This is a genomic window from Hydrocarboniphaga sp. (genome assembly GCF_028291725.1).
Lineage (GTDB): Bacteria > Pseudomonadota > Gammaproteobacteria > Nevskiales > Nevskiaceae > Hydrocarboniphaga.
Genome location: NZ_JAQGNT010000040.1, coordinates 1 through 115,343 on the forward strand (window position 1 = coordinate 1; position 115,343 = coordinate 115,343).

A 115,343-nucleotide genomic window follows, 5' to 3' on the forward strand; every position below is an offset into this window, starting at 1 on the left:
ATATAGCCCTACAGCTAACGTGCTTTGTTTTCCCATGTAATCGGCGAAAACAATGTACCGTTATTCTCCGAACACGCCACGAGTCTCTTTCATCATCAGGGGTGGCGCGAGTCGCCATGTCCGTTGGGGTGAGCCTGCGAACCCCAACATTCGTTCCGCGCCGATGTTGGGGTTCGCTGCGCTCACCCCAACCTACACGCTGCATTATTCGACGCGATAAAGATCGCCGCCCTGGCGACGGAACTCTTCCGATTTCTCCGCCATGCCCGCCTCCAGTGCCGCCTTCTCGTCCGCGCCGATCTTGGCCGCGTAGTCGCGCACGTCCTGCGTGATTTTCATCGAGCAGAAGTGCGGGCCGCACATGCTGCAGAAGTGGGCGAGCTTGGCGCCTTCCTGCGGCAGGGTTTCGTCGTGGAATTCCTGGGCTTTTTCCGGGTCCAGGCCGAGGTTGAACTGGTCCTGCCAGCGGAATTCGAAGCGCGCCTTGGATAGCGCGTTGTCGCGCACCTGGGTGCCGGGGAAACCCTTGGCCAGATCGGCGGCGTGGGCCGCGATCTTGTAGGTGATGATGCCTTCGCGGACGTCGTCCTTGTCCGGCAGGCCGAGATGCTCTTTCGGCGTCACGTAGCACAGCATTGCGCAGCCGTACCAGCCGATGTTGGCCGCGCCGATGCCGCTGGTGATGTGGTCGTAGCCGGGCGCGATGTCGGTGGTCAGCGGTCCCAGCGTGTAGAACGGCGCTTCAAAGCAGTGTTTGATCTGCTCCTCCATGTTCTCCTTGATCAGCTGCATCGGCACGTGGCCGGGACCTTCGATCATGGTCTGCACGTCGTGCTTCCACGCGATTTGCGTCAGCTCGCCGAGCGTATGCAGCTCGCCGAACTGCGCCTCGTCGTTGGCGTCCGCGATCGAGCCGGGGCGCAGGCCGTCGCCGAGGCTGAAGCTGACGTCGTAGGCCTTCATGATTTCGCAGATGTCCTCGAAGTGCGTGTAGAGGAAATTTTCCTGGTGATGCGCCAGGCACCACTTGGCGAGGATGCTGCCGCCGCGGCTGACGATGCCGGTCATGCGGTTGGCGGTCCACGGGATGTAGCGCAGCAGCACGCCGGCGTGGATGGTGAAGTAGTCCACGCCCTGCTCGGCCTGCTCGATCAGCGTGTCGCGGTAGATCTCCCAGGTCAGTTCTTCGGCCTTGCCGTTGACCTTCTCCAGCGCCTGGTAGATCGGCACGGTGCCGATTGGCACCGGCGAGTTGCGCAGGATCCACTCGCGGGTTTCGTGGATATTCTTGCCGGTGGACAGGTCCATCACCGTGTCGCCACCCCAACGCGTGCTCCACACCATCTTCTCGACTTCTTCGGCGATGCTCGAACTCACTGCGCTGTTGCCGATGTTCGCGTTGATCTTCACACGGAAGTTGCGGCCGATGACCATCGGCTCCAGTTCCGGGTGATTGATGTTGGCGGGGATGATGGCGCGGCCACGCGCGACTTCGGAGCGCACGAATTCCGGCGTGATGCTCTTCTGCAGGAACGCGCCGAAATCGCGGCCCGCATGCTGGCGGCGCAGATAGCCGGCGGCCTCGTAAGCAGGGCGCAGCTCTTCCAGCCGCGCGTTCTCGCGGATCGCGATGTACTCCATTTCCGGTGTGATGATGCCTTTGCGCGCGTAATGCATCTGGCTGACGTTGGCGCCGCCCAGCGCGCGGCGCGGCGCGCGGATGTGCTCGAAGCGCAGCTCGCGGGTCTTGTCGTCGGCGGCGCGGATGCGGCCGAACAGCGAACTCGGGCCGCGCAGCTCCTCGGTGTCGCCGCGCGCCTTGATCCAGCCGTCGCGCACGCCGGGCAGGCCCTGGCGCAGGTCGATCGTGATACTCGGATCAGTGTACGGGCCGGAGGTGTCGTAGACCGTGACCGGCGGATTCGGCTCGTCGCCATTGGCGGTGTGCGTCGCCGTCAGGCTGATCTCGCGCATCGGCACGCGCAGGCCGTTGGGGCCGTCGACGTGGATTTTGGCGCTGGACGGGAAGGGCTTGCGCAGATCGGCCGACAGCTCGTCGGCGCGGCGGAACATTTCGGGGAGCGGGGCTAGCGGCAGGTTCATGGCGGGCATCCGTCTGTGGATGAGATGCACTCGCTCGCGCCACGCGGCGCGCTTCGTCGAGCCATCCCTACGCCGGCAATTGCCGGCCAGGTTCCAAGGGTTTGATCTCAGCCTGTTGCGATCGCTCGCTTGGGCACCCCCGGCTACGCGGCTACCTTAGGGCAGAAACGCCGATCGGGCAATGCAGTAGCCCGGTGCAAGCCGGGTTCGCTGCCGCAAAGGATCGCCGACCCCGGGTTTCACCGGGCCACTCGCTCAGCTTGGATCGGGAATTCGGGCAATCGCGGACAAGGTCCGCTCCTACAGGAATATTGCGGACCCTTGGTTCCGCGACTGTAGGAGCGGACCTTGTCCGCGATGACGCCGGCGCCGAGCCGTGTAGGTTGGGGTGAGCGCAGCGAACCCCAACGTGTGCCCGCGCCGATGCGTGGGGTTCGCTGCGCTCACCCCAACCTACACACTGTTGGATGTCGGGCTGAAGTCCGACCCACAACAGGTTCAAGTCTGGCGTCCGGCTTCCCGCGACAGAAAATGCAGCGCCGCATAGATGCGGGTATCGACGCTCAGGCCGGCCGCACGCTGGGCGTCGAGCCAGTCGTCGACCTCGGCCAGCTTCACGCAGTGCACGCTGATGTCTTCGCCATCGACGCCGCCACCGGCGTGTACCCGCACCAGGTCGCGCACGCGGACGAAGTAGCTGGTCTCGGCCGTCAGGCCGGCGGCGGTCGGCGCCGACGTGATCAGCGTCGCGCTGGCGCCGCGGAAGCCGGTTTCCTCCTCGAGCTCACGCAGGCCGCTGGCGCAGGCGTCCTCGCCCTCGAACTCGGCGCTGTCGCCGATGATGCCGGCCGGCAGCTCGATGCTGCGCGCGCGGATCGGCCAGCGATATTGCTCGACCAGCACCAGTTCGCCGGCATCGGTCAGCGCGACGACGAAGCCGGCGCCGCTGGAGTTGGGGCGCACCACATATTCCCAGTGCTCGCGGCGCAGCAGGCGCAGGAATTCGCCCTCGTGCAGCACTTCGACATCCGCCTCGACCGGGCGGCGCGGTGCTTTCACTTTCTCGTTTATTTGCTTGTCAGACATTCGGCTTCCGTCTTGATCCAGCGGGTTTCGATGGTGGACTTGGGGCCCTGCGCCAGGCCGCGCGCGATCGCGTCCAGCGCCGGTTTCATGGTGTCTTCGAACTTCCAGGGCGGATTCAGAACCAGCACGCCGCAGACATGCATTTGCCCCTGGGCCGGCGCACCGTTGTCGAAGCGGAAATCCAGCGCCGGCTTCGGTGAGGCCTTGGCGATGCGGCGCAGGAAGCGCTCGGTTTCGAAGCGTTTCTTGACCGGATACCAGACCAGGTACTGGCCCTGCACGAAGCGCGTCTGCGCGATCTGCAGGAACTCGCCGATCTGGTCGAACTCGGTCAAGGCCTCGAACGGCGGGTCGATCAGCACCAGGCCGCGCTTCTCGGCCGGCGGCAGCGAGGCCGCCGCGGATTCGTAGCCGTCGCCGCGCAACACCGTCCAGTTGGCGCGCGGCGCGGCCTGGCGCAGGTGGTGCTCGAGCAGGTCGGCGACCTCAGTGACTTTTTCGACCATCAGCATGCGGTCGCCCGGCCGCGCCAGTCTGGCGGCGATCAGCGGCGAGCCGGGATAGGCCGCGGTATCCGCGGCCAGGTCCAGATACGGTTTCAGCGATGCGGCCGGGGGTGCCGGCAGCAGGCGGCCGATGCCCTGGCGCCACTCAGCCGTGGTTTCGGCCGCCGCATGGCGCAGGTCGTAGCGGCCGGCGCCGGCATGCGTATCGAGAAAGAACCAGGGCTTGTCCTTGGCGTTCAGCGCGGCTAGCAGGCCGGTCAGCAGCGCATGCTTGAGCACGTCGGCGAAATTGCCCGCGTGATAGTGGTGTCGGTAATGCATGAGGCCCGGGAGAGTGCGGCGAGCGGCAAGGATAAGCGCTCCGCGGGCCAACAGCATCGCCGATCTACCGCTGTCTCCGCGGACGGCGGCAGATTCGCGATGAAAATCAGAACGAATATTTCGCCGAGAACTGCAGCCGCATCAAGTCGCCCTTGTCACTGACCACGGTCTCGCGCTGCGCATACCGCAACTCGGCGCCGACCGTGAGCTTGGTGACCGGCGAATACAGCAGGTTGACGAAGGTACTTTTGACTTTCTCGGTCGCGCCCGCAGCGAGATCGCCATTGTCGGTATCGGCCGACAGATACGACACGCCGAGGCTGGAGCGCGTCTTGTCGTCCCAGGGATGGCGCAGTGCCAGATAGCCGCTGAAGATGCGCAGCGTGTCGAGATCGCCGCGGTCGTCGATCACCGCGTCGCCGACGGTGTTCAGCGCCAGATAGCGGCCGATGCCGTCGCCGCCGTTGAGCATGAAGCGCAGGTCGTTCTTGCTGGCGCCCAGCGGCAGCTTGCCGGAGAAGCTCGCGCCGTAGCCGACGGCCTTGTCGGACACGCCGCCGACCTGGCCCTTGTCGACCAGCTCGCGCACCAGGCCCGCGATGGTGAAATCGGAAGCGCCGGCCTTGAAGTTGTAGCGCGCGACGAAATCCGGCAGCAGGTTGCTGTCGTCGGTGTTGGCGTAGGAAGGACCGCCGCCGTTGGTCGCGACCGTGGTCTCCGGATTCTCCAGCGCGAATACGAACGGGCCGGCGGTGTAGCGGATCATCGGCTGGCGCGAGAACACCGTGCCGTCGGTCGGGAACGCGATGAAATCCAGCACTTCGGGAATCGCGCCCATGTTCTGGAACGTGCTCCAGTCCTGGCCGAGCAGCCAGTTGTCGAACGTGATGTAGGCGCGGCGCAGCCCCGGGTTGTAGGCGTTGGTCACCGACTCGTTGCCGGTGCCCTGGGCGACGATGAAGTCCATTTCCAGGTAGCCGCCGAGCTTGTGACCTTCCACGGCGGTGTCGGCCTTCAGGAACAGCCGCGTTTCCTTGGCATGAAAATCCAGATAAGTGTGCGAGTCGGCGGCGGCGCCGCCGACGACCGGGATCTGGTTCGGGATATAGGCATCGCGACCGGTGCCCTGTACCACCGGGCCGTCGCTGAAGTGGCTGTACAGCGTGTCGAGCTTGATGTAGCCGCCCCAGCTCAGTGTCACGTCGCCGACTTCGGCGGCGAAAGCGGCCGGGCTCGCGGAGGCCGCAATCGCGGCCGTGGTTCCGCACAGCAGCGCACGACGGGTACGGGCATGCAAAGCATTCTTCATGGCTCTCTCTCCTCGTTGATGTTGCGGCCTTGTCGTTGTGGTCTGCGGCCGTTGCACACGCAGCATGGGCAGCGTGAAACGGCGCGGCCATTCGCCAAAGGTCGATATGCGACTAAAGTCGAAGCAGGTAGCGGCGGCGTTGCGCTTGCACTAGGCTCGCGGCGTGAATGCATCACTAGTCCTGCTCGCCGACGATCACCCGCTGTTCCGCGCTGCACTGCGCGAGACGCTGGTCAAGCTGATGCCCGGCGTGCGTGTGGTCGAGTCCGCAAGCGTCGCCGAACTGCAGGTCGCGGTGCAGGCCAACAGCGAAGCCGATCTGCTGCTGCTGGATCTGCGCATGCCGGGTTCCCAGGGTTTTTCGACGCTGATCGAACTGCGCGCGCAATACCCGGCGCTGCCGATCGCGATCGTGTCCGCCGAAGAAGATCCGGGCGTGATCCGCCGCGCGCTGGATTTCGGCGCCAGCGGCTTCATCCCCAAATCATCGAGCAGCGAGAAGATTGCCGAAGGCCTGCGCGCTGTGCTCGAAGGCAGTACCTGGGTGCCGCCGGAAATGCTGATCGGCGAATCCGCCGCCGACGCCGATGCCGAACTGGCGGCGCGCGTCGCCAGCCTGACGCCGCAGCAGTTCCGCGTGCTGACCTTGCTTGCCGATGGCCGCCTGAACAAGCAGATCGGCGGTGACCTGGATATCTCCGAGGCGACGATCAAGGCGCACGTCACCGCGATCCTGCGCAAGCTCGGGCTGTCGCGGCGCACCCAGGCCGCGGTGCTGGCGCAGCGCCTGCTGTCGGCGGAAAGCGGCCGGCTCGCGCCGCCGGAAGTCTCAGCGGTGGAAGAGGTCGATCCGGAATAAAGGCCGGCCGCGTCACGCCGTCAATTTTGCCGGACGAACTGTAGGAGCGGGTCATACCCGCGACTGTGCCCTTGCAGCCTCAGTCGCGGGTACGACCCGCTTCCATCAAACAGGAAATGTAAATTTCCGAACCGGGCTCGTCCCGGTGTTTGTTTCGCGATTACGGCGCGGACCCGCGTTGCAAGCTCCTACAAAGCAGCGCTCTGACTCAGCAAGCGACTCATCAGCGCCCGCAGCGCCGCCGGTTTCACTGGCTTGGGCAACAACGAAAGCCCATGATTCTGCGCATCCAGCCGCGCCTGCGGTGTATGGTCCGCGGTCAGCACGATGCCCGGAATCGCGCGGCCGCAGCGCTCGCGCAGACCGCGTGCGATCTGTACGCCGTTGAGTTCACCGTCGAGGTGATAGTCCACCAGCAGCATATCGGGTGCGGCATCCAGCATCCCGCGATACGCGCTCGCTTCATCAGCGGCGGCGATCACGTCGCAGCCCCAGCTCTGTAGCAGAGCCTGCATCGCCTGCAGTACGGCGGGCTCGTTTTCCAGGCACAGCACGCATGCGCCGTTCGGTGATCCGCGTGATGGCGCACGCACTTCGCTGCTGCGTAGCAGCGAACCTTGCCCCAGTGGCACCGTCACCGAGAACTTGCTGCCGTGGCCGACACGCGACTGCAAATGCAGCGGGTGCTTGAGGATGCGCGTAACGCGCTCGACGATCGCCAGCCCCAGGCCCATGCCGCGCTCGCCGCGTGCGTCCTGAGCGCCGAGCCGGCGGAATTCCTGGAATACCTCCTGCTGCTGATGCTCGGCGATGCCAGGGCCGGTATCCCAGACTTCGATACGCAGCGCGCCGCGCTGACGCCGGCAACCCAGCAGCACTCTGCCGCTGACGGTGTAGCGCACGGCGTTGGACAACAGGTTCTGGATCACGCGGCGCAGCAGTTGCGGATCGCTCTCGACGATCGCGCTCGAGCGCACCCATCTGAATTCCAGGCCGCCGCGAGCGGCCAGCGCCGCGGTCTCGGCGGCCAGCGGTTCCAGCAGATCGGCAATCGCAAATTGCTCGCGGCGCACCACTTGCGCGCGGCCGTCTAGCCGCGAAATGTCGAGCAGCCCCGACAGCAGGCCTTCGGCTGCCGACAGCGAACTCTCGGCCTGGCTGAGCAGCGCTGCGGCGGAATCAGGCAGCGCATCGCGCGCGATCGCCGCGGTGAACAAACGCGCCGCGTTCAGCGGTTGCACCAGATCGTGCGAGGCCGAGGCGAGGAAGCGCGTCTTCGCCTGATCGGCCTGTTCCGCGGCGCGCTTGGCCGAGTCCAGCTCGGCGTTCAGCGCGGTCAGCTCGCGGGTGCGTTCGGCGACGCGCGTCTCCAGCGTCTCGTTGGCCTCGCGCAGCGCGTCGGCGCCGCGCTTGTAGCCGCTGACGTCGGAGTAGCTGGTGACGAAGCCGCCGCCCGGCATCGGCTTGCCGCGGATCTCGATCGTGCTGCCGTCGGGCAATGCGCGCTGATGCGTATATGCGTGGCCGTCGCGCATGTGCTGCAGCCGCCGCGTGACCGCGGCTTCGGCATCGCCGGCGGCGCCGAGCAGGCCGCGCTCGGCGTTGTGACGCACCAGTTCCTCGATCGGCCGGCCGACCGCGACCAGCCCCGGTGGATAATCGAAGATGTCGATATAGCGCTGGTTCCAGGCGACCAGTTTCAGATCCTTGTCCACCACCGATACGCCCTGCGACAAATGCTCCAGCGTCGCCAGCAGCAGTTCGCGATTGAACTGGATCACATGCGAGGTTTCGTCCAGCAGCCGGACCACGTCCTCGAGCTGCATGTCGCGTCCGCGCAGCATCGACGCCAGCACCAGCCGTGCCGAGGAGCTGCCGACGGCCGACGCCAGCAGATGCTCGACGTAACGCGCCTGGCTCGGCTCGGCGCGATCATCGGGTTTCAGGCTGCGGCCGCTGCGCGCGGCATATTCCTGCATCAGCCTGCCGGCGCGATCGGCGCCGAAGAAACGCTCCAGCAGCATCTGCAGATCGCCGCTGGTCGCGGTGGTGCGCACCGGCACCGCCGGCAGCCGCGGAGGCTCGCTGCTGTCTTCGAGGAAACGCGATACCAGCAGGCGTTCGCGCAGGCCCGACGAGGACGACATCGACACCGCGATGTACGCGATCAGATGCAGGCCCAGACTCACCAGGGTGCCGTGCGTAATCAGATCCAGGCCGGCTATGCCGAACATCGCCTCGGGCCGCAGCCAGGCGATGCCGAGCGGGCCGCCGTGCATCAGCTGCGCGCCGAAGTGGGAAGGGCCGACCATCGTCGGCAGCAGCAACACATAGCACCAGCTCAGAAAGCCGATCGCCAGGCCGGCGACCGCGCCGGAGTAGGTTGCGCGGCGCCAGTACAGCCCGCCGATCAATGCCGGCAGGAAGTGCAGAACCGCCGAGAACGACAGCAGTCCGATCGACGCCAGCGAGCCAGGGCCGGTGAACAGCCGGAAATACAGATACGCGAGTATCACCAGGCCGACGATGCACAGGCGCCGGATGGTCTTCAGCAAGGTCGACAGATCGCTGCGCTCGGCCAGGCCCAGGCGTGGCCAGCGCAGCAGCAGCGGCATCACCACCTCGTTGCAGATCATCGTCGACAGCGCGATCGTCGCGACGATCACCATGCTGGTCGCCGCCGAAAACCCGCCGAGGTAGGCCACCAGCGCGAGGCCGGTATGGCCTTCCATCAGCGGGATCGACAGCACGAAGCTGTCGGCCGGTGTGCCGGCCGGCAGGCGCAGCACGCCGGCGGCCATGATCGGCAGCACGAAGAAGCTGATCAGCGCCAGATAGCCCGGGAATACCCAGCGCGCGGTGCGCAGATCGGCCGGCGCCGAGTTCTCGACGACGGTGACGTGAAACTGTCGCGGCAGGCACAGCGCCGCGGCGGCGGCCAGCAAGGTTTGCGTCAGAAAGCCGAGCTGCCATTCCGGCTGCGTGATCGGTTGCGCGACCTGCGGCAGCGCCAGCGCATGCGCGTAAGCATCGCCGATGCCGTCGAACAGGCCGAAGCAGACGAAGACGCCGACCGCGACGAAGGCCAGCAGCTTGCAGACCGACTCGAACGCGATTGCCAGCATCATGCCGTGATGGTTCTCGGTGGAGACCACATGGCGTGTGCCGAACAGGATCGCGAACGTCGCGAGCAGCGCCGAGATCACCAGCGCATTGTCGTCGGCGCGCTCAAAGCGCGCCGGCCCGACCAGCACTTCGAAGCTGAAGGCGACGGCTTTGATCTGCAGCGCGATGTATGGCAGCACACCGAACACCGCGATCAGCGTGACCATCATCGCCAGCTTCTGGTGACGGCCGTAGCGCGCACCGATGAAGTCGGCGATCGAGGTGATGTTGTGGCGCTTGCTGATCTGGATCAGCCGCCCGATCAGGCGATGGCCGAATACGAACACCAGCGCGGGGCCGAGATAGATCGGCAGAAAATCCCAGCCGCTGATCGCGGCGCGGCCGACCGCGCCGTAGAACGTCCACGAGGTGCAGTAGACGCCGAGCGCCAGGCTGTAGATCCACCGATTGTTCTGGCGCTTGCGCACCGGGCTGCCAAGCCGGCGCGCACGCCGGTCGCCCCAGAACGCCAGGCCGAACAGCGTGGCGACGTAGGCCGCCGAGATCAGGAACAGCGCCCAGCTCTGAAACATCGTCGGCCCTCGGTATCGTCGGCGCGAGCTTAGAGAAAGGCCGACGAGCTTGCACGAAGCTCGATGCCCGCACTGTAGGAGCGGACCTTGTCCGCGATTGTGCGGTTCAAGGTTTCAATCGCGGACAAGGTCCGCTCCTACAGTAGCGAGCCGGGGCTTTGTGGCGTCCACCATCAGACTAAAGTCGCGTTCCCCGCTGCAATCGCCTGGCCTAGAGTGCGCCTACATAAAAAAGCCGCATCCAGCTTACGAGGAGAGAGCAGCATGCAGAGCGCCGCAGCCATCGACGCAGGCAACACCCATCCGTCCGCTACATCCGCCATCAGCGGCGCCGAACGGCGCAAGGTGATCTTCGCGTCGTCGCTGGGCACGGTGTTCGAGTGGTACGACTTTTATCTGTACGGCTCGCTGGCGGCGATCATCGCCAAGCAGTTCTTCTCCGGGCTCAACGACACCAGCGCCTTCATCTTCGCGCTGCTGGCGTTCGCGGCGGGTTTTGCGGTGCGCCCGTTCGGCGCGCTGGTGTTCGGCCGGCTCGGCGATCTGGTCGGCCGCAAGCACACCTTTCTGATCACGATCCTGATCATGGGTTTCTCGACGTTTCTGGTCGGCATCCTGCCGAGCTACGCATCGATCGGCGTCGCCGCGCCGGTGATTTTGATCGGCCTGCGGCTGCTGCAGGGCCTGGCGCTCGGCGGTGAATACGGCGGCGCGGCAACCTACGTTGCCGAGCATTCGCGCGACGACAATCGCGGCTTCTCGACCAGCTGGATACAGATCACCGCGACCGGCGGATTGTTTCTGTCGCTGCTGGTGATCCTCGGCTGCCGCCTGGGGCTGGGCAACGAGGCTTTCGAAGCCTGGGGCTGGCGCATTCCGTTCCTGGTGTCCTCGCTGCTGCTGGCGGTCTCGGTGTACATCCGCCTGCAGCTCAGCGAATCGCCGATGTTCAAGAAGATGAAGGCCGAAGGGAAAGGCAGCAAGTCGCCGCTGCGTGATTCCTTCGGCAACTGGAAGAACGGCCGCATCGTGCTGCTGGCGCTGCTCGGCGCGACCGCCGGCCAGGGCGTGGTCTGGTACACCGGCCAGTTCTACTCGCTGTTCTTTTTGACGACGACTTTGAAGATCGACGCGGTCACCGCCAACCTGCTGATCGCCGGCGCGCTGGCGATCGCGACGCCGTTCTTCGTGGTCTTCGGCTGGCTGTCGGACAAGATCGGCCGCAAGCCGGTGATCATGGCCGGCTGCCTGCTCGCCGCGCTGACCTACTTTCCGGTCTTCAAGGCGATCACGCACTACGGCAATCCGGCGCTCGAAGTCGCCGCGCAGACTGCGCCGGTCAGCATTTCAGCCGATCCTGATGACTGCAGCTTCCAGTTCGATCCGGTCGGCAAGAAGGTGTTCAACAGCAGCTGCGACGTCGCCAAGAGCTTGCTGGCCAAATCGGCGGTGAGCTACACCAATGTCGCCGCGCCGGCGGGTTCGATCGCCGAGATCAAGGTCGGTGATCAGGTGTTCGCGTCCTTCGACGGCAAGCCGCTGGACAAGGCCGCGTTCAAAACCGAGCAGGCCGCGTTTGCCGCAAAAGTGGGCGATGCGCTGAATGCTGCGGGTTATCCGAAGAAGGCCGATCCCGCGACGATCAACAAGCCGATGCTGCTGGCGCTGCTTGCCTTGCTGGTGATCTACGTGACGATGGTCTACGGGCCGATCGCGGCCTGGCTGGTGGAGCTGTTCCCGACGCGCATCCGCTACACCTCGATGTCGCTGCCGTATCACATCGGCAACGGCTGGTTCGGCGGCTTCGTGCCGACGATCGCGTTCGCTATGGTGGCGGCCAACGGCAACATCTACTACGGCCTGTGGTATCCGATCACGATCGCGGTGATGACGCTGATCATCGGCACGCTGTTCCTGCGCGAGACCAAGGGCAGCTCGCTGCATCGTCCGGATGATTGATCGAGCATCAAAGCAAGCGCCCCGAGGCCCCGACTTGAACCAGACGCCGATGCGGCCGAACATGGGGCCGCTGTAAAGACCAACAAGAAAATGATTCGGATCGCGACCAGGAGCCGTTGATGAGCAACACCAAGACCCCCGAAGCCAAGCTGTCTTCGGTAATGGAAGAAAACCGGCTGTTCCCGCCGTCCGCGGAATTTTCCGCAAAGGCGCGCGTCAACGCTGCCACGCTCGAGTCGCTGCGCGCAGCGGCGGCTGAGGATACGGTCGGCTTCTGGGCTGGCCTGGCGAAGCAGCACATCAGCTGGCAGACGCCATTCACGATCGCGCTGGACGAGCGCGACGCGCCGAACTACCGCTGGTTCACCGACGGCCGTACCAATGCCTCGGTCAACTGCCTGGATCGCCATCTCGGCGCCAGCGGCGACAAGCCGGCGATCCGCTTCGAAGGCGAGACCGGCGACGTTCGCATCTGGACTTACACGCAGTTGCACGCGGAAGTCTGCAAGCTCGCCAATGGCCTGAAGTCGCTGGGCATCGCCAAGGGCGACCGCGTGGTGATCTACATGCCGCATACACCGGAAGCGGTGATCGCGATGCAGGCCTGTGCGCGCATCGGTGCGATCCATTCGGTGGTATTCGGCGGCTTCTCGGCCTCGTCGCTGCGTGATCGCATCGAAGACGCTGGCGCGACTGTGCTGATCACCGCCGACGGCGGCAAGCGCGGCGGCCATATCGTCGAGCTGAAGAAGGCCGCGGACGAAGCGCTGTCCGGCGGCTGCAAGACCATCGAACACGTGATCGTATTCAAGCGCACCGGCCAGGCCATCGCCTGGAACGAGCAGCTCGATCTCGACTGGACCACGCTGCTCGCACAGCAGTCCGAGCGCTGCGAGCCCGAGTGGGTCGAGGCCGAGCATCCGCTGTTCCTGCTGTACACCTCGGGCTCGACCGGCAAGCCCAAGGGCATCCAGCATTCCACCGGCGGCTACCTGGTGAATGCCGCGGTCAGTTGCCAGTGGGTGTTCGACCTGCAGGCCAGCGATGTGTTCTGGTGCACCGCCGACATCGGCTGGATCACCGGGCATAGCTATGTAACTTATGGCCCACTCGCGAATGCCGCGACGATCCTGATCTACGAAGGCGCGCCGACGGTGCCGGATGCGGGGCGTTTCTGGAAGATCATCCAGGACCACCAGGTCACGATCTTCTACACCGCGCCGACCGCGATCCGTGCGCTGATGCGCCTCGGCGACGAATGGCCCGAAGCTTACGATCTGTCGTCGCTGCGCCTGCTCGGCAGCGTCGGCGAGCCGATCAATCCGGAAGCCTGGATGTGGTATCACCGCGTCATCGGCAAAGAGAAATTGCCAATCGTCGATACCTGGTGGCAGACCGAAACCGGCGCGATCATGATGAGCCCGATCCCCGGCGCGACGCCGACCAAACCCGGCTCCTGCACGCAGCCGCTGCCCGGTATCTTCGTCGACGTGGTCGACGAGTCCGGCACGCCGGTCGAGGGCAACAACGTCGGCGGTTATCTGGTGATCACCAAGCCCTGGCCGTCGATGCTGCGCACGATCTGGAACGACAACGAGCGCTACATCAAGACCTACTGGGAACAGTTCGGCAACAAGGTCTACGTCGCTGGCGACAGCACGCATCGCGACAACGACGGCTACTACTGGATTCTGGGCCGCACCGACGACGTACTGAACGTGTCCGGCCATCGGCTCGGCACGATGGAAGTCGAATCGGCGCTGGTCAGCCATCCGCGGGTCGCCGAGGCCGCGGTCGTCGGCCGTCCGCACGAGGTCAAGGGCGAGGCGGTTTTCGCGTTCGTGACCTGCAAGGGTAGGCGCCCCGAAGGCGAGGAGGCGGCAGCGCTGGTGAAGGAGTTGCGCGAGCACGTCGCCAAGCAGATCGGCGCCATCGCCAAGCCCGACGACATCCGGCTCGTCGACAATCTGCCGAAGACCCGTTCCGGCAAGATCATGCGCAGGCTGCTGCGTTCTATCGCCAAGGGAGAAGAGATCACGCAGGACATCTCGACACTGGAGAATCCGGCCATCGTCGCGCAGCTGCAGGGCAAGGAGTAAGGACGGAGGGTAGGTTGGGGGTAGGTTGGGGTGAGCGCAGCGAACCCCAACGATCACCGCCAGATCAACGCGCGAGCAGACTCAGCAGCCCCAGCGCGATCAGCAGCACCCCCATGCCGCGATCGATCCAGTGCGCGTTGCCCACCAGTTTGCGCCGTACTACCGGATGCCCCAGCGACCACGCGGTCAAGCTGAACCAGGCCGCGGTCGTCGCCAGGATCCAGACGCCGAGCGCAACACGCAGGCCCACCGGCGTCGCCGTCGTGACCAACGCCGAGCACAGTGCCAGGAAGAACAGCATCGCTTTCGGGTTCAGCAGATTGGTTGCGACGCCGATCGCGTAGCTGCGGCGCGCTGGCTGCGCCGGAATTTCGCCGACATTTGCCTGCAGCGGCTGCGCGTTGGCGCGCAGTGCGTTCACGCCCATGTACAGCAAAAACGCCGCGCCGCCGTAGCGCAGCACTTCCAGCAGCACCGGCACGCGCTCGACCACCCAGCCCAGGCCGAACAGTGCCCAGCCGAGATGAAAGCTCAGCCCGCTGGCAATGCCGAGCGCGGTGAACACCCCGGCGCGCCGGCCGTAAGCCAGCGTCTGGCGTGTGACCATCGCGAAGTCCGGGCCCGGCGACATCACCGCCAGCAGATGCGCGCCGGCCGCGGTCAGCAACAGGGTCGAGCCGTTCATGCGCGGCGATTGGCTCCGGGCCAGGGTCCGTCGGCTTCGCCGGGATCGTCGATGAAGCGGGTTTCCTCGCGATAGATCGCCATGCCGCGCGCCAGGTAGTTCGGCAGCGCGGCCGGGCCGTCCAGCGTGCAGGTGTGCACCCAGACCCGGCGAGGTGCATCCATGTCCCAGGCCCGTGCGATGCCTTCGCCCAGCAGCCAGCCGCCGAGCCCCTGGCCGATGAATTCCGGCAGCAGGCCGAAGTAGGCGATCTCGGTATCGTGCTCCTGGCGCTCGAGTTCCAGGTAGCCGGCCGGCGTGCCGCGCACGCTGAGCAGCCAGGTCGCAACCCCGGGCCGCGCCAGGTACTCGCGCCACTGCGCCTGCGACCAGCCGAGCCGGTCGCGCCAGTACCAGTCGCCGCCGACCGCGGTGTACAGGAAGCGGCTCAACGCCGGGCAGGGCACTTCGGCTCGGCGCAGCAGCACATCGACCAGCCCGGGCGCCGGCGCGCGCCGCAGCTCGTCACGCGCGCGCATCTGCAGATAGGTGATGGTGACGGCGGTCGACATGGATGGCGGTACAAGACGCTGGGGCCGCCATTCTAAAGGGCGCTTAAACCTTAGGGCCCGCTTGCGCATCAGAGGCTCGATGATGTCCGCTATCGCCCTAAACTTGCCTAGCCACCGACTGGAGACCGTGCCCTTGGTGCCAGAGCAGGATCTTGCCTCGGCGGCGGCCGCCAGCCCTTGCGACGCCGACGATCTGCTTCTGGCGCGTGCCGCGGCGGCGGGCGATGCACTCGCGTTCGAGCAGCTGTATCGGCGGCATGTGGGCCGGGTCCGCGGCCTGTGCTGGCGGCTGGTCAACGGCGACGAGAAGCGCGCTGATCAGGCAACCCAGGACGCATTCGTGCGCGCCTGGGAGAAGCTCGGCGGCTTTCGCGGCGACAGCCAGTTCTCGACCTGGCTGCACCGGCTGACGGTGAACCTGGTGCTCGGCGAGTACCGGCTGATGAAACGCTGGGTCACGTTCGAGGACGTGGCGGAAGAGGCGGGTGATGAAGGCGACGGCGTATCCGTTGACGAACATCCGCAGCAGCAGACGGCGGACCGGATGGATCTGGAAAAAGCGCTGGCCCGGCTGCCGCCAGGCGCACGCAGCGTGCTGCTGCTGCATGACGTCGAGGGCTACCAACACGATGAAATCGCGGAGTTGACCGGCATCGCGGTCGGCACCTCCAAGGCGCAGTTGCACCGCGCCCGCAAGCTGATGAGAGGTTTTTTGCAATGAACAACGACATTCATGACGACAACGAGCACCTGGGCGAACAACGGGGCGAGGAACTGCCGCCGATTCGCGGGCTGGAAAGCCTGCGCATGGTTCGCGAGCCGGAGCAGGATCTGTGGCCGGCGATCCAGGCGCGCATTCAGTCTCGTGCCCAGCCGGCGCGGGTAGAGCGCTTGCCGCCACCGCGCCGCCGCTGGGTGCCTCTGGCCGCAGCTGCCGCTATGACGGCGGTGATCGCCGGGCTGATCGGCCTGCGCCAGCTCCAGACCGCGGTGCCGGCCGCTGCTCCGACCACGGTCGCGGCGGTGCCGGCCCAGCCGGATGCCGGCCTGCAGACGGTCGCGATGACGGCGCCCTCGGGTGCCCAGATGCAGGGCGCGAACCGCGCGCTGCTGAAGGCCAACCTGAAGATCGTCAAGAGCGCCGAGGACCAGCTGCGCCAGGCGCTCGCAACCGACCCGAACGACCGCTATCTGCAAAACCTGCTGCTCAGCACGCAGACCCAGAAACAACATTTGCGCGGTCTGCTCGACCGCCAGCTTATTTGAGCCCGAGAGGGCAGGAGCTTCACATGAATACTCAGGTCAGACCCTTGATCACCCGGCAGCTCGCCGTTGCCGTCGCCTTGTACGCACTGGCGGTCGCGAGCGCCCACGCCGGCAGTCCGGCACCCGCGACGGTGCCGCCGATGCCGCCCGCTCCGATGGCGCCGCCGGCACCTCCTTACATGCCAAACAGCAGGCACCACCACTACGACGACGACGAGTCCGGCCAGGCGATCGACGAACGCCACGCGCTCAAATCCGATGCCCGCGTGCACATCTCCAACGTCGCCGGCTCGATCGCGGTGTCGGCCTGGGACAGGAACGAGGCCTACGTCACCGGCGAACTCGGCCAGGGCGCCGAGAAACTTGATATCAGCGGCAGCGACAGCAATCTGGAGATCGTGGTGCGCACGCCGAAGAATTCGCGCAATGTCAGCGGCACCGATCTGCGGATCATGCTGCCGATCAATGCGGTGATCAGTGTCGACGCGGTCAGCGCCGACGTGATCGTTCAAGGCATCAAGGGCAAGCTGGCCGCGGCCACCGTGTCGGGTGAGCTGACGCTGAGCCTGGGCTCGGACGAAGTCGAGGCGCGCACCGTCAGCGGCGACGTGGTGCTGCAGGCGCCGACGCGGATCTGCAATATCAACACGATCAGCGGCGATGTCCGCGCCAGCGGGCCGAGCGGTAAGCTCAAGCTCGAAACCGTCTCCGGCGACGCCGAGTTGGTCGGCGCCGGCGCGTTCAGCGACCTGAGCCTGAAATCGATCTCCGGCGACTTCAATGTCGAGGCGGCGCTGACCGGCGACGGCAGGATGGTGGGCGAAACCTTGTCCGGCGAGATGCGCGTGCGGCTGCCGCAGGCGAGCTCGGCGATGGTTACGCTGCACACCTTCAGCGGCGAAATCCGCAGCGCCTTCGGCGGCGCGTCCTCGGGCGAGGACCGCCGCGAGCGCCAGGAATTCAAGATCGGCGACGGCCGGGCGCGGGTCGATCTGTCGAGCTTCTCCGGCGACATCCGGCTGGAGAAGCGCTGAGCAGGTTCCGATGGAATCCCGCGTCCGTTAGAAATCCATTAGGCCAGCATGAGCCAATCGTGAAGACTGGCGCCGCCTGGTCTGCCAACAATCGCCCCGGGAATCGAACCGGGGTGATCGGATGCAAAAGCAAGGATTGAGACGGGCGCTGGGGACTTTGTTGCTGGCTCTGCTGGCCACCGAGGCGGCGGCCGAAGTCGCCGGCGACGCGGTGCCGGTGCAGCAACTGCGAGGCCGGGCGCCGGACGGTGGCGGCCGTGGCCGGATGCCGGACTCCGCGGAGGACCGCATCGGTGCCGAACAGCGTGAGGCAATCTGGAGCCGCCTGCGCGAGCGGCTTGCACGACTGCCGCCACTGCCGCCGCAGGCGCAAAAGAAGTCTCAGCCCAAACTCGGCTGGCCGTTGCTGGCCTCGCCCCAGCTTTCCGATCCGGGTTACCACGGCGTATCGAACTTCGTCGATCACGATGCCGCCACTTCCGTTATCGACTACAGCTGTGCGGCGCGCAGCTACGACGGCCACGCCGGCACCGATATCTTCACCTGGCCGTTCAGCTGGCTGAAAACCAGCCGCGGTGACGTGCAGATCGTCGCGGCGGCAGCGGGCCGGATCATCGACAAGCTCGACGGCAACCCCGATCAGAGCTGCGCTGCCGACGGCGGCGACTGGAACGCGGTCTATCTGCAGCAGAACGACGGCTCGATCGTCTGGTACGGCCACATGAAGCAGGGATCGCTGACCAGCAAGGCGGTTGGCGACAGCGTCGCCGCCGGCGAATTTCTCGGCCTGGTCGGCAGTTCCGGCAATTCCACCGGCCCGCATCTGCACCTGGAGTTGTACGACGCTGCCGGCACGCTGACCGACCCCTATGTCGGCAGCTGCAATGCGCTGACCACCCCCTGGTGGAAATCGCAGCCCGCATACCGCGATTCGGCGATCAATCTGGTCACCGTGGGCTATGACGCGCCCTTGTTTCCGGCCTGCCCCGGCATCGAGTCGCCGAACACGCGCGACAGTTTCAATCCGGGCGAACGCGTCTACCTCACCAACTACTACCGCGACCAGGTCGCCGGGCAGGTCTCCGACTTCCAGATCACGCAGCCTGACGGCGTGGTCTATTCGAGCTGGTCGCAGACCTCGCCGGACACCTACAACGCGAGCTACTGGTACTGGTATTTCACGCTGCCGTCCGCGCCGCAGACCGGCACCTGGAAGTTCACGGTCAGCTATCAGGGCGTGACGCTTGCCCGCTATTTCAACGTCGGCAGCCCGACTTCGGTAAAGGTGAAAGTGCCCAACGGCGGCGAAATCTACAATCGCGGCGACAAGATTGCCGTCAAATGGAAGAGCAATATCGGCGGCGAACTGCGTGCCGAGCTGTGGATGAAGAGCGTGTTCATCGGCACGCTGTTCAAGACCACGCCGAACGACGGCAAGCAGAACTGGACCATCCCGACCGACCTGGCGCCCGGCAGCAAGTACAGGATCAAGCTGGTCGACCTGGCCGACGAAACCGTGCAGGACCTCAGCGACGGCAACTTCACGGTGCAGTGAGGGGCTTGCCCGGCGCCGCAGTGGCAGGCTGCGGTGTCGTAGACTGGCGCTTGATCCCCCTTGTGGTGCCCGATGGTCCTGCTCCAAGACAGCCTGCTGCTGGTCGTCGCATTTGTGCTGGTTCTGTTGAATGGTTTCTTTGTTGCCGCCGAGTTTGCGATCGTCAAGCTGCGGCGCAGCCGGGTCGAGGATCTGGCCAGTGCCCACGGCTGGCGTGGCGGGATGTTGCGGCGGGTGCACGACGATCTGGACGCTTATCTGTCGGCCTGCCAGCTCGGTATCACGCTGGCTTCGCTGGGCCTGGGCTGGATCGGCGAGCCGGCTTTCGCCGGCCTGCTGGAAATGCCGCTGGCTGCGGTCGGCATCGACTCGCAGGAAGTCGTGCACAGCATCGCCTTCATTGTCGCGTTTGCGCTGATCTCCTACCTGCATATCGTGCTCGGCGAACTCGCGCCCAAGTCGCTGGCGCTGCGGCGGCCCGAGGCGCTGTCGCTGATGACCGCCGGCCCGCTGTATGTTTTCTACTGGCTGATGTACCCGGCGATCTGGTTTTTGAACACCAGCTCCAACGTGCTGCTGAAACGGCTCGGCCTCGGCGGCAGCGCCAGCGGCCAGGGCAGCGACGCTTATTACAGCCCCGAAGAGCTGCAGGTGATCCTGCATCACAGCCGGCGTGTGACCGAAGGCCCGGAGATCGAGATCAAGACCATCGTCGCGCACACGCTCGAACTGGCGGACCTCGAGGCCGGCGACCTGATGCGGCCGTTCCGCGAACTGGTCACCTTGCGCTCCGACGACAGCTACGCCGAAATCCGCCGCACCATCCAGACCCATCGCTTCAGCCGCTACGTGCTGCTCGAAGCCGAAGGCGAGACCGTGCTCGGCCTGCTGCATGTGAAAGACATCCTGCTCGAGCCGGGCGGCGACGACGTGCAGCTGCGCCTGCGCCGGCATATCCGCGAAGTGCTGGAAGTGCCGGAGAACGAGTCGGCGCTGGAGCTGATGCGCCGCTTCCGTGGCGGCGCCCCGCACCTGGCGCTGGTGCGCGACAACGATCAGCGCCTGGTCGGCTTCGTGACCATGGAAGACATCTTCGAGACGATCTTCGGCGAGATCACCGACGAGCACGAAGTCAGCCGCCAGAAGAGCACCGACCGGCGTTTCGTCTGGCTGCCCGATGGCAGCTTCCTGGTGCCCGGCGACACGCCGGTCTACCGCATCGAGCGCGAACTCGGCCGCGACATCGAGGAGGCCGAGGACGAGGACGTCAGCACCGTCGGCGGCCTGATCATGAGCAAGCTCGACCGCGTGCCGGTCGAGGGCGACAACGCCCAGTTCGAGGACTTTGCAGCGCTGGTGCGGCGAGTGCAGGGCAACCGCGTGCTGCTGGTCAAGATCACGCCGCAGATCCGCTCGGCCGAAAAAACCTGACGCTCAACTCCAAGTTCCCTCCCCCGCGTGCGGGGGAGGGCTAGGGTGGGGGCGTTCGTCGCGGAGTTGCTCTCTCGTCGCGCCCCCATCCCGGCCTTCCCCCGCAGGCGGGGGAAGGAGACAAGATAGAATCGCCGCCTTTCCGTAAGCAAGTATTGCCATGCGCCTGTCCCGCTTCCCGCTCAGCACCACCAAGGAAACACCCGCCGACGCCGAGATCATCAGCCATCGGCTGATGCTGCGCGCCGGCCTGATCCGCAAGCTCGGTGCCGGGCTCTATACCTGGATGCCGCTGGGCCTGCGCGTGATGCGCAAGGTCGAGACCATCGTGCGCGAGGAGATGAACCGCGCCGGCGCGTTGGAGCTGCTGATGCCGACGGTGCAGCCGGCCGAGTTGTGGCAGGAATCCGGCCGCTGGAACGTGATGGGCGACGAAATGCTGCGCTTCAAGGATCGCCACAAGAACGACTTCGCCTACAGCCCGACCGCGGAAGAAGCCGTCACCTCGCACGTGCGCCAGGACATCCGCAGCTACAAGCAGCTGCCGATCAACTACTACCAGATTCAAACCAAGTTCCGCGACGAGCGCCGCCCGCGCTTCGGTGTGATGCGCGCGCGCGAGTTCGTGATGAAAGACGCGTACTCGTTCCACATGGACATGGACAGCCTGGTCGCCGAGTACTACAACATGCGCGCCGCCTATACGCGCATTTTCACGCGCATCGGCGCGGATTTCCGCGCGGTGCAGGCGGACTCCGGCAACATCGGCGGCGCTGCCAGCGAGGAGTTCCATATCCTCGCCGGTGCCGGTGAAGACCTGCTCGCAGTGTCGACCGAAGGCGACTACGCGGCGAACGTCGAGGCCGCGATCACGCGCGCATCGGGTCTGCCGGCGCCCGCGCCGATCGCCGCCATGGAAACCGTCTCGACACCCGGCCAGAAAACCTGCGAGCAGGTTTCCAAGTTCATGAACGTGCCGCTGACCGGCAAGGTCAAGCTGCTGGTCGCCAAGGCCGCCGACGGCGGTCTGATCGGCATCGCGCTGCGCGGCGATCACGAGCTCAACGAGATCAAGGCGGCCAAGCATCCGAAGATCGCGAGCCCCTTCGAGATGGCGAAGATCGAAGACGTGCAGGCCGGGTTCGGCTGCGAGGTCGGCTATCTCGGTCCGGTGAAATGTCCGATCGAGGTGATCGCGGATTACGCGGCGGCCGAGATCGGCGACTTCGTTTGCGGTGCCAACGAGAACAACGCGCACTTGAAAGGCGTTAACTGGGGCCGCGATTGCGCGGAACCGGAGACGGCCGATCTGCGCACGATCGTCGAAGGCGACCCTTCGCCGGATGGAAAGGGCACCATCAAGCTGCTGCGCGGTATCGAAGGCGGCCACATCTTCCAGCTCGGCCAGAAGTACACCAAGGCGATGAACCTGACCGTGCTCGACGAGAAAGGCGAGGCGGTGACGCCGCAGATGGGCTGCTACGGCATCGGCGTGTCGCGCATGGTCGCGGCGGTGATCGAGCAGAGCTTCGACGCCAACGGCATCATCTGGCCGGACGCGATCGCGCCGTTCCGCGTGATCGTCACGCCGATCGGCACCGACAAGTCGCAGGCGGCGAAAGATGCGGCCGAGAAGCTCTATGCCGATCTGATCGCAGCCGGCGTCGAGGCCGTGCTCGATGATCGCGGTCTGCGTCCCGGCCCGATGTTCGCCGACGCCGATCTGATCGGCATCCCGCATCGCATCGTCATCGGCGACAAGGGCCTGGCGAACTCGCAGTTCGAGTACAAGCATCGCCGCGCCGAAAAAGCCGAGATGATAGCCGCCACGGTCGCCGCGGTGCTGGCCAAGCTCGGCTGATGGTCGCGCGCCTCGCGGTCTTCGCAATGCACGGCCTGATGGCCGTTGCGCTGCTGGTCGCGAGTGCGGTGGTCAACGCCGGACCGACCGGCGAGCCCGAGCCCGAACTGCGCGCGCTGCTGAAGGCGGCGATCGCGCAGTCCGACAGTTTTCAGGACCGCTTCGACGCCGAAGTCTGGCTGGTCGACATGTCCAGCCGGCTCAGGCGCTACATCAAGGACGACAAGGAGCGACTGGACTTCCTGCGTCTGCTGCACCAGGAAGCCGACCGCGCCAACATCACGCCCGAGTTGGCGCTGGCGGTGGTGCAGATCGAGAGCGGCTTCAACCGCTACGCGCTGTCGACTGCCGGCGCACAGGGTTACATGCAGATCATGCCGTTCTGGCTGCGCGAGATCGCCGGCCCCGAAGAAAACCTGTTGCATACGCGCACCAACCTGCGCATGGGCTGCACGATCCTGCGCTACTACCTCGACCGCGAACGCGGCGACCTAGTCAAGGCGCTGCAGCGCTACAACGGCAGCTACGGCAAGCCGCAGTATCCGGCGCTGGTGATCAATGCGCTGAACAAGCGCTGGTACCGGGGGTGACGTAGAAGTAGGTCGGCAATCCCTTGCCGACGTGCCCGCTTGATCCAGGGTACATGTCGGCAAAGGATTGCCGACCTACGGGGTCTGCTCCTTGATTTCGCCGATGTGTGTATCGCTGGTCTTGAGCTTCTCGCGCGCGTAATTCACCGCATCGACCACTTCGTCGATCGTCGGGTTCGGGCGGATCTTCAGACGCTGGCCGGCGGATAGGCGATTCGGGTCCGGGATCACTTGCAGGTTGTTCTGCCAGATCAGCGGCCACAGCCAGGGATTGCCGTAGATTTCGGGCCGTGCCGAGATGATCCACAGATTGTCGCCTTGCTTGACTGCATAGGGTTTGACGCCGTTTTTCAGCTGCTCGTTGAGTTGTAGCAGGGCCTTGTAGGCGGCTTCGCCCGAGCCCAGCACCAGCAGCGATTCGGCATTCTTCTGCTGCGCGATCTGCGCGTCGTTGAGGCCGGTGTACTGATAGGACTTCTGCAGCTCGGCTTGCGCCAGGTTCAGATAGGGCACGTCGGCCTGACGCTTTCCGGCAGGCTCGGATGTCGCCGGCAGCGGTGTATAAACCGGCATCGGACCCAGCGTCTGATTCATCAGCGGCCGGATCTCCGGCCGAGTATCACCGCCGCCGCGCGTCAGCGTGCCGAGCACGCTGCCGGTAGGCGCCGCCGTTTGATCCGGCGGCGGCTTGCGCGGCGGCGCATAGGGCGCGTCGAGCCGGCGCGGCGCTGCGCAGGCCGCCAGCAGTGCCGGCATCAACAGCATTATCAGGCAGGTGGGCAGGTGCTTCAGCGGCACGGCGGTTCTCGTCGGTGGGTCCGGCATGATCGCCGAAGCGGTGCGCGGCTAGCCACTACAATGCGCATCCCGATACGTGGCTGGCACTGATGAACGACATCCTGGTTCTGTACTACTCGCGCAACGGCTCGGTCGCGGCGATGGCGCGCGAAATCTGCCGCGGCGTCGAATCCACCGGGGCGATCGCCCGCTTGCGTACGGTGCCGCCGGTATCGAGCGTTGCCGAGGCGACTGCGCCGGAAATCCCGCAGGATGGGCCGGTGTATGTCAGCCATGACGATCTGCGCGAATGCTCGGGCCTGATCCTCGGCAGCCCGACGCGCTTCGGCAACATGGCCGCACCGATGAAGTACTTTCTGGATACAACGTCGGGGCCGTGGCTGTCCGGTGTGCTCGCCGGCAAGCCGGCCGGCGTATTCACATCCACCAGCACGCAGCACGGTGGGCAGGAAAGCACGCTGTTGAGCATGATGTTGCCGCTGCTGCATCACGGTATGCTGATCGCCGGTATTCCTTACACCGAGCCGGCCCTGTCGAGCACCCAGTCGGGCGGCACGCCTTATGGCGCTTCGCATGTCGCCGGCACCGGCTCGAGCCCGGCTGCGCTGAGCCGCGACGAGCTGACGCTGTGCAATGCGCTGGGCCGCCGTATCGCGCAGTTTGCGTTGAAGCTGGCATGACCGGATTCTCGAACAACAGGCCCCTGAGCTTCTACGCGCGCGTGGTCGCGATCGCCGCGCACCTGTTGCTGATTCTGCTGATGCTGATGGGTTCGCGCGGTGGCACTGGCGCGCTGCTGATCCTGCCGCTGCTGCTGCCGATCGCCGGAATCATTCGCGGCCGCGCCTACACGTATTCCTGGGCCTGCATGCTGGTGGTGTTCTACGCGGCCGGGTATCTGGCTTCGGGCTATGCGCAGCCGATGCATAAGTGGTCGGCTTTTTTTCTGGCCAGTATTGCGGCGCTGGATTTCGTCGCGCTGGTTTTGTACGTGCGGCTGCTGGCGCGTGAAAGGCCGCTTCAATCGACGTAGGTTGGGGTGAGCGGCAGCGAACCCCAACGTTGGTTCCGCGCCGATGTTGGGGTTCGCTGCGCTCACCCCAACCTACGACAGCAACGACAGCGTCTTCTGCACGAAAACCAGCGTCAGCCGACGTTTGTCGCGCAGCGACGCGCGGTCGAGTTTTTCGATCGCGGCGATCAGGCTGCCGGTATCGCGCGGCAGATGATGGATCAGCCAGCGCGCGGCGTCGTCGGGCAGTTCGAGCCCGCGCTGCTGAGCGGCGCTGCGCAGCCACAGGCGACGATCGTCATCGCCGAGCGTGCGCAACCCGAACAGCGGCAGGGCCGACAAACGCGTGCGCAGGTCCGGCAGCAGGCGCGCGAGCCGATCCGGCCCGGCAGCGGCTGACACGCACCAGGCGCTGCCTTCAGTGCGCAGACGGTCGAGCAGACGGATCACCGCGTGATTCCAGTGGATGTCGCCGTCGATCGCGTCCAGATCGTCGATGCACAGCCGGTCGAAGGCCGTCAGCCCATCGAGTGCCTCGGCGCCGCCGGCGACCAGGCTGCGCAAGGGCAGGTAGCTGACGCGCAGCCCGCGCTGCTGGGCTTCGCGCGCGGCGGCTTGCAGCAGATGGGTTTTGCCGGTGCCGGCCGATCCGTACAGATACAGGCCACCGACACTCAGCGCGCGCAGTGCATCGACCGCCTCGCGATTCGGGCCTGCGTGATAGGTGTTGAAGCTCGCGGTGCTGCGCAGCTGTACCGCGAGCGGGATCTGCTCGCCCTTCACGTCAGAGGTTCCCTAGCAGCCTGTCGGACTTGGGAGATCGTAGCGAGGGTTTGGCCTGCTGTGTCCAAACTGCGGGCGACCGAGGAAAATATCCAGTCATATTTGACGAGGGCGCCCGCAGTTTGGGCGCAGCAGGCCGAAGCCGCAGTAGATCTTGCCAAGTCCGACAGGCTGCTAGGGCAGCGGCCCGGACGACAGGCTGCTGGCTTGCTGCTCCGGCGTGAGTTCGTCCAGCGGAGCGTTCTGCAGATACAGCTTGCTGGCCATCCAGTGATGCAGCGTATGCCGCAGCATCACCGCCAGCACGGCGGCCACCGGCAGCGCCAGCAGCACGCCGATGAAGCCGAACAGCTGGCCGCCGGCCATCACCGCGAAGATCACCGCGACCGGATGCAAGCCGATGCGGTCGCCGATCAGCCAGGGGCCGAACACGTTGGATTCCAGGAACTGGCCGATCGCGAAGACTACGGCCAGCCAGATGAAGGGCGTCAGCTCCTGGGTCTGCACGACCATCGCCAGCACCGCGGTGACAATGCCGATCACCGCGCCCAGATAAGGCACGAAGCTGACCAGGCCGATGATCAGGCCGACGATCAGCGCCAGGTTCAAACCGGCCAGCCACAGCGCGATCCAGTAATAGACCGTCAGCGCCGCCATCACCGTCAGCTGGCCGCGGAAGAACGCGCTGAGCACGCTGTCGGTCTCGTGCGCGATCTTGTCGGCATTCGGGCGCCAGCGCGGCGGGATCGTGTTGCGGATCCAGGCGACCAGCCGGTCCCAGTCGCGCAGCAGGTAGAACGCGACGATCGGGATCAGCAGCAGGTTGGCGACGGTGGTGACGATCGCGCCGGTGGATTGCGAGGCGCGCTCCCAGATCGCCGGCAGGATGTCGCTGGCGCTGGCCCAGTTGCGCGTCAGCAGCGTCTTCAGGCCCTCGGCGTCCAGTTGCACGCCGCGCGGCAGGCGGATGCCGAGTTTGGGCAGCGCCTTGTCCTGGATCCAGGTCAACCAGTCCGGGATGTTGTGGATCAGCAGCGTCAATTGGCCCTGCAGCATCGGCACGACCAGCAGAATCACCAGCACCAGCACGCTGAAGATCACCAGGAACATCAGGCCGACGCCTAGCGTGCGCGACATGCGCAGCCGCTCGAGCCGGTCGACCAGCGGATCGCCGACGTAGCCGAGGCCGGCACCGACCACGAACGGCGTCAGGATCGGCGCCAGCAGCCAGGCGAAGACCAGCAGCGCCAGGCCGATCAGCATCCACGGCCAATTTTCCTTGAACGAGGAGGCGACGCTGTCTTCTACGCTTTCCGGTGCTGCGTTCATCGGGCTTCACCCTCGGGGATGGGCGCATTATCCGGTGCCAACCGGTAAAATCACAGGCACAGCCAGACCACCCGGCAGCCGGCCGCCGCCGAGACTGCCCTCCTGTACCCGTACCTCCGATGACCAAAGCAGCAGGCCTTTTCTACCGCGACGCCGGCGTCGATATCGACGCCGGCGACGCGCTCGTCGACGACATCAAGAAAATTGTTCGTAGTACTCGGCGGCCCGAAGTGCTGGCCGGTGTCGGTGGCTTCGGTGCGCTGGTCGGTTTGCCGAAGAAGTACAAACACCCGGTTCTGGTTTCGGGCACCGACGGCGTCGGCACCAAGCTGCGCCTGGGTATCGACTCCGGCCGCGTGCAGGGCCTGGGTATCGATCTGGTCGGCATGTGCGTCAACGACGTGCTGGTGTCGGGCGCCGAGCCGCTGTTCTTCCTGGATTACTACGCGACCGGCAAGCTCGATCCGCTCGTGGCCGGGCAGGTGATCAAGGGCATCGCCCAGGGCTGCAAGCTCGCCGGCTGCGCGCTGGTCGGTGGTGAAACCGCCGAAATGCCCGGCATGTACCAGGCCGGTGATTTCGACCTCGCCGGTTTCTGCGTCGCGGTCGCGGAGAAATCCAAGATCATCGACGGCTCGAAGATCAAGGTCGGCGATGTGCTCATCGGTCTGCCGTCCAGCGGCCCGCATTCCAACGGCTATTCGCTGATCCGCAAGATCCTCGAAGTCAGCGGCGCCAAGCTCGGCGACCCGTTCGAAGGCGGCACGCTCGGCGACGCGCTGCTGGCGCCGACCACGATCTACGTCAAGCCGGTGCTGAAGCTGCTGGAAGCCAGGCTGGCTATCGCCGGCATGTCGCATATCACCGGCGGCGGCATCACCGGCAACCTCGCGCGCTGCTTCCCGAAAGGCACTGCCGCGGTCGTCGACACCGCCAGCTGGAAGCGCCCGGCGATCTTCGACTGGCTGCAGGAAAAAGGCGGCGTCGAGCAGGACGAAATGTGGCGCGTGTTCAACTGCGGCGTCGGCTTCGCGATGGTGGTTCCGCGCAAGAAGGTCGCCGAGACGCTGGCCGCGTTGAAGAAGTCCAGGCCGTTCGTGATGGGCGAGATCGTTAAGGGCAAGCAGGGCGTGCGCTTCGCGTGAAGCGGCTGGTCGTACTGATCTCGGGCCGCGGACGCAATCTGCAGGCTCTGATCGAGGCGACTCGGTCCGGCGCGCTACCGGCCGAGATCGCGCTGGTCGTGTCCAACCGTGCCGACGCGCAAGGGCTGGGACTGGCCGAAGCGGCCGGCATCGCGACGCACGTGCTGCCGCACACGGCGTATCCGAACCGCGAGGCTTTCGACGCCGAACTGCTGCGGATCGTCGTGGCTGCCAAGCCCGACCTGGTGGCGCTTGCCGGTTTCATGCGGATACTGACGCCGGTCTTCATCTCGGCTTTTGAAGGCCGCCTGCTGAACATCCACCCGTCGCTGCTGCCGCGGCACCGCGGCCTGAACACTCACGCGCGCGCGCTGGCGGCGGGCGACACCGAGCACGGGGCCACGGTGCATTTCGTGACCCAGCAGCTCGACGAGGGCCCGCCCATTCTTCAAGGGCGCATCCCTATCCATCCGGATGACACCGCCGAGACACTGGCCGAGCGCGTGCTGGAAGAGGTCGAGCTGAAGATTTATCCGCAGGCCATTGCCGGGCTATTGCAATAGCCCGTAGGTCGGCAATCCTTTGCCGACGTGTGCCCTTGATCGACCCCGGCACGTCGGCAAGGGATTGCCGACCTACAAAAAGAAGGGCGCCCTTGGGCGCCCTTCCAACATGCCACCAGGCCCCGCTAGTCCGGGACGTTGGTCGCCGCGCAGGCCGAATAGACCTGGACGCTGGTCAGCAGGCTGGCCAGGCCGCTGTGGAACGTGAGCCGCAGCGCGTCGTAAGGCACGGTCGCCGCAATGCTCGCCAGTGCGGTGTCGCTGTTGGTGGTCAGCTCCAGGCCCAGCAGGTCGAGGCGCAGCGGAATCGTCGTGCCGGTGGTCTGCTGCACGACGCCCTGTTTCAGCGTGCTCACCTCGATCTGCGAGAGCAGTTCTGTCAGGACCAGGCTGCCGGCCGGGCGCCCGATGACGAAGCCCGGAACGTTCGCGCCGGGGAAGGGCACCGCGTACGCCGGGTTGGTCACCGCCGACACGGTCACCGATGCCTCGGCACCGAGCACGGCCACCGGTACCGCCATGGTGGCGAACGTAGTGCCCTGCGCATCGATCACGTTGGCGTCGTCGCTGACATTGCAGAACAGGCAGAGTCCGCCGATCGCATGGGTGACCGTGGCGCCATCGCTTGCCAGCAAAGGCGTGGTGCAGGCCAAGGGCGCCACGGTCAAGACCGCACTCATCGAGAGCTGACCGCCGACTCCGACCGGCCCCTTGACCGTGGCGATGATCTCCGCTTCGCCTGCCGCAACGCCGGTGGCCCGGCCGTTGACATCGACAGTCGCGACGCTCGGTGTGCCGCTGCTCCAGGTCACGTCGCTGTCGGCCAGTGGCCCCGTCGTGCCATCGGCGTAGCGGCCGATCGCCTGGAACTCGCTGGTGCCGCCGATCTGCACGCTGGCCAGCGCCGGTTCGACGTGGTCGATGCCGACCAGCGCCGAAGTCGGCGGCGGCGGCGTGGCCGTCGCGCAGGCCGAGAACACCTGCACATTGCTCAGCGCCGTGGCGACGCCCGAGTTCAGCTGCAGCCGGATCGAGTCGTAGGGCAGGTTGGTGAGGATGCTCACCAGCGCGGTATCGCTGTTGGGCACCAGTTCGATGCCGAGCAGGTCCAGGCGCAGCGGCGTTACCGTGCCGCTGGATTCCTGCACCGCGCCGTTGAGCAGCGTGCTCACCGTCAGCTGCGAGAACAGCTCCGCCAGAACCAGGCTGCCGGTCGGCCGGCCGATCACGAAGCCGGCGACCTGGCCGCCCGGGAACGGCAGCGTGTAGTTCGGCGTGCTGCTGCTGCCGACCACACTCAGCGCCTCGCCCGCACCGATCAGCCCGACCGGGACGTTGATGGTTGCGTAGTTGGTGCTGAGGTTGTCGATCGCGTTGTCCGGGCTGTCGACTCCGCACAGCAGGCAGATGCCGCTGGTATCGGTGGCGGTGCGCGCGCCTTCGTCGAGCAGCAGTGGCGTCGTGCAGACCGGGTCGGTGACGATCAGCGTGGCGGTGGCCGAGCCGGTTCCGCCCGAGCCTGGATTCAGTGTTGCCGTGATGACGACCTGACCTTCGACGATGCCGGTGGCGAAGCCCTGTGCGTCAATCGTGGCAATCGCGGTGTCGGCGCTGGTCCAGGTGACCTTATCGTCCGCCAGCGCGGTTTCGCTGCCGTCGCTGAAGCGGCCGATGGCGGTGAACTCGATCGAGGCGCCGGGGACCACGCGGCCCACGGTTGGCTCGACCCGCACCAGCGTCGTCAGCGTTGCTTCGCTGACGGTGAGTTTGACGGTATCGCTGAAGGCTCCGCTGGTCGCGGTCAGGGTCGCGTCACCGCGACCGGCGGCGGTGGCCGTGGTCCCGGCTGCATCGGTCGGGTCTACCGTCGCAACCGCGGCATTCGACGTGGTCCAGCTGACGGAATCGGTTGAATTCAGCGTGCGAGGCACGTCGCTATCGGTGTAGATGCCCAGCGCGCGGTAGTTCTGTGTGGTCCCGAGTGGAATCGTCTTGTCTGCGGCGGCCACTGGCGGGCTCGCTGGCGGATCTTCGGAAATCACCAGCGCCTTGAGCTGCGGCGCGGTGATGGTCAGCTGCGCGCTATCGGTGATAGCGCCGGAAGTGGCGACCACGGTGGCCGTGCCAACCGCCGTGCCCGTGGCGATGCCGGTCATGCTGTCGATAACGGCGTTGGCCGTCGTCGCCGGCGGAGTGGGCGGCGCGATGCTCCAGACGACGCCGGTAGCGGGCCCGGTGCTGGTCGGATCGGGGGAGCCGGGCGCCGTCGTGAAGGTGCCGGTGGCGGTGAACTGGATCGGGCTGCCGAGCGGTGAGCTCGCCGGATCGGGGGTGACGGCGATGCTGATCAGCACCGGCGTGAAGGTCACGGTCACGACCGCCGTCGCGGTCTTGGGCGTGCCGCTCGCGCCAACCTGGGTCGCTGTGATCGTCGTGGTTCCGGGGCTGATGCCGCTGACCACGCCGGCGCCATCGATGGTGGCGACAGCGGGATCGCTGGAAGTCCAGCTGACGGCCACCGGGCCGGTCGTCGGCGCGGCGTCCGGTGAATTGCGGTAGCTGCCCTCGGCGGTGAGCGTCACCGTCTGGCCGGTCCCGACGGTGGCCGCGGGCGGGGTAATGGTGATGCTGAGCAGCTCAGGCGGGGTCACGGTGACCGTGGCCGTGCCGTGGAAGTCTTTGCTTGAGGCCGTGACTGTGGTGGACCCGGCGGAGACGCCGGTAACCTTGCCGTCATTGTCGACGGTCGCGATCGCCGCGTCGCCGACGCTCCAGCTCACGTCATCCAGCTCGGATTGCGAGGTCGGCGAGGACGATCCTGGCGGCGTGGTGAACGAGCCGATCGCGGTGAACTCGGCGACCTCGCCGATGAAGGTGGTCGACGTTGCAGGAGTCACCGAGATGCCGGTCAACTCCGAGGTGAAGTCGGGGCTCTGGATGCTGCCGCTTCCGCATCCCCCGATGACCAGCGTACACAGCGCAGCGAGTAGGCGCAAAGTCTTCACGATCGATCTCCCAACCCCATTGAACCGAAACATCCCATGCCCGCGCTCACTCACCTGATATCAACCGACGTCAGAAAATGAGGTTTCAAAAAACTCCCTGAGGGGGCGTAAACATGATACCCAGATCAGAAACGATCATGTTAGTAATGTCAGGTTTTGTTTTGATGTCGGGCTTTAGTCTTGCTTGACTCGCATAGAACCAAAAAGGGCGCCCGAAGGCGCCCCGTTTGGTTACCGCTTGGTTACCGCATTTGAATCAATGAACGCGAATCAAGGAGCCGTGGCCGGAAGCGTGGTTGCCGCGCAGGCCGAGTAGGCCTGGAACTCGGTGAGCAGACTCGCGACCCCCGCGTTCGCGGTCAGGCGCAGGCCGCGATACGGCTGGGTTGCGGCGAAGCTGACCAACGCCGTGTTCGCGTTCGGGATGATCTCGATGCCGAGCAGATCGAGCCGTAGCGGGATGCTGTCGCTGCTGCTTTCCAAGACCGTGCCGTCGGCGGCCAGCGTCGATATCTGCAGACCGGCCAGGATCTGGGCCAGTGCGACGCTGCCGACCGGCTCGCCGACCACGAAGCCCGGACGGGTGCCGGCCACGAAGTCGGTGGTGGCGCCGGACTGTACGTCGACATGAGCCGAGGCGCCGAGAGCGGCCAGGTTCAGCGATATCGTCGCGAAGTTGGAGGTCGTCGCATCGATCAGGTTGATGTCGTCGGTGACCGAGCAGAACACGCACAGGCCGGCGAAACCGTGTTCGACGGTGACTGGATGGCTCGCATCAGCCACCAGCGGCACGGTGCACAGCGGCGTGGTCACGGTCAGCGTGGCCGTGGCCGAACGCTGCGTGACGCCAGACGGAATGTTGTCCCGCAGCTTGGCCGTGATGGTCGCGGTACCGGCTGCCTTGCCATTGAACACGCCCTTGGCGGCCGTAGCGTCGGTCACCGTGCTGCTGGACGAGGTCCATTCCAGATAGTTATCCGGGATCGGGCCGGTGGTGCCGTCGGCGAACAGCCCCTGGGCCGTAAACCCCTGGGCCTTGCCGACTTCGATCGAGGCGGTGCCCGGCTCGACCGAGGTCAATGCCGTCAGCGCCGGGATCGGGTTCGGCGGCTGGGTCGTGCCGCAGGCCGAGTAGGCCTGGACACTGGTCAGCGCGCTCACCGTGCCGGACTTCAGCGCCAGCTGCACGCCGTTGTAAGGCAGCGAGGTCTTGAAGCTGACCAGTGCCAGATCATTCGGGGTGCCGTCGATGATCTTCTGTCCGAGCAGGTCGACGCGCAGCACGATCCGGTCGTCGGTTCCTTCCTGGACGGCGCCGTTGTTCAGCGTATTGACCTGGATCTGCGACAGCAGCGATGCCAGTGCCAGTGAGCCGGCGGGCTGGCCGATGATGAAGCCGGCGGTTTCACCCGCGGTGAACGAGGTCGTCGGCGTGCCCTTGATGACGTTGAGCTTGGCCGCGCCGTCGAGCAGGCCGACCGGGACGTTCAGGCTCGCAAAGTTGTCGGCGATCGCGTCGATCACGAAGTCCGGGTTCTGGACGCCGCACCCCAGGCAGATGCTCGGATCGGCCGGAATCGCCGTGGTGGCGCCGCTGCTGGCCAGCAGCTCGTCCGTGCAGACCGAGTCGGTCACATGAACCGTCGCGGTAACCGATCTATTCTCGATTTCGGGAGACACGCCGGCCTTCAAGGTGGCCGTGATGGTGGCGTCGCCGTTGGCGACCGCGGTCACGATGCCGGCAGCCAGATCGGATGCGTTGGCGAACGTGGCGACCGAGGGCGCCGAGCTGGTGAAATCGACCTGACCATCGATTTTCTGGACGGTGCCGTCGGTGAAGGTGCCGTGGACGTCGAAGTCCTGGCTGTCGCCGGGACGCACATTGGCACCGGTCGGGCTGATCGTCAGCGTGCCGTCCCTCAACGCCGCATCGCCGACCGTCAGCTGCGTCGTCGCGCTAAAGGGGGTCGTGGAGCCGGGCTTGGGGGTGGTGGCGGTTATCGTCACCGGGCCGCCGATCTTGACGGCGTCGGCCGAGGTCCGCTCGCCGACCGTGGTCGGTCCGCAAGCGCTTAAGGCCACGCTGAGACAGGCGATGGATTCGTCCGAAGTGGAGAACGTGATAACCGTCGTTATCGAGCGCACCGACTTATCGGTGTAAACCGCCAGTGCCAGATAATCCTGGGACGCTCCCAGAGCCAGCGTCTTGCTGGTGACGGGCGTCTGCGTGCTGTCGGCCGGATCGACAATAATCATGCTGGCCATTTCGGCCGCACCGACGTTCACGGTGAACGTGGCGTCTATTCCGTTCTTGGAGGCGGTGATGACGGTCGTGCCTTCGGCAACGGCCGTTACCAGGCCCTTGGAGCTGTCGACCGTGGCGACGGCGGGAACCGAGGAACTCCACGCGGCCTCGACTTTCTCGAAGTCGGCCTCTAGGGCGCCATCGGGCGGCGTGGTGTACTTGCCCTGGGCTTCAAGCTGCAGGGACGCACCGGCTGGCAGCTTTCCGGCGGCATTCCGCTGATCCGGCCCCGCCGTGCTGGGTACGATCTGCAGCGCTCCCAGCTCCCGGGTAAAGTCCGGACTCTGGATGCTACCGCTACCGCATCCCCCGAGCGACAGCGCAACGAGCGCCGCCACGATACGCATCCCTTTCATCTGGACTCCCTGACACATCTGGATAGTTGGATCGTTACGACTTGGTACGATTGGTGATCTTTACGACTTGGTACGATTGGAAAAATGTTGTACATGACCACCGACCCAGCATAATCTACAGGCACTGAAGCGCGGTGAACAGCACCTGAACCTAATCAAGTCTCTCCGATAGAGTCTTGATAATAAGGATGTAGGGTTATGTTGGCGTTTCGGTCGTCTGCGCGGCCTCGTGCGACGCTAAACCGGGTGGGACCGCCAGACACAGGGAGAAGGAAATGTTTAAGCAGGGTTGCTTGGCCGTGTTCGCGCTGCTTTGGGCGTGCATGGCCAGCGCGCAGTCAGATGTGACGGAAACGGATGCGCGCTGGTACATATCCCCTTCAGTGGGCGTGGTTTACGCCGATTCGGATGTCGGCCCGCTGGGGGCCATCACGATCGGCCGTTCGCTCAGCGAATATTTCGGCGTGGAATTCGAAGGCGGATACAGCAAGCTGAACGTCGGCGACCTGCCGTCGAGCCTCGATTACGAGCGCTACGTGGTCGGCTTCAATGGCCTGGCCTACATGGTCCCTCAGGATTACTCGGTCCGCCCGTACGTGATCGGTGGGGTCAATGTCCACGCGATCAACTTCCTGGACGAGAACCTGACCGGCGGCGGCGTCAACGTCGGCGGTGGCCTGTTGTTCAATCTGGCCAACCATTGGGATCTCAAGCTCCAGGCCCGTTACGACCTGGACTTCATCGGCAGCAAGGGCGATGTTCCCGACGATACCTTCTATGTCTGGGATATCGGCCTCGGCTTCCGTTACAAGTTCGGTGCGTTCCCGGCCGACGACGACGGCGACGGCGTTCCCAACGGCCTCGACAAGTGCCCGGATACGCCCCGCGGCGTCAAGGTGTACTCCGACGGCTGCCCGATCGACCTCGACGGCGACGGCGTTCCGGATTACCTGGACAAGTGCCCGAATACGCCCAAGGGTACTGCCGTGGGTCCCGATGGCTGTCCGCTGGATAGCGACGGCGACGGCGTGCCCGACAACCTCGACAAGTGCCCCGGCACTCCGCCCGGCGCGATCGTCGATGCCAATGGCTGCCCGTCCGACTCCGACGGCGACGGCGTTCCGGACTTCCTCGACAAGTGCCCGGGTACTCCCGCCGGCGTGCATGTCGATCAGAACGGTTGCCCGCTGGACAGCGATGGTGACGGTGTTCCGGATTACCTCGACCAGTGCCCGAAGACTCCGCCTGGCCAGGCAGTGAACGCAGTCGGTTGCCCGATTGCCGACAGTGACGGCGATGGCATCCCGGACAATCTGGACAAGTGCCCGAATACGCCGGTAGGCCAGAAGGTCGGCCCGGATGGCTGCCCGCTGGACAGTGACGGTGACGGTATCCCGGATGACCAGGATCAGTGCCCCAACACGCCTCCGGGTCTGAAGGTACTGCCGGATGGTTGCGCGCCGGTCGGCGATTGCCGCAAGCCGCGTCCGGGTGAGGCCGTCGATGCTCGCGGTTGCGCTCTGGACCGCCGCTTCGTGCTCCGCGGCGTCAAGTTCGAGTTCGACTCCGATCGCCTGCTGCCGGAATCCAAGGTCATCCTGAAGGAGGTTGCCGAGACGCTGGGCGCTTATCCGAACATCAAGGTGGATGTGGAAGGTCATACCGACTGGATCGGTACCGAGGCCTACAACCTTGGCTTGTCCGAGCGCCGTGCGATCTCCGTGCAGAAGTTCCTCGAGGACAACGGCGTGCAGATGAAGCGCCTGAAGCCTGTCGGCTACGGCGAATCCAACCCGATCGACACCAACGACACCGAGGAAGGACGCGAGAACAATCGTCGCGTCGAGTTCAAGGTGACCGAAGGCTGATCGGCTGAAAGCCTGAGTTGAAAAGCTCGGCGGAGCAATCCGCCGGGCTTTTTTTATGGGTGCCGCCGAATGACACGGAATCGTAGGTCGGCAATCCCGTTGCCGACGTGTAAGCCGGGTGCGCAATCGGGGTTTCACGTCGGCAAGGGATTGCCGACCTACGGGGGCGTCGTCAGATCTCGAGCTGGCCTTCCGCCTGCAGCTTGTCCAGATGGCTTTCGATATTGCGCATCGCCAGCGGCAGCAGGCGTGGATCGAGATCCTGGTAGATCGCGGCGAGCATTTCTTGCATCGTCTGCCCGGCGCGCTGCAGTTTCAGGATCTCGGCTTCGCGCATGCGCCGATGGCGCATGGTTTCCTCGAGCCGGAAGGTGGTGCCCATGCCGATGCCATGCGACGGGAAAATGAAGCGCGGCGCCAGCCCGATCACGCGGTCCATCGACTCGAAGTAGCGGCGCATGTCGCCTTCGGGCTTGCTGATGACCACCGTGCCGACACCCTGGATCAGATCGCCGACGATGCACCAGGAGCGGCCTTCGGGCATCAGCGCGAGCTGGCCGTCGTCGTGACCCGGCACTTCGAGCACGCGCACCGGCAGCGTCTGCCAGCGCGTAACCTCGTCGCCCTCTGCGATCAGTCGCAGATCAACGCCGTCGAAGAACGTCGGTGAGCGCTTTGCGACGCGCATCCGCGTGACTGCGCTCATCAGCATCGGCCAGCCATGGCGGCGCGCGAGTACCTCGGCGAACTGGTTGTGATCGACGTGGTGATGCGTGATCAGCAGCTGATTCACGCCCAGCTTGTGCAGCGTTTGTTCCAGCCGCGCGAGTTCGGCGGCGTCGCGCGGCGAGGGATCGACCGCGATGCGCGGCGCGCCCTCATCGCCGATCACGAAGCAGTTGGTGTGCTCGGCCGGCGGCAAGGTATTCGAGCGCACGAAGATCTGGCGCAGCCCATGCACGCTCTGGATCACGGTCATCGCATCGCCGGCCGACGAGGTCGGGTCTTTCTGCAGCCGATCCTCGGGCGGCGCGGTCAACGACGTCATCCAGCGCACCACCGGCTTTTGCAGATCGAGATTCAGTGCCTTCAGGCAGGCCTGGGTCGGCGGTGCGGCGATCAGTTCGCCGCGATGCCAGGCAGCGAGCCAGGCCGATGCCGGCGCCCAGCCCCAGTCGATCGCCTCGCGCTCGTCGACGACGAACTCGGGCCGCTGCTTCAGCCGCAGCACGTAGAACCAGGTGTCGAAGCGGCGAGGGAAGGCGGTCGGTGTCAGCGCGCGGGTGCAGAGCTCGACGCCGGTGACCAGGCCCGAAACCACCGCGGCCGGCAGATCGAACTCGAGTTCTTCGCGCAGTTCACGCGCCAGCGCATGCATCAGCCGCCGATCGTGCGTCGCCAGCAGCGGCTGCTCGAAGGCAGCGCCTTCGGCGTCCTCGGCATCGACCTTGCCGCCGGGGAAGGCATGGTAGCCGGGAAAAGCCAGCATCGCCGGATGCCGGCGGGTCATGAAGATCTCGCCGTCGTGGACGAAAATCGCGGTAACGGCGTCGGCAATCGGCAGGCTCATGGAGGAATTGTAGCGCTGACTGTAGGTCGGCAATCCCTTGCCGACGTGAGACCTCGTTTGCGTATCGGGTTTACCCGTCGGCAACGGGATTGCCGACCTACGAGAAAGCCTTCAGCAGCTCGTCGATCATCGGCCCGCACTGGCCTGCCATCAGCAGGAATTCGGCCTCGAATTCGCGTTCCGCGTCGACGCTGCCTGAGCCTTCGTCGGCCTCGTCCATCTCCAGGAACTTGAGGCGCTTGATCTGCTGCTTGTCGTTGACGACCAGCCCGAGCCGGCCGTTCCAGGTCAGCGCCAGGCGGCTGGCCTTCAGGCCTTCTTCGAGATGGCGGCGGATCTGGTCGGCGTCCAGCGAGTGGCGCAGGTAGCGCACCACCGACTTGGCCGCGTCGGTGCCGGTCAGCTCGCATTCTTCGCCGAGATCGAAGTGGCCCGGCGCGGTGCGCGCGCTCAGCCATTCGGTCAGCCGCTGGCCGGGCGAAATCTCGGTCTGCGGTAGTGACACCGACAGCTCGCCGAGCGTGTCACGCAGCTGCTCGATCACCTGCTCGGCGCGTGTCGGCGAGCTGCTGTCGACGACGATGCGCTGCGCTGCCGGGTCGATCCAGGCGCGCGTCACGTTGCGACGGGAAAAAGCGCGCGGCAGCAGCTCGGCCGAGACGATGTCCTTGAAATCGCGCAGCTGCTTGCGCCCGGCCTTGAAGCCTTTCTCCTTCTCGTATTCGGCGGCGCGCTGCTTGACCGCGTCGGCGACCACCGACGAGGGCAGCAGCTTCTGCTCGGTGCCCAGCGCCAGCATCAGATGCTTCTCGACGCCGTAGACCAGCTGCTCGTCGCCGCGCGGCGACACCCAGCCGCGCGATTCAGAGCTCATCGCGCTGCAGGGCAGCAGCGGCCGCAGCGCCAGTTTTTCTTCCAGCTCGCCCGCAGGCAGCGACCATTCCTTGTCGAGGCGATAAAGCTGGAGATTTTTAAACCACACGAGGTACCGCTCCGCAAGACTCAGGGCCGCGCAGGATAGCGGCTATCCTCAGGCGGTCAACCCGGCGGGCGCGACGCGGGGCGGCAGCAAAAAGTATCGGATTGCAACAAAACCCGAGCACAGCAGGCATAGCGCGCCGACGTACCAGGCCGGCGCGAACTGCGGGCTCAGCTTCAGCGCCAGCGACACCAGCAGCGGAGTCAGGCCGCCGAAGATCGCGTAGGCCATGTTGTACGAGAACGACAGCCCGCTGAAGCGCACCGCGGCCGGGAACGCGCGCACGATCAGCGAGGGAATCACGCCGACGATCGCCACGCAGAAACCGGCGACCGCGTAGGCCGGTAACAGCGGTAGCGTGCCGTGCGCCAGGCCGCTGTACAGCGCCCAGGTCGAGCCCAGCAGCGCAAAGCAGCCGATCAGCAGCACGCGCGGCCCGCCGAAACGATCCGCGGCCAGGCCGTAGATCAGGCAGCCGATGGTCAGGCACAGGGTCGCGACGCTGTTGGCGAACAGGGCCTGCGGCGCGGGCACCGCAAACATCTTCTGGATCAGCGTCGGCGTCATCAGGATCACGACGACGATCGCCGCGGTCAGCGTCCAGGTCAGCAGCATCGAGCCGACGACCGCGCGCCAGTGATCACGCAGCACCGCCTTCAGCGGCAGCTCCTGCGACAGCTGTTTTTGCAGGCGCATCGCCTCGAAGATCGGCGTCTCGTGCAGCCAGCGTCGCAGCCACACTGCGATCAAACCGAACACGCCGCCGAGCAGGAAGGGCAGGCGCCAGACGTGATCGAGGATTTCTGCCTGCGTGAACGACAGGTTGATCGCGGATGCGACCAGCGAGCCGAGCAGGATGCCGGCCGTAAGGCCTGCCGTCAGAGCGCTGCAGGCGAAGCCGACGCGCCGCTCCGGCACATGCTCGGAGACGAACACCCAGGCGCCCGGGATTTCGCCGCCGATCGCCGCGCCCTGCAGCAGGCGCATCACCAGCAGCAGCAGCGGTGCGGCGTAGCCGACGCTCGCGTACGTCGGTAGCAGGCCCAGCGCCAGCGTCGGCAGCGACATCAGGAACACCGACAGGGTGAACATCTTCTTGCGGCCGATGCGGTCGCCGTAATGCGCCATCACGATGCCGCCGATCGGCCTCGCCAGGTAACCGGCCGCGAACAGCCCGTAGGTCTGTAGCTGGCGCAACCATTCGGGTGTGTCCGGCGGGAAGAACAGCTTGCCGATGATCACCGCGAAGAACACGAAGATCACGAAATCGTAGAACTCCAGCGCGCCGCCCAGCGCGGCCAGGCCGAGCGTGCGCAGATCACGGCGGTCGAGAGGACGATCGGCGGCAGGATTCATGGGCTAGCAGTCACTGGACGGGAGGGGCGTATGCTAATGGCTGTCTGCCTTCAACGTCTCCATCCTGAACTTATGAGTGATCTTTCCACCGCGCCCTCCGTGGGCTCGGACAGCAAGGCTCTGCCCGACGCGCCGCTCGCGCGCCCGCGCCGCATCGGCGCTCTGAAACAACTGCTGCCGTTCCTCTACCCGTATCGCGCGCGCATGGCCGTGGCCTTCGTGATGCTGGTTCTCGGCTCGGTGACGATGCTGATCGTGCCGCTTGCTTTCCGCGACCTGATCGACCGCGGCTTCGTCGGCGGCGCATCAGTGGACTGGCACTTTCTGGCGCTGTTCGTGATCGCGCTGTTCTGGGGCCTGACCGTCGCCGCGCGCTTTTACACCGTCAGCTGGATCGGCGAGCGCGTCACCGCCGATCTGCGCACCGCCGTTTACGGCCGCATGCTCGAGCAGTCGCCTCAGTATTTCGAAACCACGCGCACCGGCGAAGTGCTGTCGCGGCTGACCGGCGACACCACGCTGGTGCAGACCGTGGTCGGCTCGTCGATCTCGATGGGCCTGCGCAGCTTCTTCCAGTTCATCGGCGGCCTGGTGATGCTGGCGGTGACCAGCTTCAAGCTGTTCGCGGTGACCGTGGTGCTGCTGCTGGTCGTGGTCGCGCCGCTGGTCTGGGTCGGCCGCCGCGTGCGCAAGCTGTCGCGCGAATCGCAGGACCGCGTTGCGGATTCCTCGGCGATGGCCGGCGAGATTCTCAACGCGATGCCGACAGTGCAGGCCTTCACCCAGGAGCCTGCGGAGGCCAGGCGCTTCGACACCACCGTCGAAAACAGCTTCGACTCGGCGATCCGCCGCACCCGGGTTCGCGCGGCGATGACCGCCGGCATCATCGGCGGCGTGTTCGGCGCGATCGTGTTCGTGCTGTGGCTCGGCGCCAAGGCGGTGACGGCCGGCACGATGACCGCAGGCGAGCTTGCGTCCTTCGTGCTGTACGCGGTGTTCGCGGCCGGCGGCGTCGGTGTGCTGGCCGAAGTCTGGGGCGACGTGATGCGCGCCGCCGGTGCAACCGAGCGGCTGATGGAGCTGCTCGCCGCCCAGCCGATGATCGCCGCGCCGGCGCAGCCGAAACATCTGCCGCTGGTGCGCCAGGCGCGGCTGCAGTTCGACAACATCAGCTTCCGCTATCCCTCGCGGCCGACGCAGCTCGCGCTCGACGGCATTTCGCTGCAGGTGGGCGAAGGCGAGACCGTAGCGCTGGTCGGGCCCAGCGGCGCCGGTAAGACCACGCTGTTCCAGCTGATGCTGCGCTTCTACGACGTCGGTGAAGGCGCGCTGCGCTTCGACGGCATCGACGTCCGCGATCTCGACCCGCGCGAACTGCGTGCGCAGATCAGCCTGGTGTCGCAGGAGCCGGTGATCTTCTCGGCGAACGCGATGGAGAACATCCGCTACGGCCGCGCCGATGCCAGCGACGAGGAAGTGATCGAAGCCGCGCGCGCCGCGCTCTGCGACGAGTTCGTCCGGCGCCTGCCCGAGGGCTACCAGACCTTCCTGGGTGAACGCGGCGTGCGCCTGTCGGGCGGCCAGCGCCAGCGCATCGCGATCGCCCGAGCGATCCTGCGCAATCCGCCGCTGCTGCTGCTGGACGAAGCCACTAGCGCGCTCGATGCCGAGAGCGAAGTGCTGGTCGGCCGCGGCCTGGAAGCGGCGATGCGCGGTCGCACGACCTTGATCATTGCGCATCGCCTGTCGACGGTGCAGCGCGCCGATCGCATCGTTGTGATCGAGCAGGGCCGCGTCGTCGAGATTGGCACGCCGGGCGAGCTGCTCAAGAGCGGTGGCCTGTATGCGCGGCTGGCGAACCTGCAGCTGGTGGCCTGAAGAAATTGCGGACTCGTAGGTCGGCAATCCTTTGCCGACGTGTGACCCCGGTTGCGCATCGAAGGTACATGTCGGCAAAGGATTGCCGACCTACGGTTGAAGCACTTATAGCCCACGAAAAAGGCCCGCTTTCGCGGGCCTTTTGCTGAATCGGACCGCGCCGCGTTACGGAGGCGGCGGTGCCGAGCCGCAGGGGATGCGGTTCTTATACAGCACCGACAGATCGCCGATGATGTCGGTCGGCAGCGCACGCAAGGTACAGCCGATCAAGCCGCGGAACGGGATGGCCAGGTTCAGCGCCGGGTCCGAAGGCGAGGTGCCGGTGTAGCCAGTCAGCGAGTAGTTCAGGTAGATGTTGGTCTCGCCCATATAGGTCGAATACAGCAGCGTCTGAGCATTCGCGCTGAGCTTGAGCGCATACGCATCGCCGGCACCGAAGCTGCCGCCCTGCACCGGGTCCTTGACCGGGAAATTGCGCGAGGTGGTGTTGCCGGTCACATACACGCTGCCGTCGTCGCCCAGCACCAGGCGCGCGCCGGCCTCGTTGCCGCCGGCGCCGAAGAACGTCGAGTACTGCAGGCTCTGGCCGTCCGCCGCAAGCTTGCTGATGAAGATGTCTTCACCACCGCCGTTGAAGGACTGCAGCGCCGACGCGACCGGGAAGTTCTGCGAGTAGGTGTAGCCGGTGATATAGGCCGCACCGCTGGCATCGAGCTTGATGTCCGAGCCGAACTCCTGGCTGTTGCCGCCGAGGAAGGTCGAATACACCAGCGCATCGCCGGCCGGGCTGAACTTGGTGACGAATGCGTCCTGGTAGCCGTTCTTGGCCGGGCGCAGCGCGTTGGCGACGGGGAAGTCGTCCGACTGCGTGATGCCCGTGATGTACGCGCTGCCGGCCGCATCGACCGCCACTGAAGACGCCGCGTCGTATTGACTGCCGCCCAGATACGTCGAATAGACCAGCGCCGACCCGGCCGTGTTGATCTTGGTCAGGAAGACTTCGCCGTAATAGTAGGTGTAGGTGCTGGAATAAACATAAGGCGTCAGCGTGCTTTGGAACGCGTTGAGCGTCGGGAAATCCTGCGAGTTGGTGCTACCGGTGACGTAGGCATTGCCGCTGCTGTCGACCGCAATGCCGGCCGCGTCGTCCTCGCTGCCGCCGCCGAGCAAACCCGAATACAGCAGGCTGCTGCCGTCGGCCGCGATCTTGGCGACGAAGACGTCCTGGCCGCCCTTGAAGGCGCTGCCGAAGCTGCTGGTGACCGGGAAATTCTCGCTCGCCGTGTTGCCGGCCAGCAGGATATTGCCCTGGGCATCGAGCGCCAGCGCGGTGGCCGCGTCTTCGGAATTGCCGCCGAGATAGGTCGAATACAGCAGGCTCTTGCCATCGGCCGCGAGCTTGGCGACGAAAGCGTCGCTATAGCCGCCCTTGGTGCCCTGCAGCGGTGACACCAGCGGGAACTCGTTGGAGCGCGTGTAGCCGGCGAGCACCACGTTGCCGCTGCCATCGACCGCGATCGCGGTGACTTCGTCGTCCTGCGAGCCGCCGATGAAAGTGGTGTACAGCATCGTGTTGCCGGCCGGGTTGAGCTTGGCGACGAAAGCCTCGTACTTGATCACCGATTGCACGACCCCACCGAGCAGCGGCAGGTTCCTGGCATACGGGAGCGCTGGCGCGTAGCCGCCGATATAGGCCGAGCCATCCGCGCTGACCGCGATGCTGGTGGCCTGCAGCACGTTGATGCCGGGCACATAGAGCTTGTAGCCGAGCAGCGGATCGATCACCAGTTCATGAGCGCGGTCATACGCGCCGAGCGCGAAGCCGACCTGCTCGTTGCGCACGCGGTAGGCGCCATCGACCTTGCGCCGCTGGCCGTCGATCTGCTGATAGACCACCGGCTTGTGCTGGATCAGATCGCCGCCGGCGGTGTTGATCACCAGGTTGCCGTCGGCGTCGACGCGCGGCGCGCCGGCGCCGCCGTCGAAGCGCAGCGCGATCACCGACGGATCGCCGTGCGGCGCGACGACGAAGTCGTACTCCATCTGCTGCTGGTCGCCGTGATAGACCAGATCGATGCCCGGATACACCGCGCTGTAGCGCACGCGGCCGTAGTGCGGCACACCGGTATGCCAGGCCGAGGCCTGGCTGCCGCTCAGGTAGTTGCTGGTGCTCGCGCTCAGCGACTCGCCGCTGATCTTGGCCTCGCGATTGCCGCCGACCAGGCGCGTGCGCAGCGTCGTGGCCTGCAGCGCGGGCGGCTTGCCGGCGGCCAGCTTGGCGCCGTCGGCGAGCGTGTACTGGAGCTGCAACTGCGGGCCCTCCGCCGTCAGCAGCAGTGAATAGCCGGCACCGCGCGCGGCAAACGCCACCGCCGGATCGAGTTGGCCGGTATTGGCCTCGAAGTTCAGCGGCAGCCGGTTGAATTGTTCAACGGTGGATTGATGGCGGGTTTCGCCGGCCGATGCGAGTGGCGACAGCGATATGCCGGCCACGAGCAACCCAACAGCCGCGCGAACGCGGCGTGCGTGTTTGTCCATGCTTCGACTCCTCCCAAGGTCCCGATCGTTCGCCGGGGTTGGGAGCCAAGCTAGTCCCTTGGAACCTGACCCGTCATTCGGAAAAAGCTGACAGCCGACGAACGGCGGGCAGCCTCATTACCGTGACCGCAGCTGGGAGTTCCTTGTACCGATGCCGACTACAGATGCAGGCCGCACTCGGTCTTGGGCTTGCCGACCCAGCGTCCGCTGCGACCGTCGCCCGGCACCGTGCAATGGCTGCAGCCGATCGACGAATAGCCCTTGGCCACCAGCGGATGAAACGGCAGATCGTGTTCGCGGATGTAGGCGTCGCGCTCGGCCTGACTCACGTCGATCATCGGGTTGAACTTGATGATGCCGCGGCGCACTTCGAAGATGTCCAGCTCGGCGCGGTGCTCGGTCTGCCAGCGCATCAGGCTCGACACCCAGATCTGGTACTGGCTCTTGATCTGCTCCAGCGGCTCGACCTTGTTGACCGAGCAGCAAAAGTCCGGGTCCTTGCTCCAGGTTTTCTCTTCCTGCGTGAACTGGTGCTGCCAGTCCTCGGCGCGCACGTCCGCGACGGTCAGGCCGAAGCGGTCGATCAGGTACTGGCGATATTCCAGCGTCTCCGCAAAGTGGTAGCCGGTGTCGATGAAATGCACTACCTGCTGCGGCCGAATTGTCGCGACGATGTGTAGGAAATATGCTGACGTCGCAGCGAACGACGAAGTCACCAGCACCTTGTCCGGCGCGAAGTCGGCGTACAGGCGGCGAATCCGCGCTTCGAAGTCCAGTGGCCGGTACTGCTCGTTCAGCGCCAGGATCGCGGCGGTGTCCACCAGCGGCCTGCGCAGGCCCGCACCGAACTCAGTGGAGGCGATCGGGCCGACCGACGAGGTGGGCGCCGAGGTGGGCAATGTAGCAGCGGGGGCAGACACGGGCTAGCCAGGTGGATGACGGACGCGCATTTTAGGGTCGTCGTCGAGCCACCACAATGAACGGGCATCAATCTGGCTATCCTTAGAATCTCGCGTTCTCAGCTTGCATCCCGGAGTTCATTGTCAATTCAGTTTTTGATTGGCATTCTTGGCCTGCGGTCCCGAGCCATGTGTTACTACGCATGGATGCGTGGCGAGTAATCGGACGAGCAGGCAGGGAAGGCCCGGCTCTTCCAATTCCCAGTGTTGGCAAGGAACGACCGCCTTCAAAGGCCGTCATCGGATTCATCCGGTGGCGGCTTTTGTCGTTATGGGCTCGGCGCCGGGGCTCGGAACATCCAGGCCGATGCTCCACGCTCCGGCGCCGCACCAAAAAGAGTCGGCGCCGGATCTCCGAGTATCGACGCCGACCTTCGGAGCCTCCAAATGCGCATCCGATGCCGGCCGAACCCGAAACGCCATGGGCGCATCTCGCGGCGCCGACGGCCGAGCGCGTCGTAGCACGCGCCGCCGAGTTCCTCGGCGGCGTCCGCGAATTTGAGATCGGCCGCAGCTTCGAGTCATCACACGATCTGGCGCGAAGGTTCAACGTGACAGCCGGATGCCTGTGGCACGTGGATCTGTCCTTGTCGCGGCTCGGGCCGATGAGACCTGCGCGCGGCTTGAGCGGCTATCGGACTCCGGTGCCGGACTTTTATCTGGGCGGCGCAGGATCGCATCCGACGCCTGGACTCTGCGGGCTTCCCGGCCGCCTGGCCAGCAGCGAAATCCTTCGTCGGATTCGCGCCGGGCTCTGACGCGCGCCGCGGCGTTGGGTTCGGTCAGCAAATGTCCAGTTCAAAAAAAGGCCCCGGCCGTGACCAAGGCTTTGTGCCGGCAATCGGACCATGCGTTCAAGCCGGACGAAATGATTCCGCACCGGACCGCACTGAACGGCCGGCGGGCTGAGCCTCGTCCAATTTGTAACGACGCAGCAGCAGGCCAGTCGTCACGCACATTCCGATCGCAAAAACCAACACTGGAATCCAGAAGCCAATCAGTCCGTCCCAGGCGAACGGCCCTTTCTTGAAGAACACGGCAAGGCCGCCGCCCGCCCCGGTGATGGCAATCCACAAGTTCATGTAGGACGCCCAACGCGGCCACAGCGGCTGCGCCCGTTTGTCCATGAAACCCGCGATCGCCATGCATACATACTGCAGGCTGTAGGTGGGAATCAGCGTGGACCAGACGAACCAGCAGTAGTCATTGAGCATCCGCGTGATTTCGGGGCTTACGTCTTGACGAAAGCTGGCCGTGATCCAGGCCAGCGAAATGATCTGGAAGAAGGCGACGAGGATCACCGCGCCGCCGAACTGGATCGGGGCCAGCAGCGAGGGCTTGCCCTCGATTTTCTTGATCTCTGCGGATATCACCGCGTAGAACGGCAGCAGCAGCGAGGACGCAAACAGGGCGATCAGGATTCCGAAACGAATTCTCGTCAGGTCTCCGGCAAAGAAGGCGGCAAGTTCCTGCGCGCTCCAGGCCGGGGACGGCGGCGGCACAAAGCCCGCGATCAGTGCGAAACCGATGAAGAAACCGACGACTCCAATCGGCCAGCACCAGATGCAGCTCATCCACAGCCATTTCTTGACGGCGTCGTGCCGCTGCTGGCGATCGATCTCGATGCTGTTCTCATTCATGGTCTTTCTCTCCTCTCGGGAACCGCACTTAGAACATGTTCCATTTACTCTAACGGACTCGGCGTTTCGAGACAAGTTGGCGTAGAACGCGAAAAGCCCGTGTTATAGCTGCGGATTTTCGGGTCCTTCGGTATTCTGCCGCGCGTTCAAGGAAATGCACGGCATGTCGCCGCGAGTCTTTCGCGATCACATAGCACCGAATCAAATTGGCGACCGGCATCTTTGCTAAACCATGGCCTCAAGCAAACAGTGCGGTGAACACCGAGTGGTTCCAGTGGTGCCAATACCGGCTCCGGTCTCTCGGCGGTTTCGGTCGATCTGGCGCCGACCTTCGAATTCGAGGACACACCCGGTGGTTTCCGCTATGCCGCGGTGCGCAAGGTGCCCGAAGGTAGGCGTTACATTCGCTTGACCGAATACGTGGCGCCTTTCGCGACTTTCATCCCTTTCGACCAGGGTCACGTGCTGCTCTCGGTGCCGATGGATGATTACCAGACGGCGCTCTGTGGCTGAGAGTCAAGGAGTGCTCGCGGACCGCTCGCAGGAGTTTCTCAGCGCCAGCGATCGCGCGGTCGTGCGCCTGCGGCGTCTGCTCGTTGATGCGGCCAAGGACTACCAGAGTGGCCGTACACCGCGAATGGCGATTCACGCCGACATTCCCTATTCCCAGGTCCGCGCCGCGGGCAAGATCGTTTCACCCGAGGTCCATTGGCGCGACGTGGTGAGAACGGTCGATTGGGCTTGATCTGAGCGGTGCGTGAAGTGCCCGCACCGGCGGGCGCCGACTCGCGAATGCGCAGCCAGTGCGCAGGGCGCCGCGTTGTCGATCTCCCAAGCCCGACAGGCTGCCAGGCTCAGTCCTGCCGTCAAATGGGCAATCGTCGAAACCGACGAGGAAATGAATCTGGCGCGACCGTCACAATCTTCCCCACTAAATAACCTAAATAACATCGTGCCCGCCTGATGTGCATGCGTTACCGGCACGCCGCGTCCGCATGGCGGCGTTTCGTTCGGCGGGTGGGGGAAAAGATATCGGGGCCCCGCCAAGGCGGCTCCGAGTGATCATCAATGGGGGAATCGTGAAAATCAGCCATGCACTGGCCTTGTCAGCGGGCGTGTTCGCATGCTCGGGCGTCGAAGCTCAAATCGCCATCGAGGAGCCCGATACCCAGGATTCGGCGGCCGCCAATCCGGCGAACGGGCCCGCTGCCGTCGCTACGGCGGATGCCGCTGACACCAGCAGCGCTTCACCGGAAAATACCGCTGCCCAGGGGGCGATCGATACGATTCCGGTTTCGGTCGAAGCCGCCCCGGACGTTCCGATAGAGGAGGCGCCCGCAATGCGTGGCAACCGTCTCATCGAAGAAGTCGTGGTTACGGCACAAAAGCGTGAAGAAAACGTCCAAGACGTCCCGATCTCGATTCAGGCATTCAGTGCGGAGGCGCTGGATGCAAAAGGTATCACCAATGCGGTGGATCTTCAGCAGGCCACTCCCGGTCTGTCTTATACGGTGCTGAACAGTTTCTCGATCATTTATCTGCGGGGCGTCGGAACCGACGCTTTTCTGCCATCGGCGGACCTCAGTATCGCGACGTATATCGACGGAATCTACTTTCCGTCTTCAGCCGGCCTGGCATCGGAGTTCGGCGCCGTCGAGCGGGTCGAGGTTCTGAAAGGCCCGCAGGGCACGCTGTTCGGGCGTAACTCGACCGGCGGCGCGATCAGCACCACCACCAAGAAGCCCAGCCAGACGCCGGAAAGCTCCGTCCAGGTCAGCTACGGCCGATACAACGATCTGCGAACAAACGCGTACACCAACGTACCGGTGACGGACGAACTGGCGTTCAATATCTCCGCGCTCTACAACCATAAGACGCCGTACTACGAGCATCTGACGCTGGGCGACGCACTCCAATCCGATGTGGACAAGGGAGCCCGCGCGAAAGTCCGCTGGACACCGGGCGAGCAGTTCGACATCACCTTGGCGGGTCTGATCACGAAATCGGACGGAAGCTCCGCGAGCCTCGATACGCAAATCGATCCCAAGCCGGCTTTTCGCGCATTATTTGGCCCGCCGCTACCGGACTATCAGGCCAACAACGACGCGCCCAGCGATTATCGCTTCGACAACAAGGTCGCTTATCTGGATGCGAAATATTCGCCGGGGATTCTTGATGTCCGGCTTCTGGCCAGCACCCAGAAGATCACGACGCTGGCCTACAACGACTTCGACGCCACATCGCTCCCGCTCGTATCGTTCGATACGCGCGGTGCTTACGCCGATGTCCAGACCGCCGAACTGCAGCTGATCTCCAACGACTCGACCTGGGGAGCGGACTGGTTGAAGTTCGTCGGCGGGCTGTATTACTTCCAGAGCGACGCGGGCTTTGATCCTGCCGTATTGGCGGTGGGCTTCTATGATGCCGCGGCGTTGCCGGTAGTCGGACCGCTACTCGGCGGGCGCATCCAGGGTCTGCTCGATCTCGCCGATCCGCTGCTGATCACTCCCGTGGACCCGATCAACGTCGCTGTCACCGGTCTGCTGAAAACCCGATCGACCGCGGGCTTCTTTCAGGGTACGGCCTCGATCACCGATACGCTGTCATTGACTCTGGGTGGGCGTTATCAGACGGAAACCCGAAATCTCTACCGATCGACAGTCGGCGTGGTCGGCCTGCCGAATCCGCTGATCCGCTATCCGCAGCAATCGGCCGATACCACCAATTTTTCGCCGAAAATTTCGCTTGAGTTCAGACCCGATATCGACACGATGGTCTATGCGTCGTGGGTGAAGGGCTTCAAGAGCGGCACTTACAATATCGTCTCGATTTATACGGCTCCGGATTATGTGAAGCCCGAGGAGATCGTCACGACCGAGCTCGGCATCAAGTCCGAATGGTTCGACCGGTCGCTGCGTTTCAATGCGGCGATATTCAACAACGAGATCCGCGATCTGCAAGTGCAGATCATTTCCTTGGCCAGCGGCGGAGCGGTGGCTTTCGACAACGCCAACAAGGCGAGAAGCCGCGGCGCCGAGTTCGACACGGTCTGGCAACCGCTGCCGAAAAACCTCCCGGGTCTGGCTGTCACCGCGAATGCGACCTACCTGGACGCGAAATACACCGACTTCAAAAATGGCAGCGGCTATAACGATGCTGGACTCTACTTCGGAAAAGGCAGCCTTTTGCTCCTTCCGAATCAGGATTTCACAGGCAATAGAATCGTGCAGTCGGCAAAGTTTTCGGGAGATTTTGGAGTCAGCTACGTATTCGACATCAAGGGCGGCCCTGTGGAACTGGCGTCGGACGTGTACTACAACTCCGGGCTCTACTTCACCGCGCAGAACTCACCTCATTCGCAGGAAGGCAACTACTACCTTCTGAATGCCCGGCTGAGTTACCTCTACGAACCGTGGAATCTGCGGATGACGGCTTTCGCCAAGAACATCAATAACGGGCGCTACTATCTCTTCAACTACGAAACCGATTTCGGTACGAACGCCCTGCTGCAAACGCCGGCTACCTATGGCCTCAGGCTCGCCTGGGAATTCGGTCACTGAGGCGAGTGCGGTTCCGGCTCGACGGACCCGAGCAACAGCGACTCACTGCATCTTGTTCGAGAGCGTCGCGTTCGCTATAGTCTTAGAACATGTTCTAAGCTAGTGTGACAGAGTCGGACCGACGTACTGAGACTCGTGCTCTATTGGCCTCCGGGCCGATTCGTACGGCGGTGATGCGGCATTCCCACTACGACAAGCTAAAATTGGAGAAGCAGTGGCATGAATCCGTCAGCGGACGTGATCGTTATCGGTGGTGGGCATAACGGGCTGGTCGCCGCCTGTTATCTGGCGAAGGCTGGCCGCAAGGTGCTGGTGTTGGAAGCATCCGAAACCTTCGGCGGCATGGTTTCGACCAATCCGGTGATCGGCGCGGCTCCGAACCATCGGATCAATGAAGGCGGAATGGATAACACGCTGCTGCGCGAGACGAACATCGTTCACGATCTATCCCTGGAAAGCTTCGGCTATGGAGAGATCGAAATCGATCCGGCCTATGCTTTCCTGCAGCCTGATGGCTCTTCGCTGTGCATCTGGAAAGATCCACAGAAGACGGCGGATGAAATTCGCAGGTTCTCCCAGAAGGACGCCCGCGCTTATATCGACTTCGCCAATGATATCGATCTGATGATGAATTTGTCGGTCCCGTATATGAAGTCGCATCCGATACGGGTCAATATCTGGGAGATGTTCCTCGGCATCCTGAAGTTGCTGCGCCATCCTCGGCGTGCGATCGGCTTGAGCCGTTTTGTTTCCGCATCTCATGCGGAATATATCGAAGAGAGTTTTGAGCACCCGATAGTGCGCGGCCCGCTCGCGGCGATCGTTCCCTTCCTGCCGATCCAGCAGGAGATGACGGCGTGGATGCTGATCCAGTTCGGCTTTATTCACCGTAAAGGCGTGAGTCGAATCAGGACCGGCTCCGGCGGACTGACCGATGCGCTGGGTAAGTGCCTGCTGGCCAGCGGAGGCAGCATTCGTACCGGCGCCAAAGTCGAGCAGATCCTGGTGGAGAACCAGCGGGCTGCCGGTGTCAAGCTGGTCGGCGGCGAAGAGCTGCGTGCTCCCGTCACTGTCGCTGCCTGCAATATCTACAACACGCTACAGCAGCTGCTGCCGGCCGGTGCGCTCACCGACCGCGAGTTGGCGCAGGCTAGGCGCATACCTAACGCAGCCAGTAATGCAAGCTCCTACAAGCTCGATATCGCCCTGGATGCCCGGGCCTCGCTCGCCAAACATCAGGCGTGGCGCAAGAACGACATCGATCTGCGCAAGTGTGGCCTGTGCTGGGCCACCTATGAGCAGCATATCAAGGCCTGGGATGCCTGCGCCCGTGGTGAAATCCCCGATCCGCTGCCAGTGTTCGTGCTGATTCCATCCGCCAACGATCCCTCTCAGGCTCCCGAGGGGCAGGACACTATCTGGTGCTGGTCGGGTATCGCTACAGCCACTCCGACCCAGCCTTGGGAGGAAATCAAAGCGAGCGTCACCAAAGGCGTGATTCTCGACATTAAGCAGTACATCGACAACGTAGAGACTGCTGAAATCGGTCGCCGTGTCATGTCGCCGGATGATCTGGCGACGCGGTTCCACGTACCCAAGGGGAACGTGTACCACGTAGACACCGGCATGTCGCGATTCGGGCCATTTCGTCCGGCGCCGGCATTCGCCAATTACACGACATCGGTGAAGGGCCTCTTTCTGAGCGGCGGCAGTATGCATCCTAGCGCCGGAATCGCCGGTATTCCCGGCCGGATCGCGGCCCAGACGGTCCTGCGGCTGTCTTAGGCAATTGAAAAAGAGCAGTCGAATTCGGTTAAGCGGGCGAGGAGAAAGCAAGATGGCCATAGTAAGCACTGCCGGTGACTTGTCCAGGAAAGGAGCGAGAGCGATCACCTCGCCCGACTTCAATCCGATCCATATCTGGGCCTTTTTCGGTTTGGCCTTCATCGCGCTCAACATCTATGTCTATAGCATGTGGATCACCGGGCCTTACTTCATTACCGTGCCCATCGGAGCGGACGTACCGCCCTGGTGGATGATAGCGACCGCGCGCTTTCTGGAATTTTTCTCGCCGACCTGCTTTGTAATCGTGGCTTACCGCGTGATCTACCGGCCTTGGCGTCGAACGGGCGAGTTGAGCAACGACGCCCTGATCGTGCTGGCCTGCCTGACGTTCAACTGGCAGAACAACCTGCCCAATTATTTCGTATCGACCGCGGCGCTGCTGAACTCGACGTTCACCAATTGGGGTTCCTGGTACATGTACGTGCCGGGCTGGATATCGCCCAACATGCAGAACATGCCGGAAGCGCCTCTGGCCTGGTTTTTCTGCTACGCCACATTCTTCGTGTTCGGCCCGATGCTGCTCGGCGCCAAGATCATGAGGTCGATGAAGGGGCGCTTCCCGTACCTGAGCGCCTGGCAGATGTTCTGCTGCATCTGGCTGTTCTTCATGCTTTGGGACTTTGTTCTCGAAGGGCTGTTTCTGCGCCTTGGCTTTTATGCTTACGCGACCGCCTACGCGCCGCTGACCCTGTGGGCGGGCAAGCCGTATCAGTTTCCTTTCTACGAGGTCGTGGGCTGGGGATTGGCCTTGACCTGCTATGCATCGAGCTACTACTACCGCGACGACAAGGGTTACACCTGGATCGAGCGGGGAGTGCAGCGATTGAAGGTGAGCAAGCCGGTGCAGAAAATCCTGCGGATTCTGGCGCTGACGGCGGGCCTGAATTTCGCGATGTTGATACTGTCCGACATTCCGATCGCATTCGGGGCCCTGTTCGGAGGGCCGATGGTTCAGGGCTATCCGTCGTATCTGAATACCAAGCTGTGCGGGCCGGACACGGCCTACGATTGCCCGGGCCCGGAGGTGTTGATTCCCCGGCAGGGTACGCCAACCAATCGCCTTGCCCGGCCCGCGTCCTAGTGTCGTGAATCAGAAGTTCGCATGCGCAATCCCATCGTGGGCTGGTTGGCGGCGGGTCTGGCTTGCGCCTGCGTGCTGGGAATTTTCTACGGTTTCATTTTTACCCATCCGAACCTCGCGGAGAACCTGGTGAGCATCATCTCGGGCGTGGCACTCGGCTCGCTGGTGCGCGCCGGTGTTCAAGGCAGGTTTCGACGGGACGACAAGCGGGAATGATGCGTCGCCGCATCGACAGCGAGCTTCCCATCTGGGTTTTGGGTCTGATGTTCATGGCCTGGGGTCTATGCGCCATGTGGGATCTCGTCGGCACGTCGGAGAACGTTAAGGAGAATAAGCGCCACAACCGGTGAAAGCAGAACAGGCCAGCGTGTCCATGCAAGCGCCCTTGGTCCGCGCTCGCAGCACGGAGTATGCTTCGATCCCGGTAATTGAATGGCGTGCTGAACCGAGCGGCGCTTTGGACTTTTAGAAAGCGCTGCCGTCGCGAATCGATGGAGGAGTGATTGTGAGCTTGGCTTCTGTTCAACATGCGGTACGTTCCAAGCTCAGTTCGCCGCTATCGACGCCTTACGAGGTCGCACGAAAACAGATTTGCGAAAGAATCGCGGCCACCGATTCGATCCGCCTCGTATTGATCCGTGGACCGGCAGGTTTCGGCAAGACCACGGCGATGCTGCAACTCCGCCAGCAGGCGGAGGCCGATGCCTCGCACTGTTCATGGCTCAACCTGGACGAGGCCGATAACGACGTATCGCGATTCCTGTCGTACTTGTCGCGCGCGATCGCCGGGCTGAGAGGCGAGGCCGAGGAAACGCGGGATGCTCCAGCCTCGCATGCCGACAACAGCGACGATCTCGCCCTGGATGTCATCGACAGTATTGCCGGCACGCCGGGTCCGTTCATCCTGTTTCTCGATGAATTCGAGGCGATCCGCAACCCGACCATACTGGGGCTGGTGACGCAGCTGGTCGAATCGCTGCCGCCCGGCGGCCGGATCGTCATCGGATCGCGTATCGTTCCAGAGATCGGCCTGGGCCGCATGCGGGCCAAGGGCTATCTTGTCGAGGTGGAACCCTCCCAGCTGCGCTTCTCGCTTGAAGAAATCAGCGACTTCCTGATGCTGCGGCGCAAATTGCTGCTCAATCCGGAACAGGTCCAGCAGCTGCATCGCAGCACCGAGGGCTGGGTAACCGCGATCTGGCTTGCGTCGATGGCGCTGGAGCGACGCACCGATGTCGATTCGTTCATCGGTTCTTTCTCCGGCACCAACTCCGCGATCGCGGACTATCTGGCCGAGGACGTCCTCGCCGGCCTGCCCGACAGCCAGCGCGAGTTTTTGCTGCATGCTTGCATACTCGATGAACTGACGATTCCCCTGTGCGACGCGGTCTGCGATCGAACGGACAGCGGCGACATGCTGCTGCAGCTCGAGCGCGCCAATCTGTTTCTGATTCCGCGCGACGAGGATCGCAAGTGGTATCGCTTTCACAGCCTGTTCTCGAGTTTCCTGCGCAATCAGCTGGCGCGTCTATGGCCGGATCAGCCCCCTATCCTGCATCGCCGGGCTGCCGACTGGTATCTCGCGCAGGATCGGGCTATCCCTGCGATCACGCATGCGATCGCTTCGGGCGACATGAGGTTCGCGCTGCCGCTGCTGGAGCAGCACATCGAACGCTTGCTGATTGAAGGACGCCTGCGCCTTCTGTTGCGCTGGTTCAATTCGCTGCCGCCTGCGATTCTGCAGGAGCGTCCCACCTTCAGAATCGCACACGCCTGGGCCGTGACTTTCACACGCGGCGCCAGCGAAGCGCTTTCGCTCGTCGACAATCTGGAGGCGGGTGCCCTTCCGCCTGCTGCACAGGCCCAGCTGCGGGCGCTGCGGCCGATGGGCCTGGGCATGACCGATCACATCGAAGAATCCTACGAACAGGGCATGGACGCCTTGCCGTTGATATCGAGTGAGCATCAGTTTGCGCACAGCATGCTGGCGCAGGCATTGACCAATGTCTGCATGATTACCGGCCGCTTCGCCGACGCGCGCAAGTTCGCAGATCAGGCACGCGGTCACGGATCGGCCGACGGAACGCCCGGGCGCTTCAGCCTGGTTCTGGCCGATACCGCCGAGGCGACGATGGAGCTGATGCAGGGGCGCCTGCGTCAGGCGACGGTGCGCCTGCAGGTTGCCGGCGGCAAGCCGGAGGACGGCAGCATGAGCCGCAGCCGTTCCGGCAACGCTTTTCAGGGAATCCTGTTGGCCGAGGTTTTGTACGAAGCGGGCGAACTGGAAGATGCGCGCCGCCTGCTCGAAGTCTACGTGCCGCTGATCAGGAATCTGGCTTTGCCCGACAAGCTGATCAGTGCGTTCGTGCTGCTGTCCAGAATCCTGTGCCGCGACGGCGACGATGACCGCTGGCTTCAGCTGCTCACGGAGCTCGAGGCCATGGGCCATCGGCTCGGACTGCCGCGCGTGGTCGCGAGCGCAAGACTGGAGCGCGCCCGCCAATGGCTGATGCAGGGCGACATCGATCGCGCGAAGGACCAGCTGAAAAGCTCAGGCGAGCCGGTGTTGTGGCAGCAGGTAACGCGGCGCTGGTTCGTTGCCAATGACACGCTGACGCTGCCTCTGGCCGCGCTGCGCCAGATGACGCACAGCGGGTCTGCCGCGAAGGCGCTCCAAGCCCTGAAACAGGAACTGGAGGACGCCGAACTCGGCCAGCGCCATCGACGCGCGCTCAAAGTGCGGATTCTGCTGGCCGACGCCTTGCACCGCGACGGCCAGCACAAGCAGGCACTGAGGGTAATGAACCGTGCGCTCGAATTCGCAGCGACCGAGGGCTTTATCCAGATCTTCCTGGAAGAAGGCAGCACCGTGGAGATGCTGCTGAGGGAATGCGCCGCTGCGCGCCAGTCGTCCAGCGATCTGGAGCTCAGTCCTGCTGTTTCGCTATTGGAACGACTGACCCGACCGGAACGAAAAAACAGCGCGGCGATCCAACCGCCATCGGCACAGGCCGAAGCGCTGACTCGCAAGGAATCGCAAGTCCTGGAGTTGCTCGCCCAGGGGCATTCGAACCAAAGTATTGCCGATAGGCTCTTCGTCTCCGAGACGACCGTGAGGACGCATCTGCGCAGCGTCAATATCAAGCTCAATGCGGGTAACCGCATGCAGGCCATCGCCATCGCCCGCCGGCTGCAACTGATTCCCTGACAGTAAGACTAGCGATGCGATATCAATCTTCGATCAAATCGTAGTCGCTCTTGGCGGCGCCGCACTCCGGGCAGCACCAATCGTCCGGAATATCCTCGTAGCGTGTGCCCGGTGCGATGCCGCTGTCGGGATCGCCGAGCGCTTCGTCGTAAATGTGTGAGCAGTAACGGCAGCGGAATTTTCGCATGGGCGAGTCAGGCGGCTCGGGCAATTTTGGCGGTGTCGGGTACTGCGGCCGCTTCGATCCCCGGATAGATCGTCGGCCTAATCGCGAAGCCGTGCTGGATCGCCAGATCCTTTCTGCGCAGCTCCGGCTCCAGCAGCTTCCAGACCTTGCCATTGTTGTAGAACGGCGTCATCGGAAACAGGTGATGGATCAGATGCGCATGCTGATACTGAAGTACCGGCGCCATCAGCCACTCATGGCCCTCGCGGATGGTGGTCGCACGGGTGAAATTGTCTTCCTGCGCGGTATCGTGCGGTACGTGTGGCAGCCAGAAAAAGCTGAATCCCAGCGCGAGAAAGATGATGCGTGACGGAATCGCCCAGAGCATCAGCACCTCCATGCCGTAACCGGCCCAGGTCAATCCTGCGATGACCGCCGCGACCACGATCGCGGCCTGTATCGATTTGCGCAGGTAGGGCTTTGATATCTTGTCGCCCTTCTGCAGCGCGTGCTTGAAATACAGCAGGTCGATGAACATCCAGCGGAACGGCAGCGACCACCAGGGGCCGTTGAATATGCGATCCGGGTCGCGCTCGCCGTTGGTAAAGCGGTGGTGCAGGATGTGCGCCCAGCGGAACATCGGCATATTCACATAAGGAGCCACCAGCAGGATGCCGAGCTGTCCTATCCAGTCGTTCAACTTGACGTTGGTCGAGATGGCGCGGTGGATGGAATCGTGGCCGACGCTGAACGCCAAATAGCCCACGGTTCCATTGATCAGCGTGCCGATCCACAACGGAATCTCGCCCGTCACAGCGAGCGTATCGGTGACGATGAAGCTCAGGGTTGCACCCAGCCAGAGCAAGACCGTCGGCCAGGCGACCCTTGGCGCGCTCGTCAGCCGCTTGAAAAGCGCCCTCCGCTCCGGGCTCAGCTCGTTGATGGCGATGATGCTGCTGCTCATATGTGTTCTCTAGCTGATACCGCGTAAGGCTCGATTCTGCCGGCGCGGGGTCGACCGGAGCATCGTCGTAAGCGACGATGCCTGACGAGGAGCCTGCACGATACCGTTGTTTGCATCGCGGCGCGTCTTCGCACCTCCTCGCTGCCTCCAAGAAACCGATCGGACCTGTCGCCATGAATGCTGCCGATGCCATCCCCAACTGGGATTCCCTGATCCGACCCCACGAGGTACGCGGATCGATGTATACCGACCCGGCCCTGTTCGAGTTGGAGCTGCAGAAGATCTGGTACCGGACCTGGGTCTACGTCGGTCATGTGAGCGAAGTGCCCCAGCCCAACGATTTCGTGATGAAGTCGATCGGGCCGCAGGCGGTGATCATGACCCGCGATAAGGACGGCGAAATCCATTTGCTGCTCAACCGTTGTTCGCACCGCGGCAACCAGGTATGCCTGAAGGACAGCGGCAATGCCGGGTCGTTCACCTGTCCGTATCACGGCTGGACCTTCACCAACAACGGCAAGCTGCGCGGCTACCCGTTCCCCACCGGCTACGAGGGTGTCGACAACAGCCAGCTCGGCCTGGGCCGCGTGACGCGGATGTCGATCTACCAGGGCTTCGTGTTCGGCTCGTTCGCCGCCGAGGGTCCGACGCTGGAAGAACACCTCGGCGGTGCCCGCGAGACGCTGGACCGTCTCGTTCGCAATTCACCGGAAAACGAGATCGAGATCACGGCCGGCTTCCTCAAGCACCAGGTGCGGTCGAACTGGAAATTCCTGGTCGAGAACGAGACCGACGGCTATCACCCGCAGTTCGTGCACGCCTCGATTTTTGCCGTTGCCAAGAGCGGCATTGGCGACCTGTACAGTTCCAAATCGACCGCGGTGTCGCGCGATCTCGGCGGCGGCCATTCCGAGAACGATCTGCGTCCGGAGTTCCGCCGGCTCGACAAGCCGCTGGGCTGGTTCGGAACCTCGGCCGAACGCCTGCCCGACTACACCGCCAAAATGAACGCGGCCCATGGCGAGGGAAGAGCGCGCGAAATCATGATCGACGGCACCCCGCATGTGATGATCTTCCCCAATCTGTTCGTCGCCGAAATCCAGATTTTCGTGATCCAGCCGCTATCGGTCAGCGAGACGGTGCAGCATGTCACGGCGATCCAGTTCAAGGGCGCGCCGGACATCAACCGGCGCCTGCGCCAGCAGACCATGGGATCGGTCGGCCCGGCCGGCCTGCTGCTGGCAGACGATGGCGAGATGTACGAGCGTACCCAGCGCGGCGTGCAGGCGCTGAAACCCGACTATCTCTATCTGGGACGCGGCAAGCATCGCGAACGCGAGGACGAGCAGGGGTTCGTAGTGGGCGACGCGACCGACGAAGTGCCGACTCGCGGCATGTGGCGCCATTATCGTTCCCAGATGGAGGCCGACTAACAATGGCGTTCGATGCCAACGACAGCCTACTTTTATGCGAAATCGAGCAGTTTCTCTATCACGAAGCACGGCTGGCCGACGACCACCAATACGAAGCCTGGGAATCGCTGTGGACCGAGGACGGCGTCTACTGGATTCCTGCCAACGGCGAAGGCGGTGATCCCGAGCAGGTGATGTCGATCGTCTACGACAATCGCTCGCGCATCGCACTGCGTATCAAGCAGCTGCTCACCGGCAAGCGGCTCAGTCAGACGCCGCGGTCCGGCTTGCGGCGCATCGTCTCCAACGTCGAGATGCTCGGCCGCGAGAACCAGGACCTGCGCGTGACCGCCAATGCCTTCGTTTTTGAATCCACGTTGCGCGGCGATCTCGTCTGGGCATCGCGCAACGAGTACCGGCTGCGTCGCGTCGGCGGCGAGCTGCGCATGGCCTACAAGAAAGTCACCTTGGTCAACAACGACAAGGCCTTGTACTCGATGTCCTTCTTGATCTGAGGTAGCGATGAGTGTGACCGAATCCAGAGAGACGCTCATTGCCGACGGCCCGGCGCTGCTTGAGCTGAGGCCGGGTGGCATCGGGCATTTGCAGATGAACCGTCCGGCGTCGGCCAACGGCCTCAATCTGGAAATGCTCCAGGGCCTGCACCTGGCGGTGCAGCGCTGCATGACCGAGCCGCGCATCCGCGTCGTGCTGCTCACCGGGAAAGGTGCCAATTTCTGCGCAGGCGGCGACGTCCACGTGTTTGCTTCCAAAGGCGATGAGCTGCCGTACTTCATTCGCCAGGCCACGGCGCTTCTGCAGGTGGTGATCGGTGCGCTGATTCATCTCGACGCGCCGCTCGTCGCCGCGGTCCAGGGCTTTACCGCAGGCGGCGGCGGCATGGGCCTGCTGTGCGCGAGCGACCTCGTGATCGCGTCCGAATCCGCGAAGTTTCTGGCCGGTGCCACGCGCGTCGGCATGGCGCCGGATGCGGGCCTGTCGGTCACGCTGCCGCGTCTGATCGGCGCACGCAAGGCTGCGGAAATGCTGCTGATGAACCCGACCGTGAGCGCGGCCGAAGCGCTCGAATCCGGGTTGATCAATCGTGTCGTGCCCGATGCGGAGCTGGAAGCCAGCGCGCTTGCCTATGCCATGAAGCTCGCGGCCGGCGCACCGCTGGCATTGGCCGCGACCAAGCGCCTGCTGTGGGCCGGCGTGGGCCTGGGCGTGGATGCGGCCATGCCCGAAGAGGCGCGCACCGTGGCTGCTCTGTGCCACACGCAGGACGTGCGCGAAGGCCTCGCCGCCGTCATCGAAAAGCGTTCTGCGCGCTTCATCGGACGCTGAGGCGATGATTTCGAGCAGGCGGCTGGCGGGGCGGCGCGCTTTCGTCACCGGCGGTTCTAAAGGCATCGGGGCAGCCATCGTGCGCCGTCTGGTCGCCGAGGGGGCGAGCGTGGTCTTCAGCGCGCAGGACATGAAGATGGCCGATGCGCTCGCAGCGGAGATCGGCGCGACCGCGATCCGCCTCGACGTCACCGATCTTGCCGCGACCCACTCGGCGGTGACTACCTCGGGCCCCTTCGACATTCTGGTCAATAACGCGGGCCAGGATCAGCACGCCTACTTCACCAACACCACGATGGACGAGTGGCGGCATCTGCTCGCGGTCAATCTCGAAGCGGTATTCGCCACTACGCACGCGGCATTGCCGGCGATGCAGGCGGCGCGGTTCGGACGCATCATCAATATCGGCTCGGAAGCGGGCCGCCTGGGTTCCAAGGGCGGCGCGGTGTATGCGGCGGCCAAGGGCGGTGTGATCGCTTTCACCCGGTCGATCGCCCGCGAGAACGGACGCAGGGGCATCACCGCCAACGTCATCGCGCCGGGTCCGGTCGACACGCCGCTGCTGCGCAAGGGCCTGGAAAGCGGAGGCGACAAACTGCTGGAAGCGATGAAAGGGGCGACGCTGCTCTATCGCCTGGGTACGCCCGACGAAGTCGCCGCTGCGCTCGCTTTTCTCGCCTCCGACGAAGCGGGCTTCATCACCGGCGAAACGCTGGGCGTCTCGGGCGGCATGGGTTGCGGCGCGTGAGCGGGGCCGACGCCAAAGTCAAAGCGACTATCGATCTCGCGATCGAGCGCGTGCTCAAGGTCTATGGCAGCTGGCGTCGCGACACGCCGATAGCGCAGATGCGTATCGACTGGGACCGCTTGTTCTGGTCGGATGCGGTGACGTCAAAGACCCAGAGCGTGTCCGCCAACGGCGTCGATGCGCTGTGGGTGGAGGCGCCCGGCGTCGACACGGATCGAGTGCTCGTCTACTTCCATGGCGGCGGTTTCAAGCTGGGCTCGGTACGCTCGCATCGGGATCTGATGGCGCGCATTTCGGGCGCCGCGAACTGTCGTGTACTGGGACTGGAGTACCGGCTCGCACCCGAGCACCGTTTCCCGGCCCCGATCGAGGATGCCGTCGCTGCTTACCGCTGGTTGCTGAAGCAGGGGACTGCGGGCGATCGAATCGCCTTCGCCGGTGATTCCGCCGGCGGCGGGCTTGCGATATCCGCGATGTTCGCGCTAAGGGAACAGCGCCTGCCTTTGCCGGCCGCCGCTGTGCTGCTCTCGGCCTGGACCGATCTGACTGCCGAAAGCAAGAGCTATCAGACGCGAGCACAAGCCGATCCGATCCACCAGCGGCCGATGATCATCGCGACCGCGCGGAACTACCTCGGGGACCGTGGGGATCCGCGCGACCCGCTGGCCTCACCGCTGTTCGGCGATCTCACGGGACTGCCGCCGGTGCTGCTGCAAGTCGGTGATCGCGAGACCGGCCTGGACGATTCCCATCGTTTCGCCGAGAAGGCGCGTGATGCCGGCGTCGAAGTCCGGGTCGAGGTTTACAACGGAATGATTCACGTCTTTCAGCAGTTCCCCGAGATCCTGCCGGAGGCGTCGCAGGCGATCGATTCGATCGGCCGGTTCCTGCAAGGCATCTGGTCGCATTCTCGATAAAAAAAGTGCGCCTATCCGAACCGGCGCCGCCTCTCGGAGTTCGCCGCAAGTTCATGTAATCGGCAAGGAACAAACATCATGTTGGGTATCGTTGGATATGGCGCCTACATCCCGCGCCTGCGCTTGAATCGAAAAGCGGTTACGCAGGCGAACGCCTGGTTCGCGCCGCACTTGGGCGGCAAAGCCAAGGGCACGCGCGCCATGGCGAACTGGGACGAGGACAGCATCACCATGGCGGTTGCCGCGGCGCGTGATTGTCTCGGCTCCGGCGAAGACCGCAGTCGCGTGCATAGCTTGTATCTGGCATCGAGCACACTGCCCTTTGCCGAACGCCTCAACGCCGGCATCGTCAGCGAGGCGCTCACGCTGGGTGATACGGTCGAGGCGCTGGATATCGGCGGCTCGCTGCGCGCCGCTATGTCGGGGCTGGGCGAAGCCTTGTCCAAGGCGCAGACGATCAAGGGCGACGTACTGCTGCTGGCCGCCGACAACCGCAAGACGCGCGCCGCAAGCGCGCAGGAAATCGATTACGGGGATGGCGCTGCCGCGATGCTGGTCGGCACCCGGAACGTGATCGCCGAGTACCTGGGCGGCGGCACGGTTTCGGTTGATTTCGTCGATCATTTCCGTCTCGCCGGTGAGGACATCGATTATTTCTGGGAAGAACGCTGGATTCGCGACGAAGGCATCGGCAAGTTGCTGCCCAAGGCGATCAAGACCGCGCTGAAGAACGCCGGCGTCACCGCTGAATCGGTCGACCATTTCATCTTCCCGAGCACGCTGAGCAAGATCGACGCGCAACTCGCCAAGACTTGCGGTATCAAGCCCGCGGCCGTCGTCGACAACCTCGCGGCCGGGGTCGGCGACACCGGAACGCCGCATGCGCTGCTGATGCTGGCGCACTTGCTGGAGACGGCGCAGCCGGGCCAGCTGATCGTCGTGAGCCAGTTCGGCAGCGGGGCGCAGGCGCTGGTGTTCCGCGTCACCGATGCGATCAGGAATTTCCAGCCCAGGACCGGCGCGTCGAAGTGGTTGGCGCGCGGCGTCGAGGAAACCAGCTACACCAAGTTCCTCGCGTTCAAGAGCCAGCTCGAACTCGAGCGCGGCATGCGCGGCGAGCAGGACAAGAAGACCGCGCTGACCACGCTGTATCGGCACAGGAGCGCGATTCTCGGACTCGTCGGGGGCCGTTGTGAAAAGACCGGAGAAGTGCACTACCCACCATCGCGTTTGTCATATACGCAGGGCGCGCCGGCACTCGATACGCAGAAGCCCTATAAGCTCGCCGAGCGCCAGGCGACGGTACTGAGCTGGTCGGCGGAGTATCTGTCGTACTACCCCTCGCCACCGCATTTCTACGGCCAGATCGACTTCGACGGCGGCGGCCGCATCCTCATGGAATTCACCGACATCGCCAAAGGTGATGTGGATACCAGCACGCGCGTGGAGATGGTCTTTCGCGTCAAGGATGTCGACGACAAGCGCGGATTCGTGCGCTATTTCTGGAAGGCGACGCCATTGCGCGATGCCACCGCCCAAGTTTCGGAGTAAGTCATGCCCATCGGCATCAAAGACAAGGTCGTCATTCTAGGCATGGGCTGCAGCCGCTTCGGTGAGCGCTGGGACGCGAGTCCCGAAGACCTCATGATCGAGGCCTACAGCGAGGCCATGGCCGACGCCGGCATCGCACCCGAGCAGCTCGATGCCGCCTGGTTCTCCACGCACATGAGCGATGTCGGCACCGGCCGAGGCGGCCTGCCCATGGGCATTGCGCTGCGCCTGCCCAACATCGGTGTCACGCGCGTCGAGAACTTCTGTGCCGGTGGCACGGAGGCGGCGCGCGCGGCGGTCTACGCCGTCGCATCCGGCGCCTGCGACATCGCCATCGCGCTCGGCGTGGAGAAGCTCAAGGACACCGGCTACGGCGGTTTGCCGGTCGCCACGGTCGGCACCTATATTCCCCAGTGGTATCCCGCCGCCGTGGCTCCCGCGAACTTTGCGCAGCTGGCGACGGCCTATCGCCACAAGCACGGCGTCGATGCCGCGCTGCTCAAGCGAGCCATCGCGCATGTATCGGTAAAGAGCCACGCAAATGGCAGCAAGAATCCCAAGGCACATCTGCAGAAGGCGGTGACTGAGGAGCAGGTACTCGACGCTCCGATCATCGCAGAGCCGCTGGGCCTGTTCGATTGCTGCGGCGTTTCAGACGGCTCCGCCGCGATCATCGTGACGCGGCCCGATATCGCGCGCAGCCTCGGCAAGCGCGACCTCGTGTCGTTCAAGGCCTTGCAGGTGGCGACCTCGAACGGCTGGGAAATGCATTCCAACGAATGGGATGGCAGCTATTTCCATACCGCGCGCATCGCTGCCAGGAAAGCGTATGCGGAGGCCGGCATCACCAGGCCGCGCGAACAAGTCAGCATGCTCGAAGTTCATGACTGCTTCTCCGTGACCGAATTGGTGACGATGGAAGACTTGTATCTGTCGCCCGAAGGCGGCGCGGTCAAGGACGTCATGGACGGCTTCTTCGACGCCGAAGGCAAGATTCCCTGCCAGATCGATGGCGGCCTCAAGTGCTTCGGTCATCCGGTGGGCGCGAGCGGCATCCGCATGCTCTACGAAATGTACCTGCAGTTGCAGGGTCGCGCCGGGCCACGCCAGTTGAAGGATCCGCGCATCGGCCTCACCCACAATCTCGGCGGGCAGCCGCCGCAGAATGTGTGCTCGATCGCGATCGTCGGCCGGCTGGAAGGCTGAGCGTGACCTCTACCGACAAGATCCTCGTCGATCGGCCGGCACCGCAGGTCGTGCGCCTGCTGATCAACCGGCCCGACAAGCGCAACGCCATCGACTACGACGTGCGCCAGCAGCTGATCGAGGCGTTGACGCGGCAGCTTGCCGACGGCGAGACGCGCGCGCTGGTGCTCGGCGGTGTGGGCGGCAATTTCTCGGCTGGTGGTGATGTGCCCAGCATGGTGGGATTGTCGGCAGCCCAGGCGCGCGAGCGCATGCGCCATGTCGCCGGTCTGTGCCGCCTGGTCGGTGATGCCGGCATTCCGGTTGTCACGGCGATGGAAGGGGTCAGCGCCGGCGCCTGCATTGGCCTTGCGCTGCTGGGCGACTACATCGTCGTCGGCGATGGCACGAAGATCCTGTTCCCGTTCATGAAGCTCGGCCTAGTGCCGGACTGGGGCAGCCTGCAGACCCTGCCGCGCCGCGTTGGCCTGCCGGCCGCGCGTCGCCTGATGACCTTGGGCCAGAGCGTGTCGGGCGCCGAGTCGCAGCGGCTGGGCCTGGCCGACGAACTCGTCGTCGATGTCCAGGTGATGGATACCGCGGTGCGCCGGGCGAGCGAACTGGCGGCGCTGCCTCAGGCCGCATTTGCGCGCATGAAGCAGCGGCTCAACGCGCCTTCCGCGACGTTCGACGAAGAGCTGCAGCGCGAAGAGGACGATCAGGCCAGCCTGCTGCTCGGCGAGGATTTCCGCGAAGGCTATGCGGCGTTCACCGAGAAGCGCACAGCCGATTTCGTGCGCAGGGCGGGCAGGGCGTGAGCGAGGCCCGGAAACCAGCGGTGCGCATCGAACGCGACGGTGCGGTCGGCATCGTCGTTCTCGATCGCCCCGAAAGGCGCAACGCCATGGATCTGTCGATGCGCGCCGGCCTGGCCGCCGCCGTGCACGAACTCGACCAGGACCCCGGCATCCGCGCGCTCGTTATCACAGGCAGCGGCGGCGTGTTCGCGGCCGGTGCCGACCTCAAGCTGCTCGCCGACAAGGGCGCGCAGGACATGGTCGACCTCGATCTCGGGCAGTACTGGGCACCGCTGCTGGCGTGCACAAAACCGGTGATCGCGGCGGTCAGCGGCTTTGCGCTCGGCGCGGGCTGCGAGCTGGCGATGATGTGCGACATCGTCGTCGGCGATCCGAGTGCGCGCTTCGGCCAGCCCGAAGCGAAGGTCGGCATCATGCCCGGAGCCGGCGGAACGCAGCGGCTGGTGCGCGCGGTCGGCAAGCCGATCGCGAGCCTGATGCTGATGACCGGCGAGATGATCGCCGCCGATCGCGCCGCTCAGCTCGGACTGATCAGCGAGCTGGTCGCGGAAGGCGAGGCCCTGCGGCGTGCGCGTGAGCTGGCACAGGCTGCGGCCGCAATGCCTCCGCGTGCGCTGCGCGCGATCAAGCGGGTGCTCGCGCAGGGCGCCGATCTGCCGCTCGATGCAGCGCTGTCTCTGGAGAACCGCGAGTTCCTGCTGCTGTTCGATACGCAGGACAAGACCGAGGGAATGCGCGCATTTATCGACAAGCGAAAGCCCCGCTTTTCCGGCAAATAGAGACAGCAAGGCATGCCTTACGAAAACAAGAAAATCGTCGGTGTCGTCGGCGGTGGCGCAATGGGTCGCGGCATCCTGCAGTTGTTCGCCGAGGCCGGTCATGAAGTACGCGTGTTCGACGCTGCCGAGAACGCGGCCGAAAAGGCAGGTCTGTTCGTCGCCGGGATGATCGGCCGCGCCGTCGACAAGGGTCGCTACACGCGTGATCAGGGCGAGGCGCTGATCGCGCGCGTCAAGCCTGCCGTGGCCCTGAGCGATCTTGCCGGCTGCGACATCGTGATCGAAGCCATCGTGGAAGACATCGGCGTCAAGCAGAAAGTGTTTGCGGCGATCGAAGACGTGGTCTCGGAGCAGGCCATCATCGTCAGCAACACCTCGTCGCTGGTGGTCGCGGAGATCGCCGCCAAGTGCCGGCAGCCGGGCCGCATCGCCGGCCTGCATTTCTTCAATCCCGTGCCGCTGATGAAAGTGGTGGAAATCATCGCCGCGGTTCGCACCAGTGCAGCCACGGTCGAGTCGCTCCGCGGGCTGGTCGCCGGGACCGGCCACCGTGCGGTGATCACCGCAGACCAGCCCGGCTTCCTGGTAAACCACGCGGGCCGCGGGCTTTATACCGAGGGTCTGCGCGTACTCGAAGAACGAGTGGCGGCGCCGGCCGACGTCGACACGCTGATGCGCGAAGCGGCGGGCTTTCGCATGGGGCCTTTCGAGTTGCTCGATCTGACCGGCCTGGATGTGTCCGGCAAGGTGATGGAGTCGATCTACCAGCAGTTCCAGCATGAGCCGCGTTTCCGGCCCTCGTCGTTGGTCCGGCCGCGCATCGCCGCGGGCCTGTTCGGCCGCAAGACCGGCGAAGGCTGGTATGCCTACGACGCGCTTTCCAAAAAGATCGCGCCGGACGAGGCCTGCGCCGCGCCGCTGTTGCCGGCCGGTCTCAAGCTGTGGATCGACGATTCGGCCGACGATCGCGAATCCATCGCTGCGCTGGCTTCCGCGGCCGGCGTGGAACGGGTCGGCTCATCTGCGGAGGCCGACCTGCTGGTGGTGCAGTTCTGGGGCTGGGATGCGAGCGGCTACGCCGTCGACAAGGGCCTGGATGCCAGCAAGCTGGTGGCGCTCGATCCGCTACCCGGCCTCGACAAGCGCCGCACGCTGATGCTCAGCGCAGTAACCACACCCGGCGCCCGCGACGCCGCACTGGCTCTGTTCGGCACGGGCGGCGCCCGGCTCACGCTGATCAACGACAGCTGCGGCTTCGTGGTACAACGCATTCTTGCGACCATCGTCAACATCGCGGCCGATATCGCGCAGCGCGGCATCGCCAGCATCGCCGACATCGAAGATGCCGTGAGACTCGGCCTGGGCTATCCGCAAGGGCCGCTGAGCTGGGGCGACAGGATCGGTGGCGCGCGCGTGCTGACGATCCTGCAGAACATGCAGGCAGTGACCGGCGATCCACGCTACCGCCCCAGCCCCTGGCTGACGCGCCGCGTCCGCCTGGGCCTGTCGCTGCTGACGCCGGAGGCGCAGCGCTGAGATGAGCGCCATCGACCTCGATCACCTGCGCAGCTGGGTCGGCCGCGAGCTGCGGATAACCGATCCGCTCACGCCGTTTCCGGCGCGCGCCTTGGCCGGCGCGCTCGATCACGAGAACCTGCCTGAAGTCGGCGATGCGCTGCCGCCATGCTGGCACTGGATCTATTTTCTCGATCCCGCGCGGGCGTCGGCTGTCGGCATCGACGGCCATCCGCACAAAGGCGGTTTCCTGCCGCCGGTGCCTTTGCCGCGGCGCATGTGGGCGGCCGGCGTACTGAATATCGCGCACGCTCTCAGACTCGGCGTGGCGGCGGAAAAAATCTCGACCATCCGTTCCGTGGAGTACAAGCAGGGCAAGACCGGCGTGCTGGTCTTCGTCAATCTCGATCACCAGATCGTGCAGCAGGGCCGGCTCTGCGTTCACGAAGAACAGAACCTGGTTTATCGCGATATGCCGGCGGGTCCGGTGTCGATGCCGGCGGGCGAGTCCGCTCCGGCCAAGGCCGACTGGTCGCGCAGGCTGAAGCCGGACCCGGTGCTGCTGTTCCGATATTCGGCACTGACCTACAACGCGCATCGGATTCACTACGATCGCGATTATGCAATGCATGAGGAGTTCTATCCGGCGCTCGTCGTGCACGGCCCTCTGCTGGTGACATTGCTGCTCGATCTCGTACTGCGCGAGCAGCCCGGCTTGCCGATCGCGCAGTTCCGTTTCCGCGCCGTGCGCCCGACGTTCGATCTTGGATCCGTCCAATTGTGCGGACAGCGTGACGGCGACACTGTGAAACTGTGGAGCGCCGATGACGAGCACTGTATCGGTATGAGCGCGAGCCTCGTGCTCGGAGCGAAGACATGACCATCGTCGCGCGCGTTTGGCGATCGATGCTGTTCCTGCCGGCTCATGTCGAGAAGTTCGTCGAGCGTGCGCATACGCGCGGGGCAGATGCCTATATCCTCGATCTCGAAGACAGCGTGCCCGCCGCCGAAAAGGCGCGGGCGCGGGCGCTCATCGGCCAGGGAGCGCAGCAGCTCATTCAGAACGGCGCTGCGGCCTTGGTGCGCATCAACGCCGGGGCGGAACTCGCCGCAGCGGACATACAGGCCGCCTGCCTAAGTAGCGTCGCCGCGCTGGTATTGCCCAAAATCAACGGCGCGATGGAAGTCGCTGCCGTCGCCGCGCAGCTCGATGCGCTGGAAGCCTCGCGAGGTCTCGTCCCCGGCCGCATCCGGCTGATCGCGCAGATCGAGGACGTCGCAGCTTTGCCGCATCTCGACCAGATCGCAACGAGTTCGCCGCGCCTGCTCGGAATGATTCTGGGTTCCGAAGACTTCTCCGTTTCAGCCGGCATGGAAGCTTGTCCAGAAGCATTGTTCGCACCGAACCAGCAGATCGTTTTCGCCTGCCGCCGCGCCGGTATCTTGCCGTTCGGCTTTCCGGCCTCGATTGCCGGCTATGCCGATCTCGGCCAGTTCCGTGGCCACATACGACTCGCGCGGCGTATTGGCTCCGTCGGCGCGTTTTGCATTCACCCTACGCAGATCGCGGTGTTGAATGAAGAATTCTCGCCCTCTCCTGCCGAGATTGAAGATGCGCGCGGCGTGATCGCCGCGCTGGAAGCGGGCCTGCGTGACGGCAAGGCGGCTGTTTCATACATGAACCGCATGATCGACCCGCCCGTCGCGGCCCGCGCGCACGAAGTACTGCGCCGTGCCGGCACGGAATCACAATGATGTTGGCCGCCATCCCCTCATGACTTCCTTCAGCCCATTTCCTCCGCTGGCCTCCAGGGCGCTTGCCAGTCTGCGACAGTCGTTCGAGCATACCGCCGCGGCGCTCGCGCAGTCCTGCGCGAATGGCGGCGTGCTCGACGCAAGGCGGCTCGATCAGGAACAGGTGCCGAGCTATGAACTGGCTCTGGCCAGCGCCGAGCTGCTGGCCGCAGAAACGGTGCTGGCGCAGCTGCCGCCGGCGCCTTTGGTACTCGATCGGCGCCTGGCACTGACCTGTGTAATGGACGCGATCGGCAGCGTCGCCGAGCGACTGCATGTGATCGCGCTGGACCTGGACCTCGATATGACGCCGCTGAAGGCGCTATTGGCGAGCGCCGACGTTCTCGAGCTGCGCCGGGCCGTGCTCGGCGGCCGCGCTCTCAACGAGACCGGCCGCCTGCTGTGCGAGAGCCACGATGAAATAGGCCACATCGAACTCGGCGAGGAACTCACGCTGGCGCAACAGCAGTTCCGCAGAATCGCTGCCGAGGTCGTCGCACCGCGTGCAGAAGCGATTCATCGGCACGATCTGATCGTGCCGGAAGAATTGCTGCAGCCGCTGCGTGAAATGGGCGTGTTCGGCCTGTCGATTCCGGAACGCTTCGGCGGCAGCGCGCCTGACGATCGCGACGACAACCTGATGATGATCGTCGTGACCGAAGCGCTATCCGAAGCTTCGCTGGCCGCCGCAGGCAGCCTGATCACACGTCCGGAAATCCTGTCGCGAGCGCTGATCACCGGCGGCACCGACGAGCAGAAGGCGCACTGGCTGCCGAAGATCGCGTGCGGCAATCCGCTCTGCGGAATCGCCATCACCGAGCCGGATTACGGCTCCGACGTCGCGAGTTTGCAGCTCAAGGGCACGCGCACTGCCGGCGGCTGGCTGCTGAATGGTGCCAAGACCTGGTGCACCTTCGCCGGCAAGGCCGGACTCATCATGGTAGTGACGCGCACCAGTCCGGATCGCTCGTCGGGCTACCGCGGTCTGTCGATCCTTCTGGTCGAAAAGCCTTCTTATGACGGCCATGCTTTCACCTACCAGCAGGATGGCGGCGGCCGACTGGTAGGCAAGGCAATCCCCACGATCGGCTACCGCGGCATGCATTCCTTTGATCTTTCGTTCGAGCAATTCTTTGTACCGGACGCGAATGTGATCGGCGGTGAAGCCGGTCTCGGCAAGGGCTTCTATTTCACGATGGCCGGCATGATGGGCGGGCGTATGCAAACGGCTGCTCGCGCCTCCGGCATCATGCGTGCAGCCCTGCTCGCAGCTCTGCGCTATGCCGGCGATCGCAAAGTGTTCGGCGCGCCCCTGGCGAACTATGCATTGACGCGTGCCAAGCTTGCGCGCATGGCGGCGCGCTTTGTCGCCTGCCGTCAGCTCGCTTATGCGGTAGGGCGGCTGCTCGATCAGGGCGGCGGCCGCATGGAGGCGAGCCTGGTCAAACTCTTTGCGTGTCGTTCGGCCGAGTGGATCACGCGTGAGGCACTGCAGATCTATGGCGGCATGGGCTACGCCGAGGAGTCCGCCGTCAGCCGCTACTTCGTCGATGCGCGCGTACTGTCGATCTTCGAAGGCGCTGAGGAAACCCTTGCACTCAAGGTGATCGCGCGCAGCCTGCTCGAAGATGCGCTGAAGATCGGCACACAGCACTGAGACGCCGATGAACAACGGAATCCTTTCGGGTCTGCGCGTGGTGGAGGCCTCGGCCTTCGTCGCTGCTCCGCTGGGGGGCATGACGCTGGCGCAGATGGGCGCAGACGTAATCCGCATCGATTCCCCCGGTGGAGGTCTCGACTATCGGCGCTGGCCGGTCACCGACGACGACACCAGCCTGTTCTGGTGCGGGCTTAACAAGGCCAAGCGCTCGGTCTGCATCGACTTCGGCAAGCCGGAGGGGCGCGAGTTGGCGATGGCGCTGATCACCGCGCCCGGCGACAACGCGGGCATGCTGCTGACCAATTTTCCGCCTCGAGGGTGGCTGTCGTACGAAGCGCTGTGTCAAAAGCGCCCTGACCTGATCCAGCTCACGATTCAGGGAGATCGACATGGCGGTTCGGCCGTTGATTACACGATCAATCCGGCAATGGGCTTGCCGTACCTGACCGGGCCCGGCGATTCGAACGGCGTGGTTAACCACGTTCTGCCAGCCTGGGACCTGATCACCGGCCAGATGGCCGCCGTTGGCCTTCTCGCAGCCGAGCGTCATCGCCGATGCAGCGGCCAGGGCCAGCACGTCAAGCTCGCGCTGCAAGACGTGGCGCTAGCGGCGATGGGCAATCTCGGATTCATTGCCGAGGCTCAGCTCGGCCACCAACGCGAACGCGTAGGCAATTATCTGTACGGTGCCTTTGGCCGTGATTTCGTCTGCTCAGACGGCGAGCGCGTCATGGTAGTGGGCCTTACGAGCAAGCAATGGAAGTCGCTGATTGAAGCCACAGAGACAAGGGCGGGAATCGATATGCTGGCGAAAACGCTGGGTCTGGATCTGGGACAGGAAGGCAACCGCTTCCGCGCCCGTGAATCGATCGCCGAGTTGTTGAGCCCGTGGATTGCGGCGCGCCCGTACACGGTTGTTGCCGCGACGTTCGATCGACACGGCGTCTGCTGGAGCCGCTATCAAACCGTCGCCGAGCTGATCTCAGGTGATGCGGCATGCTCTGAAGACAATCCGATGTTCCGAAAAGTCGAACAGCATGGAGTCGGTTCTCTGCTCGCGCCGACGATCCCGCTGGATTTCTCCAAAGGCGGAAGGTGCAGGCCATCGGTGGCGCCTCGGCTCGGTGAGAATACGGATGAAGTGTTGAGCGATGTGCTGGGGCTCGACTCGGCGGCTATCGGAAAATTGCACGAGAAGGGACTTGTCTCCGGCTTATAAGTCGCTGGCTCAAGTCCGTATCAAAAAATCCAATCGACTCTCAATCCGTACGTTACCGGATAGGCAAGGTTGCTTAGAATGCCGAAGTCGGTCTGAAACAGGCCGGTGTGATAACGCTCGTCGAAAAGGTTCTTGCCGAAGGCAGTGATACGCAGATCCCATGGCGTATACAAGTAGCTGACCCTTGCATTCACGAGCTTGTAGGCGTCTTCCTTGTCGTTGTCGTCATTGGTTGCGGTATAGAAGAAACCAGAGTTGTAATAGACGTCCGCCCCTAGCTCAAGCTCGCCGGTCCGGCCAGCTTCCATTGTCTGGGTTACGCCAACACCACCAGAGAATTTCGGTGTGCGCTCGATCTCATGGCCAGTGTTATCGAGATTGCTGCTGTAGATGCCGGTTGTCGGGTTGAAGTCATCGGCGCTCGTAAATTTGTCGTAGACCGTGTGCAGATAGGCTCCGTTTGCCGTCACTGCAAGGCCCGGGTCAAGATCCGGTAGCGGTGTCAGAGTCAGATCGAACTCCGCGCCGCGAATGCTGGCTTTCTGCGCGTTGTCGAGTCGAACCGCTCCCCCCGAGATCAGAGCGACATTCGAAGTCTGTTTGTTCTTGATGCTGTTGTCGAAAATAGCAGCGTTCAACCGCAGCAGCCGAGCGAAGAAATCAGCCTTGAACCCCAACTCGTACGAAGTCACTAGTTCGGGCTTGACGAAATCCGGCGGCGTATAGATCGCGGCAATGTTGTAGGTCGCGCTTTTGAAGCCTTCGGAACGCGAGGCATAGATCAGTACGCCGTCACGAGGCGTTACGCTGACATTGAACTTTGTCGACAGGTTGGTGCGTTTGTCGCTTTTGAGGTCGTAAGGAAGAAGCTCGATTGTGTTTCCGGTGACGGAGTCGAAAAGGGAGGTATTCGAAGCGGTCAAATAGCGTTCTTCGCTTTGATATCGGCCTCCAACCGTGAGCGCGAACCAATCCGTGGCATGCCAAGTACCTTGTCCGTAGCCAGAAATGGATTTAGTGCCCATGATGCCCTGCAGTGTGAGGCCCGGTCCATCGAATTGATCCAGCCGGGTGAAAAGGTCGACGACATTATCGGGCAGGTCGAGCGGCAGTGCATTGGTGACCGCGTAATTCAGAACGCCCTTTCCTAGCTGCAGCGTAATGTTGTTGTAGCCGCCCAGGCTGTGAACATAATAGCTTCCCGCAACCCAATCGAAATCGTGACCACCCCAGCCATCGGTCCTCGACACCAGCTGCACCTCAGCGGTTTGCGCGTCAGTAAACTGGTCCTTCGCGTAGAAACCTACCAATGGGAGTGCAGAACCATCGAAATCGTAGGCAGTGTAGTCCGTCACATTGGATTGATCGCTGCCAAAGATTTTGGCGTCGAACCACGGCAGTGACCACCGCAGGCCAAATGAGGCGACCTCATAGTAGCCCTTGACGTAGGAGGGATAATCCGAGCTCAGCTGATAGTCGTCAGGCTGCTCCGGAATGAGCAGTAGTCCGCCGATTATGCTGGTTTTGATGTTCTTTGAAATCAGTGAGCCAGTGCTTTTCTGGTCCGAACGGAAATACGAGAGATCGATATCGAAGTTGTCGGTGGGGTGCCAGTTAACGCGTGCACGGCCCGCCAGGCTGCGGTCTGCAGCAAGCTCCCGGTCGGGATGCGAATAAGGGCTGTCGATATGCTTGTAGATCAGATCCAGGCTCGCGCCGATAGTGTCCGTTATCGGAGTGGTGACGAAGCCTTTAATGCGGCGCTCGTTGAAATTGCCCAGTTGGCCCTGAACCGAGCCCTCGAAAGTCTCGCCTGGCTTTTTGGTCACGACGCTGATAGCGCCGCCGGTGGAGTTGCGTCCGAACAGCGTGCCCTGTGGGCCCTTCAGTACTTCCACACGCTCGATGCCGCCGAAGTCCGTGACCAGGCCTTGCGAACTGGGGACATAGATTCCGTCGATGTAAGTGGTCACACTGGGGTCGGCTGAAGGTACGAAAACGTCGGTTCCGACTCCACGGATGTATACAAAGGAATAGCCGCCGAATTCGGTGATCGACAGCGCCGGCGTGATCGTGGCCAGCGCCTTGGTGTCGAACACGCCTCTCGCATCCAGAGCCTCTGAGCTGAAGGCCGCGATCGAGATGGGTACGTCCTGCAAACGCTCCTCGCGCTTCTGGGCGGTGACCACAACTTCTTCGATCGTACGATTGCGAGGTCCCGAAGATTCGCGGCTAAGGTCCTCGTCGGTCGCGACCGGAGCAATCTCGACCGGGATGCTGTCAACTGGAGTCGAAGGGCTGGCGGTTGCCTGTGTCACGGCCGCCGGCGGTGTTGCAACTTCATTGACGGCCGGCTCTGCCGGTCGCGATGCTGCACCGGCATTGTCGACTGGTGGATCTGACTGAATATCCTGCGAAGCAGCGAGTCCGGCGCTGAGGTACATTGCGATGAAGGTCCCGGACCGCCGGTATGCATGATCCATTTCTCTCTCCCCCGCCAGATTATTACCGGCTCAATTTTCTTATCGGTCACATCTCAGCTCGGAAGCGGCGTGGCGCCTTCGTTGTTGGAATAGATTAGTGAACGAGTCGTCAGTTGATCTCGTCGTATCCGACGAGATCAACTTGTCGCGGTGTCTTGAAAAGCCTGCTGTGCGGCGCGGCGGCAGCAGAAGACTGCATTTCACGGGCTATCCAGTGGAACGCGGCAAAGGTGCTGGAACTCAAAGGCGGTCGGCGCTTGCGCGGTGCGTGGCGACCCCAGCTTCTACAAGGCGCGTCCGATCAATTCCTTGAGGATTTCGTTCGATCCGCCGTAAATCGGCTCGATGCGAGCGTCCACATACATGCGTGCGATGGGATAGTCCAAAATATAGCCATGCCCGCCAAACATCTGCAGGCAGCGGTGAACGATTTCGCATTGCTGTTCGCTGAGCCACCACTTGCTCATCGAAGCGACCGACGTATCCATGCTGCCATCCAGCATCCGCTCGATGGTGAAATCGGCGAATACTCGCGCGATGGTCGCGATGGTCTTGACCTCAGCCATCTGGATGCGCACATGCTGCAGATCCAATAGCGGCTTACCAAAAGCCATCCGCTCCTTTACGTAGTCGCGCGTTACACGAAAAGCATGTTCGATGACGGCAGCGTTGTTGACCCCGCTGAGAGCGCGTTCGTAGGTCAGGTCCTTCATCATCTGGTAAAAGCCCTGGCCTTCGATGCCGCCCAGCAAGGAGTCTGCCGGCACCTCGCAGTCGTCGAAAAACAGCTCGCAGGTATCCGAGCCGTGCAGGCCGATCTTTTTTAAGCGTTTGCCTACACGGAATCCGGCGGTGCGTGTCTCGAATATAAACAGCGAGACGCCCTTGGCACGCGCGTTCGGATCGGTCTTGGCGGCCAGCACGAGCACGTCGCCGATGGAACCGTTCGTGATGAAGGTCTTGGAGCCGCGGATGCGGTAACCGTCGCTGTATCGTTCGGCGCGTGTCTTCATGCTTTGAAGATCCGTACCGCCGCCGGGCTCGGTCATCCCCATGCCGGCGATCAGTTCGCCGGAAGCCAGCCGCGGAAGATAGTGGCGCTTCTGTTCTTCGGTTCCGTAGCGCTCGATGTAGTGTGCGGCGATCACGTGGATTTGCTTGCCAGCACGCCAGCTGGTGTCGCCGGCTATGCAGAGCTCGTGTGCGATCAACGCTTCATGGGCAAACGTACCGCCCGAGCCGCCATACACCTCGCTGATGTCGGGGGTCAATATGCCCAGTTCACCGGCCTTGGTCCAGACCTTGCGGTCCGTCGCGCCTTGTTCGTACCAGCGTTCCTGGTTCGGCGTGACCTGCTCCGCTACGAAGCGGCGTGCCAGATCACGCATCGCCTCGAGTTCGTCGGTCATCCAGTGAGGCTGATAATGTTCGATCATAGGGGTTCGGCGTAACCTGGGGAATGCGGACTGCGGAAACTCATTCTAGGAATCGGCTGCGCGGGGTCGAATCGTCGCTTCCGACGATCCAGGCAGCGGTCGCGCAGTCGAACATGCGCGATCAGCCGAGTGGTTTGAATCGAGTCTGTACGTCCCCTGGAGAACTCGCATGTCCGCCACCATTCCCATGCTGCATCCGCCGGGCAGCCTGACGCCGGCGCAGGAGTCCGAAGTCGCGCGCGTGTTCGAGCTGCAGAAGGCCACGGCGCTGAAACTGCGCCGCTCCACGGTTGCCGAGCGCCTGGCCAAGCTCAGGCGACTGCGCGCGGTGATCATGGCCAATCGCGACGCGATCGTGGAAGCCGGCATCCAGGACTTCCGGCGGCCGGCGACCGAAATCGAAATGTTCGAGCTGATGCCGGTGATCATGGACATCGCGGACGTCAGCAAGAAGCTCAAGCGCTGGCTCAAGCCCAAGCGGGTGATGCCGACGAGCATGATGCTGGGCACGAGTTCGTGGGTGCGCTATGAGCCGCGCGGCCGCTGCCTGATCGTCGCGCCCTGGAATTACCCACTGACCTTGACCTTGGGACCGCTGGTTCCGGCGATCGCCAGCGGCAATACGGTGATCGTGAAGACTTCGGAAGTCGCGCCGCATTTCTCCGCCGTGCTGGTGAAGATCATCCGCGAGACCTTCGCCGAGGACGAGGTGGCGGTGTTTGAGGGCGATGCGACGCTCGCCGCCGCTCTGCTGAAATTGCCGTTCGATCACCTGTTCTTCACGGGTGCACCGAGCATCGGAAAACTGGTGATGGCCGCCGCGTCGAAGCATTTGAGCAGCGTCACGCTGGAACTGGGCGGCAAGTGCCCCGTGATCGTCGACGACACCGCCGACATCGAGCATGCGGCCGATACCATCGCCTGGGCCAAGTACGCCAACAGCGGCCAGACCTGCATTGCGCCGGATCACGTCTACGTGCATGCATCGGTCCAGGATCGGCTGGTTGCGCGTTTCAAGAAGACCCTCGATCGCCTGTATGGCGAGAACCGCGCCGCGCTGCAGGCGCCGCTGGGCCGCGTGATCAACGTCCGGCACACGCAGCGCATCGGCGCACTGCTGGAGGACGCGAAGCAGCGAGGAGCGAAAGTGCTGTACGGCGGCGCCGTCGACGAAGCCGAGCATTTCGTCGCGCCGACGCTGATTACCGGGATTCCGCGCGATGCCAAAATCATGAGCGAAGAGATCTTCGGGCCGCTGCTGCCGATCATCCCGTTCACGCAGATCGACGAAGTCATCACGTCGATAAACGACGCGCCCAAGCCACTGGCGCTCTACATCTGGAGTCGGAACTCGGACGTGGCCGACAGGATTATCGAGAACACCAGTGCCGGCGGCACGTGCATCAATCACCAGTCGATGCAGTTCCTGCATCACAATCTGCCGTTCGGTGGTGTCAACAACTCCGGCATCGGCAGCTATCACGGCGAATGGGGGATTCGCGCGTTCTCGCACGAGCGCGCCATCGTCAGGACGCGCGTGTTCCTGGCCAAAGTATTCTTCCCGCCTTACACGAACTTCACACGCAAGATCGTGAACCTGATTCTCAAGTATTTATAAACAGTTTTATAAGCACAGGCGCTTGTCGCTTGCGACAATGCCGTCCAACCGAAGGAGAAACCGATGAGCGACGCCCCTCTGCGCTACCCTGGGATGTATGCCAAGTCGCATGGCGACAAGCCTGCGGTCACCATGGCCGGGAGCGGCGCCGCAATGACCTACGCCGAACTCGACGTCTATGCGAACCGGCTCGCGCGGTTTTATCAATCGATCGGCCTGGCTGCTGGCGATCACGTGGCTTATTGCGTCGAGAATCGTCCCGAATGCCTCGCGGTGCAATGGGGCGCGCACTATGCCGGGCTGTACTACACCTTCATCAGCACTCGGCTGACGAAGAACGAAGCAGCCTATATCGTCCAGGACTGCGACGCCAAGGTGGTGGTGCTCACCGACAAGACCGCGCCAGCGCTGGTCGAAGCCCTGCGCGAACTGCCGGGCAAGCCGCGTCTGTATACGCTCGACAGCGGTTTCGGCCTCGATTCTTTGTCTACGGCTTTGGCAGCGTTCGACGCCTCGCCGGTCACCGGCACGCTGGAAGGCAGCGAGATGCTGTATTCGTCCGGCACCACCGGCCGGCCCAAGGGCGTCAAACCGGCACTGACCGGCAAGCCCCTTGGCAGCACGGCGCTGATCGCGGACCTGTTGACGCGCGGTTTCGGTGCGACGGCCGACACGGTCTATCTGCAGCTCGCACCGTACTACCATGCCGCCCAGCTCAAATGGTCGCAATCGATCACTGCGATCGGGGCTACGGTGGTGATGATGGAGAAGTTCGACGCGGAAGGCGCATTGCAGGCGATCGATCGATACAAGGTCACCCATAGTCAATCCGTGCCGACCATGTTTCATCGGCTGCTGGCATTGCCGGATGCGGCGAAGCAGCAATACGACCTGTCCAGCCACAGGTTTGCGGTGCATGCTGCGGCGCCGTGCCCGATCGCCACCAAGCAGGCGATGATCGATTGGTGGGGGCCGATTCTCGTCGAGTACTACTCCTGCACCGAGACGATCGGCACCACGCTTTGCGACAGCAAGTCCTGGCTCAAATACCCCGGTACGGTGGGACGCTCGATGATGGGCGTGCCGCACATCCTGGGCGAAGATGGTAAGGAACTGCCGGTGGGCGAAGAGGGCCTGGTGTACTTCTCGGGCGGCCCGCCGTTTAGCTATCACAACGATCCGGCCAAGACGCAGGAAGCGCATAGCCCCGAAGGCTGGGCCACGGTCGGTGATATCGGCAAGCTCAACGACGAAGGCTTCCTGTTCCTGACCGATCGCAAGAGCAACATGATCATTTCGGGCGGCGTCAACGTGTACCCGCAGGAAACCGAGAACGTGCTGTCGACACATCCAAAAGTGTTCGATGTGGCCGTGATCGGTACGCCGCATGGTGACCTCGGAGAGGAAGTCCGCGCCATCGTGCAGCTCGAACCCGGCGTCAGGCCCAGCACCGAGCTGGCGCAGGAGCTGATCGCCTATTGCCGTGAGCAGCTCTCCGCGATCAAATGCCCGCGCGCCGTTGATTTCCGCGACGAGCTGCCGCGGGAACCGAACGGCAAGTTGCTCAAGCGGTTGCTGCGCGACGAGTACAGGGCACAGTTTGCGAAGAGCTGAGCGCCACGGTTCGAAGGGACAATAACCAAAAGATCGGAAGACGGGAGGCTCTCATCCGCCAAGGGTTCGATCGGCGCGGGACAAGTGCAGCCTGTGCCAGCTTCCAGTCTGCGCGTCAGCCTAGTTCGAAGCGAACCGGCAGCGTCTTCGGCCCGTTGACGAACATAGCCTGTGTCATCGTCGGCGTACCGTCCAGAGAGATCGATTTGATGCGAGTCAGCAGTTCTTCGAACAGCAGGCGCATTTCGAGGCGCGCCAGATGCTGCCCCAGGCAGACGTGCGCGCCGAAGCCGAAAGCGATGTGCCGCGTCGGCCCGCTGCGATCGACGCGGAACTCGTAGGGTCGTTTGAACACGCTTTCGTCGCGGTTGGCTGAGGCGTAGCAGAGCATCAGCCAGTCACCCTTGGCGATGTGCTGTCCGCCGACTTCGGTGTCCGCCGTCGCGGTGCGCATGAAAGTCTTCACCGGCGTTGTCCAGCGGATCGCTTCGTCCACCATCGACGAGATCAACGCCGGACTCTGCTTGAGCTTGGCAAATTGATCAGGACGCTCGCATAAGGCCCAGACCGCGCCGGCAGTCGACGACGACGTGGTGTCGTGACCGGCCGCGGCGATGACGATGTAGTAGCCCATCTCGACTTCCGGCGGCAGCGGCTTACCGTCGATCCTGGCGTTCGCGATCAGCGAGATGATGTCATCCCGCGGATTCGCGCGGCGTTCGGCAGACAGCTTGCCAAAGTACTCGCCGAAGACCTGCACCGTCGACTGGAAAGCCTGTGCCAGCACTGCGACGGCACCGTCATTTCCGAGCTTGGGCGCAAGATCCGGATCGAGCGGCGAGAAGATCTCCTGCGTGAGCTTGAGCATCAGCAGCTCGTCGGCCTCGGGCATGCCCAGAGTTTTCATGACCACGCGCAGCGGATAGTGCAGCGCCACGTCGTTGACGAAGTCGCAGCGCCCGTCGCGCGATAGCATCCGGTCGACCGTGGCCCTTGCAAGCTCGCGTATGCGGTCTTCCATTTTCTTGAGATTCGCGGGCATGAACCACATCTGCGCCAGCGTGCGAGCTTTCGAATGATCGGCAGCGTCGAGATGGATCAGCGTGCGGATCAAGTGCGGGCTACCACCGGTCATGGCGCGGATGAGATCGTCGCTGGCCTTGTCGACGATCACCGGCGCGCGGTCGCCGTTGTGGAAGAGATCGTTGTTGCGGCTGACATGGAGCAGATCGGCGTATCGGGTCACGACCCAGAACGGGTCGTAGCCCGCCGGTTCGGCCAGTCCCAGCGGCTGATGCTCGCGCAGCCAGCGATAGGTTTCGTGAATGCGCGCATCGGCGTAGGCAGCGGGATCGACCAGGATCCTTGCGATGTGTGGCGGAAGCCGCGCACCCGTGGTTGTCACGATTGATTCTCCTCGACGATGGGCCGTCGCGAACGGCTTCGACTCTAGCGGCTGGAGTATTCGTGCGCCGGTGCCGAGGGGCATCGTCGCTTCCGACGATGCCTGTCGCGCAGCCGGTTCCTATGCTCGCAACCTAGAGATTTTCTTTCCAGTTCCGACGGTAGGGCCCCCGTTCCCATGACTCAAACCGCTTACATCTATGACGCCATCCGCACGCCGCGAGGCAAGGGCAAGAAGGACGGCTCCCTCTACTCGATCAAGCCAGTGCACATGGCGGCAGGGCTGTTGACCGAATTGCAAACGCGGCACCGCCTCGACACCTCGCTGGTGGACGACGTGATCATGGGCTGCGCGCAGCCCGTAGGCGAACAGGGTGGCGCGATCGCCAAGTGCATCGTGCAGTACGCAGGCTGGGACGAGAGTGTTCCGGGCGTGCAGCTCGACCGTTTCTGCGCTTCGGGTCTTGAAGCGGTCAACCAGGCTGCGAGCCGTGTCGCCTGCGGCTGGGAAGATCTGATCGTCGCGGGAGGTGTCGAATCGATGTCGCGCATTCCCATGGGCTCCAGCGGCGGGGCCTGGATTCAGGATCCGGAAATCGCGTTCAAGTTGCTGTCCGTGCCGCAGGGCGTCGGCGCCGATCTGCTCGCAACCATCGACGGCTATTCGCGCGAAGACGTCGATGCGCTGGCGCTCGAATCGCAACGCCGCGCCACGCGGGCGCGCGACAGCGGCTGGTTCGACCGCTCGGTGGTGGCGGTGCGCGACGTCAACGGACTGGTCGTGCTCGATCGCGACGAGTTCATCAAGCCCAGTTCCACGATGAAAGGTCTCGGCGCGCTGAAGCCGTCGTTCGAAGCGATGGGCAAGATGGGCTACGACGACATCGCGCTGCGCAAGTATCCGCAGGTCGCCAGGATCAACCACGTACACACACCCGGCAACTCGTCGGGCATCGTCGACGGCGCCAGCGCGGTGCTGATCGGCAGCGAAAAAGCCGGCAAGGCGCTGGGCCTGAAGCCGCGCGCTCGCATCGTCGCTACCGCGGTGCTGTCGACCGAGCCGACGATCATGCTCACGGGTCCAGGACCCGCGGCCAGGAAGGCGCTGGCCAAGGCCGGCATGAGGGTCAGGGACATCGACATCTTCGAGATCAACGAGGCGTTCGCGTCCGTGGTGTTGCGTTTCATGAGGGATCTCGACATCTCGCCGGAGATCACCAACGTCAACGGTGGCGCGATGGCGCTGGGCCATCCGATCGGCGCCACCGGCGCAATGCTCGTCGGCACGGTGCTCGACGAACTGGAGCGCCGCAATCTGAAGCGCGCTCTGGTCGCCCTCTGCGTCGGCGGTGGCATGGGTATCGCCACCATCGTCGAACGCGTCTGACGCTGCCCTCCACTTCTGCGACAGCCCGCGCAAGGGCGTCGCGATCCAAGACAAGAGCACCATCGAATTATGAGCGCATTCAAATACGACAAAGACGCCGACGGCATCGTCACCGTGACCATGGACATGCCGGGGCCGGTCAACGCGATGAACCCCTTGTACCGCGACACGATGGCCGAGACCGTCGCGCGCCTGGAGAAGGAAGAGGGTCTCAAAGGCGTGGTCATCACATCGGCAAAGACCACGTTCTTCGCCGGCGGTGACCTCAATGAGCTGCTCGCGGTGAAAGCGGGCGACGAAGCGCAATTTCAAGCCTTGATCGACGCAATGAAAGGCAGCCTTCGGCGCATTGAAAAGCTGCCGGTGGCGGTCGTCGCTGCGATCAACGGTGCGGCACTCGGCGGCGGCTTCGAGATCACGCTGGCCTGCAATCGCCGCATCGTCGTCGACAGTCCTGCCGCGGTCGTCGGCCTGCCGGAAGTCGGCCTCGGCCTGCTGCCTGGCGCCGGTGGGATTGTGCGTCTGGTCAACATGCTGGGCCTCGAGAAAGCACTCCTGCTGCTGTTGGAAGGCACCCGGCTCCAGCCGGCCGATGCGCTGAAGGCAGGACTCGTCGACGAGATCGTTGGGCAAGTCGAAGACCTGTTGCCGACCGCCAAAGCCTGGATCAAGGCGCAGATCGCCGCGGGTGCTTCGGCATACGAACAGCCCTGGGATCGCAAAGGTCATCGCATTCCGGGTGGAACCATGGCGATGCCGGACGTCGCCGGCAAAGTAAGTGCCGCTGCGGCGATCCTGGCGAAGAAGACACGCGGTCTTCTGCCGGCGCCGGAACGGATTCTGGCGGTGGCGGCGGAAGCAACCATGCTGGACTTCGAGTCCGCGCTGCGCGTGGAGACGCGCGGCCTTACATATCTGGCGATGACGCCGCAAGCCAAGAACATCATCAGCACGATGTTCTTCCAGATGAATGAAGTGAACGGCGGTGCCAGCCGCCCGAAGGACATCGGCAAGAGCAAGCTCAGCAAGGTCGGCATTCTGGGAGCCGGCATGATGGGGCAGGGCATTGCGTATGCCTCGGCTATAGCGGGTATCGAAGTGGTACTGCGCGACGTGACGCTGGAGGCTGCGCAGAAGGGCAAGGCCTATTCCGAGAAGCTGCTCGCCGCAGCGGTCGCCAAGGGGCTCATGACCGAAGAGAAGAAGGCCGCCGTTCTTGCGCTGATCAAGCCCACGGACGATACAGCCGACCTGCAAGGGGCCGAATTGATCGTCGAGGCCGTGTTCGAGAACGTCGATCTGAAAGCCATGGTCACAAAGCAGACCGAGCAGTTTCTAGCCGAAGGCGGCGTATTTGGCTCGAATACATCGACGCTGCCGATCAGCTTGCTGGCCAAGGCGGCCAAGCACCCCGAGAATTTCATCGGCATCCACTTCTTCTCGCCGGTCGACAAGATGCCGCTGGTCGAGATCATCCGCGGTGAGCGCACCGGCGACGCCGCACTGGCGAAGGCCTTCGATTACGCGCGCCAGATCGGCAAGACCGCGATCGTGGTCAACGACTCGCTGGGTTTCTTCACGTCCCGCACCATCGGGACTTTCCTCGACGAAAGCTGCCGCCTTTTGCTCGAAGGACTCAGCCCCGTCGCGCTTGAAAATCTGGCACGGCAGATCGGCATGCCGGCCGGTCCGCTCACGGTCTTCGACGAGGTCAGCCTGGAGTTGATGCGCAAGGTCAACGAAACGCACAAGGCGATGGGCGTATTCGGTTCAACCTATGACGCCAGCGCGAGCGATGCGCTTGGCAACACGATGATCAAGGAACACGGGCGCCCAGGCCGTCAGTATGGCGGCGGGTTCTATGAATATCCGGCGCAGGGCGAGAAGTTCCTATGGCCCCGGCTCTTCGATCTGTTCTACAAGCCGGACGTGAAATTGCAGGACGCGGACGTTAAAGATCGTATTTTGTTCCGCCAAGTCATCGAGGCGATCAAGTGCCTGCAGGAAGGCGTGCTGCACTCGGTGGCCGATGGTAACGTCGGCTCCATCCTCGGCATCGGTGCTCCGATCTGGACCGGCGGTTTCATCCAGTTTGTGAATACCTATGGCGTGCAGCGTTTCGTCGATCGCAGCCGAGAACTCGAGATAGTTTATGGTCCGCGCTTTGCGCCGCCGGAGCTGGCGATCGCCAAGGCTAGGGCGGGAGAGTCATTCAGGTAAGTACGATCGCGATATCACCAAGAAACTCGTCGCCGAGCGCGTCTAGCAGCCTGTACCGTCAGATGCCTTCGATCTGGTGCACGCGCCACCACAGCATTCCTGGAATCCAGCGGCGCAGCCACCACGAGACGCGGGTCAGCGGACCCGGAAACACCCATAAGGCCTTGCCGGGCAGAATGCGTTCGATCTCGTCGAGAACCGCCTCCGGCGCAATCGGTGGGAACACGTTGAAGATCTTGGGCCAGACCGTGCCCTTGGCCTGTTCCAGCAGCGGTGTGGCCACGATCGGCGGGCACACGCAGACGATGCGCACACCGCTGTTACGGGTTTCGTGGTAGAGCACTTCGGTGAAGGCCGCGACCGCGTGCTTGGCGGCGTTGTACGCGCCCATGTAGATGAGTGGCCAGTGACCGGCCATCGACGCGTAGCTCACGAACTCTCCACTTCCGCGCGTCATCAATCTCGGCAGCGCGATCTTGACGATGTTGACCATGCCGCCGAAGTTGATGGCCATGATCATCATGATGAGTTCGCGCGGCTGCTCGTTGAGCAGTCCCAGCGGCATGATGGCGGCGGCATTGGTCAGGCGCGTGATCGGGCCGAGTTCGGTCTCGCAGCGATCCACGGCGGCCTCCACCGCCGCAGGGTCGGTAATGTCCACGACGAGCTTCAGCAGCTTGGGCGACTCGCCGAGTTGGGCGAGTCCCGATGCATTGATGTCCATCGCGGCCACGGCCCAGCCACCGGCCAGTGCTCGTTTCGCCGTCAACTGACCCAGCCCGCTGCCAGCGCCGGTGATAAACAGCACCTTCTGATTCGTCATGAGGAATCTCTCGGGCACCCGGCCACGCCGGTTGCCAATGGTTCTATGATCGCCGCATTGTGCGGTTGGCCAGCCTCGCGCAAGCTCGTCGCTTCCGACGAATTGGGAATCTCTTCCGCCAAGGGAACTGCAGTAGGCAGTGAAGAAACCCACGCGCCATCCGGCTTGTCGAGCCTGTGCCGTTTGACCAACGGCTGATTGAACGCTCACGAACGGTAGTGGATGCGAAATAAGTCGTCGCTTTCGACGACTCATCGAGATCCGGCTGCTCGATAGCATCGACCGCATGAATTTCGCCGGAATAGCTCGCGGGTGATATCGGGGCCCCGTCGCGACACACAAGTATTCATCACACAAAAGTCAGTACAAGAAAATTACGCGGTACTTGAGGAGAGAGAACTTGCGCTTAAGCTTAGGGTATGCCTTGATGTTGTTTTGCGGTTCCACGCAAATTGCAAGCGCGACCGACCCGGTCGTCGCTCCCGAGACGGATTCGGCCATCCGGATCGAAGCTGCCCAGATGACGCCGCAACCGCAGCCTGATACCGGCAGTGCAGACGCAGCGCCGCTCGCAGCCGAGACGGGCGCCGTCAAGGAAAAGCAAAACGTCACCGAGAAGGCAGCTGACGACGAACCGAAATCCGCAATCGAAGAAGTTTTCGTTACGGCTCAAAAGCGTTCGGAAAGCGTGATGAAGACCCCGATCGCGGTGACGGCGATATCGGGAGACGATCTGGCGGCGGGAGGTATCACCGACACGGGCAGTCTTAAGTTCGTATCGCCCGGCCTCACGTACGACGAGTTCGGCGGGTACCAGTTCTACTACATTCGCGGCGTCGGCGCCGATTTCGTTGCGCCCGGCACCAATAGCAGCGTCGCGATCTATCAGGACGGCATTTTCATGCCCCTTGCACCGACGGGCGGACAAACGCTGTTCGACGTGCAACGGGTAGAAGTGCTGAATGGGCCGCAGGGCACACTCTACGGGCGTAACACCACCGCCGGAGCCATCAACATCATCACGAAGCGTCCATCAATGGACGCTCTCAGCTATAAAGTCGCGGCCGGGCTTGGCAACTATGATTCCAGAAACCTGGCCGCCTACGTTACCGGACCGCTGGCCGAAAATCTGGCGGGCAGTGTTGCGTTCTCATACGATGAGCAATCGCCGTATATCAAGAACAAGGCGCCTGGAGCCGATGGCGTCGACGACGAGTCAACCGGCAACGTGCGTGGTAAGCTGCTTTACAGGTTAGGCGAAGGCGCCGAGGCAGAACTGGCTGGCTGGTACGTGAAATCGGACAACCAGCAGAACGGTGCATTCAAGCAGTTCCAGCCGGACTCTACAGGCGTCGCGCTGGGAGGCACTCAGAACTACGCGCGGCACGATATTTACAACGATGTGCCCTTCGACTGGGGCGCAAGGCAGGCGGGTGGAGACCTGAAAGTCAAAATGCCTTTCACCGGCTTCGATCTGGTGAGCCTGACGGGCTACCAGGATGTTTCGACTCCCATCACGATCGACTACGATGCCACGGAAGCGCCAGTTGCCTTCTTTGTCTCTGAAACTGTGACCAGGGCGGCATCGCAGGAATTGCAGTTCGTTTCCAACGGCGACGGTCCGCTGCAATGGGTCGGCGGCCTTTATGCCTACTACAACTACAGCGCCTTTGATCACCTGAGCGTTCCGGCGGGAACGACTCCGCCGATTACCTTCGATCAACCCCAGCAGCATATCGACGATGCTTCGCGCTCCAACGCCTATGCAGCCTACGCACAGGCAAGCTACAAGTTCGGCGCGGAACAGAACTGGAGGCTCACGCTCGGCAGCCGCTACAGTCTGGAAAAGGCTCGTCTCGACAAGGCAACGATCACGGTCGACGGTGCAGGTCAGGTGGCCGAGTTACCGGGCGGCGCTCATAAGAACTGGACCGACTTTTCGCCGAAGATCTCGCTTGACTACAGCACCGACAACAGTCTCACTTACTTCACGATCTCGCGCGGTTTCAAGGCCGGCTCCTACAATCTGCCTTCACCCGGTGACACACATCCAGTAGATCCTGAGAAGCTGACAGCATTCGAACTTGGCTACAAGCTTAGCTTCGCCGACGGTAGAGCCCGACTGGAAGCGGCGTTATATGACTACGACTATCGGGATCTTCAAGTGGCAACGATCACCGATCAGACCGCGCCCACTCAGCTCGACAATGCGAAAAAGGCGGCCGTGCGAGGCGTCGAGATCAATCTTGTCGCCAAGCCGCTCGCGAGCCTTCAGATCAATACGGGGTTCTCCTACATGTTCGAGCACGAATACAAGGACTTTGAGGACGGCGTCGCTTTCATCGATAACGGCGCGGGCAACACGCCAACACCGAGAGATTTTTCCGGCAACACCTTGGCGCACTCTCCTAAATGGTCGGGCAACGTTGGTATTTCCTATAGCCGTTCGCTTCCCATGGGTGACGTGCAGGTGTCGACGAATGTGTACCACAGCGGCCACTACTTCTTCGACTCCAGCAACGACGCGCGTGCAACTCAGGACAGCTACACCGTTCTCAATGCACGTGCGGTCTGGGCCCACATCGCCAATCGATGGAGCGTCGCGCTATGGGGAAACAACTTGACGAATGAGAAGTACTATTCCCAGCAGCTCTTGAATGCGCTGGGCATGTTTGGCCAATACGCGCCACCGATGACGCTCGGAGTGACGCTCGGCTACGAACTGGATTAGCCGGCGGTCGGCGTACGGGCCCTCGTACTCCTGGTCGTAGGCGATACCGTTGGTGATCAGCACGAGCAGGCGATTGGGCAGGCGCATCGACGCGACCAACAAGGGGGGAGGTCTGCTGTCGGTCGTCACGATAGCAGTAGAACATGTTCTACTGCTTCTCCGACTGGAGCTTTGCATGTTGAAGGGCCGCCGAATTATCTTTAAGACAGAAAGCCCGCTTAGCCGCTAACATTGGTGCCTTAATAAGACATACTGGATTCGCAAGTGGCCGCAACATCGAAAAAGAACGAGCCGGATTTCAGAGAGGCACATATCGAGAGAATCCTCGAAACGACCAAGCGGCTGCTCTCCGAGGTCGGCAGCCAGAAGATGACCATTCGGTCGCTAGCGGCCGCCAGCGGGGTCGCACCGGCCACGCTCTACAATCGCTTTGGCGGAAAAGAAGCGCTCATTTCAATGGCCGTCATCGACCATTACGAGCGCAATGTACTTCACGGTTTTATTCAACATGATGGATCGGGGTCGCCGATCGAGAACTTCATCCATGGCCTTAAGCTCCTGACGCGTACCTGCCATGACAATCGGTCGTTTACGAGTACCCTGGTGGGTTTGTATTTCAAGCTGGATAATGATCGCCACATGCCGGAATCGATGTATGGCGCACTTTACAAGACTTGGTTACTGCTCATTGAACAGATGCGGCAGCAGGACTCATTGAAAAAATGGGTGTCGGCTGAGGCCATCGCCGCCGAAATGTGCGAACGCGCTTTCGCGGTGATTCTTAAATGGGCACGGCAGGAAATTGCCGACAAGACTCTTTTCGATCGACTCGTATTTGGCACGCTCTCCATTTTGCTCGGCGCCTCGCGCGGATCGCAGGCCGGTGATATCGAGCAGACCCTGGAAAAAGTGCTGGCCAAGCCCGGTTTCAGGAGTCGATCCGCTTTGCGCAAGGCAGGCTCAAAGAATCCGAAGCCGACCTCACAGTGAGGTCAGGAGTGTTTAGTCGTTGGCCGGCTGCCTGGGGTGTCGCGACGTGCTTGGGCAACACGCCCGTGCTCATTCAGCCGCGCTGATTCGTCGAAACCGACGATTTTTCCGTTCCTCGCGAAGGTGCACCATGCATCTGTCGGCAGGGCCTCAGAAGCGGGCCCGCCAGCCGGCGGATGGTTTCCCGTAGCGACCAGGTCGTCGGTAGCTCCATTTGGGAACAGAAAAAGTCTCACGATGTTTTAGCGTAACCAGCATGCACTGCATCAGTGCTCTTTGTCCCTGCTGCAGGAACACAGACGAAATGGGGCGAGGGCTTCTGAACGTATGCTTGTGCGTGATAATCAATCGATGCCAGGTCGATCTCAAGCTGCGAAATGGCCACGATCAAGTTGAACGAGAACGAGGAAGTCACCAGCAACACAGTGCGCTGCCTTGTTAAAGGGGCGGTCAGGCTGAACAAGACCCTTGGCAATCCCACAGCCGTTTAGTGCCATGGAAATACCGCCCGGCAACGGCTCCCGGCCGGCGTGCCGGTGTGTACCGATCTGCAGGCTCCACGTGTCGCGCCGATTGACATTGCGATGGGCGGCCTGGGAAATCCGGAGTGCCTGCATCAGGCAGAATTGCGGTGGGTATCAACGGAGGTCGTCGAATGAAGTATCGCGTATCGCCAGAAGATGACCGATTTCGGCGGGCCTTCGAGGCCCTGCAAATTGACGCCGGAGAGTTTGATCATGCGGCGCATGTGCGGCTGGCCTACGCCTACCTGTGCGAAGACTCGGTGGAGGGAGCCGTCGGGCGTATGAAGGGCGCGCTTCTGGCGTTTCTTGCGCATCTCGGCGTTGGTGAGTCCAAGTACCATGAGACGATCACTCGAGCATGGGTGCTGGCGGTCGATCACTTCATGAATCGGTCGGCGGCTTGTTCATCGTATGCGGAGCTGGTCCGCATCAGCCCGCAGTTGCTCGACAGCAGGATCATGCTCACGCATTACTCGGCCGATGTGCTGTTCTCTCCTGCGGCTCGCAAGGCCTTCGTTGAACCGAACATTCAATCCATCCGTCCGTCCTGAGGTGGGTTGTTGCTGGCGCCCCCTTGCACCTGGAGGATCGTTCTCACTGGAGCGCGCATCGCCCCCTGTGTAGAGCGGGTCATAGCCGCGACTGTGCCGTTCCAGGCCTCAGTCGCGGGTGTGACCCGCTCCTACAGTGCAGTTGGTGTTCCGATGGTGTTCGTCGATCACAGCCCGCTGGTGAAGGCGTACCAAGTGAGCACTGCCAAGCAACCGGACCATAAAGCCGGCATGCGCGGTAATGTATGCGTTCTGCGCTGGAATTACCGCAAGGAGACGACGACGATGAATGAGTTCACAGCGGAAGCCTCTGGTCTGAGCCAGGTCGGCCAGATCGCCGTCCCGGTCAGTGATATCGATCGGGCAGTTCAGTTTTACCGGGATGTGCTTGGCATGAGGTTTTTGTTTCAGGTGCCGCCCGGCCTGGGCTTCTTCGATCTGAACGGCGTTCGCCTGATGCTGGATGGCCCGGCCAAGGCGCAGGCCGGGAACAGCTCGGTGATCTACTACAAGGTCCCGGATCTTGAGGCTGCGTTTGCAGCGCTGTCGCAGCGAGGCGCTCAGTTCGAGGCGGGGCCGCATTTGGTCGCGAAGATGTCGGATCACGAATTGTGGATGGCCTTCTTCCGTGATCCGGACCAAAACCTGCTCGCGCTGATGAGCGAAGTGAGGCCGTGATGGCTCGGCGCGCCGCTTGATCCGCACATGACCGCTGACGAGGCCATGTCGTTTGTTCGGGAGCATGGCATCGTGCTGACGGCGGCCCGCGGCCCTGTCCCGTGTTTGGCAGAAGCCATTGCCCGGGAGCCGATCAAGGGGAGCTGGTGGGCGCATCCCAAGGGCCGGCAGATTTTTGCGGTGTTGCAAAAACTCAGCGAGTCGCCGGAAATTCTGGTTTGCCGCCTGGTCAATGGGAAGGTGACGCTGGTTCATCGGCGGCTGTGGCCTGCGCTGATCAGGCTCGCGGATCAGTTCGAGCCCGGTCAGCTCGCACAGGTGCATCAAGAGCACACTTCTGCGGGGCATCATGTGGCGCACGATGTCCCTTATCCGCAGTGGGTTCCTGAAGCCGCCTTCGAAGAGGCGCAGCGTCTCAGCAAGGCGGATGCGCTAAAAGCATTGGGGCCGATCGGCCGCCGGAAAACGCGGCACGTTTAGGCGTAACCATCGTTTGTTTCAGAAAAAGCGGAGCGAAACGGACATGTCGATCCCAGAGCGCGACTGGAAACTGTTTCGGGAATTGCGTGAGCTTGCCTTGGACCGCTTTTGCAAGCGCGTTCTTGTCGAGGTCGCGGCGCTTGCCGACAGTGATCTGCTGTCGGCCCATGAGCGCTACAGAAACCTCTATCAGCTCATACATCGCCGCGACAAGGAACTGGCGCAGTTGTTCGACGACCCGAGGCGTTCGAACGCGTCGATACAGCTCCGCCTGATCTACGCTCGTGGTCTATTCACCGCCGATGAGGTCGATCGGTTCAGTGCCGAAACACGAAGTGAAATGACTCGTGCAGGTCTTGGCGTGCCGTAAGGCGCCCGACGCCGAGCTGCAGCAGTAGGAGCGGGTCATACCCGCCACTGTGCCGTTCAAGGCCTCAGTCGCGGGTATGACCCGCTCCTACAGCAGCGGCGACCGATGGTCGGTACGCGGCCAGAATGCTGTTCACCGATTGCAGTGCAATCGATGCGCTGGCGGGGCCTCACGTCGGCAAAGGATTGCCGACCTACGATTCAAGTGCGCGGTGGTTTCATCACCGCGCTACTCCAACCCGCTGTCGATCAGCGTGCGCTTGAGCTTTTCCAGCAGCCGGCGCTGCTTCTTGTCCGGCCGCACCGATTCGAACGAGGCGTTCTGGATGCGGCGCTGGTCGGCTGCCTGTTCGCGCTGCCGGCGGCTGGTTTCGGTTTCTTCGTAGAGCTGGCGTGCGATCGGCGCGGCGCCGCGCTGGTCCGACAGGCCTTTGACGATCACCTCGAGTTCGTCGAAGCCCTGGCGCAGCCGGATGCGGGCATTCAGCGCGACCGATTTGGCGGGCTTGGCGCGATCGCCCTCGTAGCGGACCTTGCCGCCGTCAATGGCTTCCTGCGCCAGGCTGCGGGTCTTGTAGAAGCGTGCTGCCCACAGCCATTTGTCCAGGCGCACCGGCCCGAAATCGCTGCTGCCCGAATCTTTTGCGCCCATGCCGCGAAGCCTACCCTCAGGCAGGCTGCTCGGCATGGCGCACGGCCGAGCGGGTGTAGTGCGCGGCCAGCAGCAGGCCGGCGCCCAGCAGCAGCGCCGCCAGCCAGAACGGCGCGCCCGGCCAGGGGTGATGCGTCGCTGACGGCGCGATGAAGTAGGCGAAGCTCAGGTTGAACAGGCTGGGGCCGATCACGCCGGCTATGCCCATCAGGCTGGCATTGGCGCCCTGCAGGCGGCCCTGCTCGCTGGGGCTGACGTAGCGCGTCATCAGGCCCTGCGCGGACGGCCCGAACAGGCCCATCAGCGAAATCATCGGCAGCCCGATCCAGAACAGGGTCGGGGTCGCGGCCGATGCCCACAGCGCCAGGCCGACGGTGCCGAAGCACAGGCCGGCGAGCAGGGTGGGGCGCTCGCCGAAGCGCGCGACGCTGCGCCGCACCAGGCCGCCCTGGACGATGATCCCGCAGACGCCGACCGCGGTCAGCGCCCAGCCGACCTGGCCCGTGGTCCAGCCGTAGCGATAGCTGGAATAGATCACGAAGGTGTTGGAGAACACTTGATGCGCCAGTTGAAACAGGCCGTAGACGCCAGCCAGGCCGAGCAGATCCGGGTGCGCGCGCAACAGGTTCAGCGCGCCCACCGGGTTGGCGCGGCGCCAGACCAGTATTGCCGTGCGTTTGGCCTTGGGCAGCGACTCGGGCAGTACCAGCCAGCCGTAGGCGAAGTTGGCCAGCGCCAGCGCCGAGGCGATCCAGAACGGTAGCCGCGGATCGACGCTGCCGAGCACGCCGCCGACCGCGGGGCCGATGACGAAGCCGACGCCGAAGCCGGCACCGATCACGCCGTAGCCGGCGGCGCGCTTGGCCGGCGTGGTCACGTCGGCGATGTACGCGCCGGCGGTCGCGAAATTGGCCGCGGTGATGCCCGAGATCAGCCGGCCGACGAACAGCCAGGCCAGGTTCGGCGCCAGCGCCATCAGCAGGTAATCCAGGGCCAGGCCGAGACAGGACACCAGGATCACCGGGCGCCGGCCGTAGCGGTCGGACAGCATGCCGAGCAGCGGCGAGAACAGGAACTGCATCAGCGCCCAGGCAGTGCCGAACAGCGCCAGCATGCCGGCGGCCTGAGCGGTGTTGCCGCCGGAGAAGCTCTCGACCAGCTTGGGCAGCACCGGGATCACCATGCCCAGGCCGAGCACGTCCAGCAGCACGGTGAAGAAAATGAACAGCAGTGCGCCCCGGCGGATGCCGGTGGGCTCGGTTGTGCGATCAGTCATCTGTTTTCCGGCTTACCATGTCTCTCATCATGCAAATCACTTCAAGCGACACCCCGACAACCGGCACTCTGTACGAGTTGCTCGGCGGCGAGACCGGCCTGCGACGGCTGGTCGACGCCTTCTATGACCGCATGGATCGCGAAGCGTCCTGTGCGGGGATCCGCGGCCTGCATCCCGACAGCCTGTCAGGCTCGCGCGACAAATTCTTCTGGTTCCTGTGCGGCTGGTCGGGCGGCCCCGACCTGTACCTGCAGCGCTTCGGCCATCCGCGGCTGCGTGCCCGGCACCTGCCTTATCCGATCGGCGAATCCGAGCGCGACCAATGGCTGTCCTGCATGCAGGGCGCGATGACCGAAGCGGAGGTACCCGAGCCGGTCCGGCGGCGCCTGACGAGCTCGTTCTTCCAGACCGCGGACTGGATGCGCAACCAGCCCGGCTGAGTGTGAAGCAAAGGTCGCGCCTGATGCAGCGGTAGGTTGGGGTGAGCGCAGCGAACCCCAACATTGGCGCTCAATACTTCGCCAGCACCGCCTGGATATCGTTGCGCGCCGCTTCCATCGACTTGTACAGCGGCACGTGCTGCATCTTCGGGCCGCCGTTGACGATCACCGCGAACGCCATCCAGCCGCCGTTTTTCTTGCGCAGGTAGCCGGCGATGCCGCAGACCGAGCGCGGCTCGTTCATCGTCCCGGTCTTCAGGGTAACCCGGTCCAGCCAGTCGGCATTGCCCTGGCGCACGAACGCGAACGGTGCCTGGCGCGGTACCACCAGGCCGCCGTAGAAAGCCGGGAAGTTGCGCGTGTCGCGGTACTGGTGGCTGAGCAGGCCGATCAGGTCGTCGGCGCTCAGCTCGTTCTCCGGGGTCAGGCCGCTGCCGCTGAACATCTGTGGCGGCTGCGGCTTGGGGCCGCGGGTATCGTCGCGGGTGCTGGCGACGAAATCGGCCAGCGCCTTGGCGGCTTCGGCGAGCTGCGCCGGCGGCTTGGCCAGGCGCGCGGCGCCGAGGTTCAGCGTCAGCAGGTCGGCAATGTAGTTGTTGGAATAGCGCAGCATGCGGCCGAGCTGCTCGCGCAGCGCCAGGCCTTCTGTCTGCGCCAGTACATGCGAGCTGCCGGCCAGCGGACCGTAGACCACTGCCACGTCGCTGCCACCGACCTTGATGCCGAACTCGACCAGCATCTCGCGCAGCGTCTGCCCGGCGCCGAGCGCCGGGTTCGACATCGCGCGGAACACGCGCTGGTCCATGCCCAGCGGGATGGTGCCGCCGACCCGCAGCAGGTCCTGGCCGTCGCGGGTGACGCGCTCGACCCAGAAGGTGTTCTTGCCGTTGGCGGCGACCGTGTTGATGCTGCCCTCGACCGGCACCGGCAAGCTGGCGGTGCCGCAGCCGCGGGTCTGCGCGGGCTCGCCGACCGAGGCCCCCTGCACGTAGACGCACCAGGTGCCGTAGTCGACGCCGACCGCGGCCAGCGGCACGTTGAACGCGGTGTCGCTGCGCTCCAGCGCCTCGCAGCGGTCGATATTGTCGCAGCCCAGCGGGCCGTAGGCCGGGTTGACCACCACCTTGCCGCTGATCGCCTCGACGCCGGCGCCGCGCAGCTGCGCGACCAGCAGCCACAGCGACTGGTGGTCGAGCGTGGCATCGCCCTCGCTCTGCAGCACCAGGTCGCCTTCGAGGCGCTTGTCCTTGACCGCGCCCAGGCCGAGCAGGCGGGTCTGGAAGGCCTTGTCCGCCGGCCAGGCGTCCAGCGCGGCGGCGGCGACCGCGATCTTGGTCACCGAGGCCGGAGCCAGGCGCTGCGCAGGATTCAGGGTCTGGACAAGCTGGCGGCTGTCGAGGTCGTAGATCGAGGCGGTGACGAGCGCGCCGTCCGACTGCAGTTTCTTCAGCGCGGTAAAGTCCGCCAGAGCGGGGGCTGAGAGTGTGACGAGGGCCGCGGCGAGGCATCCCGCGGCCAGGCGCCGGAGCGCGGGAGCTGAGCACAAAGCAGGCTGGGGCAAATCCGGTAACTCCTGATGTCTTTCCAGGGAACACAGACACGCGAATGCGGCTGATTATCTTCGATCTCGACGGAACCCTGGTCGATTCTCTGCCCGACCTGGTGCAGGCGGTGAACGCGGCGATGGCCGACTACGGCTGCCCGCCGGTCGGCCGCGAACGGGTGGCGCCGTGGGTCGGCCGCGGTTCGCGCGTGCTGCTGCAGCTCGCGCTCGATCATCACGCTGTCGACAGCGCGGCGCCGGGTTTCGACTTCGAACGCGCGTTCGCGCGCTTCATGGTGCATTACGGCGAGCACCTGCTCGGCGAGACGCGCCTTTACAAGGGCGTCGCCGATACGCTGGCGGCATTGTCCGGGCGGGGCATCACGATGGCGGTGTGCACCAACAAGCCGGAACGCTTCGTGGCGCCGCTGCTGCAGGCGCTGGGCATCGGCCATTATTTCGCCGCCCTGCTCGGCGGCGACTCGCTGGCAGAGCGCAAGCCTCACCCGGCGCCGCTGCTGCATCTCGCACGACAGTTCGGTGTCGCCCCCGGCGACTGTCTGATGGTCGGCGACTCTCGGCATGACGTCGAGGCGGCGCGCGCGGCCGGTATGGCCGTGGTCGGGCTGAGCTACGGCTACGGCGGGGATCGGGATTTTGCGATAGCGCCGCCCGATCGGGTGCTGGCGGCGATGGCTGAACTGCCGGCGTGGCTCGACCATTGCAACGCGCGGCTCCGATAACGAGCCATGCAAACCCGATAACTGCGCCAAACTGCGTCCATGTCCGAAGCCCCGATCGTGATCTGCGAACACTGCGACGCGGTTTACCGCCGCCGTCCGCTGGCGCTCGGGCAGCTGGCGCGCTGCAGCCGCTGCGACGGGCCGCTGTATCGGAACCGGCCGATCGATCTGGACGTGATGCTCGCGCTCGCGGTCGCCGCGCTGATCGTGCTGGTCATCGCCAATGTGTTTCCGATCGTGAATCTGCAGGTTTCGAACGATGACCGCGAGGCGACGCTGTGGGGCGCGATCCTGGCCACCTACGACAGCGGCGTTGGCTTTGTCGCGCTGCTGGCCGCGTTGACGGTGTTTTTCTACCCGCTGCTGCAATTGCTGCTGTACCTGCACGTGCTGCTGCCGCTGCGCTTCGGCATGCGCGGCGCCGGTTTCAACACCTCGATGCACCTGCTGCGCGCGATGCAGCCCTGGAGCATGGTCGAAGTGTTCGTGCTCGGCGTGCTGGTTGCGCTGGTCAAGCTGTCCAGCATGGCCGAGGTGACGCCCAAGCTCGGCATGTGGGGTTTCGCGCTGCTGACGGTGCTGCTGACCTGGCTCAACAGCTTCGACATGCACCAGCTCTGGGATATCGCCGAGGAGCGCTGCAGTGGCCGCGACTAAGGACGCGCCGCTGGCCACGGCCGTGATCGGGGCCACGATCACGGCCCAAGATCTCGGCGTCGCGGGGTGCACCGCTTGCGGCCAGGTGGTGCGGCTCAGCGAGAACTGCGACGGCGCGCCTTGCCCGCGCTGCAACGCGCCGCTGTGGCATCGCAAGCGCTATTCGTTTTCGCGCACCTGGGCGCTGTTGATCGCCGCCGGCATCCTGTATATACCGGCGAATCTGCTGCCGATCATGCGCACCCGCACCTTGGGCGGCGCGGCGCGCGACGACACCATCCTGAGCGGCGTGGTCGAGCTCTGGCAGGCCGGGTCCTGGGACCTGGCGGTCATCGTGTTCGTTGCCAGCATCCTGGTGCCGGTGGTCAAGATCGGCATGCTGGTCGTGCTGCTGGTGACGTCGCAGCGCGGTTCGCACTGGGCGCGGGTCAACCGCAGCCGCATGTACCGGCTGATCGAGTTCGTCGGCCACTGGTCTATGCTCGATGTGTTCGTTGTCGCGCTGATGGCCGCTCTGGTGCGCTTCCAGAGTCTGGCCGACGTGACGCCGCGGCCGGGGGCGGTGGCTTTCGGCGCCGTCGTCGTGCTGACGATGCTGGCGTCGCGGCGCTTCGATCCGCGGCTGATCTGGGACCCTGCTCCAAAATAATGCGATCGACACCGACATGAGCGAATCCGAACCCGATCTGAGCCAGCTTCCCGAGCCCAAGCTGCGCCGACCGCGCCGCTGGACCGTCTCCGTGATCTGGGTCGTGCCGTTCATCGCCGCGGTCGCGGCGGCGTTGCTGGGCGTGCGCAGCTACCTCAGCTCCGGGCCTTCGCTGACGATCGATTTCAAGACCGCCGAAGGCATCGAGTCCGGCAAGACCGAGATCCGCTACAAGGAGGTGCCGATCGGCAAGGTCAAGCGCACCGAGCTGACCGACGACGGCCAGAACGTACGCGTGCATGTGTCCCTGATCCGCGACGCCGAGATCGTCGCGGTCGAGGATTCGCATTTCTGGGTGGTGCGCCCGCGGGTCGGCATCGGCGGCGTGTCCGGGCTCGGCACGCTGATTTCGGGCGCCTATATCGGCGTCGATCTGGGGCACTCGACCGAGGAGCGCACGCATTTCCAGGGCCTGGAGAAACCGCCGGGCGTGACCAACGACCAGCGCGGCCGGCGCTTCGTGCTGACCACCGACGACCTGGGCTCGCTGGACGCGGGATCGCCGATCTATTACCGGCGCATCGCGGTCGGCCACATCATCGACCGGGAACTCGCCGCCGACGGCAAGCGCGTCACGCTGCAGATGTTCGTCGACGCGCCCTACGACCGGTTTGTCACCACCAATGCACGCTTCTGGAACGCCAGTGGCATCGACGTGCAGGTCGACGCGACCGGCTTCAAGCTCAATACCCAGTCGCTGGCGACGGTGATCGCCGGCGGTATCGCCTTCCAGCCTTTCCCCGAGGATCAGCCCGGCGAGTCGGCACCGGAGAACACGCAGTTCAAGCTGTTCGACGATCGCGCCGCGGCCGAAGCGCCGTCGGAGGCCGAATCGGTGCGTTTGCGCCTGCGCTTCTACCAGACGGCGCGCGGCCTGACGGTCGGCTCACCGGTGGACTTTCAGGGCATCGACATCGGCAAGGTCAAGTCGCTGGAGCTGGACTTCGACCGCGACCGCAAGGACTTCTGGACCGACGTCGCGATCGACGTATATCCGCGCAGCATGGGCCGCGCTTTCGACAGCTGGCAGCGCAATACCCAGCGCGAACCGAAGAACGCGGACACCTTCTTCCGCATGCTGATCGAGCGCAAGCTGCGCGCGCAGCTGCGGCCCGGCAACCTGATCACCGGCCAGCTTTACGTCGCGCTCGACTTCGATCCGAAGGCAGAAAAGGTGGTGGCGCCCGCGGGCCAGTCGCCGCTGGAGATCCCGACCTCGCGCGGCGAGTTCGACCAGATCCAGAAGCAGATCAGCAGCATCGTCACCAAGCTCGACGCGATCCCGTTCGACCAGATCGGCAACAACCTCAACCTCACGCTGCAGTCGGCCGACTCGCTGGTGAAGAAGCTCGATGGTCAGGTGATACCGGAAGTGCAGAAGGCGGTGGAGGAGGCGCATCGCACGCTCGGCGCCGCCACCGACGCGCTGTCCGACAACGGCCGTCTGCAGTCCGATACGCGCGGCACGCTGGACGAAGTCGGCCGCGCCGCGCGCTCGCTGCGCACGCTGGCCGACTACCTGCAGCGGCATCCCGAGTCGCTGCTGCGCGGTCGGCCCTCGGGCGAGCAGGACCTGTCGGCCTCACCGCTGCCGGAACCGCTGGCGACCGAACCCGCCGTCACCACTCCCGCCGTGCAGGACAAGCCATGAAGCTGGCAATGAAGATATCGCTCGCGCTCGCATTGCCGCTGCTCGCCGCGCTCGCGGCCTGCAGCTCGGCCGCGCCGGTGCGCTACTACACCCTGGTGCGTCCGCTCGATGCAGCCGCGCCGACACAGCGCCAGGCCGGTGTCGAGGTGCTGCCGGTCAAGGTGCCGGCCGCGGCCGACTATCCGCAGCTGGTGATCCGCCAGGGCGCACAGCGCGTCGAGCTGATCGAGTCGCAGCAATGGATCGCACCGCTGCCGCAGGAAATCCGCAACGGCCTGGTCGCGCGGCTGTCGTCGGTGGCGGTGCCGGCCGGCGTCGAGGGGCTGACGCTGAGCGTGGACGTGACCCGCTTCGAATCGGTGCTCGGCGCCTACGCGCTGCTCGAGGCGCAATGGCAGCTACGCGCCGGCCGCGCCGCGCCGCTGGTGTGCGCGACGCGCGTCTCCGAGAAAGTCGGCGAGGGCTTCGACGCGCTGGTCGCCGGCCACCAGGCCGCGCTGGACCAGCTGGCCGAGGCCGTCGCCAGCGCTATCCACAGCGCAGGCCGCAGCTGCCCGTAGGTCGGCAATCCTTTGCCGACGTGTACGCCCGATACGCGATCGAAGTTTCACGTCGGCAAAGGATTGCCGACCTACTGAGGAATTCCGGTTGCTGCGAATGAGAGGTTTCCCCTGGAACCGCATCGACCGAACCCGTGTCATTACGAATCGCGGCGCGCTTCCCGCCGCCCGACCCAGCACTTCGAAAAAATAGAAGGGAATCGATGAGAAACCTGTTTGTCTCGGCCGGCTTTGCCGGCTGCCTGGGACTGGCCGCCTGCGCCAGCACCAATACGCCCGCCCCGGAGGCGACCATGCCCGCCACTGCCGCCGCGCCGGCTCCGGTCAATCCGCTGACCGTGCTGAGCCCCTTGCCGTATCACTATCCGCAGTTCGACAAGTTCAAGGACGAGGATTTCATGCCGGCCTTCGAGATCGGCATGAAGGAAGGCCGCGCCGAGATCGACCGGATCGCCAACAATCCCGAGGCGCCGAGCTTCGACAACACCATCGTCGCGATGGAGCGCAGCGGCCAGACGCTGGCGCGCGTGTCGGCGATTTTCTTCAACCTGACCGGCGCCAATACCAACGACACGCTCGACAAGATCGAGGCCGACATCTCGCCCAGGCTGTCCGCGTACAACGACGCGATCAACCTCGACCCCAAGCTCTATGCGCGCGTGAAAACGCTGTATGACGGCCGCGCCCAGCTCGGGCTGGACGCCGAGAGCGCGCGGCTGCTCGAGCGCTACACCATCAACTTCGTTCGTGCCGGCGCGCAGCTGTCCGACGCCGACAAGAAGCAGCTCACCGAGTACAACGAGCAGCTGGCCAAGTTGACCACGCAGTTCCAGCAGAACGTGCTGAAGGAAAGCAATGATTCGGCGGTGCTGGTCGACACCCGCGAAGAACTCGACGGGCTCGACGAGGGCGCGGTCGCCGCCGCTGCCGAAGCCGCCAAGGCCAAGGGCCACGAAGGCAAATTCCTGATCACGCTGCAGAACACCACCGGCCAGCCTGCCGAGACCGACCTGAAGAATCGCGCGCTGCGCGAGCGCATCTACAAGGCCTCGGTCGAGCGTGCCAATCGCGGCAACGACGCCGACAACAAACCGGTCGTCGCGAGCATCGTGCTGGTGCGCGCCAAGCGCGCCGAACTGCTCGGTTATCCGAGCCACGCTGCTTATCAGCTTGAAGATTCCACCGCCAAGACCACCGCCGCCGTGAACAAGCTGCTGGATCAGCTGGCACCGCCGGCGGTGGCCAACGCCCGGCGCGAAGCGGCCGACATGCAGAAGCTGATCGATCGCCAGAAGGGCGCCCAAAATGGCGCGTTCAAGCTCGCCGCCTGGGACTGGGCCTACTACGCCGAGGCGGTGCGCAAGCAGCGCTACAACCTCGACGAGGCCCAGATCAAGCCGTATTTCGAACTCGACAGCGTGCTGCAGAATGGCGTGTTCTACGCCGCGCACGAGCTGTACGGCCTGAGCTTCACCGAGCGCAGCGATCTGCCGAAATATCATCCGGACATCCGCAGCTTCGAGGTGTTCAAGGACGGCGTGCCGCTGGGCATCTTCATCTTCGATCCGTTCAAGCGCGACTCCAAGCGCGGCGGCGCCTGGATGAATTCGTACATCGACCAGAGCGAGCTGTTCGGCTACCAGGCTGTCGTCGCCAATCATCTGAACATCCCCAAGCCCAGCGCCGGCGAGCCGGTGCTGCTGACCTCCGACGAAGTGCAGACCATGTTCCACGAGTTCGGCCACGCGATGCACGGCCTGTTCTCCAACGTGAAATACCCGCTGTTCTCGGGCACTAACGTGCCGAGGGATTTTGTGGAGTACCCGTCGCAGGCCAACGAGATGTGGGCGACCTGGCCCAAGGTGCTGGCGAACTACGCCAAGCACTACAAGACCGGCGCGCCGATGCCCTTGTCGCTGGTGCAGAAGATCAAGTCCGCCGAAAAGTTCAACCAGGGCTTCGGCACCACCGAATACCTGGCCGCGACCCTGCTCGACCAGGCCTGGCATCAGCTCTCGGCCGAACAGGCTGCGAAGATCACGGACGTCGCCGCGTTCGAGAAAGACGCGCTGGCCAAGGCCGGCGTCGATTACGCGCCGGTGCCGCCGCGCTACCGCACGACGTATTTCTCGCATGCGTTCTCGGGCGGTTATTCGGCCGGCTACTACTCCTACATCTGGAGCGAAGTGCTGGTGGCCGACACCGACGACTGGTTCAAGGAGAAGGGCGGCCTGAAGCGCGAGAACGGCGACTGGTATCGCGAGCATCTGCTGTCCAAGGGTGGCAGCATCGAGGCGATGGACCTGTACCGCGATTTCCGCGGGCGCGATCCGGTCATCGGGCCGCTGCTGGAACGCCGCGGCCTGACCGCGCCGGTAGCGAAGAAGAAGTAAACCTAAAAACCGCAGTTGACCTCTAATTTAGGGGGTCCGTTGGCGGGTAAAGCGCGGCATCGGAGCTGGTTGAGGGCCATTAGGACGGCTCGCAGGTAGTCGCAGATGTGCTGCCAGGTAGTGGTTCCGGGTAACTGCTCCGCAGTTTGGTTGCATTGCTTGAGTTTGGCCGAGACCGCCTGAAGTCTTGCGATGGCTTGATGCGCGAAGGCATGCAGCGGGGTGATGCGGATCACCCGTTGATGGGCGTGTTCGGTGACGCGGGCGACGGCGGTCAGCAGTAGCGGTCGCGCGGTGATGGCTTCGAGATGTTTGCGCGGTTCCACCATGCGCAAATACAGGTTCCACCAGTTGTAGATCAGCGCGACGGCCTGGGCCGCGAGCTGACACCGAGCCAGGTCGTGCGTGGTGTAACCGCCCCAGCCCCACTGATTCTTGAGTTCGTCGAAGCCGTTCTCGCAATCCGCTCGATCACGATAGAGTTGCGCCATCATCGGCAGGTCGAATGGGTCATCCGATAGCGTGGTCACCAGCACGGCGTGCTCGTAGGTTTTCATCGTGCTGCTGGCTTCGATGAAACCCAGCACCTGCTGGGCTTGATCTTCGATCGCCACTTCGCCGCGGATCGGACGACGCAGCACCACGATGCGCCGTGCGCGGTCCCAGCCCACGAGTTGGATCGTGCTTTGGCGCCCCTGCCAGCCCTGTCCGGCATCACACCAGTCGTCGTGCGCCCACAGATTGCGCACCACCTTCTGCACGCCCTTGGTCATGCGCAATTTGAAGCAATACGACTGATTGCAGGCTTCCAGTGCCCGCAGAATCTCGTCGCTGCCGTAGCTCTTGTCACCGCGCACCAGATAGGGCCGACGCTCCGGACCCAGTTCCTTGAGCAGCGCCAGAATGCCGGCCAGTCCGTGCTTGGCATGCGTGCAGTTTCCGGGCTGCGTTTCCACCCGCAGTGCCAACCGTAGCGGACTCGCCCAGTAGGTGTGATTGACGTGCGAGGGTCGCCCCGGCTTGTGCGGATTGAAGCCCAGTACCGCGCCCTCCTGATGGCCGTACAGCGGCTTGACCGTGGCGTCCACATCGAGAATCCAGTCGTCTTTCGACAGCAGTGACCACGCACTCTGGCGCAGGTGCTCCTGCATCCAGTGCTCCGATGCCTCTGCGCGATCACTGATGTGGCGTAGCGCCCGCCGCAGCGCATCCTCCGAGACGATCCGGTCCATCCCCAGCAAACCCGGGTTGACGCCGTCGTTGCGCAACGCCGTAACGTGCGCATACCGGTTGTGCCCCGCCAGAATCGACAGCAGCCACGTTCCCAGCACGTCCGCCTTGCCCGGCGCATTCGGGCTGGTGTACGCCAGCGGGCAGTCATCCCGCCAGCGCTGCCACAGCCCCGACAGGTGCAGAAACTCGATGAAGTACGGCATCTGCCCAAACGGCGTCGCCGCCGCGCGCTGGTCCCACGCCACCCGGACCTTGCCTGCGGGCAACTCAAGTCCCGCCATTTCCGATACCGACCGCTGCGCCATTTCCGCCTTGCGTCGAGCTTCACCCGTCCGGGGATCCTCCCTCTCCGCGATTCCCCGCCCTAAACAAGCCTCGCCCAACGCAATTCAGTCGGCAACTGCTGGATTTAGGGTAAACCGTAGGTCGGCAATCCTTTGCCGACGTGAAACTTCGATAGCGCATCGGGCATACACGTCGGCAACGGGATTGCCGACCTACAGTTTGCTGAAGGCCGGCCGATAAGCCACGTAGGGCAGGGTGCCCATCACATCCTTTCCCAGTGGCGGTCTCCCTGCCGCCCACCATTGAAGCGCGGAGCCGAAAGGCTCACGCGCTTTTTTTATTGGCGCGGCTTTTGTAAGGCGGGTCGTGACCCGCCGCTTTTGTTCGGCCGGAAAGACGGCGGGTCACGACCCGCCCTACGGAATAGCACGCACCGGCACGCCGACATTGCACAGCTCGACGTGCCCGGTCGGGTCGAGGAACCAGGGGTCGCGACGGTTGCGGCGCACGTCGACATAGGCGTTCCAGCTGGCGGTGTCGGTGCGCAGCACCTGTAGATGCGGGCGCTCGGCGGCCGGTATGTCGGATGCCACGCTCAGGCTTCGGATCGTCACGTACTGCTCGGGCTTTTCGTAGAAGCCGAGCGCGCCGGTGCCACGCGGCAGCACGCTCAGGTTCTCCATGCCCTGCAGCACGCGCCCGGCGACGGTGATGTTGCGGTCCAGGTGTCGCGGTGAGTGGCCGATGACCACGTACAGCTCCGGCCCGCCGCCGCTGTCCGGCCCCATGCCGCGGCCGACGCCGAGCGCGCCGTAGCAATGCGCCAGCCAGGCCTGACCGGATTTCGGATCGCGGGCGGCGGCGAAGCCGTCGCTGTATCCGACCTCGGGCGCGTAGACGTCGCCATCGGGCAGCGGCGTGAAATTCAGGCCGCTCATCGAGCGGAAGAACTCGCCCGGTATCGTGCGCTGCGCGTTTTTGATTTCGCGTTTCTCGTCGGGATCGCCCCACTGCACGACGTAGTTCTCCTGCACGCGCAGAATCGCCAGGCCATCGTAGTAATGCTCGTGCGCCAGCGCGCGGATGTTGTCGGCGTGATGCGGGGCGAAGGTCGGCGCCAGTTCCATCACCACACGTCCCGAGGCGAGTTCCAGCACCAGCAGATTCTCCGGTGCCGGTTCACGCCAGTCGCTCGCCCGGGTTTGCGCGAGAACCTCGCTCGGGGTGCTGGGCGCCGGTGTTGCAGGCGTTGCAGCGCTTGCCGATTTCGGCGCCGGCTGCATGCAGGCGCTCAGCATAAAAGCAGCTAACGCCGAAAATTGGATCAGGCGCATCGGAAAATTCCCGTCGATATGTCAGTGGCCCGGCGCTAGAGTGACATGGTTAATACATTGTTTTATTCAGACGACCAACGGATAGCCGACATGACCAGCTCGCCCATACGCGCCACTCTCATTCCGGGAGATGGTATTGGCCCCGAGATCATGGAGGCCACGCTGCAGGCGCTGCAAGCTTTGGACGCGCCGTTCGAGTGGGATGTGCAGACCGCGGGTCTGGCGGCGATGCAGAGCACCGGCGATGCGCTGCCGCCGGCGACCATGGATTCGATCCGCAGCACGCGCCTGGCGCTGAAAGGCCCGCTGGAGACGCCGTCCGCCGGCGGCTATCGCAGCAGCAACGTGCGCCTGCGCGAGGCATTCAAGCTCTACGCCAACGTGCGCCCGACCAAGACCATCATCCCCGGCGGCCGCTACGAGAACATCGATCTGATGGTGTTCCGCGAGAATGTCGAAGGCCTGTACATGGGCTACGAGCATTTCATCGCGATCGACGACGATCCCGAGGCGGTGGCGATCGCCACCGGCGTCAACACACGCGCCGGTTCGCGCCGCCTGCTCGAATACGCGTTCGAGAACGCGATCGCGCTGGGCCGCAAGAAAGTCACGGTCGTGCACAAGGCCAACATCATGAAGGCGCTGACCGGCATCTTCCTCGATGAGGCGCGCAAGCTCTACAAGGCCAAGTACGCCGGCAAAATCCTGATGGACGAGGCGATCGTCGACGCCTGCACGATGAAGCTGGTGATCAATCCCTGGCAGTTCGACACGCTGGTCACCACCAATCTTTTCGGTGACATCATCTCGGATCTGTGCGCCGGCCTGGTTGGCGGCCTGGGCATGGCGCCGGGCGGCAACATCGGCGCCGATGCGGCGATCTTCGAGGCGGTGCATGGCTCGGCGCCGGACATCGCCGGCAAGGGCATCGCCAACCCGATCGCGCTGATGCTCGGCGCGGCGATGATGCTGGACCACGTCAACCTGCACGACAAGGCCACGCGCCTGCGCGTGGCGATCGACCAGACGGTGAATATCGACAAGGTGCGCACCGGTGACCTGGGTGGCAGTGCGAATACCAAGAGCTTTACCGAGGCTTTGATCGCACGGATCAACGGGCGCTGAGCGGGCTGCGGGGTCTCGATCGCGGACAAGGTCCGCTCCTACAGTCGCGTAACAAGATTCAATCCGCGACTGTAGGAGCGGACCTTGTCCGCGATTGCGCCATCAACTACGAAAACGCCGCCTAAGCCGCCAACTGCTCCGGCACCTCGTCGGTCCACACCCTGAAGCTCTCCAGTATCGTCGGGCCGTACGAGGTCGAGATCGCGACGTCCGCTGCGTCGCGGCCGCGCGCGATCAGTACCCGGCCGATGCGGCGCGCGTTATTGCGCGGATCGAAGAAGTGCCAGGCGCCGCCGACGTAGGCTTCCAGGCAGCCGGCAAAATCCATGGGCGCATCGACTTTCGGCACGCCGATATCGCCGAGATAAGTCGTGCAATAACGTGCCGGAATGTTCAGCGCGCGCAGCATCGCGATCGCCAGATGCGCGTAGTCGCGGCATACACCCTGACGCTCGTTGTAAGCCTCGAACGCGGTCTTGGTCGGCCGCGCGTACTGGTAGCCGAAGGTCAGATGGTTATGCACCCAGTTGCAGACCGCCTCCACGCGCCCCCAGCCGGGCTGCACGCCACCAAACAGCTGCCATGCGGTCAGCGACAGCAGGTCGCTCTCGCAGTAGCGGCTCGGCAGCAGGAAGACCAGTGTGTCTTCGGGCAACTCGTCGACCGGCGTTTCGCGCGCGGAGAGGAAGCTCGGTTCGGGGAGGCCGCAGTCGCGCAGCGTCGCGTTCGCAAAAAGGCGGAAGCGGCCGGGGGGCGCGACCAGGCGCGTGCAGCCATTGCCGAAGCCGTCGCGATATACGCGAAAGGGTACGGCCGGTTCCATCTGCAAATTGTCGGGTTCAACCAGATCCATGCTGCGACAGAAGTGCACATGGAGCGTCAAAATCATCGGCGTCGGCTGTGGGCACTGAAACACCATTTCATAGCCCAGGCGGATCAACATGATTTGCATCCTTTCGTTGTGTCGCGATCTGACCTGCAGAGGTCGGCGTCCCACGGAAAGACGCCCGTGACGCTGCGAATGATGACCCGAAGAGCTTGCTTGAGACTGAAGTAGCTGGCGCCAGCTACTTCAGTGTTTGCTGGTGTTTTCACTATCGATCCGCGTCGGCGGTGAGCTGCGCATAGGCAGCTGGCAGTGCCTGCGCCAGCCTTTCGGCCCATAGCGCCTGGCCGGCGGGCTCGCTGATCAGATCCTGGCGGATTTCAAGTTCGACATACGGCAGACCGCGCGCTTCACCATAGTGGTTGAGCGCGTAGTCGGTGCCGTCGGTGCCCGAGTAGGGCTCGTTGTCGCCCAGCATGAGATCCGGCTGCGCTGCCTGGTATGAGTGCTGCAACTGGTGCAGCAGCGAACGTGCCAGCCTCGCGTCGCGGTTGTACAGGGCGCCGATATGCCAGGGCCGCGCGGCGCCCGCCCAGGCTGGCGTGAAGCTGTGCAGCAGAACCAGGCAGCCTGGCCGTCCGCGTTGCCGGCGCGCGTCCAGCTCGGCCGCAATGCGCGCGTGATACGGCGCGAAAATCTCGCGCCGGCGCGCCTCGGCGTCGGCGGCCGCCAGGCTCAGATTGCCTTGAATGACGGTGCCGTCGCTGCGCTCGGCAATCGAATCTGCGCTGCCCGGCTCGCGGTTGCAGTCGATCACCAGCCGCGAATAGCGCTGCCCGATACATACCGCATCGAGTTTTTGCGCGAGCAGACGGCCGAGGCCCTCGACGCCGATGTCGCAGGCGATGTGGCGCTGCAGGTCGGCCGCCGCGACACCCAGATCGCCCAGCGCGGCCGGAATCTGCAGGCCGGCGTGATCGCAGGTCAGCAGGATCGGCGAGCGGCCTGCGGCGTTCTCGATCCATACGGGTTCGGGGTCGCTGTGGCCCAGCAGACTGGCCGTGCCTGGATCGTGTCGCCCGTTCATGTTGAGTCCAGTCGCCGCCTTCACCATTGTCGGGCTGACTCTAGCAGCCTGTCGGACTGGGGTGATCGAGAGCGAAAAAGTGGCTGTGCGAGGACAGATTTCGCCGACTTTGAAGGCTCATAGCGCCGCTATGGGCCGAGAAGGCGACGAAATATGGACCGCACAGACGCTTTTGCAGCCGATCATCCCAGTCCGACAGGCTGCTGGGCTGGAGTCCGCAAGAGCGCATCTGCCTCGCAGCTTGTCAGGCGCTGCGGGTCAGTTTCGCATCACGCGGCAATGCCGATCGCCGCCATTGCTTTTGGAAGCTCGTCAATGAAAGTATTCCACTGTCAGCATTGCCAGAACACGGTGTTCTTCGAGAACGTCAACTGTACGCATTGCGGCCATGCGCTGGCGTTTCTACCGGACAGCTGCGAGCTCGCCGCGCTCGATCCCGACGAGAACGATCTGTGGCGCTCGCTGGCGCCGGCGTCCAAGGATCGGCGCTACCGGCTTTGCGCCAATTATCTGCAGCACCAGGTCTGCAACTGGACGGTGCCGGCCGACGGCCATGACACGCTCTGCGTGTCCTGCCGCCTGACCCAGGTGCTGCCGAACCTGGAGCTGCCGGGCAAGCTCCAGGCCTGGGCCAGGCTCGAGACCGCCAAGCGCCGCCTGATCTACAGCCTGATCGAGCTCAAGCTGCCGCTGCTGAGCCGCCAGCAGGACGCGGTCAGGGGCCTGGCTTTCGAGTTCCTCAGCGACGAGCTGGCGCCGGCCGGCCCGGTGCTGACCGGCCATGACGACGGCCTGATCACGATCAGCGTCGCCGAGGCCGACGATCTCGAGCGCGAGAAGCGCCGGCTGCAGCTGCACGAGCCATATCGCACCCTGCTCGGCCACTTCCGCCACGAAGTCGGCCACTATTACTGGGACCGGCTGATCAAGGACAATGCCGAACGCCTGGACGCGTTCCGCGCGCTGTTCGGCGACGAGAGCGACGATTACGCCGCGGCCTTGCAGCGCCACTACAAGGACGGCGCTCCGGCGGACTGGCAGACGAATTTCGTCAGCAGCTACGCCAGCTCGCATCCCTGGGAGGACTGGGCCGAAACCTGGGCGCACTACATGCACATGGTCGACTCGCTGGAGACCGCGGCTGCCTGCGGCCTGGCGCTGCAGCCGAGGCGCCGTGGCGAGCCCGCGCTGGAGGTGCCGCCGAACGCCGAGGCCGCGCGCACCCAGCCGTTCGAGCAGATGATCGACAACTGGCTGTCGCTGACCTATGCGCTGAACAACCTCAGCCGCAGCCTCGGCCAAGCCGACAGCTATCCGTTCATGCTGTCGCCGCGGAGTATCGAGAAACTGCGCTTCATCCACGAGATGCTGGTGCAGTACCAGACGGCGCTGCAGCAGCAGCCGACGGTGACGGCCAAGAGCCGCGGCAAGGTGCAGAAGAAGCGGCAGACGCTGGCGGCCTGAAGTTGCTTTGCAGTAGGTCGGCAATCCCTTGCCGACATATGCGCTCGGTGTGCAATCGCGGCCTCACGTCGGCAAGGGACTGCCGACCTGCGCTTCCTAACATGTTCAGCCGGGGTGCCCTCTGGCATAGTGCGCGCCCCCATTTTTTTGCCCCCGGGTGACGCGGATGAAGAAGACTTCTTTTCCCAAGCAGGACATCAAGGTGCTGCTGCTCGAAGGCGTCAGCCGCACCGCGCTCGAGACGTTCCGCGCGGCGGGCTACAGCAACATCGAGTTCCACGAGAAGTCGCTGCCCGAGGCCGAGCTGGCCGCGGCGGTGGCGAGCGCGCACATCGTCGGCATCCGCTCGCGCAGCCAGCTGACGCCGGAGATCTTCCAGAACTCGCGCCGGCTGATGGCGGTGGGCGCTTTCTGCATCGGCACCAACCAGATCGCGCTGAGCGCGGCGCAGGCGCGCGGCATCCCGGTGTTCAATGCGCCGTATTCGAACACCCGCAGTGTCGCCGAGTTGGTGATCGCCGAGGCGATCATGCTGATGCGCCGCATCCCGGAGAAGGACGCCGAGTGTCACAAGGGCGGCTGGTCCAAGTCGGCCGTCGGCAGCTTCGAGGTGCGCGGCAAAACGCTGGGCATTGTCGGTTACGGCCACATCGGCACCCAGGTCGGCGTGCTCGCCGAGAGCCTGGGCATGCGCGTGATCTTTCATGACATCGAAACCCAGTTGACGCTCGGCAATGCGGCGCCCGCCGGCTCGCTGGGCGAGCTGCTGGCCCGCAGCGACATCGTCACCTTGCACGTGCCGGAAACGCCGTCGACGCAGTGGATGATAGCCGCGCCGGAGCTGGCGGCGTGCAAACGCGGCGCGGTGCTGATCAATGCCTCGCGCGGCACCGTCGTGGTCATCGACGCACTCGCCGAGGCGATCAAGAGCGGCCAGATCGGCGGCGCCGCGGTGGACGTGTTCCCGGTCGAGCCCAAGGGCAATGCCGAAGCTTTCGTGTCGCCGCTGCAGAAGCTGCCGAACGTGATCCTGACCCCGCATGTCGGCGGCAGCACGCTCGAGGCGCAGGAGAACATCGGCCTGGAAGTCGCCGCCAAGCTGGTCCGCTACAGCGACAACGGCTCCACCTTGTCAGCGGTAAATTTCCCGGAAGTCTCGCTGCCTGAGCACCCGAACAGCCGCCGCCTACTGCATATCCATCGCAACATGCCGGGCATGCTGATGCAGATCAACAATCTGTTTTCGAACGAGGCGGTCAATATCGACGCGCAGTTCCTGCAGACGGCGGGCGATGTCGGCTACGTGGTCATCGACGTGTCGGCGAGCGAGGATCAGGCGGAGGCCTTGAAGGACAAGCTGTCGGCGATTCCCGGCACGCTGAAGACGCGGCTGTTGTACTGAGGCTGTTGGGGTTCGCTGCGCTCACCCCAACCTACAAGGCATCCGTAGGTTGGGGTGAGCGCAGCGAACCCCAACAGGTCCACGCCCGGCTATGCTCCCGTTTCACCACGGGAGCATCGCATGCAAGCCGATTGGTTCTTCGATTTCGTTTCGCCGTTCTCCTATCTGCAATGGCCGCAGATCCGTGCGCTGAAAGGCCGCGTCGACATCAGCCCGCGGCCCATCCTGTTCGGCGCTCTGCTCGACCATCTGGGCACGGTCGGCCCGGCTGAAATGCCGGCCAAGCGCCGCTTCACGTATCGCATGGCGCTGTGGCAGGCGCAGCAGGCCGGGCGAACGCTGCGGTTCCCGCCGACGCATCCTTTCAATCCGGTTCCGGCGCTACGCCTGTGTATCGCCGCCGGTACCACGCCCGAGGCGATCACGGCGATCTTCGACTGGATCTGGCTCGAAGGCCGGGTAGCCGACAGCGTCGAGGCGCTGTTGCCTCTGGCTGACAAGCTCGGTATCGCGGATGTGGCCGCGGCCTTGTCCGCGGCGCCGGTCAAGCAGTCTCTGCGCGACAACTACGATCTCGCAGTGGCTCGAAGGGTGTTCGGTGTGCCGAGTATCGTCGTCGGCGACGAGGTGTTCTGGGGCAACGACGCCACACCGCTGTTCATGGCCTGGCTTAAGGACCCCGGTGTGTTGCAGACCGAGGAGATGCAGCGCGTCGTCGCGCTGCCGATCACCGCGCAGCGTGCGGCCATCGGCACGCGCTAGGGCGATCGGCGGGATCGCCTTGCGCAAGATCATTCACGTGGACATGGACGCGTTCTACGCGTCCGTGGAACAGCGCGACGACCCGAGCCTGCGTGGCCGGCCGGTCGTGGTCGCCTGGCGCGGCTCACGCTCCGTGGTTTGTGCCGCTTCGTACGAAGCGCGTACTTACGGCGTGCGCTCGGCGATGCCCGCGGTGCGCGCCGAACGCCTGTGCCCGGACGCGGTGTTCGTGCCGCCGGACTTCATCCGCTATCGCGCGGCCTCGCGTGCGGTACGCGACATCATGCTGCGGCATACCGACCTGGTTGAGCCGCTGTCGCTGGACGAGGCCTACCTCGACGTGACTGAAAACAAGACCGGATTGGCGACCGCGACGCGTGTCGCCAAGGCGATCCGTGAGCAGATTCGCGAGGAGCTGTCTCTGACTGCCTCGGCCGGTGTCGCGCCGAACAAGTTTCTTGCAAAGATCGCCTCCGACTGGAAAAAACCCGACGGGCTTTTCGTGATCCGCCCCGAGGACGTCGAGGCTTTCATGCCAAGCCTGCCAGTGGCACGTCTGCCGGGTGTCGGCAAGGTGACGGGTGAGCGTCTGTCGGCGCTCGGCGTGGCCTTGTGCGGCGATCTGCAGAAGATCGCGGCCACCGAGCTCGAGCATCGCTTCGGCCGTTATGGCCTGCGTCTGCATCAGCTGGCTCACGGCATCGACAGCGGCCGCGTGCAGCCCGACCGGCCGACGCAATCGATCTCGGCCGAAGATACCTTCGAGCAGGATCTGCCTTTGTCGGATCTGGCGCCGCACATCGAGAAACTGGCTGAAAAAACCTGGGCCGCGGCGCGCAAGACGCCACGCATCGGCCGCACCGTAGTGCTCAAGCTGAAGACGTCCGACTTCAAAAGCCTGACGCGCAGTCATACACCGCCGGTACCGCCCGCGAGCTTGCAGGAGTTCATCGATATCGCGCTGCAACTGCGTGATCGGGTCGAGCTTGACTCAGCGACACGCTATCGGCTCGTCGGTGTGGGCTTCGGAAATTTCAGCGAGCCCGACCGAATCGATAATCAGGTCGCGTTGTTCTGAGCCTGTGGAGCGGATCATGGCCGGAGAAGACCTCATTGTCTTGATGGCTCACACAGAATAAAGTCTGACGTCACAACACGCCGCTATCAGGCGTACTTTCGGGGGAAAGGGGAAATGAAGCTTGTTCAGCGTGCCGGTTCGTTCCGGCTGGCGTTGCTTGTGCCTGTCGTCGTGATGCTGATTCAGGGCTGTGCTTCGGTCCCTGGGCAACCAACGACTCAACCGCGCGCGACGCTTGCCGAAACAGGCAGCAATGCGAGATTCGAAATCACGCAGGATCAGAAAGTTTCGGTATCCACGTTCTATTCGAGAGTCATCGCGCATGGCACGCGTTGGGAGTGTCGGGGCGCTATTCCCGCCGGAGATGTCTATCGGCCGATCAATACTGTTTTCACCGTCGAGTCATCGAACGTTCACGAGGCCTACCTGGTTTTGAAGGGCCAGGATCTGGTCGGCTATTACCTGCCGGTCGAGCAGACGTTCGCTGCGGTAGACAAGCCGATTCCGTTGGTCTTCACCGTGGTTTCATCACAGCAATAGGGGAATATGGGAATGAAGAATTTGTGCAAAGCGGCTTTGCTCGGACTGGTGCTCGGCCTGACGGCTTGTGCTAGTGGTCCGGCGTATAAGGACACCTCGATAGCGCCGCTGCGTTCGGATCAGGGCCGCATCTTTTTCTATCGTCCGTCCTCACTGGGCGCAGCCGTTCAGCCTGATCTGACTCTCAATGGAGAGGTCGTAGGCAGCGCAGTTCCCGATGGATTTTTCTATGTCGATAGAGCCCCGGGAAATTACGAGGTCGTGGCTGCGACCGAGGTTAAGAACAAGCTGACTTTTACATTGGAAAAAGGCCAGTTGCGTTATGTTCGGCTGGATATGGCAATGGGTCTTCTGGTGGGTCATGTGATACCGCGCCTGGCGGACGAAACGACAGGGGCAAAGGAAATCGTCGATACGAAGTTCGCCGATCCCAACAAGAAGTAGTCCGCGAATCGTTGTGGAACGGGCGGCTCAACAGAGCCGCCTTTTTTGTTGTCAGTCAGGTCAGGCCCGCGTATCCGGTTCACAGCTCATTCAGTGCACTTGCAGAGACTGTGCGACGTGACCCATGTCACCGGCGCAAGCCGACCACGAAGGAGACATCAAGATGAAAACCCATACCGCATTTGCCAGCTTGTTCGCTGCCGCACTGACCGCAGGCACGATGCTGCCGCTGTCGGCTTCCGCCCAGGAGACGATGGGCGCCAAGGTCGAGACCAAGCTCGACGCCGCCGGCCAGGCCACCAAGGACACCGCGATCACCACCAAGATCAAGACCAAGCTCGCCGCCGACAAGGGACTGAGCGCGATGGACATCCACGTCGAAACCACCGGCGGCATCGTCACGCTGAGCGGTACGGTCGATAACAAGGCGCAGGTCGAACTGGCCGAGTCGGTGGTCAAGAAGACTTCCGGCGTCAAGAGCGTGGAAAACAAGCTCGAAGCAAAATCCAGCAGCTAATGCTGCAGTTCACAGAGCTTCGCCGGCGCAAACCGGCGGAGCTTTTTTATGGGCGTCGCCGGCCTTGTTGCCTGCGGTTACAAACCCCTGATGGAATCAACTGGCACTATCGCGTATCAACGCATCTAACAACGTATCTAATGGGGGCTCATCGCAGGCGATATCCATGGCATCCAGCCCGATCAATACCACCAAACCGCCGGTCATCGGCATCGCGCTAGGCAGCGGCTCCGCGCGCGGCTGGGCTCATATCGGCGTGCTCGAAGGGCTGGAGGCCATCGGCGTGCAGCCGCAAGTGATTGCCGGCACCTCGATCGGCTCGCTGGTCGGCGCGGTGTACGTGTCGGGCCAGCTGAAGGAGTTCAGCGAGTGGGTGCAGAAGCTCAGCGCTCGCGATGTTTTCAGCCTGCTCGATTTCACGCTGTCGGGCGGCATGGTCAAGGGCCAGAAGCTGTTCGGGTTCTTCGAGGAAGTGCACAAGAATCCGCTGATCGAAACACTCGACCGGCGTTTCGTCAGCGTCGCCACCGACATGAAAACCGGCCGCG

The 115,343-nt window shown here is 63.9% G+C and carries 96 protein-coding genes and 1 riboswitch (1 of these 97 running past the window's edge); of the genes, 64 read left to right on the plus strand and 32 right to left on the minus strand.

Features of this window, described 5'->3' with window-relative positions; all coding sequences use genetic code 11:
- Positions 1-204: 204 nt before the first annotated feature.
- The 4 genes from thiC to JWQ90_RS10580 form a co-directional block, all read right to left on the minus strand.
- Positions 205-2,073 (minus strand): phosphomethylpyrimidine synthase ThiC, encoded by a 1,869-nt coding sequence (gene thiC, locus JWQ90_RS10565; protein ID WP_366919493.1) that lies wholly within the window; start codon positions 2,071-2,073, stop codon positions 205-207.
- Positions 2,074-2,149: 76 nt separating this feature from the next.
- Positions 2,150-2,254: riboswitch (TPP riboswitch) on the minus strand.
- Positions 2,255-2,601: 347 nt separating this feature from the next.
- Positions 2,602-3,189 (minus strand): NUDIX hydrolase, encoded by a 588-nt coding sequence (locus JWQ90_RS10570; protein ID WP_299693265.1) that lies wholly within the window; start codon positions 3,187-3,189, stop codon positions 2,602-2,604.
- Positions 3,171-4,016, minus strand: a complete 846-nt coding sequence (gene rlmJ / locus JWQ90_RS10575; protein ID WP_299693268.1) for a 23S rRNA (adenine(2030)-N(6))-methyltransferase RlmJ — start codon at positions 4,014-4,016, stop codon at positions 3,171-3,173. Before rlmJ ends, JWQ90_RS10570 begins: the two co-directional genes overlap by 19 nt.
- 106 nt (positions 4,017-4,122) lie before the next feature.
- Positions 4,123-5,325 carry a DcaP family trimeric outer membrane transporter gene (locus JWQ90_RS10580; RefSeq protein WP_299693271.1) on the minus strand — a complete coding sequence of 401 codons (1,203 nt, stop codon included), beginning with the start codon at positions 5,323-5,325 and terminating at the stop codon, positions 4,123-4,125.
- Between the two features lie 163 nt (positions 5,326-5,488).
- On the opposite strand from JWQ90_RS10580, the gene JWQ90_RS10585 reads away from it, so the two are divergent.
- Complete coding sequence (locus JWQ90_RS10585) at positions 5,489-6,184, plus strand: response regulator transcription factor (protein WP_299693274.1); 696 nt, start codon at positions 5,489-5,491, stop codon at positions 6,182-6,184.
- 188 nt (positions 6,185-6,372) lie between these two features.
- Here JWQ90_RS10585 and JWQ90_RS10590 read toward each other — a convergent pair whose 3' ends face one another.
- Positions 6,373-9,882, minus strand: coding sequence for a PAS domain-containing hybrid sensor histidine kinase/response regulator (locus JWQ90_RS10590; protein ID WP_299693277.1), 3,510 nt, complete (start codon positions 9,880-9,882; stop codon positions 6,373-6,375).
- A gap of 264 nt (positions 9,883-10,146) precedes the next feature.
- Between JWQ90_RS10590 and JWQ90_RS10595 the strand changes: the two genes are divergently transcribed.
- A complete protein-coding gene (locus JWQ90_RS10595) occupies positions 10,147-11,841 on the plus strand; it encodes an MFS transporter (protein WP_299693280.1) in 1,695 nt (564 codons plus the stop codon).
- A gap of 119 nt (positions 11,842-11,960) precedes the next feature.
- Positions 11,961-13,940, plus strand: a complete 1,980-nt coding sequence (acs, locus tag JWQ90_RS10600) for an acetate--CoA ligase (RefSeq protein WP_299693283.1) — start codon at positions 11,961-11,963, stop codon at positions 13,938-13,940.
- Between the two features lie 64 nt (positions 13,941-14,004).
- On the opposite strand, the gene JWQ90_RS10605 is transcribed toward acs, so the two are convergent.
- A complete protein-coding gene (locus tag JWQ90_RS10605; protein ID WP_299693286.1) occupies positions 14,005-14,625 on the minus strand; it encodes a LysE family transporter in 621 nt (206 codons plus the stop codon).
- Positions 14,622-15,176, minus strand: coding sequence for a GNAT family N-acetyltransferase (locus JWQ90_RS10610; protein WP_299693289.1), 555 nt, complete (start codon positions 15,174-15,176; stop codon positions 14,622-14,624). The genes JWQ90_RS10605 and JWQ90_RS10610 overlap by 4 nt, the downstream gene beginning before the upstream one ends.
- Between JWQ90_RS10610 and JWQ90_RS10615 the strand changes: the two genes are divergently transcribed.
- From JWQ90_RS10615 to JWQ90_RS10645, 7 genes are all read left to right on the plus strand, one after another.
- Entirely contained in the window at positions 15,157-15,897 is a 741-nt protein-coding gene (locus tag JWQ90_RS10615; RefSeq protein ID WP_299693292.1) for an RNA polymerase sigma factor, read from the plus strand. The two genes, JWQ90_RS10610 and JWQ90_RS10615, sit on opposite strands and share 20 nt — an antisense overlap.
- Positions 15,894-16,442, plus strand: coding sequence for a hypothetical protein (locus JWQ90_RS10620; protein ID WP_299693294.1), 549 nt, complete (start codon positions 15,894-15,896; stop codon positions 16,440-16,442). Before JWQ90_RS10615 ends, JWQ90_RS10620 begins: the two co-directional genes overlap by 4 nt.
- A 23-nt stretch (positions 16,443-16,465) precedes the next feature.
- Entirely contained in the window at positions 16,466-17,476 is a 1,011-nt protein-coding gene (locus JWQ90_RS10625) for a DUF4097 family beta strand repeat-containing protein (protein WP_299693297.1), read from the plus strand.
- Positions 17,477-17,597: 121 nt separating this feature from the next.
- A complete protein-coding gene (locus JWQ90_RS10630; RefSeq protein WP_299693300.1) occupies positions 17,598-19,031 on the plus strand; it encodes a peptidoglycan DD-metalloendopeptidase family protein in 1,434 nt (477 codons plus the stop codon).
- A 72-nt stretch (positions 19,032-19,103) separates the two neighbouring features.
- Positions 19,104-20,462 (plus strand): hemolysin family protein, encoded by a 1,359-nt coding sequence (locus JWQ90_RS10635; RefSeq protein ID WP_299693303.1) that lies wholly within the window; start codon positions 19,104-19,106, stop codon positions 20,460-20,462.
- A gap of 160 nt (positions 20,463-20,622) precedes the next feature.
- Positions 20,623-22,323 (plus strand): proline--tRNA ligase, encoded by a 1,701-nt coding sequence (locus tag JWQ90_RS10640; protein ID WP_299693306.1) that lies wholly within the window; start codon positions 20,623-20,625, stop codon positions 22,321-22,323.
- 38 nt (positions 22,324-22,361) lie between these two features.
- On the plus strand, positions 22,362-22,913 hold the full coding sequence (locus JWQ90_RS10645; protein ID WP_366919494.1) for a lytic transglycosylase domain-containing protein: 552 nt from the start codon (positions 22,362-22,364) through the stop codon (positions 22,911-22,913).
- 75 nt (positions 22,914-22,988) lie between these two features.
- Here JWQ90_RS10645 and JWQ90_RS10650 read toward each other — a convergent pair whose 3' ends face one another.
- The gene (locus JWQ90_RS10650; protein WP_299693312.1) at positions 22,989-23,711 is read right to left on the minus strand and encodes a LysM peptidoglycan-binding domain-containing protein; all 723 of its coding nucleotides are present in this window, start codon (positions 23,709-23,711) and stop codon (positions 22,989-22,991) included.
- 89 nt (positions 23,712-23,800) lie between these two features.
- On the opposite strand from JWQ90_RS10650, the gene wrbA reads away from it, so the two are divergent.
- Positions 23,801-24,391 (plus strand): NAD(P)H:quinone oxidoreductase, encoded by a 591-nt coding sequence (gene wrbA, locus JWQ90_RS10655; protein ID WP_299693315.1) that lies wholly within the window; start codon positions 23,801-23,803, stop codon positions 24,389-24,391.
- The gene (locus JWQ90_RS10660; RefSeq protein WP_299693318.1) at positions 24,388-24,744 is read left to right on the plus strand and encodes a DUF2069 domain-containing protein; all 357 of its coding nucleotides are present in this window, start codon (positions 24,388-24,390) and stop codon (positions 24,742-24,744) included. Before wrbA ends, JWQ90_RS10660 begins: the two co-directional genes overlap by 4 nt.
- 72 nt (positions 24,745-24,816) lie before the next feature.
- On the opposite strand, the gene hda is transcribed toward JWQ90_RS10660, so the two are convergent.
- Both hda and JWQ90_RS10670 read right to left on the minus strand, forming a co-directional pair.
- Positions 24,817-25,506, minus strand: a complete 690-nt coding sequence (hda, locus tag JWQ90_RS10665; protein ID WP_299693322.1) for a DnaA regulatory inactivator Hda — start codon at positions 25,504-25,506, stop codon at positions 24,817-24,819.
- A gap of 174 nt (positions 25,507-25,680) precedes the next feature.
- Entirely contained in the window at positions 25,681-26,835 is a 1,155-nt protein-coding gene (locus tag JWQ90_RS10670) for an AI-2E family transporter (protein ID WP_299693325.1), read from the minus strand.
- Positions 26,836-26,954: 119 nt separating this feature from the next.
- On the opposite strand from JWQ90_RS10670, the gene purM reads away from it, so the two are divergent.
- Both purM and purN read left to right on the plus strand, forming a co-directional pair.
- Positions 26,955-27,980 carry a phosphoribosylformylglycinamidine cyclo-ligase gene (purM, locus tag JWQ90_RS10675; RefSeq protein WP_299693328.1) on the plus strand — a complete coding sequence of 342 codons (1,026 nt, stop codon included), beginning with the start codon at positions 26,955-26,957 and terminating at the stop codon, positions 27,978-27,980.
- Positions 27,977-28,543 (plus strand): phosphoribosylglycinamide formyltransferase, encoded by a 567-nt coding sequence (gene purN, locus JWQ90_RS10680; RefSeq protein WP_299693331.1) that lies wholly within the window; start codon positions 27,977-27,979, stop codon positions 28,541-28,543. Before purM ends, purN begins: the two co-directional genes overlap by 4 nt.
- Before the next feature lie 125 nt (positions 28,544-28,668).
- On the opposite strand, the gene JWQ90_RS10685 is transcribed toward purN, so the two are convergent.
- Together JWQ90_RS10685 and JWQ90_RS10690 are read right to left on the minus strand one after the other, a co-directional pair.
- The gene (locus JWQ90_RS10685; RefSeq protein WP_299693334.1) at positions 28,669-31,548 is read right to left on the minus strand and encodes an Ig-like domain-containing protein; all 2,880 of its coding nucleotides are present in this window, start codon (positions 31,546-31,548) and stop codon (positions 28,669-28,671) included.
- Between the two features lie 270 nt (positions 31,549-31,818).
- Positions 31,819-34,209 carry an Ig-like domain-containing protein gene (locus tag JWQ90_RS10690; protein WP_299693337.1) on the minus strand — a complete coding sequence of 797 codons (2,391 nt, stop codon included), beginning with the start codon at positions 34,207-34,209 and terminating at the stop codon, positions 31,819-31,821.
- Between the two features lie 275 nt (positions 34,210-34,484).
- Between JWQ90_RS10690 and JWQ90_RS10695 the strand changes: the two genes are divergently transcribed.
- Positions 34,485-36,077 (plus strand): OmpA family protein, encoded by a 1,593-nt coding sequence (locus JWQ90_RS10695; RefSeq protein ID WP_299693340.1) that lies wholly within the window; start codon positions 34,485-34,487, stop codon positions 36,075-36,077.
- A gap of 172 nt (positions 36,078-36,249) precedes the next feature.
- On the opposite strand, the gene JWQ90_RS10700 is transcribed toward JWQ90_RS10695, so the two are convergent.
- The 3 genes from JWQ90_RS10700 to JWQ90_RS10710 form a co-directional block, all read right to left on the minus strand.
- Positions 36,250-37,647, minus strand: coding sequence for an MBL fold metallo-hydrolase (locus JWQ90_RS10700; RefSeq protein ID WP_299693343.1), 1,398 nt, complete (start codon positions 37,645-37,647; stop codon positions 36,250-36,252).
- 97 nt (positions 37,648-37,744) lie between these two features.
- A complete protein-coding gene (locus JWQ90_RS10705; protein WP_299693346.1) occupies positions 37,745-38,629 on the minus strand; it encodes a recombination-associated protein RdgC in 885 nt (294 codons plus the stop codon).
- 48 nt (positions 38,630-38,677) lie between these two features.
- Positions 38,678-39,982, minus strand: a complete 1,305-nt coding sequence (locus tag JWQ90_RS10710) for an MFS transporter (RefSeq protein ID WP_299693348.1) — start codon at positions 39,980-39,982, stop codon at positions 38,678-38,680.
- A 72-nt stretch (positions 39,983-40,054) separates the two neighbouring features.
- On the opposite strand from JWQ90_RS10710, the gene JWQ90_RS10715 reads away from it, so the two are divergent.
- The gene (locus JWQ90_RS10715; RefSeq protein WP_299693351.1) at positions 40,055-41,860 is read left to right on the plus strand and encodes an ABC transporter transmembrane domain-containing protein; all 1,806 of its coding nucleotides are present in this window, start codon (positions 40,055-40,057) and stop codon (positions 41,858-41,860) included.
- Positions 41,861-42,025: 165 nt separating this feature from the next.
- Here JWQ90_RS10715 and JWQ90_RS10720 read toward each other — a convergent pair whose 3' ends face one another.
- Positions 42,026-44,398 (minus strand): SBBP repeat-containing protein, encoded by a 2,373-nt coding sequence (locus JWQ90_RS10720; RefSeq protein WP_299693354.1) that lies wholly within the window; start codon positions 44,396-44,398, stop codon positions 42,026-42,028.
- Positions 44,399-44,556: 158 nt separating this feature from the next.
- Entirely contained in the window at positions 44,557-45,219 is a 663-nt protein-coding gene (locus JWQ90_RS10725; protein ID WP_366919495.1) for a phosphoadenylyl-sulfate reductase, read from the minus strand.
- Positions 45,220-45,755: 536 nt separating this feature from the next.
- Between JWQ90_RS10725 and JWQ90_RS10730 the strand changes: the two genes are divergently transcribed.
- Positions 45,756-46,115 (plus strand): hypothetical protein, encoded by a 360-nt coding sequence (locus JWQ90_RS10730; protein WP_299693360.1) that lies wholly within the window; start codon positions 45,756-45,758, stop codon positions 46,113-46,115.
- Positions 46,116-46,211: 96 nt separating this feature from the next.
- On the opposite strand, the gene JWQ90_RS10735 is transcribed toward JWQ90_RS10730, so the two are convergent.
- On the minus strand, positions 46,212-46,997 hold the full coding sequence (locus JWQ90_RS10735) for a hypothetical protein (RefSeq protein ID WP_299693362.1): 786 nt from the start codon (positions 46,995-46,997) through the stop codon (positions 46,212-46,214).
- Positions 46,998-47,315: 318 nt separating this feature from the next.
- On the opposite strand from JWQ90_RS10735, the gene JWQ90_RS29180 reads away from it, so the two are divergent.
- The 7 genes from JWQ90_RS29180 to JWQ90_RS10765 all read left to right on the plus strand — a co-directional run bounded on the left by JWQ90_RS29180 (position 47,316) and on the right by JWQ90_RS10765 (position 56,691).
- Positions 47,316-47,510, plus strand: a complete 195-nt coding sequence (locus JWQ90_RS29180; protein ID WP_366919496.1) for a hypothetical protein — start codon at positions 47,316-47,318, stop codon at positions 47,508-47,510.
- A complete protein-coding gene (locus JWQ90_RS10740; RefSeq protein ID WP_299693364.1) occupies positions 47,503-47,742 on the plus strand; it encodes a hypothetical protein in 240 nt (79 codons plus the stop codon). The genes JWQ90_RS29180 and JWQ90_RS10740 overlap by 8 nt, the downstream gene beginning before the upstream one ends.
- Before the next feature lie 334 nt (positions 47,743-48,076).
- On the plus strand, positions 48,077-50,557 hold the full coding sequence (locus JWQ90_RS10745) for a TonB-dependent receptor (protein ID WP_299693366.1): 2,481 nt from the start codon (positions 48,077-48,079) through the stop codon (positions 50,555-50,557).
- Between the two features lie 219 nt (positions 50,558-50,776).
- Positions 50,777-52,342, plus strand: coding sequence for an NAD(P)/FAD-dependent oxidoreductase (locus JWQ90_RS10750; RefSeq protein ID WP_299693368.1), 1,566 nt, complete (start codon positions 50,777-50,779; stop codon positions 52,340-52,342).
- Positions 52,343-52,394: 52 nt separating this feature from the next.
- Positions 52,395-53,483, plus strand: coding sequence for a spirocyclase AveC family protein (locus JWQ90_RS10755; protein WP_299693371.1), 1,089 nt, complete (start codon positions 52,395-52,397; stop codon positions 53,481-53,483).
- Between the two features lie 21 nt (positions 53,484-53,504).
- Positions 53,505-53,699 carry a hypothetical protein gene (locus tag JWQ90_RS10760; protein WP_299693374.1) on the plus strand — a complete coding sequence of 65 codons (195 nt, stop codon included), beginning with the start codon at positions 53,505-53,507 and terminating at the stop codon, positions 53,697-53,699.
- A gap of 295 nt (positions 53,700-53,994) precedes the next feature.
- Positions 53,995-56,691 carry a LuxR C-terminal-related transcriptional regulator gene (locus JWQ90_RS10765; protein ID WP_299693376.1) on the plus strand — a complete coding sequence of 899 codons (2,697 nt, stop codon included), beginning with the start codon at positions 53,995-53,997 and terminating at the stop codon, positions 56,689-56,691.
- Positions 56,692-56,713: 22 nt separating this feature from the next.
- On the opposite strand, the gene JWQ90_RS10770 is transcribed toward JWQ90_RS10765, so the two are convergent.
- A complete protein-coding gene (locus tag JWQ90_RS10770; RefSeq protein WP_299693378.1) occupies positions 56,714-56,878 on the minus strand; it encodes a rubredoxin in 165 nt (54 codons plus the stop codon).
- Positions 56,879-56,885: 7 nt separating this feature from the next.
- Positions 56,886-57,821, minus strand: a complete 936-nt coding sequence (locus JWQ90_RS10775; protein ID WP_299693380.1) for a fatty acid desaturase — start codon at positions 57,819-57,821, stop codon at positions 56,886-56,888.
- 173 nt (positions 57,822-57,994) lie between these two features.
- Here JWQ90_RS10775 and JWQ90_RS10780 point away from each other — a divergent pair, with 173 nt between their 5' ends.
- The 14 genes from JWQ90_RS10780 to JWQ90_RS10845 all read left to right on the plus strand — a co-directional run bounded on the left by JWQ90_RS10780 (position 57,995) and on the right by JWQ90_RS10845 (position 72,766).
- A complete protein-coding gene (locus tag JWQ90_RS10780) occupies positions 57,995-59,254 on the plus strand; it encodes an aromatic ring-hydroxylating dioxygenase subunit alpha (RefSeq protein WP_299693382.1) in 1,260 nt (419 codons plus the stop codon).
- Positions 59,255-59,256: 2 nt separating this feature from the next.
- A complete protein-coding gene (locus tag JWQ90_RS10785; RefSeq protein ID WP_299693385.1) occupies positions 59,257-59,748 on the plus strand; it encodes an aromatic-ring-hydroxylating dioxygenase subunit beta in 492 nt (163 codons plus the stop codon).
- A 7-nt stretch (positions 59,749-59,755) separates the two neighbouring features.
- The gene (locus JWQ90_RS10790; RefSeq protein WP_299693388.1) at positions 59,756-60,580 is read left to right on the plus strand and encodes an enoyl-CoA hydratase-related protein; all 825 of its coding nucleotides are present in this window, start codon (positions 59,756-59,758) and stop codon (positions 60,578-60,580) included.
- A gap of 4 nt (positions 60,581-60,584) precedes the next feature.
- Positions 60,585-61,328, plus strand: coding sequence for an SDR family NAD(P)-dependent oxidoreductase (locus tag JWQ90_RS10795; RefSeq protein ID WP_299693390.1), 744 nt, complete (start codon positions 60,585-60,587; stop codon positions 61,326-61,328).
- Complete coding sequence (locus JWQ90_RS10800) at positions 61,325-62,245, plus strand: alpha/beta hydrolase (protein WP_299693393.1); 921 nt, start codon at positions 61,325-61,327, stop codon at positions 62,243-62,245. Before JWQ90_RS10795 ends, JWQ90_RS10800 begins: the two co-directional genes overlap by 4 nt.
- Before the next feature lie 78 nt (positions 62,246-62,323).
- On the plus strand, positions 62,324-63,796 hold the full coding sequence (locus JWQ90_RS10805; protein WP_299693395.1) for a 3-oxoacyl-[acyl-carrier-protein] synthase III C-terminal domain-containing protein: 1,473 nt from the start codon (positions 62,324-62,326) through the stop codon (positions 63,794-63,796).
- 3 nt (positions 63,797-63,799) lie between these two features.
- Positions 63,800-65,002 (plus strand): acetyl-CoA acetyltransferase, encoded by a 1,203-nt coding sequence (locus tag JWQ90_RS10810; RefSeq protein ID WP_299693398.1) that lies wholly within the window; start codon positions 63,800-63,802, stop codon positions 65,000-65,002.
- A gap of 2 nt (positions 65,003-65,004) precedes the next feature.
- Positions 65,005-65,799 carry an enoyl-CoA hydratase/isomerase family protein gene (locus JWQ90_RS10815; RefSeq protein ID WP_299693401.1) on the plus strand — a complete coding sequence of 265 codons (795 nt, stop codon included), beginning with the start codon at positions 65,005-65,007 and terminating at the stop codon, positions 65,797-65,799.
- 20 nt (positions 65,800-65,819) lie between these two features.
- Complete coding sequence (locus JWQ90_RS10820; RefSeq protein WP_299693404.1) at positions 65,820-66,578, plus strand: enoyl-CoA hydratase-related protein; 759 nt, start codon at positions 65,820-65,822, stop codon at positions 66,576-66,578.
- A gap of 12 nt (positions 66,579-66,590) precedes the next feature.
- Positions 66,591-68,114, plus strand: a complete 1,524-nt coding sequence (locus JWQ90_RS10825; protein ID WP_299693407.1) for a 3-hydroxyacyl-CoA dehydrogenase — start codon at positions 66,591-66,593, stop codon at positions 68,112-68,114.
- Position 68,115: 1 nt separating this feature from the next.
- Complete coding sequence (locus JWQ90_RS10830; RefSeq protein WP_299693410.1) at positions 68,116-68,973, plus strand: hypothetical protein; 858 nt, start codon at positions 68,116-68,118, stop codon at positions 68,971-68,973.
- A complete protein-coding gene (locus JWQ90_RS10835; protein ID WP_299693413.1) occupies positions 68,970-69,848 on the plus strand; it encodes a CoA ester lyase in 879 nt (292 codons plus the stop codon). The genes JWQ90_RS10830 and JWQ90_RS10835 overlap by 4 nt, the downstream gene beginning before the upstream one ends.
- 19 nt (positions 69,849-69,867) lie before the next feature.
- On the plus strand, positions 69,868-71,544 hold the full coding sequence (locus JWQ90_RS10840) for an acyl-CoA dehydrogenase family protein (protein WP_299693416.1): 1,677 nt from the start codon (positions 69,868-69,870) through the stop codon (positions 71,542-71,544).
- Between the two features lie 7 nt (positions 71,545-71,551).
- The gene (locus JWQ90_RS10845; protein ID WP_299693419.1) at positions 71,552-72,766 is read left to right on the plus strand and encodes a CoA transferase; all 1,215 of its coding nucleotides are present in this window, start codon (positions 71,552-71,554) and stop codon (positions 72,764-72,766) included.
- A gap of 20 nt (positions 72,767-72,786) precedes the next feature.
- On the opposite strand, the gene JWQ90_RS10850 is transcribed toward JWQ90_RS10845, so the two are convergent.
- Positions 72,787-75,249 (minus strand): TonB-dependent receptor, encoded by a 2,463-nt coding sequence (locus JWQ90_RS10850; protein WP_299693422.1) that lies wholly within the window; start codon positions 75,247-75,249, stop codon positions 72,787-72,789.
- Between the two features lie 284 nt (positions 75,250-75,533).
- Positions 75,534-76,685, minus strand: a complete 1,152-nt coding sequence (locus JWQ90_RS10855; RefSeq protein WP_299693424.1) for an acyl-CoA dehydrogenase family protein — start codon at positions 76,683-76,685, stop codon at positions 75,534-75,536.
- A gap of 169 nt (positions 76,686-76,854) precedes the next feature.
- Between JWQ90_RS10855 and JWQ90_RS10860 the strand changes: the two genes are divergently transcribed.
- Both JWQ90_RS10860 and JWQ90_RS10865 read left to right on the plus strand, forming a co-directional pair.
- Complete coding sequence (locus JWQ90_RS10860) at positions 76,855-78,303, plus strand: aldehyde dehydrogenase family protein (RefSeq protein ID WP_299693426.1); 1,449 nt, start codon at positions 76,855-76,857, stop codon at positions 78,301-78,303.
- Between the two features lie 63 nt (positions 78,304-78,366).
- Positions 78,367-79,917 carry an acyl-CoA synthetase gene (locus JWQ90_RS10865; protein WP_299693428.1) on the plus strand — a complete coding sequence of 517 codons (1,551 nt, stop codon included), beginning with the start codon at positions 78,367-78,369 and terminating at the stop codon, positions 79,915-79,917.
- Positions 79,918-80,032: 115 nt separating this feature from the next.
- Here JWQ90_RS10865 and JWQ90_RS10870 read toward each other — a convergent pair whose 3' ends face one another.
- Positions 80,033-81,322 (minus strand): cytochrome P450, encoded by a 1,290-nt coding sequence (locus JWQ90_RS10870; RefSeq protein WP_299693431.1) that lies wholly within the window; start codon positions 81,320-81,322, stop codon positions 80,033-80,035.
- Between the two features lie 177 nt (positions 81,323-81,499).
- On the opposite strand from JWQ90_RS10870, the gene JWQ90_RS10875 reads away from it, so the two are divergent.
- Both JWQ90_RS10875 and JWQ90_RS10880 read left to right on the plus strand, forming a co-directional pair.
- Positions 81,500-82,708: an acetyl-CoA C-acetyltransferase gene (locus JWQ90_RS10875; RefSeq protein WP_299693434.1), complete on the plus strand. Its 1,209-nt coding sequence runs from the start codon at positions 81,500-81,502 to the stop codon at positions 82,706-82,708.
- Positions 82,709-82,777: 69 nt separating this feature from the next.
- A complete protein-coding gene (locus JWQ90_RS10880; protein WP_299693437.1) occupies positions 82,778-84,928 on the plus strand; it encodes a 3-hydroxyacyl-CoA dehydrogenase NAD-binding domain-containing protein in 2,151 nt (716 codons plus the stop codon).
- Positions 84,929-84,986: 58 nt separating this feature from the next.
- Here the strand turns inward: JWQ90_RS10880 and JWQ90_RS10885 are convergent, their stop codons facing one another.
- Positions 84,987-85,751 (minus strand): SDR family NAD(P)-dependent oxidoreductase, encoded by a 765-nt coding sequence (locus JWQ90_RS10885; RefSeq protein ID WP_299693441.1) that lies wholly within the window; start codon positions 85,749-85,751, stop codon positions 84,987-84,989.
- A gap of 400 nt (positions 85,752-86,151) precedes the next feature.
- Between JWQ90_RS10885 and JWQ90_RS10890 the strand changes: the two genes are divergently transcribed.
- Complete coding sequence (locus tag JWQ90_RS10890; protein WP_299693444.1) at positions 86,152-88,482, plus strand: TonB-dependent receptor plug domain-containing protein; 2,331 nt, start codon at positions 86,152-86,154, stop codon at positions 88,480-88,482.
- Positions 88,483-88,746: 264 nt separating this feature from the next.
- Positions 88,747-89,472, plus strand: a complete 726-nt coding sequence (locus tag JWQ90_RS10895) for a TetR/AcrR family transcriptional regulator (RefSeq protein ID WP_299693447.1) — start codon at positions 88,747-88,749, stop codon at positions 89,470-89,472.
- Between the two features lie 232 nt (positions 89,473-89,704).
- On the opposite strand, the gene JWQ90_RS10900 is transcribed toward JWQ90_RS10895, so the two are convergent.
- Entirely contained in the window at positions 89,705-89,935 is a 231-nt protein-coding gene (locus tag JWQ90_RS10900; protein ID WP_299693450.1) for a hypothetical protein, read from the minus strand.
- 192 nt (positions 89,936-90,127) lie between these two features.
- Between JWQ90_RS10900 and JWQ90_RS10905 the strand changes: the two genes are divergently transcribed.
- The 4 genes from JWQ90_RS10905 to JWQ90_RS10920 all read left to right on the plus strand — a co-directional run bounded on the left by JWQ90_RS10905 (position 90,128) and on the right by JWQ90_RS10920 (position 92,075).
- Complete coding sequence (locus tag JWQ90_RS10905; protein WP_299693453.1) at positions 90,128-90,547, plus strand: hypothetical protein; 420 nt, start codon at positions 90,128-90,130, stop codon at positions 90,545-90,547.
- Positions 90,548-90,700: 153 nt separating this feature from the next.
- Positions 90,701-91,225 carry a VOC family protein gene (locus JWQ90_RS10910; protein WP_299693456.1) on the plus strand — a complete coding sequence of 175 codons (525 nt, stop codon included), beginning with the start codon at positions 90,701-90,703 and terminating at the stop codon, positions 91,223-91,225.
- Between the two features lie 27 nt (positions 91,226-91,252).
- Positions 91,253-91,705, plus strand: coding sequence for a hypothetical protein (locus JWQ90_RS10915; RefSeq protein ID WP_299693459.1), 453 nt, complete (start codon positions 91,253-91,255; stop codon positions 91,703-91,705).
- 43 nt (positions 91,706-91,748) lie between these two features.
- On the plus strand, positions 91,749-92,075 hold the full coding sequence (locus JWQ90_RS10920; protein WP_299693462.1) for a hypothetical protein: 327 nt from the start codon (positions 91,749-91,751) through the stop codon (positions 92,073-92,075).
- Positions 92,076-92,303: 228 nt separating this feature from the next.
- Here JWQ90_RS10920 and JWQ90_RS10925 read toward each other — a convergent pair whose 3' ends face one another.
- Both JWQ90_RS10925 and JWQ90_RS10930 read right to left on the minus strand, forming a co-directional pair.
- A complete protein-coding gene (locus JWQ90_RS10925) occupies positions 92,304-92,726 on the minus strand; it encodes a S4 domain-containing protein (protein WP_299693465.1) in 423 nt (140 codons plus the stop codon).
- 16 nt (positions 92,727-92,742) lie between these two features.
- On the minus strand, positions 92,743-94,002 hold the full coding sequence (locus JWQ90_RS10930; protein ID WP_299693467.1) for a TCR/Tet family MFS transporter: 1,260 nt from the start codon (positions 94,000-94,002) through the stop codon (positions 92,743-92,745).
- Between the two features lie 29 nt (positions 94,003-94,031).
- On the opposite strand from JWQ90_RS10930, the gene JWQ90_RS10935 reads away from it, so the two are divergent.
- The gene (locus tag JWQ90_RS10935) at positions 94,032-94,442 is read left to right on the plus strand and encodes a group II truncated hemoglobin (RefSeq protein WP_299693469.1); all 411 of its coding nucleotides are present in this window, start codon (positions 94,032-94,034) and stop codon (positions 94,440-94,442) included.
- Between the two features lie 70 nt (positions 94,443-94,512).
- Here JWQ90_RS10935 and dacB read toward each other — a convergent pair whose 3' ends face one another.
- Complete coding sequence (dacB, locus tag JWQ90_RS10940) at positions 94,513-96,003, minus strand: D-alanyl-D-alanine carboxypeptidase/D-alanyl-D-alanine-endopeptidase (protein WP_299693472.1); 1,491 nt, start codon at positions 96,001-96,003, stop codon at positions 94,513-94,515.
- A 44-nt stretch (positions 96,004-96,047) separates the two neighbouring features.
- On the opposite strand from dacB, the gene JWQ90_RS10945 reads away from it, so the two are divergent.
- The 6 genes from JWQ90_RS10945 to JWQ90_RS10970 all read left to right on the plus strand — a co-directional run bounded on the left by JWQ90_RS10945 (position 96,048) and on the right by JWQ90_RS10970 (position 102,698).
- Positions 96,048-96,728: a phosphoglycolate phosphatase gene (locus tag JWQ90_RS10945; RefSeq protein WP_299693475.1), complete on the plus strand. Its 681-nt coding sequence runs from the start codon at positions 96,048-96,050 to the stop codon at positions 96,726-96,728.
- 39 nt (positions 96,729-96,767) lie between these two features.
- Entirely contained in the window at positions 96,768-97,385 is a 618-nt protein-coding gene (locus JWQ90_RS10950; RefSeq protein ID WP_299693477.1) for a paraquat-inducible protein A, read from the plus strand.
- Positions 97,372-98,034, plus strand: coding sequence for a paraquat-inducible protein A (locus JWQ90_RS10955; RefSeq protein WP_299693480.1), 663 nt, complete (start codon positions 97,372-97,374; stop codon positions 98,032-98,034). Before JWQ90_RS10950 ends, JWQ90_RS10955 begins: the two co-directional genes overlap by 14 nt.
- 16 nt (positions 98,035-98,050) lie before the next feature.
- On the plus strand, positions 98,051-99,745 hold the full coding sequence (locus tag JWQ90_RS10960) for an MlaD family protein (RefSeq protein ID WP_299693482.1): 1,695 nt from the start codon (positions 98,051-98,053) through the stop codon (positions 99,743-99,745).
- Positions 99,742-100,305, plus strand: a complete 564-nt coding sequence (locus tag JWQ90_RS10965; RefSeq protein ID WP_299693484.1) for a membrane integrity-associated transporter subunit PqiC — start codon at positions 99,742-99,744, stop codon at positions 100,303-100,305. The genes JWQ90_RS10960 and JWQ90_RS10965 overlap by 4 nt, the downstream gene beginning before the upstream one ends.
- A 293-nt stretch (positions 100,306-100,598) precedes the next feature.
- Positions 100,599-102,698 (plus strand): M3 family metallopeptidase, encoded by a 2,100-nt coding sequence (locus JWQ90_RS10970; protein ID WP_366919497.1) that lies wholly within the window; start codon positions 100,599-100,601, stop codon positions 102,696-102,698.
- Between the two features lie 2 nt (positions 102,699-102,700).
- Here JWQ90_RS10970 and JWQ90_RS10975 read toward each other — a convergent pair whose 3' ends face one another.
- Complete coding sequence (locus JWQ90_RS10975; protein WP_299693489.1) at positions 102,701-104,236, minus strand: transposase; 1,536 nt, start codon at positions 104,234-104,236, stop codon at positions 102,701-102,703.
- A 396-nt stretch (positions 104,237-104,632) separates the two neighbouring features.
- Positions 104,633-105,550 (minus strand): peptidylprolyl isomerase, encoded by a 918-nt coding sequence (locus tag JWQ90_RS10980; RefSeq protein WP_299693492.1) that lies wholly within the window; start codon positions 105,548-105,550, stop codon positions 104,633-104,635.
- 90 nt (positions 105,551-105,640) lie between these two features.
- On the opposite strand from JWQ90_RS10980, the gene JWQ90_RS10985 reads away from it, so the two are divergent.
- Positions 105,641-106,675 (plus strand): isocitrate/isopropylmalate family dehydrogenase, encoded by a 1,035-nt coding sequence (locus JWQ90_RS10985; protein ID WP_299693495.1) that lies wholly within the window; start codon positions 105,641-105,643, stop codon positions 106,673-106,675.
- Positions 106,676-106,796: 121 nt separating this feature from the next.
- Here the strand turns inward: JWQ90_RS10985 and JWQ90_RS10990 are convergent, their stop codons facing one another.
- Both JWQ90_RS10990 and JWQ90_RS10995 read right to left on the minus strand, forming a co-directional pair.
- Positions 106,797-107,618 (minus strand): transglutaminase family protein, encoded by an 822-nt coding sequence (locus tag JWQ90_RS10990; protein ID WP_299693498.1) that lies wholly within the window; start codon positions 107,616-107,618, stop codon positions 106,797-106,799.
- 151 nt (positions 107,619-107,769) lie between these two features.
- Positions 107,770-108,588 carry an N-formylglutamate amidohydrolase gene (locus JWQ90_RS10995; protein ID WP_299693501.1) on the minus strand — a complete coding sequence of 273 codons (819 nt, stop codon included), beginning with the start codon at positions 108,586-108,588 and terminating at the stop codon, positions 107,770-107,772.
- 315 nt (positions 108,589-108,903) lie between these two features.
- Here JWQ90_RS10995 and JWQ90_RS11000 point away from each other — a divergent pair, with 315 nt between their 5' ends.
- The 8 genes from JWQ90_RS11000 to rssA all read left to right on the plus strand — a co-directional run.
- Complete coding sequence (locus JWQ90_RS11000; RefSeq protein ID WP_299693504.1) at positions 108,904-110,052, plus strand: putative zinc-binding peptidase; 1,149 nt, start codon at positions 108,904-108,906, stop codon at positions 110,050-110,052.
- A 166-nt stretch (positions 110,053-110,218) separates the two neighbouring features.
- On the plus strand, positions 110,219-111,454 hold the full coding sequence (serA, locus tag JWQ90_RS11005) for a phosphoglycerate dehydrogenase (protein WP_299693507.1): 1,236 nt from the start codon (positions 110,219-110,221) through the stop codon (positions 111,452-111,454).
- A 120-nt stretch (positions 111,455-111,574) separates the two neighbouring features.
- The gene (locus JWQ90_RS11010) at positions 111,575-112,216 is read left to right on the plus strand and encodes a 2-hydroxychromene-2-carboxylate isomerase (protein WP_299693510.1); all 642 of its coding nucleotides are present in this window, start codon (positions 111,575-111,577) and stop codon (positions 112,214-112,216) included.
- Positions 112,217-112,235: 19 nt separating this feature from the next.
- Positions 112,236-113,294, plus strand: coding sequence for a DNA polymerase IV (gene dinB, locus JWQ90_RS11015; protein ID WP_299693513.1), 1,059 nt, complete (start codon positions 112,236-112,238; stop codon positions 113,292-113,294).
- Between the two features lie 114 nt (positions 113,295-113,408).
- On the plus strand, positions 113,409-113,834 hold the full coding sequence (locus tag JWQ90_RS11020; protein ID WP_299693516.1) for a hypothetical protein: 426 nt from the start codon (positions 113,409-113,411) through the stop codon (positions 113,832-113,834).
- 12 nt (positions 113,835-113,846) lie between these two features.
- Positions 113,847-114,278 carry a DUF2846 domain-containing protein gene (locus JWQ90_RS11025; RefSeq protein ID WP_299693518.1) on the plus strand — a complete coding sequence of 144 codons (432 nt, stop codon included), beginning with the start codon at positions 113,847-113,849 and terminating at the stop codon, positions 114,276-114,278.
- Between the two features lie 163 nt (positions 114,279-114,441).
- The gene (locus tag JWQ90_RS11030) at positions 114,442-114,795 is read left to right on the plus strand and encodes a BON domain-containing protein (RefSeq protein WP_299693521.1); all 354 of its coding nucleotides are present in this window, start codon (positions 114,442-114,444) and stop codon (positions 114,793-114,795) included.
- Between the two features lie 166 nt (positions 114,796-114,961).
- Positions 114,962-115,343 carry the start of a patatin-like phospholipase RssA gene (rssA, locus tag JWQ90_RS11035; protein ID WP_299693524.1) on the plus strand. 632 nt of this gene lie beyond the right edge of the window, so the window shows 382 of its 1,014 coding nt (coding positions 1-382); it begins with the start codon at positions 114,962-114,964; its stop codon lies beyond the right edge, outside the window.

Excerpts from the sequence above, each read along its gene's own strand:
- JWQ90_RS10850 (WP_299693422.1), bottom strand. The coding sequence starts at position 75,249 with ATGGATCATGCATACCGGCGGTCCGGGACCTTCATCGCAATGTACCTC.
- JWQ90_RS10635 (WP_299693303.1), top strand. The coding sequence starts at position 19,104 with ATGGTCCTGCTCCAAGACAGCCTGCTGCTGGTCGTCGCATTTGTGCTG.
- JWQ90_RS10825 (WP_299693407.1), top strand. The coding sequence starts at position 66,591 with ATGCCTTACGAAAACAAGAAAATCGTCGGTGTCGTCGGCGGTGGCGCA.
- JWQ90_RS10945 (WP_299693475.1), top strand. The coding sequence starts at position 96,048 with ATGCGGCTGATTATCTTCGATCTCGACGGAACCCTGGTCGATTCTCTG.
- JWQ90_RS11000 (WP_299693504.1), top strand. The coding sequence starts at position 108,904 with ATGAAAGTATTCCACTGTCAGCATTGCCAGAACACGGTGTTCTTCGAG.
- JWQ90_RS10715 (WP_299693351.1), top strand. The coding sequence starts at position 40,055 with ATGAGTGATCTTTCCACCGCGCCCTCCGTGGGCTCGGACAGCAAGGCT.
- JWQ90_RS10670 (WP_299693325.1), bottom strand. The coding sequence starts at position 26,835 with ATGAACGCAGCACCGGAAAGCGTAGAAGACAGCGTCGCCTCCTCGTTC.
- JWQ90_RS10865 (WP_299693428.1), top strand. The coding sequence starts at position 78,367 with ATGAGCGACGCCCCTCTGCGCTACCCTGGGATGTATGCCAAGTCGCAT.
- purM (WP_299693328.1), top strand. The coding sequence starts at position 26,955 with ATGACCAAAGCAGCAGGCCTTTTCTACCGCGACGCCGGCGTCGATATC.
- JWQ90_RS11030 (WP_299693521.1), top strand. The coding sequence starts at position 114,442 with ATGAAAACCCATACCGCATTTGCCAGCTTGTTCGCTGCCGCACTGACC.
- JWQ90_RS10755 (WP_299693371.1), top strand. The coding sequence starts at position 52,395 with ATGGCCATAGTAAGCACTGCCGGTGACTTGTCCAGGAAAGGAGCGAGA.
- JWQ90_RS10605 (WP_299693286.1), bottom strand. The coding sequence starts at position 14,625 with ATGAACGGCTCGACCCTGTTGCTGACCGCGGCCGGCGCGCATCTGCTG.
- wrbA (WP_299693315.1), top strand. The coding sequence starts at position 23,801 with ATGAACGACATCCTGGTTCTGTACTACTCGCGCAACGGCTCGGTCGCG.
- serA (WP_299693507.1), top strand. The coding sequence starts at position 110,219 with ATGAAGAAGACTTCTTTTCCCAAGCAGGACATCAAGGTGCTGCTGCTC.
- JWQ90_RS10830 (WP_299693410.1), top strand. The coding sequence starts at position 68,116 with ATGAGCGCCATCGACCTCGATCACCTGCGCAGCTGGGTCGGCCGCGAG.
- JWQ90_RS10610 (WP_299693289.1), bottom strand. The coding sequence starts at position 15,176 with ATGTCGACCGCCGTCACCATCACCTATCTGCAGATGCGCGCGCGTGAC.
- JWQ90_RS10975 (WP_299693489.1), bottom strand. The coding sequence starts at position 104,236 with ATGGCGCAGCGGTCGGTATCGGAAATGGCGGGACTTGAGTTGCCCGCA.
- JWQ90_RS10860 (WP_299693426.1), top strand. The coding sequence starts at position 76,855 with ATGTCCGCCACCATTCCCATGCTGCATCCGCCGGGCAGCCTGACGCCG.
- JWQ90_RS10810 (WP_299693398.1), top strand. The coding sequence starts at position 63,800 with ATGCCCATCGGCATCAAAGACAAGGTCGTCATTCTAGGCATGGGCTGC.
- JWQ90_RS10960 (WP_299693482.1), top strand. The coding sequence starts at position 98,051 with ATGAGCGAATCCGAACCCGATCTGAGCCAGCTTCCCGAGCCCAAGCTG.
- JWQ90_RS10845 (WP_299693419.1), top strand. The coding sequence starts at position 71,552 with ATGAACAACGGAATCCTTTCGGGTCTGCGCGTGGTGGAGGCCTCGGCC.
- JWQ90_RS10595 (WP_299693280.1), top strand. The coding sequence starts at position 10,147 with ATGCAGAGCGCCGCAGCCATCGACGCAGGCAACACCCATCCGTCCGCT.
- JWQ90_RS10590 (WP_299693277.1), bottom strand. The coding sequence starts at position 9,882 with ATGTTTCAGAGCTGGGCGCTGTTCCTGATCTCGGCGGCCTACGTCGCC.
- JWQ90_RS10910 (WP_299693456.1), top strand. The coding sequence starts at position 90,701 with ATGGTGTTCGTCGATCACAGCCCGCTGGTGAAGGCGTACCAAGTGAGC.
- JWQ90_RS10835 (WP_299693413.1), top strand. The coding sequence starts at position 68,970 with ATGACCATCGTCGCGCGCGTTTGGCGATCGATGCTGTTCCTGCCGGCT.
- JWQ90_RS10735 (WP_299693362.1), bottom strand. The coding sequence starts at position 46,997 with ATGAATGAGAACAGCATCGAGATCGATCGCCAGCAGCGGCACGACGCC.
- JWQ90_RS10795 (WP_299693390.1), top strand. The coding sequence starts at position 60,585 with ATGATTTCGAGCAGGCGGCTGGCGGGGCGGCGCGCTTTCGTCACCGGC.
- JWQ90_RS10695 (WP_299693340.1), top strand. The coding sequence starts at position 34,485 with ATGTTTAAGCAGGGTTGCTTGGCCGTGTTCGCGCTGCTTTGGGCGTGC.
- acs (WP_299693283.1), top strand. The coding sequence starts at position 11,961 with ATGAGCAACACCAAGACCCCCGAAGCCAAGCTGTCTTCGGTAATGGAA.
- JWQ90_RS10920 (WP_299693462.1), top strand. The coding sequence starts at position 91,749 with ATGTCGATCCCAGAGCGCGACTGGAAACTGTTTCGGGAATTGCGTGAG.
- JWQ90_RS11025 (WP_299693518.1), top strand. The coding sequence starts at position 113,847 with ATGAAGAATTTGTGCAAAGCGGCTTTGCTCGGACTGGTGCTCGGCCTG.
- JWQ90_RS10995 (WP_299693501.1), bottom strand. The coding sequence starts at position 108,588 with ATGAACGGGCGACACGATCCAGGCACGGCCAGTCTGCTGGGCCACAGC.
- JWQ90_RS10925 (WP_299693465.1), bottom strand. The coding sequence starts at position 92,726 with ATGGGCGCAAAAGATTCGGGCAGCAGCGATTTCGGGCCGGTGCGCCTG.
- JWQ90_RS10720 (WP_299693354.1), bottom strand. The coding sequence starts at position 44,398 with ATGGACAAACACGCACGCCGCGTTCGCGCGGCTGTTGGGTTGCTCGTG.
- JWQ90_RS10780 (WP_299693382.1), top strand. The coding sequence starts at position 57,995 with ATGAATGCTGCCGATGCCATCCCCAACTGGGATTCCCTGATCCGACCC.
- JWQ90_RS10875 (WP_299693434.1), top strand. The coding sequence starts at position 81,500 with ATGACTCAAACCGCTTACATCTATGACGCCATCCGCACGCCGCGAGGC.
- JWQ90_RS10970 (WP_366919497.1), top strand. The coding sequence starts at position 100,599 with ATGCCCGCCACTGCCGCCGCGCCGGCTCCGGTCAATCCGCTGACCGTG.
- JWQ90_RS10985 (WP_299693495.1), top strand. The coding sequence starts at position 105,641 with ATGACCAGCTCGCCCATACGCGCCACTCTCATTCCGGGAGATGGTATT.
- JWQ90_RS10710 (WP_299693348.1), bottom strand. The coding sequence starts at position 39,982 with ATGAATCCTGCCGCCGATCGTCCTCTCGACCGCCGTGATCTGCGCACG.
- JWQ90_RS10990 (WP_299693498.1), bottom strand. The coding sequence starts at position 107,618 with ATGTTGATCCGCCTGGGCTATGAAATGGTGTTTCAGTGCCCACAGCCG.
- JWQ90_RS10660 (WP_299693318.1), top strand. The coding sequence starts at position 24,388 with ATGACCGGATTCTCGAACAACAGGCCCCTGAGCTTCTACGCGCGCGTG.
- JWQ90_RS10805 (WP_299693395.1), top strand. The coding sequence starts at position 62,324 with ATGTTGGGTATCGTTGGATATGGCGCCTACATCCCGCGCCTGCGCTTG.
- JWQ90_RS10700 (WP_299693343.1), bottom strand. The coding sequence starts at position 37,647 with ATGAGCCTGCCGATTGCCGACGCCGTTACCGCGATTTTCGTCCACGAC.
- JWQ90_RS10935 (WP_299693469.1), top strand. The coding sequence starts at position 94,032 with ATGCAAATCACTTCAAGCGACACCCCGACAACCGGCACTCTGTACGAG.
- JWQ90_RS10620 (WP_299693294.1), top strand. The coding sequence starts at position 15,894 with ATGAACAACGACATTCATGACGACAACGAGCACCTGGGCGAACAACGG.
- JWQ90_RS10580 (WP_299693271.1), bottom strand. The coding sequence starts at position 5,325 with ATGAAGAATGCTTTGCATGCCCGTACCCGTCGTGCGCTGCTGTGCGGA.
- JWQ90_RS10980 (WP_299693492.1), bottom strand. The coding sequence starts at position 105,550 with ATGCGCCTGATCCAATTTTCGGCGTTAGCTGCTTTTATGCTGAGCGCC.
- JWQ90_RS10950 (WP_299693477.1), top strand. The coding sequence starts at position 96,768 with ATGTCCGAAGCCCCGATCGTGATCTGCGAACACTGCGACGCGGTTTAC.
- JWQ90_RS10640 (WP_299693306.1), top strand. The coding sequence starts at position 20,623 with ATGCGCCTGTCCCGCTTCCCGCTCAGCACCACCAAGGAAACACCCGCC.
- JWQ90_RS10645 (WP_366919494.1), top strand. The coding sequence starts at position 22,362 with ATGGCCGTTGCGCTGCTGGTCGCGAGTGCGGTGGTCAACGCCGGACCG.
- JWQ90_RS10840 (WP_299693416.1), top strand. The coding sequence starts at position 69,868 with ATGACTTCCTTCAGCCCATTTCCTCCGCTGGCCTCCAGGGCGCTTGCC.
- JWQ90_RS10625 (WP_299693297.1), top strand. The coding sequence starts at position 16,466 with ATGAATACTCAGGTCAGACCCTTGATCACCCGGCAGCTCGCCGTTGCC.
- JWQ90_RS10785 (WP_299693385.1), top strand. The coding sequence starts at position 59,257 with ATGGCGTTCGATGCCAACGACAGCCTACTTTTATGCGAAATCGAGCAG.
- JWQ90_RS11010 (WP_299693510.1), top strand. The coding sequence starts at position 111,575 with ATGCAAGCCGATTGGTTCTTCGATTTCGTTTCGCCGTTCTCCTATCTG.
- JWQ90_RS10930 (WP_299693467.1), bottom strand. The coding sequence starts at position 94,002 with ATGACTGATCGCACAACCGAGCCCACCGGCATCCGCCGGGGCGCACTG.
- thiC (WP_366919493.1), bottom strand. The coding sequence starts at position 2,073 with ATGTTCCGCCGCGCCGACGAGCTGTCGGCCGATCTGCGCAAGCCCTTC.
- JWQ90_RS10885 (WP_299693441.1), bottom strand. The coding sequence starts at position 85,751 with ATGACGAATCAGAAGGTGCTGTTTATCACCGGCGCTGGCAGCGGGCTG.
- JWQ90_RS10690 (WP_299693337.1), bottom strand. The coding sequence starts at position 34,209 with ATGAAAGGGATGCGTATCGTGGCGGCGCTCGTTGCGCTGTCGCTCGGG.
- JWQ90_RS10965 (WP_299693484.1), top strand. The coding sequence starts at position 99,742 with ATGAAGCTGGCAATGAAGATATCGCTCGCGCTCGCATTGCCGCTGCTC.
- JWQ90_RS10760 (WP_299693374.1), top strand. The coding sequence starts at position 53,505 with ATGCGCAATCCCATCGTGGGCTGGTTGGCGGCGGGTCTGGCTTGCGCC.
- rlmJ (WP_299693268.1), bottom strand. The coding sequence starts at position 4,016 with ATGCATTACCGACACCACTATCACGCGGGCAATTTCGCCGACGTGCTC.
- JWQ90_RS10570 (WP_299693265.1), bottom strand. The coding sequence starts at position 3,189 with ATGTCTGACAAGCAAATAAACGAGAAAGTGAAAGCACCGCGCCGCCCG.
- JWQ90_RS10630 (WP_299693300.1), top strand. The coding sequence starts at position 17,598 with ATGCAAAAGCAAGGATTGAGACGGGCGCTGGGGACTTTGTTGCTGGCT.
- JWQ90_RS10750 (WP_299693368.1), top strand. The coding sequence starts at position 50,777 with ATGAATCCGTCAGCGGACGTGATCGTTATCGGTGGTGGGCATAACGGG.
- JWQ90_RS10915 (WP_299693459.1), top strand. The coding sequence starts at position 91,253 with ATGACCGCTGACGAGGCCATGTCGTTTGTTCGGGAGCATGGCATCGTG.
- JWQ90_RS10790 (WP_299693388.1), top strand. The coding sequence starts at position 59,756 with ATGAGTGTGACCGAATCCAGAGAGACGCTCATTGCCGACGGCCCGGCG.
- JWQ90_RS11020 (WP_299693516.1), top strand. The coding sequence starts at position 113,409 with ATGAAGCTTGTTCAGCGTGCCGGTTCGTTCCGGCTGGCGTTGCTTGTG.
- JWQ90_RS10905 (WP_299693453.1), top strand. The coding sequence starts at position 90,128 with ATGAAGTATCGCGTATCGCCAGAAGATGACCGATTTCGGCGGGCCTTC.
- JWQ90_RS10775 (WP_299693380.1), bottom strand. The coding sequence starts at position 57,821 with ATGAGCAGCAGCATCATCGCCATCAACGAGCTGAGCCCGGAGCGGAGG.
- JWQ90_RS10880 (WP_299693437.1), top strand. The coding sequence starts at position 82,778 with ATGAGCGCATTCAAATACGACAAAGACGCCGACGGCATCGTCACCGTG.
- JWQ90_RS10615 (WP_299693292.1), top strand. The coding sequence starts at position 15,157 with ATGGTGACGGCGGTCGACATGGATGGCGGTACAAGACGCTGGGGCCGC.
- JWQ90_RS10770 (WP_299693378.1), bottom strand. The coding sequence starts at position 56,878 with ATGCGAAAATTCCGCTGCCGTTACTGCTCACACATTTACGACGAAGCG.
- JWQ90_RS10855 (WP_299693424.1), bottom strand. The coding sequence starts at position 76,685 with ATGATCGAACATTATCAGCCTCACTGGATGACCGACGAACTCGAGGCG.
- JWQ90_RS10730 (WP_299693360.1), top strand. The coding sequence starts at position 45,756 with ATGCCGGCCGAACCCGAAACGCCATGGGCGCATCTCGCGGCGCCGACG.